The organism is Actinocorallia libanotica (assembly GCF_039525175.1).
Taxonomy (GTDB): Bacteria; Actinomycetota; Actinomycetes; order Streptosporangiales; family Streptosporangiaceae; genus Actinocorallia; species Actinocorallia libanotica.
The window spans coordinates 1-112,028 of sequence record NZ_BAAAHH010000024.1; the positions used below are offsets into that span (position 1 = coordinate 1).

Below are 112,028 nucleotides of genomic sequence, written 5' to 3' on the forward strand. Positions count from 1 at the left end.
CGCCGGCGCTCCGGGCGCCTCGGGCGCGGCGCCCGCGGGGGACCACGCGCCCGCCGGCTCCTCGGCCTGCGGCCACGGCGCCCGGTCGAACATGATCGTCTTCTCGGTGCTGCTCGTGGGCGCGGCGTACGCGCCGGCGAGCGCGGAGAGGGAGGTGTGGCAACGGGCGCAGTGCGATTGCCCCTCGGACGCCGGCGCGGCGCAGGACGGACACTGCATGGCACTTAACCCCTTCTCGCAAAGTTCTCCGGAGATTCTGCCTTGTCAGCGCGCTGAGTAGGGGCGCAAGGAAGATTCCTCGGTACAAGTGGCATTTGGTGTGCTTGTCTAGCTGGGCCGTCCCCGAATAATGCGGCGTTCGTCACATTGATACGTTTTGTAGGCGTGGCGCAGCGGAACGTAGTGCGGTGGCGGTTCGGTCGAGATCAACACCGTAATGACCGGGTCACCCATTAGAGTCGAGTCCAGTCAGGCTTTAGGGAAAGAGATTCCATGAGTGATCTTCCGCTGCGGTCGCAGCTGGCGGTCGCGCTGGGCCGCACGGCGTCCCGGATGTCGCGGCTGGCCGGACGCGGCGACGGGTCGGTGATCGGGGGGAAGATCGGGCTCAAGCTCGACCCCGAGCTGCTGACGAGGCTCTCCGCGGACCGCAAGCTGGTGCTGGTGAGCGCCACCAACGGCAAGACGACGACGACCCGGCTGATCGCCAGCGCGATGAGCGGGCTCGGCGAGGTCGCCACCAACGCCTTCGGCGCGAACATGCCCACCGGCCACGTCAGCGCGCTCGCCGCGGCGCCCGGCGCCCGCTACGGCGTGCTGGAGTGCGACGAGAAGTACGTGCCCCTGGTGCTGAGGGAGACCGGCGCCAACGTCGTCCTGCTGATGAACCTCAGCCGCGACCAGATGGACCGCGCGGGCGAGATCTGGCAGCTGGCGGGCAAGTGGCGCAAGGCGCTGGAGGGCGTGGACACCCACGTCGTGGCCAACTGCGACGACCCGCTGGTCACCTGGGGCGCCTCCACCGCCAAGCGGGTCACCTGGGTCGCCGTCGGCCAGCACTGGCGCGAGGACTCCTGGTGCTGCCCCGAGTGCGGCGGCCCGCTGGACCGCGAGGCCAGCCACTGGGCCTGCCGCCAGTGCCCCTTCGCCCGCCCCAAGCCCGACTGGATCCTGCACGGCGACCGGGTGACCGCCCCCGGCGGCCGCACCTACGACCTGGACCTGCAGCTGCCCGGCCGGGCCAACCGCTCCAACGGGGCGATGTCGCTGGCCGTGGTCTCCCTGTTCGGCATCGCGCCCGAGCAGGCGCTGCCGCTGCTGGGCCGGGTCGCCTCGGTGGCCGGCCGCTACACCACCGTCCAGCACGAGGGCCGCGACATCCGGCTGCTGCTGGCCAAGAACCCCGCGGGCTGGCTGGAGGCCTTCGACGTGCTGGAGCCCGCCCCGGGCCCGGTCGCACTGTCGATCAACGCCCAGGGCCCCGACGGGCGCGACACCTCCTGGCTGTGGGACGTGGACTACCGCGTGCTCAAGGGTCGCCCGGTCTGGGCCACCGGCGAGCGCAGGCTCGACCTCGCCGCGCGGCTGGAGGCGGCCGAGGTCGACTTCCGGGTGGTCGACGACATCGAGCAGGCGGTCATGGCGGTGCCGCCCGGCAAGCTGGACGTGATCGCCAACTACACCGCCTTCCAGACCATCCGAACGAGGTACGGCCGTGCCCTCTGACGCCATCAAGATCGTATGGGTCTACCCCGACCTGCTCAGCACCTACGGCGACCGCGGCAACTGCATCGTCCTGGAGCGCCGCGCCAAGCTCCGCGGCATCGCCACCCGCACGATCAACGTGCGCTCCGACGAGCCGGTGCCGGTCGACGGCGACATCTACCTGCTGGGCGGCGGTGAGGACCGCCCGCAGATCCTGGCGGCCCAGCGGCTGCACGGCGACGGCGGCCTGCACAAGGCGGTGGGGTACGGCGCCTCGGTGTTCGCCGTCTGCGCCGGCTACCAGCTGCTCGGCCACGAGTTCGGCGGCGAGGAGGGCCAGCCCGTCCAGGGCCTGGGCCTGCTCAACATCCGCAGCGGCCGCGGCGAGGTCCGCGCCGTGGGCGAGCTGGCCGGCGAGGTCGACCCCGCCCTGGGCGTCCCGATGATCACCGGGTTCGAGAACCACCAGGGCGTCACCTTCCTGGGCGAGGGCGTCAAGCCGCTGGCCAGGGTCGCGGTGGGCACCGGCAACGGCGACGGCTACGAGGGCGCCTACAGCGGCAAGGTCATGGGCACCTACATGCACGGCCCCGCCCTGGTCCGCAATCCCGCGCTCGCCGACCTGCTGCTCGGCTGGGCGGCCGGGCGGCAGCTGGAGCCGGTGGACGACACCTGGTCGGGCCGGCTCCGCGAGGAGCGCCTGCGGGCGGTCCTGCCGGGCTGAGGCGAACCCGCCCTCCGCCGGCGGGCGGAATGCGGAAGTGCGAGAGCCGCACGGAGGTCTCCGTGCGGCTCTCGCCGTTTCCGCGGTCCGTCGTTTCCCCAGGATTCGGAATGTTCTTCATCAAGCCGGGCAGATAAGAGAACCATCCGGCCGTTGATCCCATGAACGGTCCAGCACACGGGGGAGGACTGCACATGCCCGACAGGCACGAGCGCATTCCGGATCACGATCCGCAGATGGGCGACGACGAGCAGGAGTTCGAGGACGAACTGGTGCGCTCCTCCGAGGCGGACCCGCCCAGGGACATGGACTTCGACGTCGAGGACGAGGGGGAGATCGGCATCAGCCGCTGGGTGGAGCAGGAGACCCGCACCGGCGACCGGCCCCCGGAGGACCAGCCCGCCGAGCAGGCCGCGGTGCACGTGGAGCGCCGCGCCCCCCGGTCGGAGCCCGGGTAGGCCGGGCGGACCGGCCGGGCGGCGCTCCGCCGGGACCGTCAGTAGACGAGGGCCTGGGCGCCCTCGCGGGTGACCTCCTCGACGAAGGAGGGGGCGCCCGCGATGCGGATGCCCTCGATGAGGTCCGCCTCGGTGAGGCCGCGGCGTGCCGCGCACTGCGTGCAGAGGGTGACCCGGCCGCCGGACAGGACGACCTGGAGCAGGTCCGAGACCGGTGTCGCGTGGGGGAGGACGGGGAACTCCTCGGCCTTCCCCGGCACCGCGAACCAGGCGGACTCGCCGGTCAGCCACACCGAGACGGCGACCCCGGCCGCGGCCGCGGCCGCGGCGACGGTGAGCGCCTGATTGGTGCGCTCGGGGGCCTCCGCACCCGCTGTTACTTTGATCACCAAAGAACGTGTCATGGCGGCAGCCTACTTCCGGGGTTTTCGGTGTCTTCCCTTGCCCGTTCCATGGGGAAATTTCCTTGATCTCACCATGAATGATTTGCCGTATGCAGACGCAGAAGGCAGTCTGTGACTGGTCGCGTGATATAGGCGCGACGCAGTGAGAACACCACGACTCGGTGCTGTTAAGGAGCCTACCGATGACCGAGCAGAACGGTCCGCAGTGGCCGTCGCCCGAAGAGCCGGCGTCGGCAGAACAGCCCGCCGTCCCCGAGCAGGACGATCCGCCCATCCGCCCCGCGGGTGAGCGGACGGTGGTCTTCGGAGCGCCTCAGCTCCGCGCCCCCCGCCCCCCGGCGCAGCCGCCCGCCGAGCCCGCGCCGCCCGTGCCCCCCGCGCAGCCGCCGGAGCAGCCGGCCTGGCAGCCCCCGCAGGCGCCCCAGGGCCGGCAGCAGCCCCAGCAGCCCGCCTACCAGCCGCCCGCGGAGCAGCAGCCCTTCGCGCCCCCGGCCGGCTACCAGCAGCCCCCCGCCGAGCAGCCGGGTGCCTTCGCCCCGCCCGCTCCGCAGCCCGGAGCCTTCGCTCCCGTGCAGCCTGCCCAGCCCTCGGCGTTCCAGCCCCCGGCCGACCAGCCTCCGGCGTACCAGCCGCCCGCGGAGCCGTCGGCGTTCCAGCCTCCGGCCGACCAGCCTCCGGCGTACCAGCCGCCCGCCTTCCAGCCCCAGGCCGAGCAGCCCTCGCCCTTCCAGCCTCCCGCCGACCAGCCTCCGGCGTACCAGCCGCAGGCGGAGCAGCCTCCGGCGTACCACGCTCCGGAGCAGCCGTCGGCGTTCCAGCCTCCCGCGGAGCCGTCGGCGTTCCAGCCTCCGGCCGACCAGCCTCCGGTGTTCCAGCCGCAGGCGGAGCAGCCTCCGGCGTACCAGGCCCCGGAGCAGCCGTCGGCGTTCCAGCCTCCGGCCGACCAGCCGCCCGCGCCCTACCGCTCCGGTGACACCGGGGGGTTCGCTCCGCTCCGCTCCGAGGGCACCGGCGGGTTCGCGCCGGTCCAGGAGCCCGCGGCCTTCCCGCCGCCGCAGCAGCCGTTCCAGCCGCCCGCGCAGTCGGAGCAGCCCGTCGCGTCCCCGTACGAGACGGTGAAGGAGTCCGCGGGGAGCGAGGACCCGTGGGGGACGGCGCCCGTGCCCCGGCCCGAGCTCGGACGGCACCGCGCGCCCGAGTCCCAGCAGCGCCCCCCTCAGGTGGAGGAGGCGGCGCCGACGGTCTTCGTGCAGCAGCCTGTCCGCCCCGACATCCCGCTGGTGACCGGCAGGCCCGCCGAGCCCGAGGCGCCCGCGCAGAGCGCTCCGCCCGCGCAGGCGGGCGGCGAGACCCGGCTGGACTTCAGCGCCCGCGACTGGCAGCAGGCACCCCAGCAGCAGTCCCAGCCGCAGCAGCCCCGGCAGCAGGACGAGGACGCCACCCAGGCGTTCACCCCCGGCCAGTTCGGCCAGGACTCCTACGGCCAGGAGCGGTCCCCGTACGGCCAGGCCCAGGAGCAGCAGTACGGCCAGGAGCAGCAGCAGTACGGGCAGCCGCAGCAGTCCTACGGGCAGCCGCAGGAGCAGCAGTACGGCCAGCAGGCGCAGGAGCAGTACGGCCAGCAGGCCCCGTACGGCCAGCAGGGGCAGCAGCAGGCCTACGGCCAGCCCGACCAGTACGGCCAGCCGTCGCAGCAGCCCTACGGCCAGCAGCAGGCCTCTTACGGGCAGTCCCAGGAGCAGCAGTACGGCCAACAGGCCTACGGCCAGCCCCAGGAGCAGCAGTACGGCCAGGAGCAGCAGTACGGGCAGGACCAGCCCTACGGCCAGCAGCAGGCCTACGGCCAGCCCGACCAGTACGGCCAGCCGTCGCAGCAGCCGCAGCCGCTCGACGCGGCCGAGGAGGGCGGCTCCAACAAGGTGTGGATCTGGCTCGGCCTGGTCGCGCTGGTGGCGGTCATCGTGATAGTGGCGGCCTTCTTCATCTGAGCCGCCCGGCACCGGCCGACACGCCCGGCGCGGAGCCCGTCGCCGGCGAGAGCGCGGGGGACCCGTATGATCTCCATGACATACGGGTCCCTTCTCTTTTCCCGGACAGACGGGAACTTTCATCTCAAAGACCCGCGTTCTTCATTTCGTAGCGCCCCGCGTGTGAGCAGCGGGGGAGCCGTCCCGAAGCCGCCGGACCCGTGCCGCCAAGGTTGCGCGAGAGGCATGCCAACCGGTAATGCCTATTCGCTTTGACCTCGGGTGGGGCGTTGGGTACTCTCTTCCTTCGTGCCCGCGCTGCGTGGGCTCACATGCGTGCTCTCCTCAGGCGGCCCGGAGGCGGCCGGGGAGCGGCGTAGATCACTCCCCCGGCTCGGTGGGCTCCCGCTGTGGAGCCGGACGGGTCACGGACGGCGCGACACGCCCGACCACGGGGGTCGGTGAGGCAAGCAAACCTGCAGGTCAGAGACGTGCAAGCGTGGCTGATCAGGGTTATGCGCGGACGAAAAATTCCGGGTGTGACTCGCGCATACAAAACAGAGCGTGGACCGACCATGCTCACCCGGTCGCGGAGGCCGGGCCCGGTACGACGAAGGAAGACGGAGAAGCGGTGCCCACAATCCAGCAGTTGGTCCGTAAGGGCCGGCAGGACAAGGTGACCAAGAACAAGACACCCGCGCTGAAGGGGAGCCCCCAGCGCCGCGGAGTGTGCACGCGTGTTTACACGACGACGCCCAAGAAGCCGAACTCGGCTCTGCGCAAGGTCGCCCGTGTCCGCCTGACCAGTGGCATCGAGGTCACCGCCTACATTCCCGGTGTCGGACACAACCTGCAGGAGCACTCCATCGTGCTCGTGCGCGGCGGTCGTGTTAAGGACCTGCCGGGTGTTCGCTACAAGATCATCCGCGGTTCGCTGGACACCCAGGGCGTCCGCAACCGCAAGCAGGCGCGCAGCCGCTACGGCGCGAAGAAGGAGAAGAGCTAATGCCGCGTAAGGGCCCTGCGGGCAAGCGCGTACTGGTCGCTGACCCGGTGTACAACTCCCCGCTGGTCACCAGCCTGGTCAACAAGATCCTGCTGGACGGCAAGCGCTCCATCGCCGAGCGGATCGTCTACAACGCGCTCGAAGGCTGCCGCGAGAAGACCGGCAACGACCCGGTCGTCACGCTCAAGCGCGCTCTCGACAACGTCAAGCCGACCATCGAGGTCAAGTCCCGCCGTGTCGGTGGCGCCACCTACCAGGTCCCGGTCGAGGTCCGCCCGGCCCGCAGCACCACCCTGGCGCTGCGCTGGCTGGTCACCTACTCCCGCGCCCGCCGCGAGAAGACCATGACCGAGCGCCTGATGAACGAGCTGCTGGACGCCTCGAACGGCCTCGGCGCCTCGGTCAAGAAGCGCGAGGACACCCACAAGATGGCCGACTCCAACAAGGCCTTCGCCCACTACCGCTGGTAGCGGCGGCCGGCTGAATCCACGAGAGCAAGGACGCGAGCACCATGGCTGCTAAGACCGGTGTGGACCTCTCCAAGGTCCGCAACATCGGGATCATGGCCCACATCGATGCCGGCAAGACCACGACGACCGAGCGCATCCTGTACTACACGGGCATGAGCTACAAGATCGGCGAGGTCCACGACGGCGCTGCGACCACCGACTGGATGGAGCAGGAGCAGGAGCGCGGCATCACCATCACCTCCGCCGCGGTGACCTGCAAGTGGCCGGTCGAGGACGTCGAGCACACCATCAACATCATCGACACCCCGGGCCACGTCGACTTCACCGTCGAGGTGGAGCGCTCGCTGCGCGTCCTGGACGGCGCCGTGACCGTCTTCGACGGTGTGGCCGGTGTCGAGCCGCAGTCCGAGACCGTGTGGCGTCAGGCCGACCGCTACGGCGTTCCGCGCATCTGCTTCGTCAACAAGCTGGACCGCACCGGCGCCGACTTCCACCGCTGCGTGGACATGATCGTGAACCGCCTCAACGCGATTCCGCTGGTCATGCAGCTGCCGATCGGCGCCGAGGCGGACTTCCTGGGCGTCGTCGACCTGATCAAGATGAAGGCCCTGGTCTGGAACGCCGAGGCCAAGCTGGGCGAGATGTACAACGAGGTCGACATCCCCGCCGACATGGCGGACGAGGCCGAGGTCGCGCGCGCCCAGCTGATCGAGACGCTCTCGGAGAACGACGACGAGCTCATGGAGCTGTACCTGGAGGGCGAGGAGCCCTCCGCGGAGCAGCTCATGGCCGGTATCCGCCGGGCGACCCTGGCCGCCAAGCTGACCCCCGTGTTCTGCGGCACCGCCTTCAAGAACAAGGGTGTGCAGCCGCTGCTGGACTCCATCATCCGGTACCTGCCGTCGCCGCTGGACATCGAGGCGATCGAGGGCCACAAGATGGGTGACGAGGACACCGTCATCCCGCGCAAGCCGAGCGAGGACGAGCCCTTCTCCGGCCTGGCCTTCAAGATCATGTCCGACCCGCACCTGGGCAAGCTGACCTTCGTGCGCGTCTACTCCGGCGTGCTGGAGTCCGGCTCCTCGGTCCTGAACTCCGTTCGGGACAAGAAGGAGCGCATCGGCAAGATCTACCGCATGCACGCCAACAAGCGTGAGGAGATCGACCGCGTGGGCGCCGGCGACATCGTCGCCGTCATGGGTCTCAAGCAGACCACCACCGGCGAGACGCTCTGCGACGACAAGAACCCCGTGGTCCTGGAGTCGATGAGCTTCCCGAACCCGGTCATCGACGTGGCGATCGAGCCGAAGACCAAGGCCGACCAGCAGAAGCTGGGCACCGCGATCCAGCGGCTGGCCGAGGAGGACCCGTCCTTCCGCGTCCACACCGACGAGGAGACCGGCCAGACCGTCATCTCCGGCATGGGCGAGCTCCACCTGGAGATCCTCGTCGACCGGATGAAGCGCGAGTTCAAGGTCGACGCCAACATCGGCCGGCCCCAGGTCGCCTACCGCGAGACGATCACCAAGAAGGTCGAGAAGGTCGAGTACACCCACAAGAAGCAGACGGGTGGCTCGGGCCAGTTCGGTCGAGTGATCATCAACCTGGAGCCGATCGGCGGCGGCAGCGACGGCTACGAGTTCGAGAACAAGGTCACCGGTGGCCGCATCCCCCGGGAGTACATCCCGTCGGTGGACGCCGGCTGCCAGGAGGCCGCCGAGTTCGGCGTCCTCGCCGGCTACCCGATGGTGGGCGTGAAGGTGACCCTGCTCGACGGCGCCTACCACGACGTGGACTCTTCGGAGATGGCGTTCAAGGTCGCCGGTTCGATGGCGTTCAAGGAGGCCGCCCGCCGGGCGACCCCCGCGCTGCTCGAGCCGGTCATGTCGGTCGAGGTCACCACGCCCGAGGACAACATGGGCGACGTGATCGGCGACCTCAACAGCCGCCGCGGCCAGATCCAGGCGATGGACGAGTCGCACGGCGCCCGTATCGTCCGAGCGCTCGTACCGCTCTCGGAGATGTTCGGCTACGTGGGTGACCTGCGCAGCAAGACCCAGGGCCGGGCTGTTTTCAGCATGCAGTTCGACTCCTACGCCGAGGTTCCCTCGAACGTCGCGCAGGAGATCATCGCCAAGGCCAAGGGCGAATAACCCCAGGCCCGGGCACCACCAAGCCAGACAGACCTGCACCCCACGCCAGTGGGGGATGGACCAGTCAGAATCACTGAGGAGAACCTCGTGGCGAAGGCCAAGTTCGAGCGGACGAAGCCGCACGTAAACATCGGCACCATCGGTCACATCGACCACGGTAAGACCACCCTTACCGCGGCGATCACCAAGGTGCTGCACGACGCCTACCCGGACGTCAACCCGTTCACGCCGTTCGAGGACATCGACAAGGCTCCCGAGGAGCGCGAGCGCGGTATCACCATCTCGATCGCGCACGTCGAGTACCAGACCGAGTCCCGGCACTACGCGCACGTCGACTGCCCGGGTCACGCGGACTACGTCAAGAACATGATCACCGGTGCCGCCCAGATGGACGGCGCGATCCTGGTCGTGGCCGCCACCGACGGCCCGATGCCGCAGACCCGCGAGCACGTGCTGCTCGCCCGCCAGGTCGGCGTGCCCTACATCGTCGTCGCCCTGAACAAGTGCGACATGGTGGACGACGAGGAGATCCTGGAGCTCGTCGAGCTCGAGGTCCGCGAGCTGCTCAGCGACCAGGAGTTCCCCGGCGACGACCTGCCGGTCGTGCGGATCTCCGCCTACCAGGCGCTGCAGGGCGACGAGAAGTGGGTCGGCTCGATCCTCGAGCTCATGAAGGCCGTGGACGAGAACGTCCCGCAGCCCGAGCGTGACACCGACAAGCCGTTCCTGATGCCGATCGAGGACGTCTTCTCGATCACCGGTCGTGGCACCGTCGTCACCGGCCGCATCGAGCGCGGTGTCGTCAACGTCAACGAGGTCGTCGACATCATCGGCATCAAGGAGAAGAGCACCTCCACCACCGTCACCGGTGTGGAGATGTTCCGCAAGCTCCTCGACCAGGGCCAGGCGGGCGACAACGTCGGCCTCCTGCTGCGCGGCATCAAGCGCGAGGACGTCGAGCGCGGCCAGTGTGTCATCAAGCCGGGCACCAACACCCCGCACACCGAGTTCGAGGCCCAGGTCTACATCCTGGGCAAGGACGAGGGCGGCCGCCACACCCCGTTCTTCAACAACTACCGCCCGCAGTTCTACTTCCGCACCACGGACGTGACCGGTGTGGTGAACCTCCCCGAGGGCACCGAGATGGTCATGCCGGGCGACAACACCGAGATGCGCGTCGAGCTCATCCAGCCCATCGCCATGGAAGAGGGCCTGAAGTTCGCCATCCGTGAGGGTGGCCGGACGGTCGGCGCGGGTCGCGTCACCAAGATCCTCAAGTAGGCAGCACCACCTATGTGACCGCGGGGGAGTGCCCCGTTCCGGCGGAAGGTACCCCCGCGGTTGCATATGATTGAACCTTGCCCCTCGTCAGGGGCACGCGCGAGTGCGAGAGCACTCGCTTTGACACGTCAGCCCGCCTCTCGCGAGAGCGGGAGGTAATAAGCGGGGAGTCCACACTCCCCGCTTGAGCAGCAAAGGATACCGAGGGCACCATGGCGGGACAGAAGATCCGCATCCGGCTCAAGGCCTACGACCACGAGGTCATTGACAGCTCGGCGAAGAAGATCGTTGAGACGGTGACGCGGACGGGCGCCAAGGTCGCCGGCCCGGTACCGCTGCCGACCGAGAAGAACGTGTACTGCGTCATCCGCTCGCCGCACAAGTACAAGGACAGCCGCGAGCACTTCGAGATGCGCACGCACAAGCGGCTGATCGACATCATCGACCCCACCCCCAAGACGGTCGACTCGCTCATGCGGCTCGACCTCCCCGCGGGTGTGGACATCGAGATCAAGCTCTGAGGATCACAACACCATGAGCACCAACAGGAAGGGCGTCCTGGGCGAGAAGCTCGGGATGACCCAGGTCTACGACGATGAGGGCCGGATCGTTCCGGTGACCGTCGTCCTCGCCGGACCGAACGTCGTCACGCAGGTCCGCTCGACCGAGACCGACGGCTACAGCGCCGTGCAGCTCGGCTTCGGGCAGATCGACCCGCGTAAGGTCAACAAGCCGCTGGCAGGGCACTTCGAGAAGGCCGGCGTCACGCCGCGCCGCTACCTCGTCGAGCTGCGCACCGACGATGCCGCCGAGTACACCCTCGGCCAGGAGGTCCTCGCCTCGACCTTCGAGGCCGGGCAGAAGATCGACGTCACCGGCACCAGCAAGGGCAAGGGCTTCGCCGGCGTCATGAAGCGCCACGGCTTCGCCGGCCTGGGCGCCGGACACGGCGTCCAGCGCAAGCATCGTTCGCCGGGCTCCATCGGCGGCTGCGCGACTCCCGGTCGCGTCTTCAAGGGCCTGCGCATGGCCGGCCGCATGGGCTCCGCGCGCAAGACCATCCAGAACCTCACCGTGCACTCCGTGGACGCCGAGAAGAACCTCATCCTCATCAAGGGTGCGGTCCCCGGCCCCAACGGCGGCCTGGTGCTGGTCCGTAACGCTGTGAAGAAGATGGAGGCCCAGTCATGACGAAGGCCAACGTCGAACTGGCTCCCGAGATCTTCGAGGCCAAGGTCAACATCCCGCTGATCCACCAGGTCGTGGTGGCCCAGCTGGCGGCCGCCCGCCAGGGCACCCACAAGACCAAGACGCGCGGCGAGGTCCGCGGCGGCGGCAAGAAGCCCTACCGGCAGAAGGGCACCGGCCGTGCCCGCCAGGGCTCGACCCGCGCGCCGCAGTTCGCCGGCGGTGGCATCGTCCACGGCCCGCAGCCGCGCGACTACACCCAGAAGACGCCCAAGAAGATGAAGGCGGCCGCGCTGCGCGGCGCGCTCAGCGACCGCGCCCGCGTCGGCCAGGTCCACGTCGTCGGCGCCCTGGTCGAGGGGGAGACCCCCAAGACCCGCGCCGCGGTGAAGGCACTGCGCGAGGTCACCCAGGCCGTGCGCGTCCTGGTGGTCCTGGACCGCGAGGACGACCTCACCTGGAAGTCGCTGCGCAACGAGCCGAGCGTGCACGTCATCGTCGCCGACCAGCTGAACACCTACGACGTCATGGTCAATGACGACATCGTGTTCACCGAGAAGGGCTACGAGGAGTTCCTCGCACACGCCAAGGGGAGCGCGAAGTGAGCAAGATCTACGACCCTCGGGACATCCTTCTCGCGCCGGTCGTCTCGGAGAAGTCCTACGGGCTGCTGGACGAGGGCAAGTACACGTTCCTGGTCGACCCCGACGCCGACAAGGTCCAGATCCGCCAGGCGGTGGAGCAGATCTTCGGTGTGAAGGTCATCGGGGTGAACACCATCAACCGGCAGGGCAAGCGCAAGCGGACCCGCTACGGCTACGGCAAGCGCAAGGACACCAAGCGCGCGATCGTCAGCCTGGCGGAGGGCGAGCGGATCGACATTTTCGGCCCCCAGGCCTAAGGGCCGGGGTTCCGAACTGGATGGGATGAACGAAAAAGATGGGCATCCGTAAGTACAAGCCGACGACTCCGGGTCGTCGCGGCTCCAGCGTGGCCGACTTCGTCGAGATCACGCGTTCCGAGCCGGAGAAGTCGCTGCTGCGACCGCTCCCCAAGAAGGGCGGCCGTAACAACCACGGCCGCATCACCACCCGGCACCAGGGTGGCGGGCACAAGCGCGCCTACCGCGTGATCGACTTCCGTCGGCACGACAAGGACGGCATCCCGGCGAAGGTCGCTCACATCGAGTACGACCCCAACCGCACCGCCCGCATCGCGCTGCTGCACTACGCGGACGGCGAGAAGCGCTACATCCTCGCCCCGCAGGGCCTGCGTCAGGGTGACGCGGTGGAGAACGGCGCCGGCGCCGACATCAAGCCCGGCAACTGCCTCCCGCTGCGCAACATCCCGGCCGGTACGGTCGTGCACGCGATCGAGCTGCGTCCGGGCGGCGGCGCCAAGCTGGCCCGCTCCGCCGGCTCCGGCGCGCAGCTGCTGGCCAAGGAGGGCATGTACGCCACCCTGCGCATGCCGTCCGGCGAGATGCGCAAGGTCGACGTCCGTTGCCGCGCGACGGTGGGCGAGGTCGGCAACGCCGAGCAGTCCAACATCAACTGGGGCAAGGCCGGCCGTATGCGCTGGAAGGGCAAGCGCCCGACCGTGCGCGGTGTGGCCATGAACCCGATCGACCACCCGCACGGTGGTGGTGAGGGCAAGACCTCCGGTGGACGCCACCCGGTCAGCCCGTGGGGCCAGAAGGAAGGCCGGACCCGTAAGCCCGGCAAGCCCAGCGACAAGCTGATCGTCCGTCGTCGCAGCAACAAGAAGCGGTAGGAGTCGTCATGCCACGTAGCCTGAAGAAGGGCCCCTTCGTGGACGACCACCTGATGAAAAAGGTGGAAGCCCAGAACGAGAAGGGGACCCACAACGTCATCAAGACGTGGTCGCGGCGCTCCATGATCGTGCCGGAGATGATCGGTCACACGATCGCCGTGCACGACGGCCGCAAGCACGTCCCGGTGTTCGTCAGCGAGGCGATGGTCGGGCACAAGCTGGGCGAGTTCGCGCTCACCCGCACGTTCCGCAGCCACGTCAAGGAAGACCGCCGCAGCCGCCGAGGCTGAGCGCAGCAAACAGATGAGAGGAACAGTCATGGAAGCCAGGGCCCAGGCGCGGTTCGTCCGCGTCACGCCCAGGAAGGCCCGCCGTGTGGTGGACCTCATCCGTGGCCTGCCGGCCGCGGAGGCTCAGGCTGTGCTGCGCTTCGCCCCCCAGGCAGCCAGCGAGCCGGTCGGCAAGGTGCTCAACAGCGCCGTCGCCAACGCCACCCACAACTTCAACCTGGCGCAGGACACGCTCGTCGTGGCCCGCACCTGGGTTGACGAGGGCCCGACCCTCAAGCGGTTCCGTCCGCGTGCGCAGGGTCGCGCGTACCGCATCAACAAGCGCACCAGCCACATCACCGTGGTCCTCGAATCCGTCGAGGACGGGGCGCCGGTCAAGAAGACAAGGAGGGCCCGGTAGTGGGGCAGAAGATCAACCCGCACGGGTTCCGCCTGGGCATCACGACCGACTTCAAGAGCCGTTGGTACGCCGACAAGCTCTACAAGGACTACATCAAGGAAGACGTCGCGATCCGGCGCATGCTCACCAAGGGCATGGACCGGGCCGGCATCTCCAAGGTGGAGATCGAGCGCACCCGTGACCGCGTGCGCGTGGACATCCACACCGCCCGGCCGGGCATCGTCATCGGCCGCCGCGGCGCGGAGGCCGACCGCATCCGGGGAGACCTGGAGAAGCTGACGGGCAAGCAGGTCCAGCTGAACATCCTCGAGGTCAAGAACCCCGAGATGGACGCGCAGCTGGTCGCCCAGGGCGTGGCCGAGCAGCTGTCCAGCCGTGTCGCGTTCCGCCGCGCCATGCGCAAGGCGATCCAGTCCACGATGAAGTCCGGCGCCAAGGGCATCAAGGTCCAGTGCTCCGGTCGTCTGGGCGGCGCCGAGATGTCCCGCTCGGAGTTCTACCGTGAGGGCCAGGTTCCGCTGCACACCCTGCGTGCGGACATCGACTACGGCTTCTACGAGGCCCGGACCACCTTCGGCCGCATCGGCGTGAAGGTCTGGATCTACAAGGGCGACGCCGCGCCGACCCGCGCCGAGCGCGAGCAGCTGGCCGCCGCCCAGCGCGCCGGTGCCGGCGGTGGCGGCGACCGCGGCCGCGGTGAGCGCCGCGGCCGGGGCGACCGTCCCAACCGCGGCGGCGCCCGCCGCGGTGGCGGCGAGCGCGCCCCCCGTCAGCAGAACGCAGAGAACACCGCGCCGGCCGCCCCCGAGGCGACTCAGGCGCCTGAGGGGAGCTGAATTCCATGCTGATCCCTCGCAGGGTCAAGCACCGTAAGCAGCACCACCCGAAGCGCCGTGGAATGGCCAAGGGCGGTACGAAGGTGACCTTCGGCGAGTACGGCATCCAGGCTGTCGAGGGTCACTACGTGACCAACCGGCAGATCGAGTCCGCCCGTATCGCGATGACCCGTCACATCAAGCGTGGTGGCAAGGTCTGGATCAACATCTTCCCGGACCGGCCGCTGACCAAGAAGCCCGCCGAGACCCGCATGGGTTCCGGCAAGGGTTCGCCCGAGTGGTGGATCGCCAACGTCAAGCCCGGCCGGGTGATGTTCGAGCTGTCCTACCCGAACGAAGAGATCGCTCGTGAGGCGCTGACCCGCGCCATCCACAAGCTGCCCATGAAGTGCCGGATCGTGAAGAGGGAGGTGGGCGAGTAATGGCGAGCAACACCGTCGACGACCTGCGCACCCAGCCCGAGGACGAGCTGGTGACCAAGCTGAAGGAATTCAAGGAGGAGCTGTTCAACCTCCGGTTCCAGGCGGCTACCGGTCAGCTGGAGAACCACGGGCGGCTGCGGACGGTCAAGCGTGAGATCGCCCGCATCTACACCGTGATGCGGGAGCGCGAGCTCGGCATCGTCACCGTTGCCGAGGAGGCCGAGAAGTGAGCGAGAGCACCGAGAGCACCGAGGTGCGGGGCAACCGGAAGGTCCGTGAGGGCCTGGTCGTCAGCGACAAGATGGACAAGACCGTCGTCGTCGCCGTCGAGGACCGCGTCAAGCACCGGCTGTACGGCAAGATCATCCGCCGTACGACCAAGTACAAGGCTCACGACGAGGCCAACGCGTGCGGCGTCGGCGACCGGGTCCGCCTGATGGAGACCCGTCCGCTGTCGGCCACCAAGCGCTGGCGCGTCATCGAGGTCCTCGAGAAGGCCAAGTAAAACCGGCCACATGAAACTGGAGACCGCGGGGGGAGCTCTCTTCCCCCCGCACTCCCCCCCGGGCCTGGCGCCCGGGGGCTAATCCACCAGGCTCCACCGCTGGGTGGAGAACCGGTGAGAACCCACAGGAGTTAGAAGTGATCCAGCAGGAGTCGCGACTCAAGGTCGCCGACAACACCGGTGCGAAGGAGATCCTTTGCATCCGTGTTCTCGGTGGCTCTGGTCGGCGCTATGCGGGCATCGGCGACATCATCGTCGCCACGGTGAAGGACGCCCTTCCCGCGGCCGGTGTGAAGAAGGGCGACGTGGTCAAGGCCGTCGTCGTCCGCACGCGTAAGGAAGTCCGTCGTCCCGACGGCTCCTACATTCGTTTCGACGAGAACGCGGCCGTACTCATCAAGGACGGCGGGGACCCGCGCGGCACCCGCATCTTCGGCCCGGTCGGCCGCGAGCTGCGTGACAAGAAGTTCATGCGCATCGTCTCGCTCGCGCCGGAGGTGCTGTGATGAAGATCAGGAAGGGCGACGAGGTCGTCGTCATCGCCGGCAAGTCCAAGGGCGCGACCGGCAAGGTCATCGCCGTCGACCTCAAGCGCGAGCGCGTGACGGTCGAGGGCGCCAACCTCATCAAGAAGAACACCAAGGTGGACGCCCAGGGCAAGGGCGGCGGGATCGTCACCGTCGAGGCGCCGCTGCACGTGAGCAACGTCGCGCTGGTCGAGGACGGCAAGCCGGCTCGCGTGGGCTACCGCATCGACGAAGACGGCAAGAAGGTCCGGATCTCGCGTCGCACCGGCAAGGAGATCTGACATGACCGAGACTTCCGTCGAGATCCCGCAGCCGCGGCTCAAGCTGCGGTACCGCGAAGAGATCAAGCAGGCCATGCAGGAGCAGTTCGGTTACGCGAACGTCATGCAGATCCCCGGCCTGACCAAGATCGTGGTGAACATGGGTGTGGGCGAGGCCGCCCGCGACGCCAAGCTGATCGAAGGCGCCGTCAAGGACCTCACCGCCATCACCGGCCAGAAGCCGGCCGTGGCGCGGGCCAAGAAGTCCATCGCGCAGTTCAAGCTGCGCGAGGGCATGCCGATCGGCGCGCACGTCACGCTGCGCGGCGACCGCATGTGGGAGTTCCTGGACCGGCTGCTGTCCCTGGCGCTGCCCCGCATCCGCGACTTCCGCGGTCTGTCGCCCAAGCAGTTCGACGGCAACGGCAACTACACCTTCGGTCTGACCGAGCAGGTCATGTTCCACGAGGTGGACGTCGACAAGGTCGACCGCCAGCGCGGCATGGACATCACCATCGTGACGACCGCGACGAACGACGATGAGGGCCGGGCGCTGCTGAAGCTCCTCGGCTTCCCGTTCAAGGAGGCCTGAGAATGGCGAAGACCGCTCTGATCGCCAAGGCTGCTCGCAAGCCGAAGTTCAAGGTGCGCGGCTACACCCGCTGCTCCCGCTGCGGCCGCCCGCACTCCGTCTACCGCAAGTTCGGCCTGTGCCGTGTCTGCTTCCGGGAGATGGCGCACCGGGGCGAGCTGCCCGGCATCACCAAGTCGAGCTGGTAGCCAGAACGCGCTGATCACGCACGGCGACCGCCGATTCGGCGGTCGCGGTGCGGATCGCGTACCGTACGTACAACAAGACCGGGCGCCTGTTCCTGAGAGGGCGCCCATGACCACGCTGAAGGTCCGTAGGGTCCCGGTACCCGTGCAGGGTGCGCCGGGGCAGCTGGAAACCGCAGTGAGGAAGGGCCAGCAGGCCATGACGATGACCGACCCGATCGCAGACATGCTCACGCGTCTGCGTAACGCGAACTCGGCTTACCACGACACCGTGGGGATGCCGTACTCGAAGATCAAGGCGCACATCTCCGAGATCCTCCAGCAGGAGGGCTACATCTCGGGGTGGCACGTCGAGGATGCCGAAGTGGGCAAGAAGCTCGTGATCGACCTGAAGTTCGGGCCGACCCGCGAGCGCTCCATCGCGGGCATCAAGCGCGTTTCCAAGCCCGGTCTCCGGGTCTACGCGAAGAAGGACAACCTGCCGAAGGTCCTGGGCGGACTGGGCGTCGCGATCATCTCGACGTCCTCCGGTCTGATGACCGACAAGCAGGCCGGCAAGCGCGGCGTGGGCGGCGAAGTCCTCGCCTACGTCTGGTAACGGAAGGAGGAACAGACATGTCTCGCATTGGACGTCTGCCCATCTCCGTTCCCAGCGGAGTCGAGGTCAAGATCGATGGCCAGCAGGTCACGGTCAAGGGTTCGAAGGGCACGCTCGACCTCACGATCGCCGAGCCGATCAGGGCCGAGCTGGAGAACGGCGTGATCACGGTCACCCGTCCCAACGACATCAACACCGTCCGCGGTCTGCACGGCCTGACCCGGACGCTCATCTCCAACATGGTCGAGGGTGTCACCCAGGGCTATGTCAAGACCCTCGAGATCCAGGGCGTCGGCTACCGCGTCGTGGCCAAGGGCAAGGACCTGGAGTTCTCGCTGGGCTACAGCCACCCGATCCTGGTGAAGGCGCCCGACGGCATCACCTTCACGGTCGAGAAGCCGACCCTGTTCAAGGTCGAGGGCATCGACAAGCAGAAGGTCGGCGAGGTCGCGGCGAACATTCGCAAGCTGCGCAAGCCCGACCCGTACAAGGGCAAGGGTGTGCGCTACCAGGGCGAGCACATCCGCCGCAAGGTCGGAAAGGCTGGTAAGTAGTCATGGCTGGCACCAAGGGCCTGTTCCGGAAGGGAACGAGCAAGCGGGCCTCCTCCCGCAAGCGTCGTCACCTTCGGGTCCGCAAGAAGGTCGTCGGCACGGCTACGCGCCCGCGGCTCATCGTGACCCGTTCGACCAAGCACGTCTTCGTCCAGGTCGTGGACGACACGGTCGGCAAGACCGTCGCGTCCGCCTCGACCATGGAGGCCGCGCTGCGCGCCGCCGAGGGCGACAAGACCGCCAAGTCGCATGAGGTCGGCAAGCTCGTCGCCGAGCGCGCCAAGGCCGTGGGTGTCGAGGCGGTCGTCTTCGACCGCGCCGGCAACAAGTACCACGGCCGCGTCGCCGCCGTCGCGGACGGGGCACGCGAGGGGGGTCTCGCGCTGTGACCTCCACGATCACGTCTGAGAAGAGGAACCACTAATGGCAGCTGCTCCCAGTCGCGGAGGCGGCCAGGGCGGCGAGCGTCGTGACGGCCGTCGTGACGGACGCCGTGACGACCGCCGCGGTGGCGCCGACAAGGGCACGTCGTACATCGAGCGCGTCGTCGCGATCAACCGCGTCGCCAAGGTCGTGAAGGGTGGTCGTCGCTTCAGCTTCACCGCCCTCGTGATCGTCGGTGACGGCAACGGCACCGTCGGCGTCGGCTACGGCAAGGCGAAGGAAGTCCCGGCCGCGATCGCCAAGGGCGTCGAAGAGGCCAAGAAGAACTTCTTCAAGGTCCCCAGGATCCAGGGCACCATCCCCCACCGGGTCCAGGGCGAGGCCGCCGCGGGCGTCGTGCTGCTCAAGCCGGCGAGCCCCGGTACCGGTGTCATCGCCGGCGGTCCGGTGCGCGCCGTCCTGGAGGCCGCCGGCATCCAGGACGTCCTGTCCAAGTCGCTCGGCTCCTCGAACGCCATCAACATCGTCCACGCGACGGTGACGGCGCTCAAGCAGCTGAAGCGTCCGGAGGAGATCGCCGCCAAGCGCGGTCTGCCTCTGGAGGACGTCGCTCCCGCCGCCCTGCTGCGGGCCCGCGCCGCCGGCCTGGAGGCCGCGAAGGCCGAGGTGACGTCATGACCCAGCTCAAGATCACGCAGATCAAGTCTGTGATCAGCGAGAAGCAGAACCAGCGGGACTCGCTGCGGACCCTGGGCCTCAAGAAGATCGGCCAGAGCGTCGTTCGCGAGGACAAGCCCGAGGTCGTCGGCCTGATCCGCACCGTTGCCCACCTGGTGAAGGTGGAGGAGGTCCAGTCATGAGCGAGGCTCTGAAGGTCCACGACCTCAAGCCGGCTCCGGGCGCCAACAAGCGCAAGGTCCGCAAGGGCCGCGGCGAGGCGTCCAAGGGCAAGACCGCCGGTCGCGGTACGAAGGGCACCAAGGCCCGCAACACCGTGCCGGTCGGCTTCGAGGGCGGCCAGATGCCGCTGATCCGCCGGGTGCCGAAGCTCAAGGGCTTCAAGAACCCGAACCGGGTCGAGTTCCAGGTGGTCAACCTGGACAAGCTGGCCGAGCTCTACCCCTCCGGTGGCGAGGTCACCGCCGAGGACCTGGCGGCCAAGGGCGCGGTGCGCTCCGGCCGTCCGGTGAAGATCCTCGGCACCGGTGAGATCTCCGTGGCGGTCCAGGTGAAGGTCAACGCCTTCTCCGGATCGGCCCAGGAGAAGATCATCGCTGCCGGCGGGTCCGTCGAGCAGGTCTGATTCATGCGGAACCGGGGCCGGCCGTCCAACGTTGGAGGGTCGGCCCCGGCTTCGTCTGCTGTTAGCATTCGACGGGCTCTGACTGTGAGCCGCGTCATCCTAGGCTTGGGTTCCCATGCTGTCTGACCAGGTACACACGCGCAGGAGGAATGGTGCTCACCGCTGTCGCTAGGGCGTTCAAGGCGCCTGACCTGCGCAAGAAGATTCTCTTCACGCTTCTCATCATCCTCGTCTTCCGGATCGGGTCACTGCTCCCGACGCCCGGCGTCGACGTGGGTGCGGTCAAGGCGGCGCTCGACGCCGCCGAGAGCGGGGCGAACAAGAACCTCTACTCACTGATCAACCTGTTCAGCGGTGGTGCGCTGCTGCAGCTGTCGGTGTTCGCGCTGGGCATCATGCCCTACATCACCGCGAGCATCATCATCCAGCTGCTCACCGTGGTGATCCCGCGGCTGGAGGCCCTCAAGAAGGAGGGCCAGGCCGGCACCACGAAGATCACGCAGTACACCCGGTACCTGACGATCGGGCTGGCGATCCTGCAGTCGACCGGCATCGTGGCCATGGCCGCGACCGGCAACCTGTTCCAGGGCCAGGCCAGCGGTGACCTGCTCTACAACACCGACCTGTTCACCGTCATCTCGATGGTGATCGTGATGACCGCCGGCACCGCCGTCATCATGTGGCTGGGCGAGCTCATCACCGACCGGGGCATCGGCAACGGCATGTCGATCCTCATCTTCACGCAGGTCGTCGCCACCTTCCCGCAGCAGTTCGCGAACATCTTCCGCACCAAGGGCGGCTTCATCTTCACGATCGTGATCCTGGTGGGTCTGGCGATCGTCGCCGCGGTCGTGTTCGTCGAGCAGGCCCAGCGCCGCGTCCCCGTGCAGTACGCCAAGCGCATGGTCGGCCGCCGGATGTACGGCGGCACCTCGACCTACATCCCGCTGAAGGTCAACCAGGCGGGCATCATCCCTGTGATCTTCGCCTCTTCGCTGCTGTACCTGCCGCAGCTGGCGGGTCAGCTCTGGCCGGACAACGAGTTCCTCGCCAAGTACGTCCTCGCCTACATGGCCCAGGACAACCCGGTCAACATGGCCGTCACGTTCGCCCTGATCATCTTCTTCACGTACTTCTACGTGGCCATCACCTTCAACCCCACTGAAGTCGCCGACAACATGAAGAAGTACGGTGGTTTCATCCCGGGTATCCGTCCGGGGCGGCCCACGGCCGAGTACCTCGACTACGTGCTCAGCAGGATCACCGCTCCCGGCTCGCTCTACCTGGGTCTGGTCGCCCTCATCCCGATGGTGGCGTTCGCGCTCGTCGGCGCAGCGCAGGACTTCCCCTTCGGCGGCACCAGCATCCTGATCATCGTCGGCGTTGGGTTGGACACCGTGAAGCAGATCGAATCGCAGCTCCAGCAGCGTAGCTATGAAGGATTCCTCCGCTAGTGCGCATCGTGCTGGTGGGCCCCCCGGGAGCGGGCAAGGGAACTCAGGCCCAGTTCATCGCATCCCATCTGTCGATCCCGAAAATCTCGACAGGTGACATCTTCCGCGCCAACGTGAGCGGCGGAACCGAGCTCGGCGTCCTCGCCAAGCAGTACATGGACAAGGGCGACCTGGTACCGGACGAGGTCACGGTCGCCATGGTCCGGGACAGGATCGCGCAGCCGGACGCCGCCGGCGGCTTCCTGCTCGACGGCTTTCCGCGCAACGTCCCCCAGGCGGAGACGCTGCGCGACATCCTGGCCGAGAACGGCCAGGCCGTGGACAAGGTCCTCGAACTCGTCGTGGACGAGGACGAGGTCGTCCGCCGGCTGTCGGGCCGGCGCACCTGCGGCCAGTGCGGCCGGATCTGGCACGTCGACTTCGACGAGGGCCGCGACGACATCTGCGATGACTGCGGCGGCAAGCTCTTCCAGCGGGACGACGACAAGGAAGAGGTCGTCCGGCACCGGCTCGAGGTCTACAAGGAACAGACCGAGCCGCTCGTGGAGTTCTACGAGAAGGAGGGCGTACTCGCGGGGATCGAGGCCACCGGCACGGTGGACGAGGTCACCGCGCGCGCGCTCGCCGCGCTCCGTCCGGAGTAGGTAAGACAGCAGCAGGGGGGGACGGGTGTTCAGAAGGCGGATGCGCATCCAGGTGAAGACGCCCGAGCAGATCGAGCTCATGCGCGTCGCCGGCCGGCTGGTCGGCGAGACACTGGCGCTGGTGGCCGCGGCGGTCAAGCCGGGAGTCACCACCAAGGAGCTGGACCGGCTGGCCGAGGACAACATCCGCGGCGGCGGCGGCATCCCATCCTTCATCGGCGTACCCGGGCCGATCACCCCCTTCCCGGCGACGTTGTGCACCTCGGTCAACGAGGAGATCGTCCACTGCATCCCCAGCGACGAGCGGGTCCTCCAGGAGGGGGACATCGTCTCGATCGACTGCGGCGCGATCGTGGACGGCTGGCACGGCGACGCCGCCGTCACCGTCCCGGTGGGCGAGGTCGCCCCCGACGTGGCGGAGCTGCTGAAGGTGACCGAGGAGTCCCTGTGGCGAGGCCTGGCCGCCTGCAAGGCCGGAGGCAACCTCGGCGACATCGGGCACGCGGTCGCCTCTTACGTGCAGGCTCAGGGCCGCTACGGCATCGTCGAAGGCTACGGCGGGCACGGGATCGGCACCGAGATGCACATGGAGCCCTTCATCCCCAACGTGGGGCGCCGCGGCGGCGGCATGAAGCTGGGTCCCGGCATGGTGTTCGCGATCGAGCCGATGGTCAACCTCGGCGAAGCGGGCACCCACGAGCTCGAGGACGGCTGGACCGTCGTCACGGTCGACGGCAGGCCCTCGGCCCACTTCGAGCACACGGTGGCGATCACTCCGGAAGGCCCCCAGGTGCTGACCGCGCTTGAGGGATGGCGGGAGCGCATCGCACAATTGCTCTGACAGACGCTGATCTTAGGAGGGACCCGGATGCCGCAGAATCCGGAGATGCGGGCGTCCGACCGCGACCGCGAGCAGTGCGCGGAGGTCCTCCGGGAGAACTACGCGCAGGGCCGCCTCACCCAGGACGAGCTGAACGAGCGCCTGGACGCGGTGTACGAGACCCGCACGATGGGCGGTCTGCAGCAGCTCACCGCCGACCTCCCCGCGCAGGACCTCTACGACCTGCCGCTGGCGGCGGCCAAGGACTCCGTCCCGGCGGTGCGCACCCCCGCGGAGCTGCAGCGCGAGAGCGGCGGGCTGCGGGCGGGCTGGGCGGCCTGGGCCACGGCGAACCTCGTCGTCTTCACGATCTGGCTGGTCTCCAGCGTCTCCAGCGGTGAGTGGCTCAACCCCTGGTTCCTGTGGGTGGCCGGCCCCTGGGGCGCGGTGCTGCTGGCCCGCACCCTCTTCGGCAACCCCCGCTCGGGCGGGGACTGACCGTCCGGCGGCCCGGGCGTGCCCCGGGTTCAGGCGGTGGCGCGGATCGCGCGGGTGAGCGCGGCGACCAGGGCGCGCGGGTCGGGTGCCAGGTCCGGCACGACCTCGCGCAGGGCGAGCCAGCCGTTGACCGCCCGGATGGTGGGGCCCGCCTCGTCCAGGACGTGGTCCTCGATCCCGTACCAGGCGGCGACGTGGGACCAGCGCCACAACCGGTGGGTCTCGGGCTTGGGGAAGCCGCCGGGACCGCGCTGGCCGTTGCTCGCCAGGCGCACCGACTCCACGGTGCGGCCCACCCGCTCGGCTATCTCCCGCAGGGCCAGCAGAGGGTCGGCCTCCGCCCGCCGGATGACGATGCCGGGGACGGCGGCCTCCACCCGGGTGATCACCTCGACCACCGCGGCGGCCAGGGAGGGCCCGTCCCAGTGGCACCGGGCCTGGCCTGGGCCGGTCACCTCGGCGGCGGTCCGCACACAGGCGACGGTGACGTATCCTTGTGTGCGTTCGAACAATGGATCGAGCTCATGCTCGAACACTGGTCTGCTGAGGACCAGTTCGAAGTCATAAGCCGCCATGGTTGAAACGTACAGCGCCTGAGCGTGGTGTGAAAGCCGGTAAGGGCGGTGGCGGCGATGCGGTGCAGCTCGGCGTGCGGTTGATTTCGCAAACGCCGGGCGCGTCGCGTAGACTCATCATTCGGTCCAGTGTCGGATCATCATGCTCGCGTAAAGCGAGGCGAGGTGAACTCGTCCCGTTTTGCGGCGGCGGATCCCACGAACCCTCCTCCGGTCGAGTGCCGAGGTGGGCTGGACGTCCTGGGAGACTCCCTCGTTCCTGACGGCGCAGCCGTGCGGACAGGGGTGTTCCGGGGAGGCAGACGAAACCGATCAGCGAAGCGCGGAGGCCATGGCCAAGAAGGAAGGCGCCATCGAGATCGAGGGCGTTGTCATCGAGTCCCTCCCGAACGCGATGTTCAAGGTGGAGCTCGACAACGGGCACAAGGTCCTCGCGCACATCAGCGGCAAGATGCGGATGCACTACATCCGGATCCTGCCCGACGACCGGGTCGTGGTGGAGCTCTCTCCCTACGACCTGACCCGGGGTCGGATCGTCTACCGCTACAAGTAGACAGGTACACCGACTGGGGTTGCCTTTTCCGCTGTGGCAGGCGGGAATGACCCTGCTCATCAAGCTAGGAGACCCAGTGAAGGTCAAGCCGAGTGTCAAGAAGATCTGCTCCAAGTGCCGCGTCATCCGCCGGCACGGCCGCGTCATGGTGATCTGCCAGGACCCGCGCCACAAGCAGCGTCAGGGCTGAGACTCGTTCTCCCGCACCATCACAACTGACAACATGCCGCAGTTCGCCACGTCCGGGCCTTCCAGGCACGGATACGGGCGAGTGACCCCCGGTCGGAGGCCGGGGCCCGTCCTGGGCAGGGACGGGGCCGCGGCAGGTAGGACCTCCGCCGACTGAAAGGACACTGCCCGACATGGCACGTCTCCTTGGTGTCGACCTCCCGCGCGAGAAGCGCCTGGAGGTCGCGCTGACCTACATCTTCGGCATCGGCCGCACCCGTGCCCTGGAGACCCTCAAGGCGACCGGGGTCGACGGGAACATGCGGGTGCACCAGCTCACCGACGCCGAGCTGATCCCGCTGCGCGACTACATCGACGCCAACTTCAAGATCGAGGGCGACCTGCGCCGCGAGGTGCAGGCGGACATCCGCCGCAAGATCGAGATCGGGTGCTACCAGGGCATCCGGCACCGCAAGGGTCTTCCCGTGCACGGTCAGCGCACGCAGACCAACGCGCGTACCCGCAAGGGCAAGAAGAAGACCGTGGCCGGCAAGAAGAAGGCCGGCAAGAAGTAGACCGGCCGGGGCGCGAGCCCCGCCGCCACCGGTCCGATGACCTCTGGAGTGAAGAAGAGCAATGCCTCCTAAGAGCCGCCAGGGCGCGCCGAAGAAGCTGCGCCGCAAGGAAAAGAAGAACGTCGCTCACGGGCACGCCCACATCAAGAGCACGTTCAACAACACCATCGTGTCCATCACCGACCCGAACGGGAACGTGATCTCCTGGGCCTCCTCCGGCCACGTGGGTTTCAAGGGCTCCCGCAAGTCCACCCCGTACGCCGCCCAGCAGGCCGCCGAGAACGCCGCCCGTCGTGCCATGGAGCACGGGATGCGCAAGGTCGACGTCTTCGTCAAGGGCCCGGGCTCGGGCCGCGAGACCGCCATCCGCTCGCTGCAGGCGACCGGCCTCGAGGTGGGCTCGATCCAGGACGTCACGCCCGTTCCGCACAACGGCTGCCGCCCGCCCAAGAGGCGTCGGGTCTGAGGCCGAGGAGATAAAGACACATGGCTCGTTACACCGGTCCCGACTGCAAGCTCTGCCGTCGCGAGAAGACCAAGCTGTTCCTCAAGGGCAGCAAGTGCCTGGGCGCCAAGTGCCCGATCGAGAGTCGGCCCTACCCTCCGGGTGAGCACGGCCGCGGTCGCACCAAGGAGTCCGAGTACCAGCTCCAGCTGCGGGAGAAGCAGAAGACCCGCCGTATCTACGGCGTGCTCGAGAAGCAGTTCCGCAACTACTACGAAGAGGCCAACCGCAAGACCGGCAAGACGGGTGAGAACCTGCTCTCGCTGCTCGAGCGCCGCCTCGACAACGTCGTCTACCGGGCCGGCTTCGCCAAGTCCCGTGACGCCGCCCGTCAGGCGATCCGCCACAACCACATCCTGGTGAACGGCAAGCGGGTGAACATCCCGTCGTTCCTCGTGTCCGAGAAGGACATCATCGAGGTGCGCGGCAAGTCCACCGAGATGACCCCGTTCGTGGTGGCCCGCGCCGAGGCCGAGGCCCACCAGGTCCCGGCCTGGATCGAGGTCGTCGCCGACAAGATGCGCATCCTGGTCCACTCGCTGCCGGTCCGCCAGCAGATCGACACCCAGGTCCAGGAGCAGCTGATCGTCGAGCTCTACTCCAAGTAAGAGCTCCGCAGCCCCCGAAGAGGTCATCCGGCCTCTTCGGGGGTATGTCCGTTATGTCATGGCCGTCAAATAGCGGGCGGCCCCGACAGAAAGCGAGCATCACATGCTCATCGCCCAGCGTCCGTCGCTCACCGAAGAGCAGGTGGACGAGTACCGCAGCCGGTTCGTCATCGAGCCGCTGGAGCCGGGTTTCGGCTACACCATCGGTAACTCGCTCCGCCGCACGCTCCTGTCCTCCATCCCCGGCGCCGCGGTCACCAGCATCCGCGTCGAGGGCGTCCTGCACGAGTTCTCCACCGTGCCGGGCGTCAAGGAGGACCTGACCGACATCATCCTCAACCTCAAGCAGCTCGTCGTCTCCTCCGAGCACGACGAGCCGGTCGTCATGTACCTGCGCAAGCAGGGCCCGGGCGACGTCACCGCCGCGGACATCGCGCCGCCGGCCGGTGTCGAGGTGCACAACCCCGACCTGAAGATCGCCACGCTGAACAGCAAGGCGAAGCTGGAGATGGAGCTGACGGTCGAGCGCGGCCGCGGCTACGTCTCGGCGACCCAGAACAAGCAGCCGGGGCAGGAGATCGGCCGGATCCCGATCGACTCCATCTACTCCCCGGTGCTCAAGGTCACCTACAAGGTCGAGGCGACCCGTGTCGAGCAGCGCACCGACTTCGACCGTCTGATCCTGGACGTCGAGACCAAGCACTGCATGCTGCCGCGCGACGCGGTGGCGTCGGCCGGCAAGACCCTGGTCGAGCTGTTCGGCCTCGCCCGCGAGCTGAACGTCGAGGCCGAGGGCATCGACATGGGCCCGTCCCCGACGGACGCCGCGCTCGCGGCGGACCTGGCGCTGCCGATCGAGGAGCTCAACCTCACGGTCCGCTCCTACAACTGCCTCAAGCGCGAGGGCATCCACTCGGTGGGCGAGCTCGTCGCCCGCTCCGAGCAGGACCTGCTGGACATCCGCAACTTCGGTGCCAAGTCCATCGAAGAGGTCAAGCAGAAGCTGCACGACATGGGGCTGTCCCTCAAGGACTCCCCTCCCGGTTTCGACCCGACCGCCGCCGCCGACGCCTACGGCGACGACGGCGACGAGTCGTTCGCCGAGACCGAGCAGTACTGAGCTGTACCGTCCGGCGCCGTGGCCGCGGCGCCGGGCGTCGTCCATCAAGCTGACCCCAGTACCTGACACGGCTGGGGCAGGAAGGAAGAGCCATGCCCAAGCCCGCCAAGGGCGCCCGCCTCGGCGGCAGCCCGGCCCACGAGAAGCTGATCCTGGCCAACCTGGCCACCCAGCTCTTCGAGCACGGCCGCATCACCACCACCGAGGCCAAGGCCCGCCGGCTGCGCCCGGTGGCCGAGAAGCTGATCACCAAGGCCAAGAAGGGCGACATCGCCAACCGCCGCCTGGTGATCAAGACCATCCGGGACAAGGGTGTGGTGCACAAGCTGTTCGCCGAGATCGGCCCGCACTTCGCCGAGCGGCCGGGCGGCTACACCCGGATCACCAAGATCGGCCCCCGCAAGGGCGACAACGCGCCGATGGCCGTGATCGAGCTGGTGGCCGAGCAGGTCTCCGGCGTGACGGTCCGCAAGACCGCCGCCGCCGAGCCCGAGGCCGAGACGACGGTCGAGCAGACCGAGGCCGTCGCCGCCGAGGCCCCGCAGGCCGAGGAGGCCAAGGTCGAGGCCGCCGAGGCCGAGAAGTAAAGGCATCGCCTCGTTTCGGGCCCGTCGTCCTCTTCTCCGAGGGCGGCGGGTCCGTTCGTTCCCGGGACACCGTGTCCGGGGAACTTCGCACGTGGGGAGCGGGAAGCACACATGACGGCCTTGGTGAGGCTGCGGCTGGACATCAGCTATGACGGCGCGGACTTCGCGGGCTGGGCGCGCCAGCCCGCGCAGCGCACCGTCCAGGGGGTGGTCGAGGAGGCGCTCGCCCGCATCATGCGGCTGGACCCGCCGCCGGTCCTGACCGTCGCGGGGCGCACCGACGCCGGGGTGCACGCCACGGGCCAGGTCGCGCACGTGGTCGTGCCCGCGGCCGCCTACCAGCCGATCAGCAGGGCGATGCCGCGCAGGCTGGCCGCCGTGCTCCCGCCGGACGTGCGGGTGCGCGAGGTGGCCCTGGCGCCCGAGGGGTTCGACGCCCGCTTCTCGGCGCTGCGGCGGCGCTACGAGTACCGGGTCGGCGACGAGCCGACGGGTGTGGCGCCGCTGCGCCGCCGGGACACCGTCTGGCACCCGCGGCCCCTGGACGTCGACCGTATGAACGAGGCGGCACGGCTGCTGGTCGGCGAGCACGACTTCGCCGCGTACTGCCGCAAGCGCGAGGGCGCCACCACGATCCGCAGGCTGCTGCGCTACGGCTGGGAGCGCCGGGAGGAGCGCCTGGCGGTGGCGACGGTCGAGGCCGACGCGTTCTGCCACTCGATGGTCCGCGCCCTGGTCGGCGCGGTGCTGTCGGTCGGCGACGGGCGCCGCCCGGTGGAGTGGCCGCGCGAGGTGCTGCTGGCCGGGGTGCGCGACTCGGCGGTGAAGGTGGCGCCGGCCCACGGCCTGATCCTGGTGGAGGTCTCCTACCCGGAGGACCACCTGCTGGCCGACCGCGCCCTGGAGACCCGCCGGGTGCGGACGCTGCCCGCTCCGGTCGTCCCCTCGCCTACCGCTTCGTGAGCGGTTCGCCCGCGTAGGCCAGGAAGGAGCGGGCCGTCGCGGCGAGCTCCTCGGGCCGCTTGGCGGGCTTGGTGCCGTCGAGGTACTGCGCGTAGGCGTACAGCACGTAGCGGCCGTAGGTGTCGAGGGCGGCGTGGCCGCCGGGCCTGGTGACGGCCTTGGAGTTCTTGCCGGGCAGCGGCGTGAACCATTCGCCCCTGCGGGCGGGGGTCCCCGCCTTGCGGACGGCGAGGGCGACCTTCTTGGTGGGCATGGCCACGACGCCGACGGTGACGCCGATCTTCTTGTTGCCGGTGATGTAGGTGGAGCGCACCAGGCCCTGGCACTTCTGCTTCACCAGGAGCTTGGCCATGGCGCCGCCGGCCGCGTAGTCGCAGCGCAGGTTGAGGGACTTGCGGTCCTGGACGAAGTCGCGGCCGTCCAGGCGGAGGCGCTTCGAGGGGAAGACCTCGCCCATGGTCAGCGGCTTCGGGTCGGTCTTGGCGCTGTCCACGGCGGGGGGCCCGGGCTTGCCCGGGGTCTTCTCGGGCGGTGCCGGAGGGGACGTGGCGGCCTGCGGCGCGGCGGACGTCCGGGCGGTCATCGGGGTGCCGGCGGGCGCGGGGTCCTTCTCGGAGCCGGAGAGCAGCACGTAGGCGGCGCCCGCGACGGCCAGGGTGGGGACGAGCGCCAGCGCGACGTACAGGGCGGTGCGCTTCTTCTTCGGCTCTTCGGGCCGGGGGAGGGGCGCCAGGGCGAGAGAGGGCGACTCGGCGGCCGGGACGGGGGCGGGGGGCCTGGCGGCCATGTCCACGATGGTCTGGCCGGGCCCGGCGGAGGGGGAGGCCCAGGCGCCGGGGGAGTCCAGCAGCCGCTGCTCGGCCTGCTTCTTGCCGTCGGCGGCGCCCGCGGGCAGGTCGGTCACGGTCTGGAGGGCGGGCGCGGCGAAGACCGCGGCCCGCGGGTCCTCGGGGGAGAGGTCGCTGATGGTGGCCGTGGCCTCGGCCGCCCCGGGGGCGGGGCGCAGGCTCGGCGGAACCGCGCGGCGGGTGTCGACCGACGGCACGCCGGGGCCGGCGACCAGGACGCCCGGCGGCTCGGCCTCGCCGCCCGCCGGCGCGGCGGCGTCCCACCAGGGCGCGCTGGGCGGCCCCTGCACCGGAAGCCCGCCGGGCGCGGTGGCCGCGGGCCGGCCGGCACGGGGGCCGGGACGTGGCGGGGCCGGGGGGACCGGCGCGGTCTCGGTGGTCTCGGCTCCAGGCGGGCCGTCATCAGGACCGGACATGGTCGTACAGCGTAGTCAAACCGCTAGGTATGTGGAGCCTTCGCCAAATAATTCAGAGTCCCGGCTTGCCCGTCTCATCTCTGATGTGCAGGGCGGGGCCGAGATTGCTGCCGTTGACCGTGCTCTGCGCGAAGGTCTGCGCCGCCTTCTTGTGCTTGGCCGGGATGGCCTTGCCGTCCGGCAGCTGCACCCAGGTCATGATCAGGTAGTGGCCGCGGCTCCACGCCGCGCCCAGCGCGTCGCCCTGGCCGATCTTGCTGGTGACGCCCTTGCCCGGCACCGCGATCACGTAGGCGTCCTTGGCCGTCGCGGCCTTGGCGGCCTTGGTGGCGGCCGAGGCGCTGGCGAGGTTGGCCACGCCGACCGTCCCGATCATCTTGCCGCCCGCGGTGGCGAAGGTGGCGCGCAGGAACTGGGTGCACTTGCCCTTGGCCAGCGCCGCCTGCAGCGCCTTGCCGTGCACGCTGTCCTTGCAGACCGCCTTCTTGCGGACGGACATCACATAGGTGATGCCCTTCTCGGTGAACTTCTTCTTGCGGAAGACCTCGCCGAGGGACAGCGGCCTGGGGTCGGTCTTGCGGTTCTGCAGCAGGCCGCCCGAGGCCCCGGGCGGAGGGGTGCTCGGCTGCGCGGACGCGGTGGGACCGCCGTCCGTCCCGGCGCTGGGACCGGTGGACACCTGCGAGGAGGACTTGGCGGCGGTCTCCTTCTTGTCGTCGTCGCCGGGGAACAGCACGAAGACGGCGGCGCCCACCGCCGCCACGGCGACCAGGGCGCCGCCGATGATCAGGGGCTTGCGGCCGCCCTTGCCCCGGCCCTCGTCCCCGGCCGGGACGCCGTCGCCGTTCCACTGCTCGCCCGGACCGAAGCCGTCGTCGCCCTGGGGCTGCCACGGGACGGCGGGCTGCGGGCCGGTGTAGCCGCCGTGGGGCGGGTGGGCGGCCAGGCCGGCCGGGGGCATCGGCTGGGCGCCGCTGTGCCCGTCGCGGGGGTGCGGGTCGTAGGGCTGCTCGAACCCCTGGTCGTAGGGCTGCTCGTAGCCCTGCTGGTCCGGCCAGGCGGCGGGCTGGGGGGAGAGGGACTGGGCGCCGGTGAAGGGCTGTGACGCCAGCGCGCCCTCCGGCGCTTCAAAGGGGGAAGGCTCGAAGGCCGGCGGCTCATAGGGAGGGAAGGCCTGGGTTCCGCCGGGAGCCTCGTAGGGCTGCGCGGAAAGGGCTCCGGTGGGCGTCTCGAAGCCGCCGGACTGCGCGAAGTCCTGGGGCTCGTGCCCGTCGTAGGCGGGGGGCGCGTCGTAGGACTGCGGGTCGTAGGACGGCTGGGGGTCGTAGACGGGCAGCGCGTGGGTGCCGGTGGGGGGCTGCTCGTACGCCTGCGGCGCGGGGTCGTCCCAGGGGGTGGCCTGCGGGCCGCTCGGGCTCTCCGGCCAGCCGGCCTGCCCCGCCTCCGGCCAGCCGCCGGAGGAGTCGGTGAAGGTGGCGTTGGCGTCGGTGCCGGGCTTGCCGAAGTCGGTGCCGGGCTTGCTGAAGGAGGCGGGGGCCGAGAGGGGGTCGTCGCCCCAGGAGGGCTGTGATTCGGCCCACTCCGGTGCGGCCGGGGGCTGCGGCGGGGCGGCGGCGCTCTCCAGCCAGGAGGACGCCTGCTCCGGTGCGGGGGGCTGCTGCTCGGCGCCCCAGCCGGCGGAGGCGGGCTCTCCTCCGTGCCAGGAAGGGGTCTCATGGTCGTCGGACGGCTGCTGCGGTACCGGCGCGCTCAACGGGTGCCGTGACCAGGGGTCGGTCTCCGGCGGAGTGCTGTCCCATGGCGGCTGGTCGTTGTCACCCGGATAACCCATGTTGCGGAGCCTATCGGTCGTTTCGAGGTGCCCTTCGGCCCGAATTCGTCCCACCATGACACGGACAGGGGCTCCGTGCAGCTCATTCGGCCCAGCGGGGGAGAGTTCTCGGGCATACTGGAGGCATACTGTCAGAGGCAGGATCGGCACTCGTGACCGCCGTCCCGTTCACTCGAACGGTGCGCCGTCCGGGGACGCTGCTTTGCCCATGCTCCAGGGCTTGGGTATCCTGCCCCTTTGTATGTGTCGGGTTGCCAGTCAGGCATGCTCACCGGCACCCGGTCCGGATCTTTTCGAAGGGCCGATCCCAACAGTCGACAGAAACGAAGGCTTACGCCGTGCGCACGTACACCCCTAAGCCCGCTGACGTGCAGCGTCAGTGGCACGTCATCGACGCGACCGATGTCGTGCTGGGTCGCCTTGCCAGCCAGGTCGCGATCCTGCTTCGGGGCAAGCACAAGCCGATCTACGCACCGCACGTTGACACCGGTGACTACGTCATCATCATCAACGCCGACAAGGTCTCGCTCAGCGGCAAGAAGCTCGAGCAGAAGAAGGCCTACCGTCACTCGGGTTACCCGGGTGGTCTGCGCTCCACTCTCTACAAGGACCTGCTCGAGAAGCACCCCGAGCGGGCCGTGGAGAAGGCGATCAAGGGCATGCTGCCGAAGAACAAGCTCGGCCGCGCCATGTTCGGCAAGGTGAAGGTCTACGCGGGTGCCAGCCACCCGCACGCGGCCCAGCAGCCCGTGCCGTTCGAGATCACGCAGATCGCCCAGTAGTTCACGCTGATCGTCCAGTAGATCTGGCCTTTGTGCCGGCTCCACCGTCCGAAAAAGAGGCCGCTGGGGCGCCCTGGGAGCTCGAGTCAGGGTCCGCCGCCCCGGTTAGAAGACCACACGAGGAGAATTGTGGCTGAGTCCACCGAGACGTTCGAAGAGTTCGGCTCCTTCGAAGAAGCACCGTCCGAGTACACCACCGAGACCGTGGTGCTGGACGAGGAGAACGTCGAGCGCGTGCCCGCCGCCACGGGCCCCGCGTCGGCGACCGGTCGCCGCAAGGAGGCGATCGCCCGCGTGCGCATCGTCCCCGGTTCCGGCAACTGGACGATCAACGGCCGCACCCTGGAGGGCTACTTCCCCAACAAGGTGCACCAGCAGCTCATCAACGAGCCCTTCGTCACGCTCGGCCTCGAGGGCCAGTGGGACGTCATCGCCCGCATCAACGGCGGCGGTGTGACCGGTCAGGCCGGCGCCCTGCGCATGGGGATCTCCCGGGCGCTGCAGATCTCCGACCCGGACAACCGCCCCGCCCTGAAGAAGGCGGGCTTCCTCACCCGTGACCCGCGGGCCAAGGAACGCAAGAAGGCCGGTCTCAAGAAGGCCCGTAAGGCTCCGCAGTACAGCAAGCGTTGATTCGCGCGCTTGCTTGACCAGACGGCGGGCACCACTGGAGTGGTGTCCGCCGTTTTGGCATTCCCCCGACTATTGAAAGTGAACTGCTGTGGGTCGTTTGTTCGGAACTGACGGCGTGCGGGGCCTGGCGAACCGGGACCTCACCGCGCGCCTGGCGATGGAGTTGTCCATGGCCGCCGCCCGGGTGCTGGGCGACGCCGGGGCGTTCGAGGGGCACCGCCCGGTCGCGGTGGTCGGCAGGGATCCGCGGGCCTCGGGCGAGTTCCTGGAGGCGGCCGTCGTGGCGGGGCTGGCGAGCGCGGGCGTCGACGTGCGGCGCCTGGGCGTGCTGCCGACCCCGGCGGTGGCCTACCTGACCCGGGAGCTGGGCGCGGACCTGGGCGTGATGCTGTCGGCGTCGCACAATCCGGCGCCCGACAACGGCATCAAGTTCTTCGACCGCAGCGGCTACAAACTGCCCGACGAGCTCGAGGACCGGATAGAGGCGAAGCTCGGCGAGGAGTGGGACGCCCCCACCGGCGCGGGCGTGGGCCGGGTCGTGGAGGCGCACGGCGAGCTGGACCGCTACGCCGAGCACCTGCTGTCCACGCTGGAGGTCCCGCTGGCGGGGCTGCGCGTGGTGGTGGACTGCGCGCACGGGGCCGCGGCGGCGCTGGCGCCGGGGCTGCTGCGCCGGGCGGGCGCGGAGGTCTTCGAGATCGGCGCCGAGCCGGACGGGCTCAACATCAACGACGGGGTGGGCTCCACCCACCTGGGCACGCTGCGCGAGGCGGTGCTGCGGCACGGCGCCGACGCCGGCGTGGCCTTCGACGGCGACGCCGACCGGTGCCTGGCGGTGACGTCCGGCGGCGAGGTGGTGGACGGCGACCAGATCATGGCGATCCTGGCGCTGGAGCTGCACGACGCGGGACGGCTGCCTGCCGCGACGGTCGTGGCGACGGTCATGTCGAACCTCGGCTTCAAGCTGGCGCTGCAGGGCCACGGGCTGAAGATCCTGGAGACGGCGGTGGGGGACCGCTACGTCCTGGAGGCGATGCGCGAGGGCGGCTACGGCTTCGGCGGCGAGCAGTCCGGCCACGTGATCATGCTGGAGCACGGCACCACCGGCGACGGCCTGCTGACGGCCCTGCACCTGCTGGGCGCGGTGGCGCGGCGCGGGCGGCCGCTGGACGAGCTGGCCAAGTGCATGACGCGCCTGCCACAGGTGCTCATCAACGTGCGGGGCGTGGACAAGGCGCGGGCCCGCACGTCGCAGGAGCTGCTGTCGGCGATCGAGGCCGCGGAGCTGGAGCTGGGCGCCTCGGGCCGGGTGCTGATCCGCCCGTCGGGCACCGAGCCGATGGTCCGGGTGATGGTGGAGGCCGCGGCCGAGGAGCAGGCGCACGCCATCGCCGAGCGCCTGGCCGACGTCGTGCGCACGCACCTTTGACCTCTCCCCGTCCGGCCGGGCGGGGAAATCCGTTTCTCTTCGGCCCACGCTCTTCATTAAGCTGCTCGGTTCGCCCAACTTCCATCTTCTGGGGGCGACCCCCAGATCCCCGTGAAGGCGACAGCCGATCCGCGCTTCGCTGCGGTCTCGTCCGTCGCCGGAGGAGAGCCGACGCATGCCCGGAGAAGCCGACGTAGTCGATGCGCAGCAGGTGCTGGAGGCCGAGCGCGCCCATCTGAAGGGGGCGCGCGAGGCGCTGCGCCGGATGCGCGAGCACGCGGAGTCGCTGTCGGCGGACGCGGCGGGCGACTGGGTGTCCAAGCAGGTGCTGGAGTCGCTGCTGGACCAGCGGGTCCGCGCGCTCGCCGACCACCCGGACACGCCCCTGTTCTTCGGGCGGCTCGACCACCGCGCCGACGCGGACCCCGGTACGGGCGAGGACCTGCCGCAGGCCGTCCACGTCGGGCGGCGGCACGTGCACGACGAGGAGGGGCTGGCGCTCGTCCTGGACTGGCGGGCGCCGGTGGCGCGCGCCTTCTACCAGGCGGGTCCTCGGGAGCCGATGGGGGTGGCGCGGCGCAGGCGGTTCGGTTTCGACCGGGGCGAGCTGACCGGCTTCGAGGACGAGCCGCTGGACGGGCGGGAGCTGGGGCCCTCGCGGCTGCTGACCGAGGAGGTCGAGCGGCCGCGCACCGGCCCGATGCGCGACATCGTGGCGACGATCCAGCCGGAGCAGGACGTCATCGTGCGGGCGGCGCTGCCGGACACGGTGTGCGTCCAGGGCGCGCCGGGCACCGGGAAGACCGCGGTGGGGCTGCACCGCGCGGCCTACCTGCTGTTCACGCACCGGGAGCGGCTGGGCCGCTCCGGGGTGCTCATCGTGGGGCCGAACCGCGCGTTCCTGTCGTACATCGCCAGCGTCCTCCCGGCGCTGGGAGAGGTGCGGGTGGACCAGGCGACCGTCGACGACCTCCTGGGCGTCCCCACGGGGACGGAGCCGCTCTCCACGGCCGCGCTGAAGGGCGACGTGCGCCTGGCGGCGGTGCTGCGGAAGGCGTTGTGGATGCACCTGGACAAGCCGGAGACGGGGCTGCTGTTCGTGAAGGGCGGCTCGCGCTACCGCATCCCGGCCGACGAGATCCGGGAGCTGGTCTCCTCCCTGCGCGGGACGACGCGTTACGCGGCCGGACGCAACACCCTGGCGCAGCGGCTCGCGCACCGCGTCCTGGTGCAGATGGAGCAGCGTGGAGAGGCTCCGGACGACCGCGTCCACGACGCCGTCGCGCGTTCCAAGGCCGTCAAGGCGGTCGTCGACCAGGTGTGGCCGAAGGTGACGCCGCAGCAGGTCCTCCACAGGCTGCTCGGTGACGCGGAGTTCCTCGCGCGGGCGGCCAAGGGCCTGCTGGACGAGGAGGAGCAGGCGGCGCTGCTCTGGGCCAAGGCGCCGCGCTCGGTGCGTTCGGCCAGATGGACCTCGGCGGACCTCGCGCTGCTCGACGAGCTCGCCGACCTCATCGAGCGCACCGGCTCGCTGGGGCATCTGGTCGTGGACGAGGCGCAGGACCTGTCGCCGATGCAGCTGCGTGCGCTGGGGCGGCGCTGCGCCACCGGCTCGGCGACCGTCCTGGGGGACCTGGCGCAGGGCACGACGCCGTGGGCGGTGCGCTCGTGGCGGGATGTGCTGGTCCACCTCGGCAAGGAGGGCGAGGTCACCGAGTTGACCCTCGGCTTCCGGGTGCCCCGGGAGGTGCTGGAGTACGCGGCGCGGCTGCTGCCGTCCGTCGCGCCGGGCCTGGCCGCCCCCCAGTCGCTGCGTGCCGGTACGGGAGCGCTTTCGGTGCGCCGGGTGCGCGACGTGCACGACGCGGCCGTCACGGCGGTGCTGGAGGCGCAGGCGCGGGACGGGTCCATCGGTGTCGTCGTCGCGGACGGGCGCCTGGCGGACCTGGCGGCGGTGCTGGAGGGCAACGGGGTGGACCACGCCGTGCTCACGCCCGAGGGCGTCGAGGGCGAGCGCGTGCACCTCGTCCCGGCGAGCCTGGCCAAGGGCCTGGAGTACGACCACGTCGTGGTCGCCGAGCCCGCCGAGATCGTCGAGGCCGAGGAGCGCGGCCTGGCCCGCCTGTACGTGGTGCTCACCCGCGCGGTCACCTCGCTGACCGTCCTGCACCGCGCGCCCCTGCCCGGCGCCCTGGCCTGAGCCGCGCCCGCGGGCTCAGGCGTCGATCTCCAGCCTGCCGACCTTCAGGTGGGCGATCTCGACGGTGCCGGCCCGCAGGTGGGTGACGACCGCCCGCTTGACGGCCAGCCTGCCGATGGCCAGCGCGCCGATCGCCAGGGCGCCGACGGCGGCCGCGCCGAGGAGGGCGGTTCCGACCGCCAGCGAGCCGCGCGCGGCCGCGCCGATCGCCTGGGCCCCTATCGCGTCCGCCCCTTTCTCGTCCCGCGGCGTGTCCTTTTCACAGCACTGTGCGTTTTCCATGCCGACCATTCTCGCCCGGAAAATCCATGCGTAACGATTTGTGTCGCGGTTGTTCAGGAAGATGCGGAATCAGGCGACCATGTGGGCATGGACGTCGGCGTGAACGTGGCGGGTCCCTGCTCCCAGCGGGTGTTGACGCTCACCCGGTCGTGGCCGGGTGTCACGGTCCACCGGGCGGACTGCGGAACCGGGGCGGCCCTGGTGTTCTCCGGGTGCCAGGTGGCGCATCTGCACGAAGGCGACGAGGCCGAGCTGCTGCTCGGGGAGCGGAGCGCGGCCAGGCTGGGGCCGCTGCTCGCCGGGTCGGGCCGGGCCTGGGTCGACGGCGGAACGGTGCGGCTCCGGCTGGGCGGGGAGAGCGACGTGCGGACGCTGCTGTCGCTGCTGAGCCTCGCCATCAAGTCGTGCGCGGAAGGCGGCTGCCGCGGGAACGCTCCATGGTGCCGGATAGGGCGCGGCGCGGCGGTCCGCTGACCGTTCAGCAGGTCTTCAGGAAGTCCCCGAGAGCGGTGTGGTCGGCCCGCGTCGTCGGCAGGTCGTACTTCTTGGCGACCGTGACGAACAGGCCGGCGTAGGTGCAGAGGTAGTCGGCGGGCGGCTTCCACTCGGCGGGCCCCGAGTCGCCCTTCTGCTGGTTGGGCCGGCCCGAGACGGCCAGCAGGTTGAGAGGGTCGTTGGCGAACTCCGCGCGGCGGTCCGCGGGCCAGCCGTCCGCACCCATCCGCCAGGCCAGGGCCAGCGGGTAGACGTGGTCGATCTGCACCTGGGCGGGCTTGGAGCGGGTGAAGGAGACCTTCCCGTCGCTGTAGGGGTCGTCCTCCAGGACGCCGGTGAGCACGAGGCAGCCGTCGTCGGCGCGGGTCACCGAGGCGAGGTCGCGGGCGAGGATGTCGTTGCGGGTGTCGCAGCCGTTGCCGTCGACGTCCTTCCAGGGGGTGCCGAAGGCCCTGCGGTCGTAGTCGCCGCCGTCGCCCTCCTCGGCGATCGGCAGCGAGCCGAGGTCCTCCAGCGCGCCCTCGGACTCGGTGCCGGAGGTGCCGGGGGAGCGGGACGGGTCGGGGGAGTCGGAGCCGATCTCGACGCTGCAGCCGCCGAGCAGCAGGGCGGCGCAGGCCGCCAGGGCGAGGGGCCGGAACATCGCCGCTCCTCTGTGTTTCAGGGGGTATGTCGATATTGGGAGATTTAGATTATCGGTGGAAGGGCGTGCCGGAACACTTCCCGATCCGCCACCATGGCGGGATGATCCATCTGCGCTCGATCGTGCCGGACGGTCGGACCGAGGAGGTCCTGGCCGGCCTCACCGGCCATCCGGGCGTCACCAACGTCATCGTGCTGCCCGGGGCGGCCCGCGACCCCGCCGGGGACGTGGTGCTGTGCGACGTGGCGCGCGAGGCCGCGGACGGCGTCATCGAGGACCTCAAGCGGTTCGGCCTGGCCGCCCACGGCTCGATCACCATGGACCAGGTGGAGCTGACGATCTCCGAGGCCGCCGAGGAGGCCGAGCGGCGCGCGCCCGGCCACGGCGACGACGCGGTGATCTGGGACCACCTGCGCCGGGAGCTGCTGGAGAGCACCCGGCTGACCTGGACGTTCCTGGCCTTCCTCACCCTGGCCACCATGCTCGCCGGGATCGCCGCGCTGCTGGACTCCCCGATCCTCATCGTCGGCGCGATGGTGCTCGGACCGGAGTTCGGGCCGATCGCCACGATCTCCTACGGGCTGCTCTTCCGCCGCTGGCACGAGATCGGCAGGGCCGCGGGCACCCTGGTGGTCGGGTTCGCCCTCGCCGTCGCGGTGACGTTCGTCTGCACCTGGGCCGGCGAGCTGCTGGGCATCGTGGACGTCGCGCGGCTGCCCGAGGAGCGGCCGCTGACCGGCTTCGTCTACACGCCCGACCGCTGGTCGTTCATCGTGGCGGTGCTGGCGGGCGCCGCCGGGGTGCTGTCGCTGACCTCCGACAAGTCCTCCACCCTGGTGGGGGTCTTCATCTCGGTGACGACCGTCCCGGCCGCGGGCAACCTGGCGGTGGCGCTGGCGCTGGGGCACCTCTCGGAGGTCCGGGGCTCGATCCTGCAGCTGCTGATCAACGTCCTGGGCATGGTCGTCGCCGGGGTGGTGACCCTGCTCGTCCAGTGGTGCGGCACCCGGCTCATCCTGAAGAGGACGGCACCTGGTTCTCGCGGGGGATGACGGGGGGAGCGGGGGCTTCTAGCCTGTCGGGCATGCCGATCATCGCCACCCGGGACCTCACCATGAGGTTCCCCGGGGTGACCGCGCTTGACGCGTTGAGCTTCACCGTCGAAACCGGGGTCACCGGGCTCGTCGGCGCCAACGGCGCCGGCAAGTCCACCCTCATCAAGATCCTGCTCGGGCTGCTGCCCCCGACGTCGGGCGGCGCCCTGGTGCTCGGGCACGACATCGCCGTGGAAGGCCCCCGGATCCGGGGGTCGGTCGGGTTCATGCCCGAGTACGACTGCCTGCCCCCCGACGTGTCGGCGACCGAGTTCGTCGTCCACCTCGCGCGGGTGTCGGGCCTGCCCGCCACCGCCGCCCGCGAGCGCGCCGCCGACGTGCTGCGCCACGTCGGCCTGTACGAGGAGCGGTACCGCCCGATGGGCGGCTACTCCACCGGCATGCGGCAGAAGGTCAAGCTCGCCCAGGCGCTCGTCCACGACCCCCGGCTGGTCTTCCTCGACGAGCCCACCAACGGCCTGGACCCCCAGGGCCGCGACGAGATGCTCGCGCTCATCCGGCGGATCGGCACCGAGTTCGGGATCAGCGTGCTGGTCACCTCCCACCTGCTCGGCGAGCTGGAGCGGGTCTGCGACAACGTCGTGATCATCGACGGCGGGCGGCTGCTGAGCGCCCAGTCCCTCGCGGCCTACACCGAGGCCAGCGGACGGCTGCTGGTGGAGGTCGAGGACGGCCGGGAGGCGCTGGAGCGGCACCTGGCCGAGCGGGGCGCGACCGTCCGCCCGGACGGCCGCCACCTCGTCGTCGACCTCGCCGGCGAGGAGACCTACGACCTGATCCGCGACGGCGTCGCCGACCTCGGGCTCGCGCTCGTCCGCCTGGAGCAGGCACGCCACCACATCGAGGAGGTGTTCCGGTGAGCACCGCGATCCACGACATCGGCTACCGGCACTACGACGGGCCGCGCCTGGGCCGCTCCCACGTGGCGCGCTCCCTGTACCAGTACAACCTCCGCTCGCTCTTCGGCCTCGGCCGCGGCGCGCGGGCCAAGTTCATCCCGCTGGCGCTCGCGGCGTTCATGCTGCTGCCCGCGGCCGGGGACATCGCGGTCCTGTCGTTCGCCCGGCGGCCCGAGGTCCTCATCGACTACTCGATGTACGCGATCTACCTGCAGCCGATCATCGCGATCTTCCTGGCCACCCAGGCCCCCGTCATCGCCTCCCGCGACCTGCGGTTCCGCACGGTCCCGCTCTACTTCTCCCGGCCGGTCGAGACGACGGACTTCGTCCTGGCCAAGTTCGCGGCCTTCGTGACCGCCCTGCTGGCGCTCATGGCCGTCCCGGTGACGCTGCTGCACCTGGGCTTCCTGGCGATGCGCAAGGCGATGATCGAGGGCGGCGCCCCCGACGTGCCGTCGGTGGCCGGGCAGACCGGCGAGTACTTCGCCGCGCTCGCGGGCTGCCTGCTGTTCGCGCTGGTGCTCTCCTCGTTCGCGCTGCTCATCGCCGCGTACACGCCGCGGCGCGGGTTCGGCGTCGCGGCCGTCATGGCGGTCTACCTCATCTCCAACGTGGTGGTGCTGATCGTCCAGGGGGCGAGCATCTCCAGCGGGAACTACGAGATCGCGGGCTGGGCCGGGCTCTTCACCCCGTTCACCCTCGTCGACGGGGTGCAGGTGCGGCTGCTGGGCGCCGACCCGGGCGTCCGCGCCGAGAACGTGGCGCCCGCCGGGTCGGGGCCGGTGTTCCTGCTCGCCGCCCTGGCCGTGGTCGGCGTCTCGCTGCTCCTGCTCATGAACCGGTTCCGGAAGGCGGGTGCCTGATGAGCGCCATCCAGATCGAGGACGTCTCCCGCTGGTACGGCAACGTGGTCGCCGTCAACGGCGTCACCATGACGATCGGACCGGGCGTCACCGGGCTGCTCGGCCCCAACGGGGCGGGCAAGTCCACCCTGATCCACATGATGGGCGGCTTCCTGGAGCCGTCCTCGGGCGGGCTCTCCCTCGACGGGGAGCCGATCTGGCGCAACCCGTCGGTGTACCGGCACATCGGGCTGGTGCCCGAGCGGGAGAGCGGCTACGACTTCCTGACCGGCGAGCAGTTCATCGTCGCGATGGCCAAGCTGCACCGGCTGCCCGAGCCGGGGGCCGCGGCCCGCCGCGCGATCGGCCGCGTCGAGATGGACTACGCGGCCGACCGGCCGATCGGCACCTACTCCAAGGGCATGAAGCAGCGCATCAAGATGGCCTCCGCGCTGGTGCACGACCCGGCCGTCCTGCTGCTCGACGAGCCCTTCAACGGCATGGACCCGCGCCAGCGGCTCCAGCTCATGGACCTGATCCGCGAGATGGCGGCCGAGGGCCGCACGATCTTGTTCAGCTCGCACATCCTGGAGGAGGTCGAGCGGCTCGCCACCCACATCGAGGTGATCGTCGCCGGCCGGCACGCCGCCTCCGGCGACTTCCGGCAGATCCGGCGGCTGATGACCGACCGCCCGCACGTCTTCGTGCTCCGCTCCTCCGACGACCGGGCGCTCGCCGCCGCGATCATCGCCGACGGCTCGGCCCGCTCCGTCCGCCTGACCGACCGCGGCCTGGAGGTGGAGACCACCGACTTCGAGCGGTTCACCCGCCTGGTCCCCCAGGTGGCCAGAAAGGCGGAGATCCGCCTGCGAGAGGTCTCGCCGACCGACGAGTCCCTGGAAAGCGTCTTCAGCTACCTGGTGGGAAAGTGAACACGACGATCGCTCACATCACGTTCCGCGGCATGCTGGGGCGCAGGCGCGCGCTGCTCCTGTTCCTCCTGCCGGGGATCCTCCTCCTGCTGGCGGTGGCGCTGAAGGCCACCGGCAACGACACGCAGGACTCCGGGGCGGCGATCCTGTGGACGTTCGGCCTGGCGGTGCTGCTGCCGCTGCTGTCCCTCATCGCCGGGACGGGCGTCATCGGGCCCGAGATCGACGACGGCCAGATCATGTACGTCCTGACCAAGCCGATCTCCCGGTCCTCGGTGATCCTCACCAAGTACCTCTGCGCGGTCGCCCTGGTCGCCGTGTTCGCGGTGCTGCCGGTCTGGCTGGCCGGCGCGATCGTCCTGGGCCCGTCCTCGGACCTCCCGCTCTCCTTCGCGGTGGGCGCCTTCCTGGGCGGCCTCGCCTACTGCGCGGTCTTCACCGCCCTGGCCGTCGCCACCCGCCAGGCCGTCACCGTCGGCCTCATCTACGCCCTGGTCTGGGAGAGCCTGGTCGGCAACTTCGCCCCCGGCACCCAGACCCTCTCCATCCAGCAGTGGGCGCTGAGCATCGTCGACCGCCTCTCCTCCAGCAGCCTCATCAACGCCACGGTCGGCCTTCCCCTCTCCGTGGTCCTGCTGGTCCTGGTGACCGCCGCCGCCCTCGCCCTGGCCACCACCCGCCTGCGCACCCTCACCCTCACCTCGGCCGACTGACCCGGCCGGGGGAGGGCGGGGGCCCTCGCGGTCCGGCGGCGCGCCGTCAGATGCGGCGGAGGCGGATGCGCTGGATGGAGTGGTCGGGGGCCTTGTGCAGGACGAGGGTGGCACGGGCGCGGGTGGGGAGGATGTTCTCGTGGAGGTTGCGCTCGTTGACCTCGTGCCAGATGTGGCGGGCGAAGGCGATGGCCTCGTCGTCGGTCTGGGAGCGGGCCTGGGCGTGGAAGTAGGAGCGGGGGTCGGAGAACCGGGTCTGGCGCAGGGCCAGGAAGCGCTCCAGGTACCACTGGCGGATGTGCTCGACCTTGGCGTCGACGTAGATCGAGAAGTCGAAGTAGTCGGAGACCGACATGACGCCGGTGGGGGGCACCTGGAGGACGTTGATGCCCTCCAGGATGAGGATGTCGGGGGTGCGGACGGTCTGGTGCTCGCCCGGCAGGATGTCGTACTCCAGGTGGGAGTAGACGGGGATCGTCTGCTCCTTGGCGCCGGCCTTGATCCGGGAGATGAAGCGCAGCAGGGCCCGCCGGTCGTAGGACTCGGGGAAGCCCTTGCGGTTCATCAGGCCGCGGCGCTCCAGCTCGGCGTTGGGGTGGAGGAAGTTGTCGGTGGTGACCAGCTCCACCCGGGGGTGCTCGGGCCAGCGGGCCAGCAGGGCGCGCAGGAGGCGGGCGACCGTGGACTTGCCGACCGCGACGCTGCCCGCGACGCCGATGACGAACGGGGTGGGGCGCACCGACTCGTTCAGGAAGGTGCTGAGGGTGTCGCGCAGGCCGCTGTCGCCGGTGAAGAAGAGGTTCAGCAGCCGGGTCAGCGGGAGGTAGACGTCCTCCACCTCGTCGATGCTGAGCGGATCGCCCAGACCGCGGAGATCGTCGAGGTCGGCCTCGGTGAGGGTCAGCGGGGTGTTGGCCCTCAGCTGCCGCCATGAGTTCCGGGAGAACTCGACGTAGGGGCTGGGAGTGGGCTCCCAGGGCGTGGTCATGGAAAACGAGGGTATCCAGGCGGTCGGGTGTCGGTTTCGGCCACCCCTCCAGCGGATAGTCTGGCCGCCATGTGCGGAATCGTGGGTTACGTCGGCGGCAAGCAGGCCCAGCAGGTCGTGGTGGACGGGCTGGCCAGGCTGGAGTACCGCGGGTACGACTCGGCGGGGCTGGCGCTGGTGGTGGACGGCAAGCTCGCCACCGCCAAGAAGGCCGGCAAGCTGGTCAACCTGCGCAAGGCGCTGGAGGAGGAGCCTCCTCCGGCCTCCACCATCGGGCTGGGGCACACCCGGTGGGCCACCCACGGCGTCCCCAACGACCCCAACGCCCACCCGCACGTGGACTGCGGCGGCCGGGTCGCGGTGATCCACAACGGCATCATCGAGAACTTCGCCGCGCTCAAGGCCGACCTGCTGGAGGGCGGGCACGTCTTCGGCTCCGACACCGACACCGAGGTCGTCGCGCACCTGCTGGAGGACGAGGTCGGCGCCGGGCGCGACCTGCCCGAGGCGATGCGCCGGGTCTGCCGCCGCCTGGAGGGCGCCTACACCCTGGTGGCCGTCGACGCCCAGGACCCCGACGTCGTCGTCGGGGCCCGCCGCAACTCGCCGCTGGTCGTCGGCAGGGGCGACGGGGAGAACTTCCTGGCCTCGGACGTCGCGGCGTTCATCGAGCACACCCGCGACGCCATCGAGCTGGGCCAGGACCAGGTGGTGGAGCTGCGCCGCGACGGCGTCACCGTCACCGACTACGAGGGCCGTCCCGCCGAGGTGCACGAGTACCACGTCGACTGGGACGTCTCGGCCGCCGAGAAGGGCGGCTACGACTACTTCATGCTCAAGGAGATCGCCGAGCAGCCGCGGGCCGTGGCCGACACGCTGCTGGGCCGCATCGGCTCCGACGGGCGGCTGCACCTGGACGAGATGCGCATCACCGACCAGCAGCTCCGCGAGATCGACAAGATCATCATCATCGCCTGCGGCACGTCCTACCACGCGGGCCTGATCGCCAAGTACGCCATCGAGCACTGGGCCGGGCTGCCGTGCGAGGTGGAGGTGGCCAGCGAGTTCCGCTACCGCGACCCCATCCTCACCCGCTCCACCCTGGTGATCGCCATCTCCCAGTCAGGCGAGTCCATGGACACGCTGATGGCCGTCCGGCACGCCCGCGAGCAGAAGGCGCGCGTGCTGTGCATCTGCAACGTCAACGGCTCGACGATGCCGCGCGAGTGCGACGGCGTCCTGTACACGCACGCCGGCCCCGAGGTGGGCGTGGCGGCGACCAAGACGTTCCTCACCCAGCTGGTGGCCGTCTACCTGATCGCCCTCTACATCGCCCAGGTGCGCGGCACCAAGTGGGGCGACGAGGTCTTCGCCATGGTCCAGCTGCTGGCGACCATGCCGGAGAAGGTGGAGAAGGTCCTGGAGACCATGGAGCCGGTGCGCGAGCTGGCCCGCTCCCTGGCCGGCGAGCGCTCGGTGCTGTTCCTCGGCCGCCACGTGGGCTTCCCGGTGGCGCTGGAGGGCGCGCTGAAGCTCAAGGAGCTGGCCTACATGCACGCCGAGGGCTTCGCGGCCGGCGAGCTGAAGCACGGCCCGATCGCGCTGATCGAGGAGGGCCTGCCGGTCATCGTGGTGGTGCCGCCGCGCGCCCGCGAGGTGCTCCACGACAAGATCGTCTCCAACATCCAGGAGATCCGGGCGCGCGGGGCGCGGACCATCGTCATCGCCGAGGAGGGCGACGACACCGTGGTCCCCTACTCCGACACGCTGATCGAGGTGCCGGCCGTGCCGACGCTGCTGCAGCCGCTGGTGGCCACGGTGCCCCTCCAGGTCTTCTCCTGCGAGCTGGCCACCGCCAAGGGCCACGACGTGGACCAGCCGCGCAACCTGGCCAAGTCCGTCACGGTCGAATAAACCTCTCTGAACCACCTCCATTCCCTCGTCGTCTGATCTTGCGGGGCGGCTGGGCGTGGAGGTGGTTCGGTGGAAGACGAAGCAGGTGTGCACGCGCGCGGCGTGACGCGCGCGTTCGGGCCCGTGCAGGCGCTGCGCGGGCTCGATCTGACCGTTCCGTACGGTCAGGTGACGGCGCTGGTGGGCGCCAACGGGGCTGGTAAGACGACCCTCCTCCTGATCCTGGCGACGCTGCTGGCGCCCGACGCCGGGGAGATCCGGGTCGCCGGGCACGACCTGAGGACGCGCCCCGAGGCGGCCCGCACGGCGCTCGGATGGATGCCCGACACCTTCGGGGCGTACGACCAGCTGACCGTCGCCGAGTACCTGCAGTTCTTCGCGGACGCCTACGGGCTGACGCCTCCGGAGGGGGCCGCCCGGACAGCGGAGCTGCTGACCCGCGTCCACCTCCTGGAGATGGCGCGCCAGCCCGTCCACGTGCTCTCCCGAGGGCAGAAGCAGCGGCTGGGGCTGGCGCGGGCGCTGGTGCACCGGCCGAAGGTGCTGCTGCTGGACGAACCCGCCTCCGGCCTGGACCCGCGCTCCCGGGTGGAGCTGCGCGACCTGCTGCGCTCCCTGGCCGCCGAAGGCGTGGCGGTGCTGATCTCCAGCCACATCCTGAGCGAGCTGGAGGAGATCGCCGACCGGGTCGTCCTGGTGGAGCGGGGCGCCACGGCCGGCGAGCACGAGATCGCGACGCTCATGGCCGAGGCGCGGGGCCTGTGGCGGGTGCGCGCGCTGGAGGAGGAGCCCCTCGCCGAGGCCCTGGACGTCCGGCGGGTGCCCTACCGGCGCCAGGAGACGGGCGGCCTGGACATCGGCCCGCTCACCGAACGGGAGGCGGCCGTGCTCCTGGGCGAGCTGGTGGGGGCCGGAGCCCGGATCTTCTCCTACGCGCCGGTCGGCGGTGCGCTCGAATCGGTGTACCTGGCGATGACGGAGGACCGTACATGACGGCCCGGGGCATGCTTCTGGTGGCGCGTCTGGAGTTTCGCACCCGGCTCCGCGCCGGGCGCTGGAAGGTCCTCTTCGGCGTCTGGTTCGCCGTCCTGCTGGCGGTCAGCGTCCTCCTGCGCGAGAACGTGACCACCGATGATCCGGCCGAGGACGGCGTCGAGATGTTCGGGACGCTGCTGTTCTTCGTGCTGCTGCTGATGATGCTGATCAGCCCGGCGCTGACCGCCCAGACGATCAACGGGGACCGGGAGCGGGGGACGCTCGCCCCGCTCCAGACGACCCGGCTGACCCCGCTGGAGATCGTCTCGGGCAAGTTCCTCGCGGCCTGGGCCGTCGGGCTGGCGGTGCTGGGCCTGGCCCTGCCGTTCATCGCCTGGCCCGTCCTGGAGGGCGACGTGGACCCGTGGCGGGGCGTCGTCTGCCTCGTGGTGACGGCGCTGCTGATCGGGTCCGCCTGTGCCGTTTCCCTGGCGCTGTCGGCCCTGGTCGTGCGCAGCGTGACGTCGGCGCTGCTGTCGTACCTGACGGTCTTCGCGCTGATGTTCGGCACGATCCTCCTGTTCGTCCTGACGATGCCGTTCGTCACCTTCGACCGGACCCATGGGACCGGCCCGGACTCCTCCACCGAGGAGGTGGTGGACACCAGGTACACCTGGTGGCTCCTCGCGCCGAGCCCCTTCGTCGTCCTGGCGGACGCCGCGCCCGCGCTTCCCCGGAAGCTCGTCTGCCCGCTGGACGACCACAGGCCGGACGACTGCCACTACGAGGTCGACAACGATGCCGACGTACTCGGTTCGATCGGCCAGGAGGTCAGAGAGGCGCGGGTGGAGCCCCAGCGCTCCGACGAGCGCTACCTGCAGTACGAGCGGCGCAAGGACGCCGCGCCCGCCGTCTGGCCGTACGGGCTGGGCTTTCACCTCCTCCTGGCCGGCGGGTCGCTGGCGGTCGCCGCGCGGCGGCTGAGGGTTCCGGCGACCCGGCTGCCGCGAGGGGTCCGGGTGGCCTGACCCGCGTACGATCGGGAAGGTGATCGTGGGAGTGGGCATCGACGTGGTGGACGTGGCCCGGTTCAAGGCGTCGCTGGAGCGGACGCCGCGGCTGAAGGAGCGCCTGTTCACCGAGGAGGAGCGGAAGCTGCCGCCGCTGTCGCTGGCCGCGCGCTTCGCCGCCAAGGAGGCGCTGGCCAAGGCGCTGGGGGCGCCGCCCGGGATGCGCTGGACCGACGCGGAGGTCTGCAAGGAGCCTTCGGGGAAGCCCACGCTGCACGTCAGGGGCACGGTCGCCGACGTCGCGACGCTGCTGGGGGTCACCTCCTGGCATGTGTCGCTCAGCCATGACGGGGGTATCGCCACCGCCGTCGTCATCGCGGAGGCTCCATGAGACACGCGCATTCCGTCGCCGAGGTCCGTGCCGCCGAGGCCGAGCTGATGGCCCGGCTGCCGGAGGGCGCGCTGATGCAGCGGGCCGCGGCCGGGCTGGCGTCGGTCTGCGCCCGGCTGCTGGACGGGGTGTACGGCACCCGGGTGCTGCTGCTGGTCGGCGGAGGCGACAACGGCGGCGACGCCCTGTACGCCGGGGCCCTGCTGGCCCGTCGGGGCGCGCGGGTCACCGCCGCCCTGGCCTCGCCCCGCGCGCACGGGGGAGGGCTGGCCGCACTGCGCGAGGCGGGTGGCCGGGTGCTGCCTTCCGAGCGGCTGGCGGGGCTCCTGTCCGGCGGCGGCGTCCCCGAGGCGTTCGCCGGCACCGACCTGGTGATCGACGGCCTGACGGGCATCGGCGGGAAGGGCGCGCTGCGCGGCCTCTACGCCCCTCTCGTCCGCGCTCTGCCCCCGGACGCCGCGGTGGTGGCCTGCGACGTGCCCAGCGGGGTGGACGCCGACACCGGAGAGGTCGAGGGCGAGGCCGTCCGCGCGGACGTGACGGTCACCTTCGGCACGTTCAAGCCCGGCCTGCTCATCGATCCCGGGGCCGCGCACGCCGGTGTCGTCGAGCTCGTCGACATCGGCCTCGACCTGCCCGCCCCCGACGTCGTCGCCTCCGCCACGGCGGACGTGCGGCTGCCCCGCCCCGGGCCGGAGAGCGACAAGTACCGGCGGGGCGTCGTCGGCGTCCTGGCCGGGGGAGCCGACTACACCGGAGCCGCGGTGCTGGCGGTCGGCTCCGCCCTGCACGGCGGCGCGGGCATGGTGCGCTTCGCCTCGTCCGCGCCGGTCGTCGACCTGGTGCGGCAGCGCTGGCCCGAGGCCGTCACCACGATCCTGCCGCCCGACGGGGATCCCGACCTGGCGCGGGTCGGCCGGGTCCAGGCGTGGGCGGTCGGCCCCGGCCTGGGCACGGACGCCCGCCCCCCCCCCCCCCCCCCCCCCCCCCCCCCCCCCGCGCCCACGCCCCGTCGGACAAGCGGCTCGTCGCCTACGTGGTGCCCGCGCCCGGCGCGACGATCGACCCCGAGGAGCTGCGCGCGTTCGTGCAGGAGCACTTGCCCGCCGCCATGGTCCCCTCGGCGCTCATGGTGCTGGACGGGCTGCCGCTGACCCCCAACGGCAAGGTCGACACCAAGGCGCTGCCCAAGCCGGAGCTCGCCCCCCGGCGCACCCCCTACCGGGCGCCCGCCACCGGGCAGGAGCGGGAGCTCTGCCGGATCGTCGGGGAGCTGCTGGACGTCGCGGAGGTCGGCGTCGACGACGACTTCTTCGCGCTGGGCGGCAACTCGCTGCTGGCCATGCGGGTCGTCGCCAAGGCCCGCGCCGCCTTCGACGTGGAGCTGCCCGTCCGGGTGCTGTTCGAGGACCCGACCGTCGCGGGCCTGGCGACGCATCTGGCCGGGGCCGCCCCGGCGCGCCCGGCGCTCGTCCCGGCGGAGCGCCCGGCGCAGATCCCGCTGTCGTACGCCCAGCAGCGGCTGTGGTTCCTCAACCGCTTCGAGGGCCCCTCGGCCACCTACAACATGCCGCTGGCGCTGCGCCTGACCGGTCCGCTGGACCGCGCCGCCCTCCAGGACGCGCTCGCCGACGTGGTGGCCCGCCACGAGTCGCTGCGGACGATCTTCCCGGACTCCGGCGGCACCCCGCGCCAGCAGATCCTCGCCCCGGCCGCGGCCTGCCCGCGGGTCGAGGCCACCGACGTCACCGAGGCCGGGCTGCCCGCGGCGCTCGCCCGGATCGCGGGCTACCCCTTCGACATCGCGGTGGAGCCGCCGCTGCGCGCCCACCTGCTGCGGCTGGCCGACGACCTGCACATCGCGGTGCTGCTCATGCACCACGTGGCCACCGACGGCTGGTCGCTGGCGCCGCTGGCCCGGGACGTCATCACCGCCTACGCCTCCCGCGTCTCCGGCGCCGCCCCGCAGTGGGCGCCGCTGCCCGTCCAGTACGCCGACTACACGCTCTGGCAGCAGGAGCTGTTCGGCTCCGAGGACGACCCGTCCAGCCTGCTGGCCCAGCAGATCGCCTACTGGAAGGAGGAGCTCGCCGGGCTGCCCGAGGAACTGGAGCTGCCCGCCGACCGCCCCCGCCCGGACGAGGCGAGCTACCGGGGCGCGACCATCCGGTTCGAGCTGTCCGCCGACGTCCACCGCCGCGTCGGCGAGCTGGCCGCGCAGACCCAGAGCTCGCCGTTCATGGTCGCCCAGGCCGCCTACGCGGCGCTGCTGTCGCGGTTGGGCGGCGGCGAGGACATCCCGCTCGGCTCGTCGATCGCCGGACGCACCGACGAGGCGCTGGACGACCTGGTCGGCATGTTCGTGAACATGCTCGTCCTGCGCACGGACGTCTCCGGCGACCCCACCTTCCGGGAGCTCGTCGGCCGCGTCCGCCGGACGAACCTGGACGCCTACGCCCACCAGGACCTGCCGTTCGAGCGCCTGGTCGAGGTGCTCAACCCCGTCCGGCACATGGGCCGCCACCCGCTGTTCCAGCACGGCCTCACCTTCCAGAACAACCCCGAGGCGCGCCTGGAGCTCGCAGGGTTCACCGCCGAGCCGGAGCCGCTGCACGCCGCCGTCTCCAGGTTCGACACGCTGATCATGCTCACCGAGCGGTTCGGCGCGGACGGGGAGCCCGCCGGCCTGGCCGGCGAGCTGGAGTACGCGCTCGACCTGTACGACCCGCCGACCGCCCGCGAGCTCGTCGCCCGGTTCGAGCGGCTGTTCACCGCGCTGCTGGCCGACCCGGACGCGCCCGTGGGGACCGCGCCGCTGCTGACCGGCGCCGAGCGCGCCGTGATCCTGGACGAGTGGGCGGGCGGCACCGTCGCCCCCGTTCCCGCCGGGGAGCGGCGCACGATCCACGCGGTGTTCGAGGCCCAGGCCGCCCGGAACCCGCAGGCTCCTGCCGTTACGTACGAGAACACCACACTCACCTACGGGCAGCTGAACGCCCGCGCCAACCGCCTCGCCCGCAGGCTCGTCGAGCTGGGGGCTGGGCCGGAGCGGTTCGTGGCGCTGCGGCTGCCGCGCTCGGAGGAGCTGGTCGTCGCGGTCCTGGCCGTCCTCAAGACCGGCGCGGCGTACGTGCCGATCGACCCGGACTACCCCGAGGAGCGCATCGCCTACACGCTCCAGGACTCCGCCCCGGTCTTCACCGTGGACGCCGAGCTGCTCGGCTCGCTCGACCTGGGGAGCGGCCCCGCGGCGAACCTGGACGTGCCGATGTCGCCGGACAACCCGGCGTACGTCATCTACACGTCCGGCTCCACGGGCCGCCCCAAGGGCGTCGTGGTCCCGCACCACAACGCGATCCGGCTGATGACCTCCACCGAGCAGTGGTTCGGCTTCGGCCCGGACGACGTGTGGACGCTCTTCCACTCCTACGCGTTCGACTTCTCCGTCTGGGAGCTGTGGGGCCCGCTGCTGTACGGCGGCCGCCTCGTCGTCGTCCCGTTCGCGGTCAGCCGCTCGCCCGAGGAGTTCCTCGGCCTGCTGGCCCGCGAGCGCGTCACCGTCCTCAACCAGACACCGTCGGCGTTCTACCAGCTCATGGCCGCCGACGACGGCCGCGACCTGGCGCTGCGGTACGTGGTCTTCGGCGGCGAGGCGCTGGAGCTCCGGCGCCTGGCCGACTGGTACGCCCACGGCCGCGACACCGTCCTGGTGAACATGTACGGCATCACCGAGACGACCGTGCACGTCTCCTACATCGCGCTCGACGAGGTGTACTGCCAGAGCGCGTCCGGCTCGGTCATCGGCGCCGGCATCCCCGACCTGAAGGTGTACGTGCTGGACGGGCGGCTCCAGCCCGTCCCGCCCGGCGTCGTCGGCGAGCTGTACGTGGCGGGCGAGGGCCTGGCGCGCGGCTACCACGGGCGGCCCGACCTGACCGCCGACCGGTTCGTCGCCGACCCGTTCGGCGCACCCGGCTCGCGCATGTACCGCTCGGGCGACCTGGCCCGCTGGCAGCCGGACGGGAACCTGGAGTACCTGGGCCGCGCCGACGACCAGGTCAAGATCCGCGGCTTCCGCATCGAGCTCGGCGAGATCGAGGCGGTGCTGGTCAAGCACGCGCGGATCACCGACGTCGCCGTGGTCGTCCGCGAGGACCGGCCGGGGGACAGGCGCCTGGCCGCCTACGTGGTGACCGGGGACGGCGAGCCGGTCGAGGCGTCCGAGCTGCGCGCCTTGGCCCACCACGACCTGCCCGACCACATGGTCCCGGCCGCGTTCGTCACCCTCGACGCGCTGCCGCTCACCGGCAACGGCAAGCTCGACCGCCGCGCCCTGCCCGCCCCGGTCGTCCAGGTCGGCGAGGGCCGCGCCCCGGCGTCCGAGCGCGAGGAGGTCTTCGCCGACCTGTTCGCCGAGCTGCTCGGCCTGGCCGAGCGGCCCGGCACCGAGGACGGCTTCTTCGACCTGGGCGGCGACTCGATCATCGCGATCCAGCTGGTCTCCCGCGCCCGCCAGGCGGGCCTGGTCGTCACGCCGCGCGAGGTGTTCCAGCACCAGACCGTCGCGGCGCTGGCGGAGCTGGCCCGCGAGGCGGGCGAGGACGACGCCGTCGAGGCCGAGCCCGAGGGCGCCGGCGTCGGCCCGGTCCCCATCACCCCGATCATGGCGTGGCTGCGCGAGCGCGGCGGCGTCATGGACGGCTTCCACCAGTCGATGCTGCTGCGCGTCCCCGGCGATCTGGGCGTCGAGCACCTGACCGCCGCGCTGCAGGCGGTGCTCGACCACCACGACATGCTGCGGCTGCGCCTGGAGGACTGGCAGCCGGTCGTCCAGCCGGTCGGAGCGGTGCGCGCGGACGGCCTCGTCCGGCATGTGGAGGTCTCCGGAGACGACTTCCAGGCGGCCGTGGACGAGCAGGTGGCGCTGGCCGCCGCCGAGCTGGACCCGGCGGAAGGGGACATGGCCCGGCTCGTCTGGCTCGACGCGGGGCCGGGCGCGCAGGGCCGGCTGCTGGTCGTGCTGCACCACCTCGTCGTGGACGGCGTGTCCTGGCGCATCCTGCTCCCCGACCTCGTCGCCGCGTGGGGCGCGTCGGTCATGGGTCAGGCCCCGGCCCTGGAACCCGTGCCGACCTCGTTCCGCCGCTGGGCGCAGCGCCTCACCGCCGAGGCCGCCGACCCCGGGCGCGCCGAGGAGCTCGACACCTGGCTCGACCTCGTCGAGGGCACCAACCCCAAGCTCGGCTCCCGCGCGCTCGACCCGGCCGTGGACACCGCCGCGACCGTCCGCCACCTCGACCTCTCCCTGGAGGCAGGGACCACCGAGGCCGTGCTCACCGCCGTCCCCGCCGCCTTCCACGGGCGGGTCAACGACGTGCTGCTCACCGCCCTGGCACTGGCCGCCGCGCACTGGCGCAAGCAGCGCGGCGGACGCGGCACCGGGCTGCTGGTCGACCTCGAAGGCCACGGCCGCGAGGAGATCGTCCAGGGCGTCGACCTGTCCCGCACCGTCGGCTGGTTCACCACCATCCACCCGGTCCGCCTCGACCCGGGCCAGGCCGAGTGGACGGAGATCACCTCCGGCGGCGCCGCCGCGGGCCAGGCCATCAAGCGGGTCAAGGAGCAGCTGCGCCAGGTGCCCGACAACGGCATCGGGCACGGCCTGCTGCGCCACCTCAACGAGGAGGCGGCCGAGGAGCTGGCCGACCTGCCGCAGGCGCAGGTCGCGTTCAACTACCTGGGCCGCGTCGGCCAGGACGAGGGCGACTGGAGTCCCGCCCCCGAGCGGCTCCCCGCCGGGGAGGACCCGCGCCTTCCGGCCGCGCACGTCCTGGAGGTCAACGCCGTCACCCGCGACCGCCCCGGCGGTCCCGAGCTGACCGCCACCTGGTCGTGGCCCGCGGGCCTCCTCGCGGAGGAGGAGGTGCGCGCGCTCGGCGAGGCGTGGTTCGAGGCGCTGCGCGGCCTGGTCGCGCACGCCGCGGACGAGGGGGCGGGCGGCTTCACCAGCTCCGACCTGCTGGTCGAGCTGGACCAATCGGAGATCGACACACTGCAGGCAGCATGGAGGGCGAAGTGACGGCAGGTCGCGACCTGGAGGACATCCTTCCCCTTTCCCCGCTGCAGCAGGGGTTCTTCTTCCACGCCAAGTACGACGACCAGGACGTCTACACCGCGCAGCTGGTGCTGGACATGGAGGGGCCGCTGGACGTGGCGGCCCTGCGCGGCGCGGCCGAGACGCTGCTGCGCCGCCACGGCAACCTGCGCGCCGCCTTCACCGACCAGGACGTGAGCCGCCCCGTGCAGGTCGTGCCGCGCGTGGTGGACCTGCCGTGGTCGGAGGTGGAGGCCACCGAGGAGGAGGCGCGCGAGCTCATCCTGCGCGAGCGCGCGCACCGGTTCGACCTGATGGAGCCGCCGCTGCTGCGGTTCGTGCTGGTGAGGCTGGGCCCGGAGCGGCACAGGCTGGTCTTCACCAACCACCACATCCTGCTGGACGGCTGGTCCACGCCCGTCCTGGCGACGGAGCTGTTCGCCCTGTACCTGGCGGGCGGCACCGACACCGGCCTTCCCCGGCCGACGCCCTACAAGAACTACCTCAAGTGGCTGGCGGGCCAGGACCGCAAGGCCGCCGAAGCCGCCTGGCAGGAGGCCCTGGACGGCGTGGACGAGCCCACGTTCGTCGCCCCCCACGCCGCCGAGCTGCCGGCCGTCGTCCCGCACCGCGTCCTGACGGAACTGGACGAGAAGGCCAGCAGGAAGCTCACCCGCATCGCCCGCCGCACCGGCGTCACCGTCAACACTCTGCTGCAGGCCGCGTGGGGCGTGGTCGTCGGCTCCCTGACGGGCCGCGACGACGTGGTGTTCGGCGCCGCGGTCTCCGGCCGCCCCGCCGACCTGCCGGGCGTCGAGCAGATGATCGGCCTGTTCATCAACACCCTGCCGATCCGGGTGCGCCTGAACCCCGCCGACAGCCTCGCCGAGGTGCTCGAGCGCCTCCAGGAGGAGCAGACCGACCTGCTGGCCCACCACCACCTGGGCCTCACCGAGATCCAGCGCGCCACCGGCAACGGCGTGCTCTTCGACACCATGACGGTGCTGGAGAACTACCCGTTCGACCCCGCCACGATGGACGGCACCCTGGGCGGGCTGCGGCTGACCGGCTTCGACTCCTACGACGCCACGCACTTCCCGCTGTCGTTCGTGATCATCCCCGGCGACCGGTTGTCGCTGCGGCTGCACTACCGGCCCGACGTCTTCACCGAGGAGCAGGCGGAGGGGCTGCTGGGCCGCGTCCGCCGGTTCCTGGACGCCGTGCTGGAGGACGCCGACCAGCCCCTGTCCGCGCTGGACCTGCTGGCGGACGACGAGCGCGCCCGCCTGGACTCCTGGGCCGGGCCCGCCGGGGAGCCCTCCGCGCCCTCGGTCGTGGAGCTGCTGCAGGCGCGCGCCGCGCGGAACCCGGACGAGACCGCGCTGGTCGCCGCCGACGCGACGCTCACCTACGCCGAGCTGAACGCGCGCGCCAACCGCCTCGCCCACACGCTGACCGCGCGGGGGGTCGGCGCCGAGCAGCGCGTCGCGCTGCGCCTGCCGCGCGGCGCCGACCTGGTCGCGGCGATCTTCGGCGTGCTGAAGACCGGCGCCGCCTACGTGCCGGTCGACCCCGAGTACCCCGAGGACCGCATCGCCTACATGCTGTCCGACGCCGCGCCCGTCCTGGAGATCACCCCGGAGTGGCTGGCGGAGACCGACCTGGGCGCCGCCCCCGCCACCGACCCCGGCACGGCGATCCATCCCGACGGCGCCGCCTACGTCATCTACACCTCCGGTTCCACCGGACGCCCCAAGGGCGTCGTCGTGCCGCACCGCGGCCTGGTGAACTACCACGACGGCCACACCGCCGACTTCTGGGACCCGGTGGTGGCGAAGGCCGGACGTCGGGTGCGCTTCGCCCACACCGCGTCGTTCTCCTTCGACACCTCCTGGCACGGCCTCCTCGCGATGGTCCACGGCCAGCAGGTCCACATCGTCGACGACGTGACACGCCGCGACTCCGAGGCGTTCGTCCGCTACGTCGCCGACCACGGCATCGACCTGGTCAACACCACTCCGTCGCACTTCCAGGCCCTGCGCGACCTGGGCGTCATCGAGGCGGGCGTCTCCACGGTGCTGCTGGGCGGCGAGGCCGTCGGCGAGGCGCTGTGGGAGGAGCTGGCGGCGCTGCCCGGCCTGGAGGCCCGCAACTTCTACGGGCCGACCGAGGCGTCCATCGACTTCTTCAACGGCCCGCTCACCGCCGGAGCCCGGCCGAACCTCGGCACGGCGTTCCGCAACAGCCGCCCGTACGTGCTGGACGGCGCGCTGCGCCGCGTCCCGGCGGGCGTGCCCGGCGAGCTGTACGTCGCCGGCCCCGTCCTGGCCCGCGGCTACCTCGGCCGCCCCGACCTGACCGCCGACCGGTTCGTCGCCTGCCCGTTCGGGGAGCCCGGCGAGCGCATGTACCGCACCGGCGACCTGGTGCGGTGGCTGCCCGACGGCACCCTGGAGTACCTGGGCCGCGCCGACGACCAGGTCAAGATCCGCGGTTTCCGGGTGGAGCTCGGCGAGGTCGAGGCGGTGCTGGAGAGGCACCCGGCCGTCGTGCAGGCGGCCGTGGTGGCCCGCGAGGACCGGCCCGGCGACAGGCGGCTCGTCGGCTACGCCGTCGTCCGCGCCGAGGTCGCGCCGCAGGAGCTGCGCGCGTTCGTCGCCGCGGCCCTGCCGGACCACATGGTCCCGGCCGTCATGCTGCTGCCCGAGCTGCCGCTGACCCCCAACGGCAAGCTCGACCGCAGGGCGCTGCCCGCGCCCGAGCTCGGCCTGGGCGGCGGGCGCGGCCCGCGCACCCCGCAGGAGGAGATCCTCGCCGGCATCTTCGCCGAGATCCTCGGCGCCGGGAAGGTCGGCGCCGACGACTCCTTCTTCGACCTGGGCGGCGACTCCCTCACCGCGACCAGGCTGATCAGCAAGGTGCGCTCGGTGCTCGGCGTCGAGCTGCCGATCCGCGCGCTGTTCGAGTCGCCGACCGTCGCGGGCCTGGCCGCCCGGCTGGACGAGGCGCAGGGCTCGGCGCGCCCCGCGCTCACCCGCGCGCAGCGCCCCGCGAGCGTGCCGCTGTCCTACGCCCAGCAGCGGTTGTGGTTCCTCAACCGCTTCGAGGGCCCCTCGGCCACCTTCAACATGCCGGTGCCGCTGCGGCTGCGCGGCGAGCTGGACGCGGAGGCGATCCGCGCCGCGCTCGCCGACCTCGTCGCCCGGCACGAACCGCTGCGCACGGTCTTCCCCGACACCTCGGGCACCCCGCGCCAGCTCGTCCTGGACGCCGCCGTCGCGGTGCCGCGGCTGGAGGTCGTGGACACCACCGAGGCGGCGCTGCCCGCGGAACTGGCGGCGCTCGCCGGACGCGGCTTCGACCTGTCGGTCGAACCGCCCTTCCGGGTCGGGCTGCTCCGGCTCGCCGCGGACGACCACGTGCTGGTGCTGGTCCTGCACCACATCGCCGGCGACGGCTGGTCGATGGCGCCGCTCGCCCGCGACGTCGTCCTGGCCTACGACGCCCGCCGCAGGGGGGAGACGCCCGGCTGGAGCCCGCTGCCGGTCCAGTACGCCGACTACACGCTCTGGCAGCGCGAGCTGTTCGGCGCCGAGGACGACCCCGCGAGCCTGCTGTCCCGGCAGACCGACTTCTGGAAGCAGGCATTGGCGGGGCTGCCCGACCAGATCGAGCTGCCCGCCGACCGGCCGCGCCCGGCGCAGTCGTCCTTCCGCGGCGCGACCCTGTCCTTCGAGCTGGACGCCTCCCTGCACCAGGGGCTGGTCGAGCTGGCCCGCGAGAGCGGCGCGAGCCTGTTCATGGTCATGCAGGCCGCCTACGCGGCGCTGCTGACGCGGCTGGGCGGCGGCGAGGACGTCCCGATCGGCTCGCCGATCGCCGGACGCACCGACGAGGCTCTGGACGACCTGGTCGGCATGTTCGTGAACATGCTCGTCCTGCGCACCGACACCTCCGGCGACCCGTCCTTCCGCGAGCTCGTCGCCCGGGTGCGCGAGACCGACCTGGCCGCCTATGCCCACCAGGACCTGCCGTTCGAGCGGCTCGTCGAGGTGCTCAACCCCGCCCGGCACATGGGGCGGCACCCGCTGTTCCAGGTGGCGCTGTCCTTCCAGAACAACCCCGAGGCCAGGGCCGAGCTCGACGGGCTCACCGTCGAGGCGCTCGACCTCGACGGCGGTGTCGCCAAGTACGACCTGTCGCTGTACCTGGAGGAGCGGCACGCCGCCGACGGCTCCCCGGCGGGCATCGCAGCGGGCCTGGAGTACGCGCTCGACCTGTTCGACCCGGCGACCGCCGCCGAGCTGGCCGGACGGCTGCGGCGGCTGCTGGCCGCCGTCGTCGCCGACCCGGACGCGCCCATCGGCGCCGCCGACCTCCTCGACCCCGAGGAGCGCCGCACGATCCTGACCGACTGGGCGGTCGGCGGAACCGCGCCCGACGCGCCCCGCACCACCATCCACGCCGCGGTCGAGGCCCAGGCCGCGCGGACGCCCGACGCGGTCGCCGTCACCTGTCCCGGAACCGGGGGCGGCTCCCTGACCTACTGGGAGCTGAACGAGCGCGCCAACCGGCTGGCCCGGCACCTCATCGCGGCCGGAGCGGGACCCGAGGAGTTCGTGGCGCTGGCCCTGCCGCGCTCCCTCGACCTCGTCGTCGGCGTCCTGGCCGTCCTCAAGACCGGCGCCGCCTACGTCCCGGTCGACCCGGACTACCCGGCCGACCGCATCGCCTACATGCTGGAGGACTCCCGGCCCGTCCTCACCGTCGACGCCGCGCTGCTGGCCTCGGCGGACCTGGCCGCTTACGACCCGGCGAACCCGGACGTGCCGATGTCGCCGGACAACCCGGCGTACGTCATCTACACGTCCGGCTCCACGGGCCGCCCCAAGGGCGTGCTGGTCCCGCACCAGAACGTCATCCGGCTCATGGCCTCCACCGAGCAGTGGTTCGGCTTCGGCTCCGACGACGTGTGGACGCTCTTCCACTCCTACGCGTTCGACTTCTCCGTCTGGGAGCTGTGGGGCCCGCTGATGAACGGCGGCCGCCTCGTCGTCGTGCCGTACGCGGTGTCCCGCACCCCGGAGGACTTCCTCGCGCTGCTGGCGGCCGAGAAGGTCACCGTCCTCAACCAGACGCCGTCGGCGTTCTACCAGCTCATGGCCGCCGACGCCGCGAACCCCGGCGCCGACCTGGCGCTGCGGTACGTGGTCTTCGGCGGCGAGGCGCTGGAGCTCGGCAGGCTGGAGGACTGGTACTCCCGGCACGCCGACGACGCGCCCGTGCTCGTCAACATGTACGGCATCACCGAGACGACCGTGCACGTCTCCTACATCGCGCTCGACGCGGCGCACTGCCAGGAGGCGCCCGGTTCGATCATCGGCGTCGGCATCCCCGACCTGCGGATCCACGTGCTGGACGACCGGCTCCAGCCCGTCCCGGCCGGAACCGTCGGCGAGCTGTACGTCGCGGGCGCGGGCCTGGCGCGCGGCTACCTGAACCGGCCCGACCTGTCGGCCGCCCGGTTCGTCGCCGACCCGTTCGGGGAGCCCGGCTCCCGCATGTACCGCACCGGCGACCTCGGCCGCTGGCGGCGCGGAGGCGGCCTGGAGTACCTGGGCCGCGCCGACGACCAGGTCCAGCTGCGCGGCTTCCGCATCGAGCTCGGCGAGATCGAGGCGGCGCTCGTGCGCCATCCGGCCGTGACGGACGCGGCGGTGATCGTCCGCGAGGACCGTCCGGGCGACAAGCGGCTCGTCGCCTATGCCGTGGGGGATCCTGTCGACTCCGCGGAGCTGCGCCGGTTCGTCAACCAGGATCTGCCCGACTACATGGTCCCGGCCGCGGTCGTCGCCATGGACGCGCTGCCGCTGACCGCCAACGGCAAGCTCGACCGCAGGGCGCTGCCCGCGCCGGACTTCTCCGCCAACGTGACCGGCCGCACGCCGCGCACGCCGGAGGAGGAGACGCTCGCCGCGCTGTTCGCCGAGGTCCTCGGCCTGGAGCGGGTCGGCATCGACGACGGCTTCTTCGACCTGGGCGGCGACTCGATCATCGCGATCCAGCTGGTGTCGCGGGCCCGCCAGTCGGGCCTGGTCGTCACCCCGCGCGAGGTGTTCCAGCACCAGACCGTCGCGGACCTGGCGGCGGTCGCCCGCCCGGCGGGCGAGGACGCCCTGGAGGCCGAGCCCGAGGGCGCGGGGATCGGGCACGTCCCGGCCACCCCGATCATGCGCTGGTTCGAGGAACTGGAGGGCCCGACCTCCGCCTACAGCCAGCGGATGCTGCTGCGCGTCCCGCCGCGCCTGGACGCAGCCGCGCTCACCGCCGCCTACCAGGCGGTGCTCGACCACCACGACATGCTCCGGCTGAAGGCGGACGGCGGCGGCTACGAGGTACGGGAGAAGGGCTCCCGCACGGCGGTCGTCGACGTCGTGGACATCGCCGGGCTGTCCGGCGCGGCACTGGCCGACGCCCTGGCCCGGACCGGAGCCGAGGCCCGCGCCGCCCTCGACCCCGCCGCGGGGGAGATGACGCGGCTGCACTGGCTGGACGCCGGCGACGAGCCGGGCCTGCTGCTGCTCACCGCCCACCACCTGGTCGTGGACGGCGTGTCCTGGCGGATCCTGCTGCCGGACCTGGTGACCGCGCTCGGCGGCGCGGCACTCCAGCCGGTCAACACCTCCTTCCGCCGCTGGGCGCAGCGCCTGACGGCCGAGGCGTCCGAGCCCGCCCGGGCGGCCGAGCTGGAGTTCTGGTCGGAGGTCACCGCCACCCCCGATCCGGTGCTGGGCTCCCGCCCGCTCGACCCGGCCCGCGACACCTTCGCCACCGCCGGAGACCTGACCGTGACGCTCGGCGCGGACGTCACCGAGCCGCTGCTGTCCAGTGTCCCGGCCGCCTTCCACGGCAGGGTCAACGACGTGCTGCTGACCGGCCTGGCGCTCGCGATCGCCGAATGGCGGGCGCGGCGCGGCAGGGCGGACGGCTCCGCGGTCCTGGTGGACCTGGAGGGCCACGGCCGCGAGGAGATCGTCCCCGGCGTCGACCTGTCCCGCACCTCCGGCTGGTTCACCGTCATCCACCCCGTCCGGCTGGACCCCGGACAGCTGGCCTGGGACGAGGTCGGCACGGGCGGGCCCGCCGTCGGCACCGCGCTCAAGCTCGTCAAGGAGCAGCTGCGCGAGGCGCCCGACAACGGCATCGGCTACGGCCTGCTGCGGTACGTCAACACCGAGACCGCCGCCGCGCTGGCGGACGCGAAGGCGCCCCAGCTGGCGTTCAACTACCTCGGCCGGGTGGCGTACGAGCAGGACGGCGAGTGGTCGCCCGCCCCGGCGGAGCTGAGCGAGGCGCTCGGCGGCGGCCACGACCCCGGCCTCGCCCTCCCGCACGCGCTCGAGGTCAACTGCCACACCGACGACACCCCGTCCGGGCCGCGCCTGAACGCCACCTGGACGTGGGCGGGCGGCCTGCTGACCGAGGCCGAGGTGCGCGAGCTGGCCGGCCTGTGGTTCACCGCGCTGACCGGCCTCGTCCGGCACGCCGCGCAGGACGGCGCGGGCGGCTTCACCCCCTCCGACATCGACCTGGTGTCGGTCAGCCAGGACGAGCTCGACGAGTTCGCGTCGGAACTGGAGGACTGGGACCTGTGAGCGGCAACCTCGAGGACGTCCTGCCGCTGTCGCCGCTGCAGCAGGGGCTGTACTTCCACGCCCTGTTCGACGCGGACGCCGACGTCTACTCCGCGCAGGCCGTGCTGCGCCTGGACGGGCCGCTGGACGCCCCGGCGCTGAAGGCCGCCGCCGAGGCGCTCGTCGCCCGCCACGCCAACCTGCGGGCGGCGTTCCGCCAGCGCAAGCAGGGCGACCCGGTGCAGCTCGTCGCCAAGACCGTCAAGGTGCCGTTCGAGGAGGTCGAGGCGCCCGTCGGCGAGGTCGAGAAGATCGCCGCGCGGGAGCGGGCGCACCGCTGGGACCTGGGCCGCCCGCCGCTGCTGCGGTTCACGCTGGTGCGCTCGGCGCCCGACGTCCACCACCTGGTGTTCACCAACCACCACATCCTGCTGGACGGCTGGTCCACCCCCATCCTGCAGACCGAGCTGTTCGCCCTCTACCTCACCAAGGGCGACGCCTCGGTCCTGCCGCGCGTCACCCCGTACAAGAACTACCTGGCCTGGGTCGCGCGCCAGGACCGCGCCGCCGCCGAGGCCGCCTGGCGGCGCGCGCTGGAAGGGGTGGAGGAGCCCACCCTGATCCGCCCGCAGCCCCCGGTGGGGGCCGCGGACCCCGAGAAGCTCACCCTGGTCCTGGACGAGGGGCTCACCACCGCGCTGACCGCCCGCGCCCGCGCCGAGGGCGTCACCCTCAACACGGTGCTCCAGCTCGCCTGGGGCCTGGTGCTGGGCGCCGAGACCGGCCGCACCGACGTGGTGTTCGGCGGCGTCGTCTCCGGGCGGCCGCCGGAGCTGGCCGGGGTCGAGCAGATGGTCGGACTGTTCATCAACACCCTGCCGGTCCGCGTCCGCGTCGCGCCCGGCGACACCCTCGCCGCGGCGCTGCGCCGGGTGCAGGGCGAGCAGGCCGACCTCCTGGCCCACCACCACCTGGGGCTCACCGAGATCCAGGGTCTCACCCGGCTGGGCGCGCTGTTCGACACCGTCACGGTGCTGGAGAACTACCCCTTCGACCCCGACGCCGAGGCCACCGACCTGAACGGGGTGCGGGTCAGCGGGGCGGGCATGCACGACGCCACTCACTACCCGATCGCGCTCGCCGCGGTGCCGGGCCGGGAGCTGTCGGTGCGGCTGGACTACCGGCCCGACCTGTTCACCCTGGAGGAGGCCGAGCGGGTCGCCGGACGGCTGCGCGCCGCGCTGACGGCGATCGCGGAGCGGCCCGACCTGCCGGTGGCGCGGCTCGACCTGCTCACCGTCGACGAGCGGGAGCAGGCGCTCGCGCTGCGCGCCGCGGGCGACGGGCGCGCGGCCGCGACCGTCACCGCCCGGTTCGCCGAGCTCGCCGCCGCGCGGCCGGACGCCGTCGCGATCCGCCACGGCGGCGCGTCGATCACCTACGCGGAGCTGGACGAGCGGTCCGGACGGCTCGCCGGGCGCCTGGCGGCCCTGGGCGTCGGGGCCGAGACGCCGGTCGCGATGCTGCTGGAGCGCGGACCGCAGGTCCTGGTCGCCACCCTGGCCGTGCTCAAGGCCGGCGGCTACTACGTGCCGATCCACCACAGCTACCCCGACGAGCGCCGGGCGTGGGCGCTGCGCGAGTCTGGCGCGCCCGTGCTGCTGCTCGACGAGGCCTTCGCTGACCCCGGCTTCGCGCACGACGCCCGCACCGTCCGGGTCGACCTTCCGGTGGACGGCGCGGTCGCCCCGCCCGTCCCGGTCGCGCCCGGCGCCCTGGCCTACGCCATCTTCACCTCCGGCTCGACCGGCCTGCCCAAGAGCGTCGGCGTCGCCCACCGCGAGGTCGTCGACTTCGCCACCGACACCGAGGTGCGGACCGGCGGCGAGCGGGTGCTGGTGTTCTCCGCGCACGCCTTCGACGCCTCCACCTACGAGATGTGGACGCCGCTGCTGAACGGCGGCACCGCCGTCATCGCCCCGCCCGGCGACCTGGACACCGACGGGTTCGCCCGGCTGGCCGGGGAGGAGCGCCTCACCGCCGCGTTCGTCACCACGAGCCTGTTCAACCTCATGGCGGCCGAGCGGCCGGACGCCTTCGCCGGGTTCGCCCGCCTGCACACCGGCGGCGAGGCGGGCAGCGCCCGCGCCATGCGCGCCGTCCTGGACGCCTGCCCCGGCCTCGAACTCTGCAACGCCTACGGGCCGACCGAGACGACGACCTACGCCGCCCTGCAGCCGATGCGCCACGTCCTGGCCGGGCTCGGCGCGCCGCCGCTGGGCGGGCCGCTGGACGACACCCGCCTGTACGTGCTGGACGAGGCGCTGCGCCCGGTGCCCGACGGCACGCCCGGCGAGCTGTACGTCGCGGGCGCGGGCCTGGCCCGCGGCTACCTGAACCGGCCGGGCCTGACCGCCGAGCGGTTCGTGGCCTGCCCGTTCGGCGAGCCGGGCGAGCGCATGTACCGCACCGGCGACCTGGTGCGCCGCCGGGGCGGCCTGCTGGAGTACCTGGACCGGGCCGACCAGCAGGTGAAGGTCCGCGGCTTCCGGATCGAGCTGGGCGAGATCGAGGCGGCCCTGGGCGCGCACCCCTACGTCGCGCAGGCGGCGGTGCTGGCCCGCCGCGACCGGCCGGGCGAGAAGCGGCTGGTGGCCTACGCGGTGCCGCACGAGGGCTGCACGCTGGAACCGGAGGACCTGCGCCGCTTCCTCGGCGAGAGCCTGCCCTCCTACATGGTCCCGGCGGCCGCCGTGGTGCTGGAGTCCTTCCCCCTCAACGGCAGCGGCAAGCTCGACCGCGCCGCGCTGCCCGCCCCCGACCTGGTGATCAGCGGGCGCCCGCCGCGCACCCCCGAGGAGGAGGTCCTGTGCGGCGTCTTCGCCGAGGTGCTGGGCCTGCCGCGGGTCTTCGCGGACGTGAGCTTCTTCGACCTCGGCGGCGACAGCATCGCCGCGCTGCGCCTGGCCGCGCGCGCCCGGCAGGAGGGGATCGAGCTCACCCCCCGCATGGTCTTCACCCGGCAGACCGTCGAAGGGCTGCTGTCGGGGGAGGACGAGCCCGCGCTCGGCATGGACGTGCTGCTGCCGATCCGGACGAAGGGCGAGGGCGCGCCGCTGTTCTGCGTGCACCCGGCGTCGGGCCTGTCCTGGCCGTACTTCGCGCTGCTGCCGCACCTGCCGGGCCGGCCGCTCTACGGGCTGCAGTCGCGGGCGCTGTCCGAGGCCGGGTACCGGGCGGAGTCGATCCGGGCGATGGCCGAGGACTACGTCGCCGAGCTGCGCCGGGTGCGGCCGGCCGGGCCCTACCACCTGCTGGGCTGGTCGCTCGGCGGGCTGGTCGCCTTCGAGGCCGCCCGCGTCCTGGACGAGCTGGGGGAGGAGGTGGGCCTGCTGTGCCTGCTCGACTCCTTCCACTCCCAGGACCTCGCCGCCGACGAGCGCGAGGTCGTCCCCGAGCTGCTCCAGTCGATCGGCATCGACGAGAGCATCGCGGGCGACCCGCAGAATCCGGACGTTCCGGCGATCATGGCCGAGCTCAGGGCGCGCGGCGACGCCTTCGCGACCCTGGAGGAGGAGCAGCTGCTCTCGGTCTACGGCAGCTACGAGAACGGGCTGCGGATCGTGGACGGCTACGTTCCCAGCGGCCCGGCCCCGGTGGACCTGGTGTTCTTCCGGGCGACGCGGGGGCTGCGGGACGACTCGCCGGACCCCTCCGTCTGGGACCCCTACGTGCGCGGCGTCGAGCGGCACGACCTGGACGTCGAACACCACTTCCTGATGGAGCCCGCGGCGGTCGAGCGGATCGCCCGGGTCATCGCGGAACGTTTGGCAGACTGAACCACCCATTCATCCCGGTATGGAAGGAACCCCCTGATGGCAACCAACCCCTTCGAGAACGACGAAGCCACCTATGTCGTGCTGATCAACGACGAGGGCCAGTACTCGCTGTGGCCGACGTTCGCCGAGGTGCCCGCGGGCTGGACCGTCGCCAAGACCACCGACACCCGCCAGGCCTGCCTGGAGTACATCAACGAGCACTGGACGGACATGCGGCCCAAGAGCCTCGTCGAGGCCATGGGCTCCTGACCTTGGCGCCCCCGGAGACCGCCCTTCCCGTCACCGAGTGGACCATGGAGATGCGCGACCCCGGCGCGCTCCGGCCCGCCCCCCTGCCCGCCGGCGAGCTCGCCTTCAGCCTCGCCGGGGTGCCCTCCGCGGACTTCAACCGCGCCATGTACGCGGCCGTCGGCGCCCGGGTCTGCTGGACCGACCGGTTCTCCTGGTCGTACGAGGACTGGGCCAAGTGGGTGGACCGGCCCGAGCTGGGCACCTGGATCGCGCTGGCCGAGGGCACGGTCGCCGGCTACTTCGAGCTGGAGGCCCAGCCCGGCGGCGACACCGAGATCCACCTCGTCGGGCTGGTGCCGGCGTTCGTCGGCCGCGGCTTCGGGGGCTACCTGGTGGAGCAGTGCGTGCGCCGCGCCTGGCAGCGCGGCAGGCTGTGGGGCAGGGGGCTGGGGCCGACCGAACGCGTCTGGCTGCGCACCAGTACGCTCGATCACCCCAACGCGAAGGCCAACTACCTGCGGCGCGGGTTCGCCGTCGCGGCCGAGGAGAGCGGGACCAAGCACGTCCCCGACCCCCGGCTGGCGCCCTGGCCGCTGCCCGGCGACCCCCGCGACCCCCGGCTGGAGCCGGTGGAGGGGCCCGCCGGGGAACCGGTCGCCGCACAGACCTAGAGAGGAACGAGGAACACCGTGAGCTGGCTCCGCTGCCCCGACCCGCGGCCCTGGGCGACCACCCGCCTGGTCTGCTTCCCGCACGCGGGCGGCTCGGCCGTCGCCTACCGGACGTGGGGCAAGGCCGCGAGCCCGGCGCTGGAGGTGCACGCCGTCCAGTACCCCGGCCGCGCCGACCGGATCCGCGAGCCGATGATGAGCGACGCGCGGCAGGCGGCGCGGCTGATCGCCGCCGCGCTCGCCCCGCTCACCGACCGGCCGCTCGCCCTCTTCGGCCACAGCATGGGCACGATCCTCGCCTACGAGACCGCGCTGGCGCTGCAGGCCCGCGGCGTGCCGCCGGCGCACCTGTTCCTGTCCGGCGCGCCCGCCGTCCACCTGCGCGACGAGAGCGGCAACCCGGCCGACAAGGACGACGACGCGCTCGTCGCCCACCTGGTGGAGCTGGGCGGCACCGACGGCGCGGCGCTGTCGGACCCCGAGCTGCGCGCCCTCGTCCTGCCGTACGTGCGGGCCGACTACCGCCTCATCCAGAAGTACGCGCACCGGCCGGGTCCGCGGCTGACCTGCCCCGTCACCGGGCTGGCCGGGGACGCCGACCCGCACGGCACCGTCGAGAAGGTGGCGCGCTGGGGCGAGCTCACCGACGGCGCGTTCGAGCTGAAGGCCTTCCCCGGCGACCACTTCTACCTCAACGACCGCCAGGAGGAGCTGCTGGCGGAGATCCACGGCGCCCTGGGCATCCCCGCGGCCTGATCCGGCAAGGGCCCGTGATTGGGCCCTCTCAGGCCGCGGTTCCCGGCGTACCTTCCGGTCATGGGAGTCGAGATCAGGGTGGAGGGGCTGAAGAAGTCCTTCGGGCGCCAGATCATCTGGGAGGACGTGACGTTCACGATCCCGGCGGGGCAGATCTCTGCGCTGCTCGGGCCGTCGGGAACGGGCAAGTCCGTCTTCCTCAAGAACCTCATCGGGCTGCTGCGGCCCGACCGGGGCCATGTGTGGGTGGACGGCGTGGACGTCCCCGAACTGCACGAACGCCGCCTCCACGACCTGCGGCGGAGGTTCGGCGTGCTGTTCCAGGACGGCGCGCTGTTCGGTTCGATGAGCGTGTACGACAACGTGGCCTTCCCGCTGCGCGAGCACACCAAGCTCAAGGAGCACCGCGTCCGCGAGATCACCATGTCCAAGATGGAGCTGGTGGGGCTGCTCGGCGCGGAGAACAAGCTGCCCGGCGAGATCTCCGGCGGCATGCGCAAACGCGCGGGGCTGGCCCGCGCGCTGGTGCTCGACCCGGAGATCCTCCTGGTCGACGAGCCGGACTCCGGGCTGGACCCGGTGCGCACCTCCTACCTCAACCAGCTCTTCGCCGACATCAACGCCGAGACCGGCGCGACGATCCTCATCGTCACCCACGACATCGGCACCGCCCGGGTGCTGCCCGACAACCTCGGGCTGCTGTTCCGGCGCGGGCTGGTGGCGTTCGGGCCGCGGGAGATGATGCTCACCAGCCGGGACCCGGCGGTCACCCAGTTCTTCAACGCCCGCCGGGAGGGCCCGATCGGCATGGCCGAGGAGAAGGACGCCGCCGCGCTCGGCCTGGAGGACGCCGGCTGGCACGCGACCGCCAAACCCGCGCCGATCCCGCCGCAGATCATGCCCAGCAGCGGCCGGCCGCGGCCGTTCCAGCAGCGTCCCGGCCGGTGGCTGCAGGCGCACGGGCTGCAGGCGCCGCCCGGGTCCTTCATCGACGACGAGGGCAGGGACTGGCTGGTGGACTGGGACCGGCTCACCCGCCGCTGAGCGTGAGATACCCATCATTCGGATAGATCCGGTAGGTGCGTTGATCACTCCCACATGGGGCATGGCGGGTAGCGTACGGTTGGCTCCATGAGCGAACCCTCCACCGACCCCCTGGAGAGCGGCGACCCCGAGCGGCTGGGCGGCTACCGGCTCCTCGGGCGGCTGGGCCGGGGCGGTATGGGCATCGTCTACCTCGGCGAGGCACCCGGCGGCGGCCGGGTGGCGGTCAAGGTGATCAGCCCGGACCTCGCCGACGACACCCGCTTCCGCGAGCGGTTCCGGCGGGAGGTCGACGCCGCCCGCCGGGTGCAGCGCTTCTGCACCGCCGCGGTGCTCGACGCCGAGCTGGAGAACCCCCCGCTGTACGTCGTCACCCAGTACGTGCAGGGCCCCACCCTGGAGCAGGCGGTCCGCGACGGCGGCCCGCTGCGCGACGCCGACCTGGAGGGCCTGGCCGTCGGCATGGCGACCGCGCTGTCGGCCATCCACGCCGCCGGCCTGGTGCACCGCGACCTCAAGCCGTCCAACGTGCTGCTGTCGCCGCTCGGCCCCCGCGTCATCGACTTCGGCATCGCCCGCACCGTGGACGGCGAGGGCCAGATCACCCGGACCGGCGCGATGATCGGCACCCCGGCGTTCCTCGCCCCCGAACTGCTGCGCCAGGAGCCGCTCACCCCGGCCGTCGACGTGTTCTCCTGGGGCTGCGTGGTGGCCTTCGCCGCCAACGGCCGCTCCCCCTTCGAGGCGCACACCCTCCCGGAGGTCATCTACCGGATCAGCCACGGCGATCCCGTCCTGGACGGCCTGGAGGGCCGCCTGCGCACCATCGTCGAGCAGTCCCTCAACAAGAACCCCCAGCTGCGCCCCACCGTCCCGCAGCTGCTGGCCTACCTCATGGGCCAGCCCGCCGTCGCGCCCGAGCAGGCCGTCCAGCGGGTCGAGACCGTCTGGCGGCAGCACGCCCCCGCCGCCTCCTCCCAGCCCGCCGCGCACCCTTCGCAGTCGGAGCCGACCGTGCAGCCGCAACCGCTGCAGCAGCCCGCCCCGTCGCAGCACGGCCAGAACCAGGCGCCCCCGCCGCAGCAGACCCCGCTGCCCTGGATGCAGCCGCAGCCCGCCCAGCCCTTCCAGCAGCCCCCGCCTCCGCACCACGGGGCACCGCAGCACGCGCCCCCGCAACCCCAGGTGCCGCCGCAGGCCCCCTGGAACAGCGCCCCCCATTCCTGGCAGTCACCGCCGATCGCTCCCGGCGGCGCGACCCGGCCGGGAAACGGCGGCAAGGCGGTCCTGTACGGCGTGTTCGTCGCCCTGGGCATGGTGGGCGCCCTGCTCATCGCCCTCCTGGTGATTCCCGGCAGCCCCCTGTACGTCCTGGGCGGCGAGGAGGACCCCGAGGACCCGCCGAAGGTGCTCCCGCCCGCCGCGCTGCACACCATCATCGGCCCCGACGACTTCAGCGACCGCGCCTCGGGCTTCCCCACCGACCTCGCCGCCGCCACCTACGACAACGGCAGATGGCGCCAGCAGACCCCCGACACCTCCACCGCGTACTGGGTCTGGCGCAACACCCTCAACGACCCCGGCCAGGACCTCCTCCTGTCCGCCAAGATGCAGATCACCGAGGGCAACCAGGCCGCCAGCGCCGGCTTCCTGTGCTTCGGCGACAACGCCGAGGGTGACAAGAACAGCAACTACGAGCTGATGGTCGACCGCCAGGGCCACGCCCGCCTGGGCAAGACCACCACCGGCACCCGCGCCTTCCTCGCCCGGGGCACCGTCCCGCCCCTGAACTCCGGCGAACACCGCATCCAGGCCGTGTGCTCCGTAGAGGACTCCGGCACCCGCCTGGCCCTGTGGGTCGACGGCGAGCTCGCCTTCGACCACACCGACGCCACCACCCCCTACACCGGCGGCCGCGTGGGCTTCGTCGTCCAGCGCGACAGCGGCTCCTGGCCCGCCACCGTCGCCTACTTCGACGACTACCACCTCACGACCTTCACCCCCACCGCCCCCACCCAGGCCCCCGTCAACTGACCCCGCCGCTCACTCCAGGGGGAGGAGGCCGCGCTGGAAGGCGGTGGCGACGGCCGCGGCGCGGTCGTTGACGCCGAGCTTGGCGTAGAGGTGCAGGATGTGGGTCTTCACGGTCGCCTCGCTGATGAACAGGCGGGCGGCGGTTTCGCGGTTGTTGTTGCCCTGGGAGATGAGGTGGAGGATCTCCAGTTCGCGGGCGCTCAAGGGCGTGTCGGGGGTGCGGACGCGGCCGAGGAGCCGGGTGGCGACGGAGGGGGAGAGGGCGGTCTCGCCGCGGGCGGCGGTGGTGATGGCGCGGACGAGTTCGTCGCGCTGGGCGTCTTTGAGGAGGTAGCCGGTGGCTCCGGCCTCGATGGCGGGCAGGACGTCGCGGTCGGTGTCGTAGGTGGTGAGGACCAGGACGCGGGACGGGACGCCGAGGCGGGTGAGCTCCTTGATGGCCGCGACGCCGTTCATGACGGGCATGCGCAGGTCCATGAGGATCACGTCGGGCTGAAGGGCGCGGGCGAGCTCCACGGCGCGGGCGCCGTTCTCGGCCTCGGCGAGGACCTCGAAGGCCGGGTCGTCGGCGAACATGCCGCGGAGGCCGTCGCGGAAGATGGGGTGGTCGTCGGCGATCAGCAGCCGGATGGGGGCGTCAGGCACTGGGGGGTTCCTCGGAGCGGGCGGGGACGGCGGGGACGGCGGGGACGATGGCGGAGACCGCGGTGCCGGACCCGGGCTCGGACTCGAGCTCGAACGTGCCGGCGAGGCGGGCCACCCGGCTGCGCATCGACGTCAGGCCGAAGCCGCCGCCGTCGGGGGAGCGCGCCGGGTCGAAGCCCGCGCCGTCGTCGCGCACGTCCAGGCTCACCACGTCGTCGATGTAGGACAAGGTGAGGCCGACGCGGGACGCTTCGGCGTGCTTGGCGATGTTGGCGAGGGCCTCCTGGGCGATGCGCAGGAGGGTCGCCTCGATCTCCGGGTGCAGGGGGCGCTCCGGGCCCGTCGCGGTGAACTCGGCGCGTACGGAGTTGCGCTCCGACCAGCCGGCGGCGAGTCCGGCGAGCGCGTCGGGCAGCGAGGCGGACTCGAGCTCGCCGGGGCCGACGGCGTGGACGGACCTGCGGGCCTCGGCGAGGCTCTCGCGGGCCAGCCGGGTCGCGGTGTCGAGGTGCCGCCGCCGGACCGCCGGGTCCGCCTCGGCGCGGGCGGCCGCCTGGAGCTGGGTGATGATGCCGGTCAGGCCCTGGGCGAGGGTGTCGTGGATCTCCGCGGCCATGCGCTGGCGCTCGTCGAGCACGCCCGCCTCCCGGGCCTGGACGAGGAGCTGGGCCTGCAGCCCGGCGTTCTCCCGCATCGCCTCCTCCAGCCGCGCGACCATCCGCTTGCGTTCGGCGCTGCGTTCGGCGGTGACGTCCCCGGAGAAGCTGAACAGGCTGACGACGGCCACGATCGCGGCGGTGAAGAACAGGTGGGTGAGGATCGCGGACGGGGTGGGTTCGGGGAGTCCGCCGGTGTAGGCGGTGATGCTGATCGCCGCCGTCGCGGTGATCCCGGCGTACCGCCACTTCCCGTTCAGCGTCTGCCAGGAGGAGAGGTAGCCGGCGAAGGCGAAGAAGCCCGCGAACCAGATGGAGCGGGTGCAGAGCGCGGCAATCATGATCACCAGTCCGGTGACGTGGACCGCCGCGCTGCGGGGGGCGGTCACCGCGGTCCAGGCCGCGGCGAGCGCGGTGAGGCCGGCGGTGCCGAGGTGGTACGCCCACGGCCGCTCGTCGGTGAGCAGGGCGAGCACCAGGGAGATCACCAGCAGGAGGAACGGGACGGCGGCCATGAGGCGCGCCAGGAGGTGCTCCCACCGGTCCAGGCGCGCGCCCGTCGCCGTCATCGTCCTACTCCCAACGGAAGAGCTTGGCCGCGGCGAGGCTGACGACCACCGCGTAGGCCGCCATGACGGCCAGGAGGAGGGGCGCCGGAGACGCTCCCGCCCAGACGTCCTGCAGGGCCTGCCGGAAAGCCCCCAGCGGGGTGTACTTCCCGATCTCGGCCACGATATCGGGCATCTGCCCCACGGGCTGGATGAGACCGGCGAGAAAGGCCATCGGGAAGTACAGCAGCACGCCGATCCCGTTGGCCGCGCGCCCGTTCGGCGCCAGGGCCGCGATGAGCAGGCCGACGGAGAACATCGCGGCCGTGCCCAGGAGGAAGGCCGCCGCGAACGCCGGCACCCCGGTCGGCAGGTGCGCGTCCAGGACGGTGCCCGCGACGGCGAGCAGCAGGCCGGAGGCCGCCAGCGCGAGGACGAGCTGCAGGATGAGCTGCACGGCCAGCAGGCTCCCCGGCCGCACCGGGGTGAGGGAGAGCCGCCGCAGGATGCCGCGCTCCCGGTAGGCGGCCAGCGTGGTGGGCAGGAGGTACAGGCCCACCAGCCCCACCGCGATCGCCAGCGTCATGGGCAGGAGCAGCGTGTCGCCCGGCTCGATCGAACCGCCGAAGACGATCAGGATGAAGAGCGGGATGAGGAAGGTGAACATCGAGCCGGGCTCGCGTAGGAGCAGCTTGAACTCGATGGTGGTGAGCTTGGCGAGTGCGGTCACGGGGGTGTCCTCAGAGTTGGAGGGAACGGCCGGTCAGGGCGACGAACGCGTCGTCGAGCGTGCGCTTGTCGATGCGCAGGTCGGCGACGGGGACGAGCTCGCGGGCCAGGGCCGAGGTGACGGCGGTGGCGAAGTCGCCCCGCCCGGTGACGGTCACCCGCCTGCCGTCGCGGACGACGCCCGAAACTCCGGGCACGCCGCCGAGCAGGGAGGCGGGGTCGCGGGTGTCGCCGTCCATCAGCGTGAACCGCATCTGGTGCTCGGCGTCGACCCCGTCGATCAGCCCGGCGGGGGTGTCGAGCGCGACGACGCCGCCCCGGTCGAGCACGGCCACGCGGTCGCACAGCTCCTCCACCTCGTCCATGAAGTGGCTGACGAGGACCACGGTGACGCCGGACGCCCGCACCCGCTTGACCAGTTCCCAGGTGGCGCGGCGTGCCTGCGGGTCGAGCCCGGTGGTGAGCTCGTCGAGGAACGCCACCTCCGGGTCGCCCACCAGCGCCAGGGCGATGAACAGCCGCTGCTTCTGGCCGCCTGAGAGCTTGCCGAAACGGGCGTTGCGCAGGTCCGCCAGGCCCCACTCGTCCAGCAGCCCCCGCCAGTCCTTCGGCGCGGCGTAGAAGGAGGCGTACAGGTCGAGCGCCTCCCAGACCTTGATGTTCTCCGGAAGCTGCGTGTGCTGGAGCTGCACCCCGATGCGCTCGTGCAGCACGCGCCCGTCTTTGGCGGGGTCGAGGCCGAGCACCCGGATCGAGCCCCCGTCGGGCCTGCGCAGCCCCTCCATGCACTCGACCGTGGTGGTCTTCCCGGCCCCGTTGGGGCCGAGGACGCCGAAGATCTCGCCCTCCTCGACGGTGAACGAGACGCCGTCCAGGACCGTCCGGTCCCCGTATCGCTTGCTGAGGTCCGCGACCTCGATGACTGCCATGCCTCAATCATGTTTTTCCGGCAGGCTCCGGACATCGACCCGCCGGTCATGATCAGAGGTGGAATCGACTGACCCGTGCATCAGCCGATCGGTGGATGGCGCCCGGACGGAACGCGGGGGTCAGGCGTCGGCGGCGCAGCGGAAGCCGGTGTTGCCGGTGCTGGACTCGGGGGTGTTGGCGGTGCGGGCGGCGACGCGGTAGCGGTTGCAGTAGGAGTCGTCGCAGAGGTAGGAGCCGCCGCGCATGGAGCGGCGGTCGCGGGCGTCGTCGAACCAGTCGGCGCACCACTCCCAGACGTTGCCGACGGTGTTGTAGAGGCCGTAGGCGTTGGGGCGGTAGGAGTCGGCGGGGACGGGGCCGGGGTCGCCGGTGTGGTGGTCGGGGAAGACGCCCTGGCCCTGCCAGATGTTGCAGCGCTGCTGGCCGCGCGGGAAGAGCTCGTCGCCCCAGGGGTAGACGGCCTGGTCGAGGCCGCCTCGGGCGGCGAACTCCCATTCGGTCTCGGTGGGCAGGCGCTTGCCGGCCCAGGAGGCGTAGGCCTCGGCGTCGCGCCAGGAGACGTGGACGACGGGGTGCTTCTGGCGGCGCTGGACGTCGGAGCCGGGGCCCTCGGGAGCGCGCCAGTAGGCGCCTTCGATCGCGCGCCACCAGGGGGTGCCGTCGGGGGCGGGGGTGCTGTCGGCGATCTCCGGGGGCAGCCGCAGGTGGAAGACGTAGGACCAGCCGAAGCGCTCGGCCTCGGTGACGTAGCCCGTCTCCTTGGCGAAGCGGGCGAACTGGGCGTTGGTCACGGTGGTGGGGTCGATCCGGAAGGGCGCCACCTCCACCTCGCGGACGGGGCCCTCGCCGTCCAGCGGGTTGGCGTGCTCGTCCTCGTTGCCCATGCGGAAGACGCCGCCCTCCAGGCGGATCATGCCCTTCAACGGCCGGTCGTTCCGCGCCGGGGGAGGCGCGCCCAACGTGACGGGCCGGGGCGCGGAAGCCGGACGGGAGGCGGCGCAGCAGGGGGGAACGGAGGACTCGGAGGCCATGATCTCAGGCTATCCCCCGTCCGGAGATGCCCGTCCGGGGCTAACTTTTGCCGGGTGGACTTCCTCTTGCCCGCCCTGCCGGCGGTGCTCCTGGTGGCGGGAGCGGTGCTCCTGCTGGTGCGGCTGCGGCGGCGCGACCTCGGCGGCCCGGCCGAGCGCGCCGCGTTCGAGACCCTGCACAAGGCGTCCCTGGCCGCGCCCGCCCTGAGAGGCGGGCTGACCCGCCAGGGCGCGGAGAAGGCCGGGCGGCACCTGCGCGAGCTGCTGGGCGCGGACGGGCTGGCGATCACCGACCTGGACGAGGTGCTCACCGGACCGGCGGCGGCGCTGGACCTCGCCGCCGAGTCCCTGGCCTCGGGCCGCTCGCGGGTGGTGGAGCTCCCGGACGGCCGCGCCGCGGTGGTGGTGCCGCTGACCACCGAGGGCGGGGTGGTGGGATCGCTGGTCGCCTACGGGGAGCAGGCCTCGGCCGGGCTGGTGCGCGCGACCGAGGAGGTGGCCCGCTGGATCGGCACCCAGCTGGAGCTGGCCGAGCTCGACCGCTCCCGCACGCTGCTGGCCGAGGCGGAGGTGCGGGCGCTGCGGGCGCAGATCTCGCCGCACTTCGTCTACAACGCGCTCACCACGATCGCCTCGTTCGTCCGGACGGACCCGGAGCGGGCGCGGGAGCTGCTGCTGGAGTTCGCCGACTTCACCCGCTACTCCTTCCGGCGGCACGGCGACTTCACGACCCTGGCCGAGGAGCTGCACAACATCGACCGCTTCCTCCTGCTGGCGCGCGCCCGCTTCGGCGAGGACAGGCTGCGGGTGACGCTGCGGATCGCGCCGGAGGTGCTGCCGGTGGCCGTCCCGTTCCTGTGCCTGCAGCCGCTGGTGGAGAACGCCGTCCGGCACGGCCTGGAGGGGCGGCCGGGCCCGGGGCGGATCATCCTGCTGGCCGAGGACGCCGGGTCGGAGTGCCGGATCAGCGTCGAGGACGACGGCGTCGGCATGGATCCGGAGGAGATGCGCCGGGTCCTGGCGGGGGAGCGGTCGGGCGAGGTGGGGATCGGCCTGGCCAACGTGGACTCCCGGCTGCGCCAGGTCTACGGGGACGACTACGGGCTGGTGGTGGAGACCGCGGTCGGCGCGGGGACGCGGATCGGGCTCCGGGTGCCGAAATATCATCCGGGGGTTTCGGCCGGTTGACAACACTTGTGAGGGTCATCACGCTTTGGGGATGCGCGTGCTGGCAGTCGACGACGAGGCCCCCGCCCTGGACGACCTGGTGTACCTGCTGCGCTCCGATCCCCGGATCAGCGAGGTCAGCGGCGTCCGCGACGGCGCGGCGGCCCTGCGCGCCCTGGACCGCGCCCTGGCCGCCGACCGCCCGTTCGCCGCGGTCTTCCTCGACGTGCGCATGCCCGGCCTCGACGGCATCGTGCTCGGCCGGCTCCTCGCCCAGTTCGCCGCCCCGCCCCGCCTGGTCTACGTGACCGCGCACGAGGAGCACGCCGTCCACGCCTTCGAGGTCCAGGCCGCCGACTACCTCCTCAAGCCGGTGCGCCCCGAACGCCTCGCCGAGACCGTCCGGCGCATCACCGACGACACCGCCCCGCCGCCCGACCCCGAGCCGCTGGCCGTCGAGCTGTCCGGCGTCACCCGCTTCGTCCAGCCGGGCGAGGTCCACTACATCGAGGCCCAGGGCGACTACGCCCGCCTGCACACCGCCTCCGGCGCCCACCTGGTGCGCATCCCCCTGGCCGCCCTGGAGGACCGCTGGCGCCAGGCGGGCCTGGTGCGCATCCACCGCAGCCACCTCGTCGCCGTCCGGCACATCACCGAGCTGCGCCTCGACAGCGGCCGCTGCACCGTCGTCGTCGCCGGGGCGGAGCTGCCCGTCAGCCGCCGCCACACCCGCGAGCTGCGCGACCTCCTCCTCCGGCGGGACCGCCCATGACCCTCCCGGCCGTCCGGCGCGCGGAGCCGGATACGGCGTGTCCCGGGGCGGAGCCCTGCATGCTGGGCGAGTGGACGCGGTGAGCGGGCGGCGGGTGCGGGTGACCAGTCCCCGGACGGGGGCGGAGCGGCGCAGACCCAGCCCGGGGACGCGGGAGATCGACGAGCAGACCCGGCTGGGGGAGGTGTACATGAGCGCGCTGGTGCGCTCGCAGCTGCGGCTGTCCCTGTTCGTGTGCACGCTCCTCGCCCTGCTCGTCGGCGGGCTGCCGCTGCTGTTGCTGCTGGTCCCGCCGCTGCGCGAGGCGCGGCTGCTGGGCCTCCCGGTGCCGTGGCTGCTGCTGGCCGTGGCGGTCTACCCGGTGTTCGCCGGGCTCGGCTGGTGGTACGTGCGCCAGGCCGAGCACAACGAGAAGGACTTCGAGGAACTGGTGGAGCGCCGGTGAACCTGGCGGCCGTGGCGCTGGTCGCGGTGGCGACGCTGCTCGCCGGGTCCTACGGGCTGCGCCTGTCGCGGACGACGTCGGACTTCTACGTGGCGTCCCGGACGGTCTCGCCGCTGGCCAACGCCTCGGCGATCGGCGGCGAGTACCTGTCGGCCGCCTCGTTCCTGGGCGTCGCCGGGCTGGTGCTGGCGGGCGGGGCCGACCTGCTGTGGCTGCCGGTCGGCTGGACCGGCGGCTACCTGGTGCTGCTCGTCCTGGTCTCGGCGCCGCTGCGCAGATCCGGCGCCTACACGCTGCCGGACTTCGCCGAGGCGCGCCTGGAGTCGATGGCCGTGCGGCGGACGGCGAGCCTGCTGGTGGTGCTCATCGGCTGGCTCTACCTGCTGCCGCAGCTCCAGACGGCCGGACGCGTCGTGGCCGGGATGACCGGCGCGCCGGCCTGGGCGGGCGGCCCGCTGGTGGCCGCGGTCGTCATCATCGGGGTGCTCGGCGGCGGGATGCGCAGCATCACCCTCGTCCAGGCGTTCCAGTACTGGCTGAAGCTGACCGCGCTGGCCGTCCCGCTGGTGTTCCTGCTGGCGGCCTGGCGGCGCGACGGCGCCCCCGGCATCGCCGACGAGGCGTGGCTGCTGCCGGTGACCGGCGACCAGCAGCTGTACTCGACGTACTCGCTGATCCTCGCCACGTTCCTGGGCACCATGGGGCTGCCGCACGTCCTGGTGCGGTTCTACACCAACCCCGACGGGCGCGCCGCCCGGCGCACCACGGCCGTCGTGCTCGTGCTGCTCGGGGTGTTCTACCTGCTCCCGGCCGTCTACGGGGCGCTCGGCAAGCTGTACGCCGCCGACCTCGCCGACACCGACGGGGTGGTGCTGGAGCTGCCGCGGCGGCTGCTCGGCGGCGCCCTCGGCGAGGCGCTGACGGCGCTGCTGACGGCCGGGGCCTTCGCGGCGTTCCTGTCGACCTCCTCGGGCCTGACGGTGTCGGTCGCCGGGGTGATCGGCCAGGACCTGCTGCGCGGCGGGGTGCGCTCGTTTCGCGCGGCGACCGTCCCGGCCCTGGGCGTGCCGCTGGCGCTGGCGTTGGCGCTGCCGTCGTCGCTGCCGGTGGCGACCATGGTCGGGATGGCCTTCGCGCTGTCGGCGTCGACCTTCTGCCCGCTGCTGGTGCTGGGCATCTGGTGGCGGGGGCTGACCGCGGCCGGGGCGCTGGCGGGCCTGCTCACCGGCGGCGGGCTGACCGGCGCGGCGGTGGTCTGGACGGTCGCCGCCGGGCCGGGGGAGGGCTGGGCGGCGGCGCTGCTGGCCCAGCCGGGCGCCTGGACGGTGCCGCTGACCTTCCTGGTGATGGTCGGCGTCTCCCGGCGCACCGCCCGCCCCGCGGGGGTGGCGCGCACGATGGTGCGGCTGCACACGCCCGAGGGGCTGCGGCTGGACCGGGGCGACTGGCGGCCGCGGCGGGTCTGAGGGGCCGTCGCAAGGCCACCGGGAGGCCGTCGAGAGGTCGCGCTGCCGCTCAACGCGTTGAATCGACCGTTCGTCGCATGTCGCCGGGGATGAACGCAACTCGGCCGCACCTCGACGATACATGTCTCCTCTGGGCGTGGTCGGGGCTTTACGTTGTGGGCGCACGCCATCCGTCGTGACCCCCGTCACCGTAAGGAGGCCTTGGTGAGTAGCGCTCCCGAGGAGATCACCGTCTATGAGGAGGTCAGGGCGCGGCCTGAGTTCGCCGAACTGCGGCGCCGGTTCCGCTCCTTCGTCTTCCCCGTCACCGTCGCCTTTCTCGTCTGGTACCTGCTGTACGTCGTGCTCTCGGGGTGGGCGCGCGGTTTCATGGGGCAGCAGGTGCTCGGCTCGATCAACGTCGCGCTGGTCTTCGGGCTGCTGCAGTTCGTCTCGACGTTCGCGATCGCCTACTGGTACTCCCGCTACGCCGGGTCGAGGCTCGACCCGCTCGCCGAGAACCTGCGAGAGGAGGCGGACCGGTGAGCCACGAGGCACTCGCGATCACGCTGTTCCTGGTCTTCGTCGGCCTGACCCTGGTCCTGACGGTCCGCGCCTCCCGGCAGACCAAGGACGCCACCGACTTCTACGCCGGCGGGCGCTCCTTCTCCGCCGCCCAGAACGGCCTGGCGATCGGCGGCGACTACATGTCCGCGGCCTCGTTCCTGGGCATCGCCGGGATCATCGCGCTCAGCGGCTACGACGGCTTCCTGTACTCGATCGGCTTCCTGGTGGCCTGGCTGGTGGCGCTGCTGCTGGTCGCCGAGCTGATGCGCAACTCCGGCAAGTTCACCATGGCCGACGTGCTGGCCTTCCGGATGAGCCCGCGGCCGGTGCGCACCGCCGCGGGCGTGTCCACCATCATCGTGTCGGTCTTCTACCTGCTGGCCCAGATGGTCGGCGCGGGCGCGCTGGTGGCGCTGCTGTTCGGGCTGACCGGTGAGGCGGCCAAGGCGCTGACCATCGTCGGCGTCGGCATCCTCATGATCGTCTACGTGGTCGTGGGCGGCATGAAGGGCACCACCTGGGTGCAGATCGTCAAGGCCGTCCTGCTCATGGGCGGCGCGACCCTGATCACCCTGCTGGTGCTCGGCAAGTACGGCTTCAACCTCTCCAGCCTGCTGAGCGAGGCGGCCTCCCAGAGCGGCAAGGGCGACGCCTTCCTGGAGCCCGGCCTGAAGTACGGCACCGAGGCCCAGGGCCTGGCCGGCAAGCTCGACCTCATCAGCCTCGGCCTGGCGCTGGTGCTGGGCACCGCGGGCCTGCCGCACATCCTCATCCGCTTCTACACGGTGCCGACGGCCCGGGACGCCCGCAAGTCGGTGCTGTGGGGCATCGGGATCATCGGGGTGTTCTACCTGCTCACCCTGGTGCTGGGCTTCGGCGCCGCCGCGCTGGTCGGCTCCAAGGAGATCGCCGCGTCCAACGCGGCGGGCAACACCGCGGCGCCCCTGCTGGCCGAGAAGATCGGCGACATCGTCTTCGGCGGCGTCGGCGGCACGATCCTGCTGGCGTTCATCGCCGCGGTCGCCTTCGCCACGATCCTCGCGGTCGTCGCGGGCCTGACCCTGGCGTCCTCCTCCTCGGTCGCGCACGACCTGTACGCCCACGTCATCCGCAAGGGCAAGGCGACGGAGAAGGAGGAGGTGCGCGTCGCGAAGATCTCCGCGTTCGTCATCGGCGCGATCTCGATCGTCCTCGGCATCTTCGCGCAGAAGCTCAACGTCGCCTTCCTCGTCGCGCTGGCCTTCGCCGTCGCGGCCTCCGGCAACCTCCCGGCGATCCTCTACAGCCTCTTCTGGAAGAGGTTCAACACCGCGGGCGCCGTCTCGGCGATCTACGGCGGCCTCGGCTCGGCGGTCCTGCTGGTGATCTTCTCCCCGGTGGTCTCCGGCAAGGTGGGCCCCGACGGCAAGAGCACGGCGCTCTTCCCCGACGGCGTGGACTTCCACTGGTTCCCCCTGGAGAACCCCGGCCTCGTGTCGATCCCCCTCGGCTTCCTCTTCGGCTACCTCGGCACGATCCTCAGCAAGGAGTACCGCGCCGACAAGTACACCGAGATGGAGGTCCGCTCCCTGACGGGCATCGGCGCCGAGAAGGCGTCCCCCCACTAGACCGCCGTCATCCGCTGACCCCTCCGGCCTCCGCCGGGGAATCGGGGGAAGCGCGGTCCCGGCCTCTTTCACTCGCGCCCTGGCCGGGACCGCGCTCTCCGCCTGTAAGGGATCAGTTCCCGCCGGCCCGCTCCAGGTAGTCGCGGATCAGCTTCTCGGCCGCCGTCCGCGCCCGCTCCGCGTCGGGCGCCCCGTTGAGGAAGACCGTGACCCGCAGGTCCTTCACCCGCGCCGACAGCGTCGTCGCCGTCTCCCCGGGCTGCCCGGAGGGCCCGCCGGGCCCCTCGACGGACAGGAGGTAGGCCTCCTCGCCGAGCCCGGGATAGGCGGTGCTGCGCCCCTCGTGCAGGCCGCGGATGCCCTCCTGGGCCAGCTCGACGGCGCTCCGCCCCTCGGCGGCCCGGTAGCGCTGCGCGGTGAGGTCGACCGACCCGCCCGTGGACTCCGACAGGTACTGGCACCGCGTGATCGCCCCGTCGTCGGAGTCGGTGCCCCGCGACACCTCGCCCAGCAGGGACTTCGCGGTCTGCTCGGTCAGCACGTCGCACGCGCGCGCCGAGGGGTCCTTCCCGCCCCCGTCGTCGCGCAGGAGAAAGAAAGCAGCGGCGACGACGAGGACGGCGGCCAGTCCCGCCGCCGCGAAGATCAGCACTCTTCTACTCATCCCGGCATTCAAGTCGGTTTTCCCTTTTACGGCGAACTCCAAGTTCTCCCCCCACCGGTCGGCCGGGGATCCTCCGATCAATGAGGAAGGGAATCGTCCTCATCGCCTGACAGGGTCGACGACGTGAACGAGCCTTCTGGAGCGCCCTCGTGCAGACCCTGACCCGCCGCGCCCTCAACCGCGCCACCCTCGACCGGCAGCTGCTCCTGCGCCGCGCCGGCCTCACCCCGCTGCGGGCCGTCGAGCACCTCGTGGGCCTGCAGGCGCAGACCCCCCACACCTGGTACGTGGGATTGTGGTCCCGGCTCTCCGGGTTCCGGCCCGAGGACGTCTCGGCGCTGCTCACCGAGCGGAAGGCGGTGCGGATCGCCCTCATGCGCTCGACGGTCCACCTGGTCGGCGCGGCCGACGCGGCCGCGCTGCGCCCGCTCGTGCAGCCGGTGCTGGACCGCGACCTGTTCGCCAACCACACGCACGGCCGGGCGATGCGCGGGCTGGACACCGGGGAGGTGGCGGCCGAGGGCCGGAGGCTGCTCGACGAGCGGCCCCTGACCCCGGCCGAGCTCGGCGGCCTGCTCGCCGAGCGGTGGCCCGACCGCGCCCCGGCGAGCCTCGCCTACGCGGTGCGCAACCTGCTGCCGGTCGTGCAGACCCCGCCGCGCGGCGTGTGGGGCGCCCGCGGCCGGACCGCCCACGCCCCGCTCGCCTCCTGGACCGGCGCGCCGCCGCACGCCGATCTGACGCTCGACGGCATGGTCCTGCGCTACCTCGCCGCGTTCGGACCCGCGACCGTCCGCGACGTGCAGCGCTGGTGCGGCCTCACCCGGCTGGCGGAGGTCCTCGACCGGCTCCGCCCCCGCCTGGCGGTGTTCCGCGACGAGAACGGCGCGGAGCTGTTCGACCTCCCCGACGCGCCGCGCCCCGACCCGGAGACCCCCGCCCCCGCCCGCTACCTGTACGACTTCGACAACCTGCTGCTGTCCCACCACGATCGCTCCCGCGTGGTCACCGACGGCCTCCGGCAGCAGAACCTCCCCCCGCACGGCCCGGTCCCCCGCCTGGTACTCCTCGACGGCTTCACCGCCGCGACCTGGACCTTCGCCGAGACCCGGGGGGTCGCAGTCCTGACCGTGCGCCCCTTCGCCCCGCTCCCGCCGGCCGACCGCGCCGCCCTGGCCGCCGAGGGCGCGGCCCTCCTGGCCTTCCTCGCCCCCGAGGGCTCCCACGAGATCCGCTTCACCGACCCCGGCTCATAGGCCGAGCGGCACCGGCCCGGCCGGAATCCCGCCGGTGATCAGCGCCGCCAGCGGGGTGGCGAGGTCGCGGGGGGCGAACAGGTCGGGCCCCCGGTAGGCGGCGATCTCCGCCAGCGGCCACCAGCGGAAGCCGCCGATGCCCTCGGCGGCGAGCTGCTCGGCGGAGAACACCCCGCGGGGCTGGAACGAGCCGGTGCGGACGAGGAAGTAGTCGTTGAGGGCACCGTCGTACCCGGTCGTGAGCCAGGGCGCGATGACCCGCTGGTGCCAGACGTGCGGCGGGTCCGCGTCAAGGACCAGCCCGATCTCCTCCCGCAGCTCCCGGCGGAGCGCGGCGAGCGGTGTCTCCCCGGCCTCCACGCCCCCGCCGGGCGTCGCCCACACGTCCTTGCCGTCAGGTTCGGTGACCATGAAGCGGCACAGCAGAACACGGTCGTGCTCGTCGAGGACGACCGCACGAACGGTATGGCGCAGCTTCAACCTTTCACCCCTTCGAGCAGAAAGGGACGGTGAACCCCTGGGTGTTCATAGTTCGGACACTACGCCTTTGATCAGGAAACGTGGGCTTTCTGGCGAAAGTGCGAGTTCTTCCAGTCGCTGTGCCATGGCGTGGGGGTGGGGCGGGAGGGCGGAGGGGCGGTCGTCCGGAGGGGTTTTGCCGGGCGGTAACGGAGGGCGGAGTGAAAGGACGTCTGTGCGTAACGTCGGGATCAGCGGTTGTGCACCTTCCGCGGTTACTCTCGGTCCATGGGGGAGGCGCGGATCGTGGATCTTCCCGGGGGAGAAGGGGCCGTGCACGCGGGGCGCTGGGAGCCGTCGCTGCGGGAGCGGCCCTTCCTCAGGGAACTGGAACTGGTGGGGGCGACCGATGCGGCGCTCCGCGAGGCGGGCGGCATGTCCGGGCTCGTGGAGTTCGGGGCGCGGGGGGAGTTCACCGACGAAGGGGCGCGGGCGCTGCGCGGGCTGACGGCGCTGACCGGGCTCGCGCTGGAGTCCCCGTGGCTGGAAGGCAGGTTCGCGTTGCCCGACGCGAAGCTGCGGGAGGTCTCGCTGGCCGGTGAGCGGCTGGGGGACGGGGCGTTCCGGATGCTGGCGCTGCATCCGGAGACCACCTCGGTCCGCTTGTCGGCGGGGGGCGCGGTCGGCACCGGGCTGTGGTGGCTGCCATCGGGGCTGCGCACGCTCTACCTGCGGTTGCCGCGGCTGGTGCCCGAACACCTCGAAGCCCTCGCCCAGCTGCCTTACTTGAACGCGCTGACGTTCGCGGGCGTCGCGCCGACGCCCCGGCTCGTCTCCCAGCTGGTCCGGTACGGCGGCCGGCTCACCCGGGTGGGTTTCCTCGGTGCCGCGCAGCCGCCCTCGGAGGTTCTCAGGCCGCTGATCGAGACCGGCGTCAAGGTCAACGCCGCAGCTCCCGAGCACGGTCACCCCGGTGACATTACTGTGTAAAGGCGGTGGCCTTCGACGGTCGGTACGAAGGTCCTTTTCCTCGGCTGATGTCCGAAGTGTGTGGGTAATGCGGTGAAGGGGAAAAGGATGCCCGCGCGTAACGCTGGAGGCGGGCTCCGCGCGTCCCCGCTGGATACGCTGGATCCCATGGGGGAGACGTGGAGCGTTGATCTCCCGGGGGACGTGGAACTCGCCTACGCGGGGCGCTGGGCGCCGTCCCTGCGAGGTCAGCCCTTCTTCAAGGAACTGGATCTCACCGAGGTGACCGACGAGATCCTGCGCGAGGTGGGCGCGATGCCCTGGCTCGCGGTGCTCAAGTGCCACGGCGAGTTCACCGACACGGGCGTGGAGGCGCTGCGCGACCTGGCCGACCTGATCGACCTCGCCCTGGAGTCCCCCCGCCTCCACGGCGAGTTCGCCCTCCCCGAGGCGGACCTGCGGGTCGTCTCGCTGGCCGGGGAGCGGCTGAACGACAAGTCGTTCCGGACGCTGGGCCTGCACCCCGAGCTCAAGGTCGTCCGCCTGACCGCGGGCGAGGCCGTCGGCACCGGGCTGGGCTGGCTGCCGCCCGGCCTGCGCATGCTCTACCTGCGGCTGCCCCGCCTGGCCCCGGAGACCCTGGACGCCCTGTCCCGCCTGCCCTACCTCAGCACCCTGACGTTCGCCGGCACCGTCCCCACCCTCCGGCTCGCCTCCTGCCTGGTCCGCTACGCCGGCCAGCTCACCCGCGTGGAGTTCCTGGGCGTCGAGCCGCCCGCCCCCGAGATCCTGCGCACCCTCGCCGGGGCGGGCATCCGCGTCAACGTCCAGACCCCCGACTGATCTCCCGGCCGCGGCCCGGCCTCCCGAAGGCATGCGGCGCCCGGCCGCCCAGGTGAGGGCGGGGTTTCGGCGCTCAGGTGAGGGCGGGCTCCTGGCCGACGCAGTCGAAGGGCGGGTAGGCCTCGCTGTTGCGGTCGGCGGCGTCGATGTAGGCGGTGAGGGCCGCGCGGGAGCGGGCGAGCCGGTCCATCTGGTCGTCCAGCCGCCGCAGCCGCGAGCGCATCGCGGTCAGCAGCTCGGGGCACCCGGCCAGCTCGGGCGCCTCCCCGACCGCGCAGGGCAGCAGGTAGGCGATGTCCTCGGAGGACAGGCCCGCGCCGAGCAGATGCCTGATCTGCTTGACCCGCAGCACGGCGCCCTCGTCGTACTCGCGGTAGCCGTTCGCGCGGCGTTCGGCCTCCAGCAGCCCCTGGGCCTCGTAGTAACGCAGCTGATGGGCGTTGACGCCCGTCCGCCGGCTCAGCTCCCCGATCCGCATCGCACCCTCACTTGACCTTCATACCGGTATCAACGTTGACGATGCTGCCATGAACGACAGAACCGCTGCACCCGTGACGATCATCGGACTCGGACTGATGGGGAGCGCGCTGGCCGCCGCGTTCCTGAAGGCCGGGCACCCCACGACCGTGTGGAACCGCACAACCGCCAAGGCCGACCGGCTGGTGGCCGAGGGCGCCGAGCAGGCGCCGACGATCGGCGCCGCGCTCAAGGCGAGCCCCCTGACGATCGTCTGCCTCACCGACTACCAGGCCGTGCGCGAACTCCTGGGCGAACACGAGGCCGACCTGGACGGCACCACGCTGATCAACCTGACCTCGGGCGACTCGGCCCAGGCCAGGGAGACCGCCCGCTGGGCCGAACGGAACGGCGCCCGCTACCTGGACGGCGCCATCATGGCCGTCCCGTCGGCGATCGGCACCGCCGAGGCGGTGATCCTGCACAGCGGCCCCGGGCCGGAGTTCGCAGCGCACGAGCCGACGCTCGCCGCCCTCGGCACCGTCACCCACCTGGGCGCCGACCCCGGCCTGGCCTCCCTGTACGACGTGGCGGGTCTGGCCATGATGTGGAGCGTCCTGAACGCCTGGCTCCAGGGCACCGCCCTGCTCGGGACCGCCGGCGTCGACGCCGCGTCGTACGCCCCTTTCGCCCGGCAGATCGCCACCGTCGTGGCCGGATGGCTCCCCGGCTACGCCGAGCAGGTCGACGCCGGTTCCTACCCCGCCGAGGTCTCGGCCCTGGAGACCGACGCCCGCGCGATGGCCCACCTGATCGAGGAGAGCGAGGCCGCCGGCGTCAACGCCGACCTCCCGAAGCTCCTCAAGGCGATGGCCGACCGCTCCATCGCCGCCGGCCACGGCGCCGAGCAGTACCCCGTCCTGATCGAGGAGTTCGCCAAGCCCACCCCCTGACCACCCCTGACCACCCCGGCCCCGGCACCGGCATCGGGGCCGGGGCCGGTGCCGGAGAACCCGCAGGTCTCACCGTCCGTCCGGGAAGGCGGACGGCGAGACCGGTCCGGGCCGGTGGCGCCGCGTTCGGGCGGTGCCGCGCCGGGTCCGGGGGCGGCGGGGTCAGGTCAGGCCGGTGACGGCGAGGGTCTGGGTGGCGATCTCGCGTTCCTCGTCGGTGGGGATGACGAGGACGGTGACGGGGGAGTCGGGGGTGGAGATGACGCGGGCCTCGTGGGAGGGGGCGGTGTTGGCGGACGGGTCGGGGCGGATGCCGAGGGGTTCCAGGCCGGAGAGGGCCATGGCGCGGGTGCGGGGGTCGTTCTCGCCGACGCCGGCGGTGAAGACGAGGGCGTCGAGGCGGCCCAGGACGGCGTGGTAGGCGCCGATGTACTTGCGGATGCGGCGGGTGTAGACCTGCATGGCCAGGGCGGCGGCGGTGTCTCCGGCGTCGACCAGGGGCCAGATCTCGCGGAGGTCGTTGTGCCCGGCCAGGGCGCGCAGGCCGCTCTCGTGGTTGAGGGCGTGGTCGATGTCGGCGACGGACAGGCCGCGGGTGCGGGAGAGGAAGGCCGCCAGGGCCGGGTCCACGTCGCCGGAGCGGGTGCCCATGACCAGGCCCTCCAGGGGAGTGAGGCCCATGGAGGTGTCGACGCAGCGCCCGCCCTCGACGGCGCTGGCGCTGGCGCCGTTGCCCAGGTGCAGGACGATGGTGTTGAGCTCGGTGTAGGGGCGGCCGAGGAACTGCGCGGCGCGGCGGGAGACGTAGGCGTGCGAGGTGCCGTGGAAGCCGTAGCGCCGCACCCCGCCCTCGGTCCACTCACGGGGGATGGCGTAGGTGTAGGCCTCGGGCGGCATCGTCTGGTGGAAGGCGGTGTCGAAGACCGCCACGTGCGGCACGTCGGGGAAGGCCGCGCGGGCGGCGCGGATGCCGATGAGGTTCACCGGGTTGTGCAGCGGCGCCATCGGGGACAGCTCCTCGATGGTGCGCTCCACCGCGTCGTCGATGACCACGGGCTCGGCGTAGGCGTCGCCGCCGTGCACCACCCGGTGCCCGACGGCCACCACCTGGCGCAGCTCGGGCCCGGCCGCCTCGAGCTCGTCGATGACCTGCCGCATGCCCGCGCCGTGGTCGGTGACCCGCTCGACGATGCCGCCCGCCGCGGCGTCCCCCGAGCCGGCCTCGACCAGCCGGTACTTGATGGAGGACGACCCGCAGTTGAGGACCAGGACGTAGCGCATCACACCCCCTGGGCCTGGATCGCGGTGATGGCGACGGTGTTGACGATGTCCTGCACTGTGGCGCCGCGCGACAGGTCGTTGACCGGCTTGCGCAGGCCCTGCAGCACGGGGCCGACGGCGACGGCGCCCGCGCTGCGCTGCACCGCCTTGTAGAGGTTGTTGCCGGTGTCGAGGTTGGGCACGACGAACACGGTGGCGCGGCCCGCGACGGCGCTGCCGGGCATCTTGGCCCGCGCGACGGTCTCGTCGGCCGCGGCGTCGTACTGGATGGGGCCCTCGACGAGCAGGTCGGGCCGCAGCTCGCGGACGACGCCGGTGGCACGGCGCACCTTGTCCACCTCGGCGCCGCTGCCGGACGTGCCGGTGGAGTAGGAGAGCATCGCCACCCGCGGCTCGACGCCGAACACCGCGGCGGTCGTGGCCGACTGGACGGCGATGTCGGCGAGCTGCTCGGCCGTCGGGTCGGGGTTGATCGCGCAGTCCCCGTAGACCAGGACGCGGTCCTCCAGGCACATGAAGAACACGCTGGAGACCAGCCGCGCGTCCGGCGCGGTGCGGATGATCTCGAAGGCGGGCCGGATGGTGTGCGCGGTGGTGTGCGCCGCGCCGGAGACCATGCCGTCGGCCAGGCCCAGCTGCACCATGAGCGTGCCGAAGTACGACACGTCGGTGACGGTGTCGCGGGCCAGCTCCAGCGAGACGCCGCGGTGCGACCGGACGCGCGCGTACTCGGCGGCGAACCTCTCGCGCAGCTCCCGGTCGTAGGGGCTGATGATCCGCGCCGCGTCGAGGTCGAGGCCGAGCTGGGCGGCCCGCGCGCGGATCTCGTCCTGCTCGCCGAGCAGGACGAGGTCGGCCACGCCGCGCCGCAGCAGGGTGTCCGAGGCGCGCAGGATGCGTTCGTCGCCGCCCTCGGGCAGGACGATGGTGCGCCGGTCGCCGCGCGCCCGCTCCAGCAGGTCGTACTCGAACATCAGCGGGGTCACGGCGGGGGAGCGGGTGACGTGCAGCCGCTCCAGCAGCCGCTCGCCGTCGACGTGCTCGGCGAACAGCCGCAGCGCCAGGTCGATCTTGCCGGCGCCGGCGGTGCCGAGCCTGCCCTCGGCGCGGCCCAGCCGGGTGGCGCACTCGAAGGTGTCCAGGTCGGTGGCGATCACCGGCAGTTTGGGCGCCATGCCGTCGACCAGCCGCAGCACCGGTTCGGGCAGGTCGAGCCCGCCGGTCATGACGATTCCCGACAGCGCGGGGAACGTGGCGGCCGAGTGCGCCGCCAGCAGGCCCGGCAGCAGCGCCGCCGCCCGGTCGGAGGGGATGATGACCGTCTGGCCCTCGGTGAGCCGCTCCAGGATGTGGGGCAGGGACATGGCGCCGACGGCCAGCCCCGACACCTCGCGGCCGAGCTGCTCGGGGTCGCCGCGGAAGAGGCTTCCGGCGCAGGCGGCCATGAGGTCGCCGACGGTCGGGGCGGACAGCCGCGGCTCCTCGGGGACGACGAACGTGGGCTCGACGCCCACCGCCTCGCGCACCTCCGCCAGGTGCGCGGGGTCGACCCGGCTGACCACGACGCCCAGCAGCGCGGCGTGCTCGGCGGCGAGCTCCTTGGCGGCCAGGGCGACGCCGGCGGCGACCTCGTCGGGCCGCAGGCCGAGCCCGGTGGCCAGCAGCAGCACCGGCGCGCCCAGGTGCGAGGCGAGCACCGCGTTGAACTCGAACTCCGTGGGCGCGCCCACGTCGGTGAAGTCGGTGCCGACGACGATGACCACGTCGCAGGAGGCGGCCAGCGCGCGGTAGCCGGCGACGATGTCGGCGGTCGCCCGCGTCGGGTCGCGGTGCACCTCCTCGTAGGTGACGCCGGTGGCGCCGCGCGCGTTGAACCGGCTGACGACGGTCTCGATGATGGAGTCGACGCGCCCGGACTCCACGACCGGCCGGTACACGCCGAGCCTGCGGACCTTCCCGGAGAGCAGTTCGGCCAGCCCGAGGGTGACGGACGCCTTGCGGGTGGCGGCCCCGGTGGCGGCGAGGTAGACGGCGCGGGTCATGGATCTCCTGTCCGGAGGGGTCATCGGAACCGATCGTAGTTCCGTCTGCCCTACCCGCCGGAACGAGGTGGGGAAAACCCCGGGTGTCCCGGATCACCGTCTCAGGCGGATCCCACCAGCCAGGCGGGGTCGGCGCCCAGCCAGGTCCCCGGCAGGACGTGCAGCCTCCAGCGCCGCCCGTCGTACAGGCCCCACCGCCCCGCCCCGGCCGCGCACAGCCGTCCGGTGGCGGAGACGGCCAGCGCGTTGACGCTCAAGGGGGCGGTGTGGCGGGCCCAGCGGCGTCCGGTCCACTCCAGGAGGGTGCGGCCCGCCGCGGCCCAGGGGCGGCCGTGCCGGAGCGCGAGCGCGGTGACGGGTCCGGTCTTCGTCCGGTGCTCCTTCCAGGTCCTGCCGTCGAAGGAGAGCAGCAGGCCTTCGCGGTCGCGCTCCCCGCCCGCCCAGAGGCGCGAGCCGTGCGAGGCGACGGCCAGCAGCCGCACGGGCCGCCCGGGGACCGCGACGGGGGCCCAGCCGGTGAGCCCGCGGTGCAGGACGGCGGTGCCGGGGAAGCCGTGCCCCACGGCCCAGTCGCCGTGCACGCCGGTCAGCACGTAGGGGAACCCGGTGCCGGGGGCCTTCTCCTCGGTCCATCCGGTGTCGTCCCGGCACAGCAGCAGCGGCGTCTCGGCTCCGGCGAGCCGGTCGAACGCCCCGCCGACGGCGACGCGCCCCGCCACGCCGGTGAGCATCGCGCCGCTCAGGGCGGGGTCGAGGGCGGGCAGGGTCTCCTTCTCCCAGAGTGTCCCGTTCCAAGAGAGGATGAGCGGCCCCGTGCCGGTGGCTCCCACCGCATACGGATCGCATACCGCCTGAAGAAGGAAGCCGCCTCCCGGATCGGGCAGCGGGGTGCGCTGAAAGTCTCCGGCGTCGCGGCGGGCCGCCAAGCCTCTGACGGCCCTGGCCTCCGCCGCGCGGACCGGTCCCCCGACGCTCATGCCGCGAAACTATAGGAAGACGAAAGGGTCATGTCCCCTCACAGCCGTGAAACGATGACCTTTTTGGGTTTCTACCCCGGTCATCGACTTAACACTCCGAGATGCATCTTTTCGGTCTGGGCGCGCCGGGCGATCCGCCGCTCCCTGGCCGGGCCCGCCAGCAGGTGCCCCAGCGCCGCCAGCGCGCCGACCGCCCCGCACAATACCCAGTGCAGGTCGCCGAGCCGCTCCAGGGACACTCCGCCCAGGGCGGGAGCCGCGAAAGAGGCGGCGGGGAAGACGAGGTAGAACACGCCCTGGTAGCGCCCGCGCAGCCGCTGGGGCGCGAGTTCGGCGATGACCTCGGCGTTGGGCGGCGCGGCGAGCATCGACCCGGCCGTCCAGACCAGCGCGGCCGCCAGGTGCAGGGGCACCTCGTCGGCGAGGGCCACCAGCGCGAACCCGCCGCCCACCAGCAGGTTGGCCAGCGCCAGCACCCGCGCCTTGGGCCGCCCTCCGATGAGGCGGGGCACGAGCAGCTGCCCGGCCACGATCAGCGCCCCCGCGCACGCCGTCACCAGCCCGTAGGCCGCCGGTCCCAGGCCGTCGGCGCTCATCGCCAGCGGGAGGATCGTGGAGCTCTGCGTGCTCATGTACGCCAGGAGCAGCGTCAGCCCGACGAAGACCAGATAGGTCCGGTCGGCGAAGACGGCGCCCAGTCCGGGGCCGCGTCGGGAGGGGCCCTCGGGCGCGGGCGGCGCGGGCGGCAGCGTCTCGCGGACCTTCACCGCCAGGAGGAGGAAGGTGGCGAAGGTGGCGGCGGCCTCGACCACGAAGAGGAGGGTGAAGCTCATCTCCGCCAGCAGCCCGGCCAGCAGCCCCGCCGCGGCCACACCCAGGTTGTGCGCCCAGAACTGGAGGTTGAACGCGCGCTGCCGGTCCGCGGGCGGCACGACGTCCGTGATCGCGGCGACCAGGGGCGGTCCCGCCATGCTCTGGAAGGCGCCGAGCAGGAACGTCACCGCGGCGATCACCGGCAGCCGGGTGGCGAAGGCGAGGGCGAGCATGAGCCCGGCCGCCGCCAGGTGGCAGGCCAGGAGGGTGCGGCGCCGACCCCACCGGTCGGCGAGCACCCCGCCCGCCAGCACCCCGACGGCCCCGCCCGCGCCGCTCAGCCCGACGACCAGACCTGCCGTGGCGGCGTCCACGCCCCGGCGCTGCACGAGGTAGAGCGAAAGGAAGAGCACCCCGAAACCGCCGACGCGGTTGATCAGCATGCCCAGCCAGAGGTACCAGTACGCGGCCGGCAGCCCGCCCGTCCCCGATCGCCGCTCGGCTCGCACCGCACCCCGCTATCTGTAAAGAAACCTTCTAGATAGTAGGGGGAGCGCCGCCGCGGCGGGAAGGGCGGGGCTCAGAGCGCGAACGAGGCCCAGACCGCCTTGCCGCCGGTGGACAGCGGCGCCCAGCTCCAGGCCTCGGAGACCGCCGCGACCACCTGCAGGCCCCGCCCGCTCTCGGCGAACTCGTCCGGCTCGCCGAGTACCGGGGGCTCCCCGCCGGGGTCGGTGACGATCACCAGGATGCGGCGCTCCTGGCGCATGAGGATGAGCTGGATCGGGGCGCGGGCGGCGCGGTGGCGGCCGGGCAGGCCGTAGCGCAGGGCGTTGGTGACCAGCTCGGAGATCACCACCCCGGCCTCGCACAGGAGGTGCTCCAGCTCCCACTCGGCCAGGGTCTTCCGGGCGAAGTCCCGGGCGATCCTGGGCGAGTCCAGGTTGCTGTTCAACGGGTGCCGGGCGAGCCGGCTGGTGCCGGAGACCGGCGGGGTAGGCCAGTTGCTCGCATGCAGGGTCGGCAGCATCTCCGGCCATCTGCCCTCTTCGGTGCAGAAGAGCCGGCGGCTGTGGATCATGCGAGGAGCCCGCTTAACGGTCATGAAATGTCCTGACGCGGTCCGGTGATGCGCTGGGTGGGTGTCCGCTATCTTTCCCTTCCGAGCCGTGCAGGTGCAAGGGCTTCTGCACGTGCATCGGTCCTTGCAGCGGAAAAAATCATGCTTGGAACGGAGCAATCCATGGGGGATCACGCACAGGGAGCGTTCGCGCACGCAGCAGAACCGCTCTGGTTCAAGAGCAGGCACAGCAACCCCAGCGGTAACTGCGTCGAGCTCAGGGCGCTGCCGAACGGGGAGATCGCCATGCGCAACTCCCGGCACCCCGACGGTCCGGTGCTCATCTACACGCGCGCGGAGATCGAGGCCTTCCTCGGCGGCGCCAAGGACGGTGAGTTCGATCACCTCGTCGCCTGAGCGATCGCTCAATCGGCGGTCCGGGGTGCCCGTCCGGGGGGTTGACGGGGTGGTTGACCCCTCGTCACCTGGGATTACGGGGGACGGGTCGGCTGGAGCGCATGGTCAAGAGGGGCACCGCATGGGATACTGATCCGCCCGTTATAGGAAGTCTCACCGGGCCGCGCCGGGAAGGCCGGCCCTCCAGGGAGCCACGATGGCCCGAGCGGCAGAAGCGACCCTGCTGGACATCTCCGCCGCGGTCGGCGGCGGCCCCACCGTGCTGCGCATCCTGCTGGGTGCGCAGCTGCGGCGGCTGAGGGAGGCCCAGGGCATCACCCGGGAGCAGGCGGGGTATGCGATCCGCGCCTCGGACTCCAAGATCAGCCGGTTGGAGCTCGGCCGCGTCTCCTTCCGCGAGCGCGATGTGGCCGACCTGCTCGCCCTCTACGGCGTCCACGACCCCGCCGAGCGGGAGAAGGCGCTCGCGCTGGCCCGCCGGGCCAGCGCGAACGGGTGGTGGCACGACTACAACGACCTGCTGCCCCGCTGGTTCGAGAACTACATCGGCCTGGAGGAGGCGGCCAGCCGCATCCGCGCCTACGAGGTGCAGTTCGTCCCCGGCCTGCTGCAGAGCGAGGCCTACGCCAGGGCGGTCACGCTGCTGGGCCACGGCGGCGCGGCGGCCGAGGACGTGGAGCGCCGCGTCGAGATGCGCATGAAGCGCCAGGAGCTTCTGCACTCCGACCACGCGCCCCACCTGTGGGCCGTGGTCGACGAGGCGGTCGTACGGCGCCCCCTGGGCGGCCGCGAGGTGATGCGCGGGCAGCTGCGGCGCCTCATCGAGCTGTGCGAGCTGCCCAACGTCACCGTCCAGGTCGTGCCGTTCGCGCGGGGCGGCCACGCGGCGGCCGGCGGCCCCTTCAGCATCCTGCGCTTCGCCGAGCCCGACCTGCCGGACATCGTCTACCTGGAGCAGCTCACCAGCGCCCTGTACCTCGACAAGCGCGAGGACATCGAACGCTACCTCACGGTCATGGAGCAGCTCTGCGTGGAGGCCGAGCCGGTCGCCGCCACCCCGGACCTCCTCAAGCGCATCCACGACGCGATGTGAAGCGCACCCCCGCCGACGCGTCCGGTCTCCAGGTCTCACCTGCGGGCCGGGCGTTTTTGTTTTCCCCGGCACCGGGGTCCGCGCTTCCTTTGTCGAGCAGAGTCAATTTGCCCGCCAGAGGCCTGCTTTGTGACTCATCTGACAAGGACAATACGTATTACGTGTTTCGGAACCCCGGTGCGAGCGGGGCTCCGGCACCCCGCGTGACCTGGACCACCCCTATCTCGGATCCCCTGTTAAAGGCATGTGAACTCCGGGTGCCGTTCTCGTTCTGGTTTGACAACCAAAGATCCACTCGTCTTCGATGGGCTTTTCACATGAAGTGTCGTTAAAGCGTGGAGGGGGCGATCGGTGGGGGAGCCGACGCATTCCGCGGGGCAAGTGCTGGGCCACCGCCACCCGGACGTCGTCGCCGCCGTCCGCGCCCGGCTCGCCCTCGTGCCCACCGCCACCCGCGCCCTGGCCAACCCGGCGGCCGCCGTGGTGCTGGTCCCGGGCCGCTCGGTGCCCAAGACGACCAGCGGCAAGATCCAGCGGCTGCCCACCCGGGAGCGGCCGCTGTCCGGAGAGCTGGAGATCATCGCACGGCGGGGGGAGACGGCATGACGGCGGTCGCCGGAATCGGCGCGGCACAACCGCTCGCACGGGAGGCGCCGGAGGCGACGATCGGCGGCGAGCACGCCGAACCGGTGCCCGAGGCGCTCTCGGCGCTGCCGCGCAAGCGCGCGCTGTTCGCGGTCGACAGCTACTTCCGCGACGGCTGGGACGACCTGCTCGCGGTCGTGCCCGACCCGTGGCCGCTGCTGGACCGGCACGCCACGCTGCTGCTCAAACCCGACGCGGTGGCCGGACGGCGGCTGGAGGCGGCCCTGGAGTGGCTGCTGGAGCAGGACGCGGTGATCGTCGCGGCCGAGATCGTCGCCCTCGACCGGCACAGCGCCCGCGCGATGTGGTGGTACCAGTGGAACGTCGCCACCAAGGAGCGGCGGGACCTGGTCGACGCGCTGGTCCGCGCGGGCGGCAGCCTGCTGCTGGTGGCGCGGCTGCCCGAGGCGCCGATCCCGGCGACCCTGCGGCTGAGCGGCCTCAAGGGTCCGGCCGACCCGGCCCGCCGCGAGCCGTGGCAGCTGCGGCACCGCCTGGACGACGACGACCTCCTGGTCGACTTCGTGCACACCGCCGACGAGCCCGCCGACCTGGTCCGCGAGTTCGGCGTCCTGCTGGACGGCCGCGACCGGCGCCGCGTCTACGCCGACCTGGCCGCGGGCGCCGACCGGGAGGACAAGGCGCGCGAGCTGATCGCCGAGCTGTACCGCAGGAGCCCCGGGCACGACCTTTCCTACGACCGCGCCCTCGAGCGCGGCGCGCGCGGCGAGCCGGCCGAGCCCTGGGACTCGGTGGTGCTCGGCGCGACCGTCGTGAACCCGTCGGTGCCCGGCAGGACCGCGCTGCTCACCGGCGTCACCACCGCCCAGTGGGAGCACGCCGCCGTCCGCGAGCCGCGCCCGCTGTGCCGCGAACGCGCCCTTCCCGGCCCCCTGGTGCACAAGGAGGGCCTGGGAGAGGTCTTCCTCACCGACCACCTGGCCGACGGCTCCGGAGGCGTCGTGCTGGCCGGGGAGCTCCCCGCCGCCCACCGCTTCTACAACGACCTGCCCTCGGCCGGGATCGACCTCCTGTCCGTCCTGGAGATGTGCCGCCAGGGCTGCTACGTCCTCGCCCACGGCCACCACGGCGTACCGCAGAACGTCCGCTTCGGGCTGCGGGAGCTGAGCGGGCGGCTCACCGCCGACCCCGACGCCGTCCGCGACCGGCGGGTGCGGGTCGAGGTGGACGTCGCCCGCCGCTTCTCCTCCGGGCTGGCCCTGGACTACCGGGTCGCGGCCTTCGACGGGACGGAGCTGGCGACCGCCCGCTCCTCCTTCTCCTGGTGGGGCGAGGCGGAGTGGCGCGAGCTGCGCGCCGCGGGACGCGCCCGGCACGGGCTCGGCGCGCGGATCGGCGCCCCCGACCGGACCGGCCTGTTCCCCGCGGCCCGGAACGTCGGGCGCACCCACGACGGCAACGTCGTGCTGGCCGACCTGGTGCGGCGGCACGGCGAGACCACCGCGCGGGTCGCGGTGGACCCGGCGAACCCGGCGATGTTCGAGCACCCCCAGGACCGCGTCCCGGGCATGGTGCTGCTGGAGGCGGCCCGCCAGGCCGCGCTGTGGACGATGTCCCGCCACTTCGGCGTGCCCGCGGGGCGGCTGGCCGTGCGGAGGTTCGACGCCCGCTTCGCGGCGGCGGCGGAGTTGGACGCCCGACTCGCCTGTATCGCGACGGTCTCGGCTGATCGCGGCGGAAAGGGCGCGGTGATCGTGAGGTTCGTCCAGGATGGGGTGGAACCGGCGGAGGTGATGGTGGAGGTGGTACGGGCATGAGCGCGCTCGGCGGCAAGGGAGAGAACCTGCGGCGGCTGACCGAGGCGGGCCTTCGGGTCCCCGTCTGGTCCGCGGTCGGCGTGGACGTGCTGCGCGGTTTCCGGGAACGCTCGGGCCTGGACCAGGAGCTGGCGGGCCTGCTGGCCGGGCTCGACCCCGACAGCGCCTGGGAGGTCTCGGCCCGCATCACCAAGGCCTTCTCGGTGACCCCGCTGGACGGACCCGCCCTGAAGGCGATCTGGCGCGCCTACGACGCCGTCGGGCAGGGCGCCGTCGCGGTGCGCTCCTCCGGCGCCGACGAGGACCTGCCGAACTTCTCCTTCGCCGGGCAGTACTCCTCCTTCCTGGGGGCGAGCGGGTTCGACGAGGTGGCCGAGCGGGTCCGGGACTGCTGGGCGTCGGCGTACTCGGCGCGGTCGCTGGTCTACCGCTGGCTGCACGACCTGCCCACCGACCGGATCGACCTGGCGGTCGTGCTCCAGGAGCTGGTGCCCGCCGAGGTCAGCGGGGTGATGTTCACCGCCGACCCGGTCTCCGGCGACCGCTCCAAGGCGCTCATCAGCTGCGTCTACGGCCTGGGCGAGACGCTGGTGACGGGCCAGGTCGACGCCGACACCCTCACCCTGGACCGGCCGAGCCGGGTCGTCGGCGACGCCGTCATCGGGGAGAAGGCCGAGCGGCTCGACGCCGGGTCCGGCGGCACGGGGCTCAGCCCGGTCTCGCCGTTCGCCCGCGAGCGGTTCGCGCTGTCCAACGACCAGGTCGGCGAGCTCGGCGACCTGGCCGACCGTGTCGAGGAGCTGTTCGGCGCCCCGCAGGACGTGGAATGGGCGCTGAGCGACGGCGTCTTCCACGTGCTGCAGAGCCGCCCGATCACCACCCTGCGCGAGGCCGAGGGGGAGGTGCGGGTGTGGGACAACTCCACCGTCATCGAGTCGTTCGGCGAGGTCACCGCCCCCCTGACGTTCAGCTTCGCGCGCCACGCCTACAGCCGCGTCTACCGCGACTACGTGCGGCTGCTCGGGGTGCCGCGCCGGGACCTGGCGAAGCTGGACGGGATGTTCGGCGAGATGCTGGGCTATTTCGACGGCCGCGTCTACTACAACGTCCTCAACTGGTACAAGATCATCAGGCTGCTGCCCGGATACGCCCTCAACCGGCGCGTCCTCGCCGCGGCGATGGGCGTCCGGGAGACCTCCGAGGAGCTCGCCGAGGCCCAGCACCCGATCGACCCGCCGCTGCGCGAGCGCCTGGTGCGGCTGCGCGTCGCCCTGCGGTTCCTGCGCATGTTCTTCACCGTCCGCCGGTCGGTCGCCTCCTTCATCGACCACTTCCACGAGGTGTACGAGGAGTTCGACGCCGTCGACTACGAGGCGCTGCCCGGCCACGAGGTGAACCGGGCGCTGCACCGGCTGGAGGAGCGCCTCCTGTCGCGGTGGGGCGGCACCGCCGTGCTCGACAACGTGATCATGCTCTCGTACGGCGTGCTCTACGGACTGAACGCCCGCTGGCTGCCCGACGCCCCCGAATGGCTGACGCGGGAGGCGGTGAAGGTCGGCGACGACGTCGAGTCCACCGCCCCCGCGCGGCGGCTCGGCGAGCTGGCCGGGCTGCTGTCCGAGCGCCCCGAGCTGGCCGAGGAGGTGCGCGAGCGCCACGCGGGCGAGCTGTGGGAGTGGCTGCGCGAGGCCGAGGGCGAGGACGCCGCGTGGCTGCGCGCCGAGCTCGGCGGCTTCCTCGCCGCGTTCGGCTACCGCAGCGCCAACGAGCTCAAACTGGAGGAGCCGGACCTGCACGACGACCCGTCGCTGCTGATGTCCATGCTCAAGGACGCGCTGCTGCTGGCCGGAGCCGCCCCCGTCGTTCGGGTCGAGCACGACGTCGATGCCTACCTGCGGGAGCACCTGAGCGCTCCCAAGCGGTTCGTCTACGACCTGGTGCGCGGCAAGGTGCGCGAGGCGCTGCGCGAACGCGGGCGCGTCCGCTTCGCCCGCACCCGCGCGTTCGGCATGGCCCGCCGCATGTTCAAGGCCATGGGCAGGGACCTGGCGGCGGTCGGCGCGCTGGGCGACCGCCGCGACGTCTTCCTGCTCAAGCTGGAGGAGATCCGCGCCGCCTACGCCGGCACCATGAACCACCGCGAGCTGCGCCCGCTGGCCGAGCTGCGCAAGACCCAGCGGGCCAAGCAGCGGCTCCTGCCCGCGCCGCCGCCGAGGTTCCTCACCCGCGGCAGCGTCTACTGGGGTGTGCAGACTCCCGACCCGGCGCCCGCCGGGGAGGGGGAGGCCACCGGGGTGCTGCAGGGCACCCCGTGCAGCCCCGGCGTCGTCACCGCGAAGGCGCGGGTCGTCGACGGCCCCCGCGACGTCGGGGGCGGCGTGCTGGTCGCCTACCGCACCGACCCGGGCTGGGTGGGCGCGCTGTCCTCGGCCGCCGCGCTGCTCGTCGAGCGCGGCAGCCCGCTCGCCCACGTCGCGATCGTCGCGCGGGAGCTGGGGGTGCCGACGGTCGTGCAGATCCCCGGGCTGACCGGACGGGTGGAGGACGGGATGACCCTCACCGTCGACGGGGGCACCGGAGTGGTCAAGATCGAGAAGGAGCGCGCTTGAGCGGCGGGGAAGAACGCCGGAGGCGGGTCGGCGGCCGCCTCCGGGCCATCACGGAGCGGGCGGAGCGCGAGGAGATCGCCGCGACCGTCGCCCACCTGGCCGAGCCCCGCTCCCGCCGAGCCCTCCCGGAGGTCCACCTCCGCTGAGCGCGGCGCGCCCCGGCCGGTCCCGTCAGCCCGCCTCGGGGGAGAGCGACCCGGAGGACGCACGTCCCGCCCACTCGGCGATGCGCAGGCTCAGCGCCTCGGTGGTGGCGACCTCGGCGTGGCCCATCTCGGGCTCCATCCACAGCTCCTTGGGCCGGGTGGCCCGCTCGTAGAGCAGCTCCCCGTGGTCGGGAGGGAAGAACGCGTCGCGCCCGCCGTGGACGATCAGCACCGGGCAGGCGATGTCCCCGACCACCTCAAAGGGCGCGGCGGGCACCGGATCCCAGCCCGCGGGGGAGATGCGGGTGCGCTTGGCCAGCCGCGCGGCGGCGCGGCCCAGCCTGCGCTCGATGGCCCAGTGCACCCTGCGCATGGGCACGGTGTCCCGGTAGTACCAGCGGGCGGGCGAGCTGACCGAGACCACCGCGTCGACGCCGCCGATCAGCGCGGCGTGCCGCAGCGCGATCGAGGCGCCCATGGAGAACCCGACGGTGACCACCCGGGCGTGGTGCCCGCGGGCGTGGCGGACGGCGGCCTCGAGGTCGTGGATCTCCCGGTCGCCGACGGTCGAGAGCCCGCCCGAGCGCCCGTGCCCCCGGTAGTCGAGCGTGCAGACCGCGGCGGAGCGGCCCAGCACCGCCGTGATCGCCCGCAGCCCGGGCAGCTCCTGGTGGCAGGTGAAGCCGTGCCCGACCACCAGGCACAGCTCCGCGTCGGCGGGCGAGGCCGCCGCGTGGTACCGGGCGGCGACGCGCACGCCGTCGGATGTGGTGAGGGTGAGGGGAGTGACGGCCACGCTTCCATTATCGGTGCTGTTCAAGGCGGGTATAAACTCGGACTTCTGACCGCATGGCGGCTGTCCCGACCAGGGACGGTATCTACCCCGGTCCGACGCTGAAGCTCATGGCGGACCGGGGAAGCCGGGTTCCGTCACGCACTCGACGACGGAGAACCCGGATCTTGAAGTCCTACCTCGCGCTGCTGGGCACCCCCGGAGCCTGGCGCTTCCTGCTGCCCGCCCTGTGCGCGCGCCTGCCCTTCGCGATGCTGCAGCTGGGCATCATGCTGCTCGTGGAGTGGGCCACCGGCTCCTACGGCTGGGCCGGCGCCGCCTCGGCCGCCTCGGCCGTCGCCCAGGCCCTCGTCGGGCCGTGGACCGGGCGGCTGGCCGACCGGCACGGCCAGGCCCGGGTGCTGGTGCCCCAGGTGCTGGCGCACGCCGTCCTGCTGGCGGCGCTGCTGGCGCTGGCCCAGCGGCGGGCCGAGCCGCTGCTGCTGGTGGCCGTGGGCTGCCTGGCGGGCGCGACGGTGCCCCAGGTCGGCTCGATGGTGCGGGCCCGCTGGGCGCACCTCCTGCCGTCGGAGCGGGTGGGCACGGCCTTCGCGCTGGAGTCGGTCACCGACGAGCTGACCTTCACCCTGGCCCCCGTCGTGCTGCTGGCGGTCGCCACCGCCCACAGCCCCGTGTGGGCCCTGGGCCTGGCGCTCGTCCTGGTGCTGGCGGGCACCCTGCTGTTCGCCGGGGTGCGGCACGGCGCCCCCTCGCCCGACCCGGCGGCCGCCGGGGCCGCCGGAGCGGTGCTGGGCAGGCGGGGCGTGCCGGTGCTGGCCGTCGCCTTCCTGGGCGTCGGCTCGGTCTTCGGCAGCCTCCAGGTGGGCCTCACCGCGCTGACCTCCGAGCTGGGCAGCCCCGGCTCGGCCGGGACCATCTACGGCACGTTCTCCGCGGGCAGCCTGGTCGGCGGGCTCGTCTACGGGGGCCTCAAGGCCGGGACCCGGCTGCCGTCCCGGCTCACCCTGCTGCTGTGCCTGCTGGCCGCCGCCCTCGCCGGGCCCGCCCTGGTGCAGTCGCTGGGCCTGATGTACGGGGCGGCGGCGCTGACCGGGCTGGTCATCGCGCCCTGCATCATCACCGGGTACACCCTGCTGGACGCGCTGGTGCCGGCCGAGGTGAAGACTGAGGCCTACGCCTGGCTGAACGGTTCGGTGGCGCTGGGCATCGCGCTGGGCGCCGCGGTCTCGGGCCAGCTCGTCGACCGGCTGGGCGCGGCGCCGGCCTTCCTCGTCGCGCCCGCCGTCGTCGCCCTGGCGGCGCTGCTGACCGGACTGCGCGGCGCGAGCCTGCGCCCGGCCGCGGCGCGCGCGCCGGAGTCGGCGACCATGGTCTAGACCACTGAGGGAAGTTCTCGGTGAACAGACGGTGATGCCCTGCTCGGAAGGTGCCCATACCGGCGGGTAACTACCTAGGGTGGGACCTGTGAGTCGTCGAGCGAAGATCGTCAGCACCATCGGACCGGCGTGTTCCGGCCGCGAGCAGATCAAGGCACTCGTGGAGGCCGGGATCGACGTGGCCCGCCTGAACATGAGCCACGGGTCGCACGAGCAGCACGCGCAGGTGTACGGGTACCTGCGCGAGGCGGCGGAGGCCACCGGCCGCGCCATCGGCGTGCTCGCCGACCTCCAGGGCCCCAAGATCCGGCTGGGCCGCTTCCCCGACGGCCCGGTGCGGCTCAACGTGGGCGACGAGTTCACCATCACCGTCGAGGACGTCCCCGGCAGCCGCAAGGAGGTCTCCACGACCTACAAGGGCCTGCCCGGCGACGTCGCCCCCGGCGACACCGTGCTCGTCGACGACGGGAAGGTCTCCCTGGAGGTCGTCTCGGTCGAGGGGCCCCGGGTGCTCACCCGCGTGGTCGTCGGCGGCATGGTCTCCGACAACAAGGGCCTGAACCTGCCCGGTGTCGCCGTCAGCGTGCCCGCCCTGACCGCCAAGGACGAGGCGGACCTGCGCTGGGCGCTGCGCATCGGCGTGGACATGGTCGCGCTGTCGTTCGTCCGCGACGCCGCCGACGCCCAGGAGTGCTACGCCATCATGGCCGAGGAGGGCGTGCGCGTCCCCCTGATCGCCAAGATCGAGAAGCCGCAGGCGGTGCGGGCGCTGCCCGAGATCGTCGACGCATTCGACAGCGTCATGGTCGCCCGCGGCGACCTGGGCGTGGAGCTGCCGCTGGAGCAGGTGCCGATCGTGCAGAAGCGCGCCATCGAGCTGTGCCGCGAGAAGGCGCACCCGGTGATCGTGGCCACCCAGATGCTGGAGTCGATGATCAGCGCGGCCCGGCCGACCCGGGCCGAGGCCAGCGACGTGGCCAACGCGATCTTCGACGGCGCGGACGCGGTGATGCTCTCCGGCGAGACCGCCGTCGGCCAGTACCCGATCGAGGCGGTCCAGACGATGTCGCGGATCGCCGCGGCCGCCGAAGAGGCGACCCTGGAGGCCGACCCCACGCTCGAGCGGGTGCCCGAGACGGTCGGCGGCGCCATCGCCCGCGCCGCCGCCGAGGTCGGCGCGATCATCGGCGCCAAGGCGCTGGTGGCCTTCACCATGTCGGGGGAGACCGCCCGCCGGCTGGCCCGCTACCGCAGCCCCATCCCGCTGCTGGCCTTCACCGAGGTCGAGCGCACCCGCGCCCAGCTCTCCCTGACCTGGGGCGTGGAGTCCTTCCTGGTCCCGCACGTCGACCACACCGACGAGATGGTCGCCCAGGTCGAGCAGTCCCTGCTGGAGCTCGGCCGCTTCCGCAAGGGCGACCTCATCGTGATCGTGGCGGGCATGCCGCCGGGCACGGTCGGCTCCACCAACTCCCTGCGCGTGCACCGGCTGGGCGACACGATCACCCCCTGAGGGGCGGAGACGACGAGAGCCGCGCACCCGCGGGGGTGGGCGGCTCTTCGCTGTGCTCGCGGTGCCCCAAGTGGGATTCGAACCCACACTGTGCGGTGTTTGAGACCGCCCTCTCTGCCGGTTGGAGTATTGGGGCTTCACGGCGGATATCCGGTGGCCGCCGCGGGCAGGCACCAGAGTACCGGTTCCTTGTAGTCTCATGTGCGTGAGTGAGAGCGCCAAGCGAGTTGTCATCGCGGAAGACGAGGCTTTGATCCGACTCGATCTCAAGGAGATGCTGGAGGAGGACGGCTATCTCGTCGTCGGCGAGGCCGGGGACGGGGAGAGCGCCGTCAAGCTCGTCACCGAGCTGCGCCCCGACCTGGTCATCCTGGATGTGAAGATGCCGATCCTGGACGGCATCTCGGCGGCCGAGCGCATCGCCGGGGAGCGCATCGCCCCGGTGATCATGCTCACCGCCTTCTCCCAGCGGGAGCTGGTGGAGCGGGCCCGCGCCGCGGGCGCCATGTCCTACCTGGTCAAGCCCTTCACCAAGGCCGACCTGGTGCCGGCCATCGAGATGGCCGTCTCGCGCTACGACGAGATCCGCCAGCTGGAGTCGGAGGTCACCTCGCTGAAGGACCGGCTGGAGACCCGCAAGGTGGTGGACCGGGCCAAGGGCCACCTGCAGACGCAGCACGGCTGGAGCGAGCCGGAGGCGTTCCGCTGGATCCAGAAGACGTCGATGGACCGCCGTTTGACGATGCGGAAGGTGGCCGAAGCGGTTCTGGAAACCACCGCATCGGAGGCCGAAGTGGACAATAGCCCTGAATAGCCTGCACGATTTCCTGCGTTAAATGCTGATTTCAGAGGTTTTTCTTTGATTGCGGCAAGGTCACGAGTGTGCATCACGATGTCGGGAGAACCCCTCTGGCCTGGTGCTCCTGGGTGACCGTTGAGTACGTTTCGGCCAATCGTTCCCATGTGACCGACGGCTCTGGAGGCCGCGGTCCGAGAAGGAGACCCGGCATGAAACGTGTACCCCCCACGATGCGCCTCCTCGCGCTGCTCGGCGCCGCCAGCCTCGCGCTGACCGCCTGCGGCGGCGACGGCGGTGAGGCGGGCGGTGAGATCAAGCTCGCCTTCATCGGCGCGCAGACCGGCCCGAACGCTCAGCTGGGAATCAACATCTCCAACGGCGTCGAGCTCGCCATCGAGCAGTACAACGCGACCAACCCCGACAAGAAGGTCGTCCTCACCAAGTACGACACCAAGGGCGAGCCGAGCGTCGCGCCCGGCCAGGCCGACAAGCTGATCGAGGACGAGCCGGTGGCCATCATCGGCCCGGCGTTCTCCGGCGAGTCCAAGGCCGTCGCGCCGAAGTTCGAGGAAGCCCAGATCCCGAACATCTCGCCCTCGGCCACCAGCACCGCCCTGGCCGCCAACGGGTGGAAGTACTGGCACCGCATCATCACCAACGACGACTCCCAGGGCGCCGAGGACGCCAAGGCGATCGTCAGCCAGCTCAAGGCCAAGAAGATCTTCCTCGTCGACGACAACGAGGAGTACTCGATCGGCCTGGCCGGCAAGTTCCTCGAGGCGCTCAAGGCCGAGGGCATCACGCCGGGCAGTGACAAGATCAACCCGGACGACACCGACTACTCCTCGACGATCAACAAGATCAAGGCGGCCGACCCCGAGGTCGTCTTCTTCGCCGGCTACTACGCCGCGGGCGGCAAGCTGCTCAAGCAGATGCGCGACGGCGGCGTCGACGCCCTCTTCTTCTCCGACGACGGCGCCCTGGACCAGGGTCTGATCGACACCGCCGGCGCCAAGCAGGCCGAGGGCTCGATCATCTCCTGCGCCTGCCAGTCGGTGAACCCGACCGCGGACAACCCCAAGGTCCAGGAGTTCATCGACGCCTACAAGAAGAAGTTCAACGTCGACCAGGGCACCTACTCCGCCGAGGGCTACGACGCCACCAACGTCTTCCTCGACGCCATCAAGGCCGGCAACGACACCACCGAGAAGATCAACGAGTACCTGAAGACGGTGGACGTCCAGGGCGTCTCCAAGCCGATCAAGTTCGAGGCGAACGGCGAGATCGCCGACAAGTCGATCTTCTACTTCCAGGTCAAGGACGGCAAGCTCGAGTTCCTTGGCGACGCCACCAAGATCCCGACGTCCTGAGTCTGCGACTCTTCGGTCGGTGCGAGCGGGGGGCGGGAACCGTCGTTCCCGCCCCCCGCTCCCGTATATGAGGACGTTGGATGTTCCACGATTTCACCGCCCAGTTCTGGGCCAACACGATCGACGGGGTGACCGTCGGATCGATCTACGCACTGGTGGCGCTCGGTTACACGATGGTCTACGGCGTGCTGCGGCTGATCAACTTCGCGCACTCCGAGATCTTCATGATCGGCACGTTCGGGTCGCTCGCGGTGATCCAGTTCGTCGGGTTCACCGGCCCCTACGGGGGCTTCGCCCTGGTCGGAGTGCTCCTGCTCTGCCTGGCGGGGGCCATGGCGGCCTCCGGCGGGGCGGCGGTCGTCCTCGAACGCGTCGCCTACCGGCCCCTGCGCAAGAAGGGCGCCTCCCGGCTCGCGGCGCTGATCTCCGCCATCGGCGCCTCGCTGTTCCTGCAGGAGCTCTTCGCCACCGTCATCATCCCCAAGTTCTTCGCGCCGGGGCGCGGCCGCGACATGGTCGGCTTCACCCCGCCCGGTGAGGAGCAGGTGCGGATCATGGACAAGGAGGTGCTGTTCAGCATCGGCTCCGGCGACGTGCGCAACGACAAGCTGCTGATCGTCGTCGCCGCCCTGCTGATGATGGTCGTCCTCCAGATGTTCGTCACCCGCTCCAAGCTCGGCCGGGGCATCCGGGCCACGGCCCAGGACCCCGAGACCGCGGTGCTGCTCGGCGTGAACATCGACCGCATCGTCATGACCACGTTCCTGATCGGCGGGGTGATGGCCGGGGCGGCCGGCTTCTTCTTCCTGATTTTCTACGAGGTGACGAACTACTTCATCGGCTTCATCCTGGGGATCAAGGCGTTCACCGCCGCGGTCCTCGGCGGCATCGGAAACATCAAGGGGGCCCTGTTGGGCGGGTTCACCCTCGGCCTCGTGGAGAACTACGGGGCGAGCATCTTCGGCTCCCAGTGGAAGGACGTCATCGCCTTCACCATCCTGGTGGTGATCCTGATGTTCCGTCCGAGCGGCATCCTGGGCGAGTCGCTGCAGAGGGCGCGGGCATGAGCGCCAAGGCGAGGCTGGGCGGGCTGCGCGACGCGGCCGCGGTACCCGGCGAGAAGCTGCGGGACTGGTGGGACACCGCGCCGAAGGGCGCGCGCTGGGCCGTCTACGGGCTGCTGTTCGTGGGCGCGCTGCTGCTGCCCTGGAGCGGGCTCGCGCCGATCATGTCCCCCGACGCCAAGTGGTCGTCGATCCTCTTCTACCCGATCGGCATCTACGTCCTGCTGGCGATCGGCCTGAACATCGTCGTGGGCTACGCGGGACTGCTGGACCTGGGGTACGTGGCGTTCTGGGCGGTCGGCGCCTACAGCATGGCCGTGCTCGGCGCCTACTACCACTGGTCCTTCTGGGAGATCCTGCCGATCGGGATCGCGATGGCCGCGATCTCCGGCGTCATCCTGGGCGCGCCGACACTGCGGTTGCGCGGCGACTACCTGGCGATCGTGACGCTGGGCTTCGGCGAGATCATCCGCAAGTTCGCCGAGAACAGCGACTACCTGCGCGAGAACCGGGGCATCGACAACGTGCCGCGCCCCCCGGACATGTCCGAGGCCGAGATCGGCGGCGTGCAGATCCTGGAGTACGGCGTCCGCGACGCGCGGCCGTACTACTACCTGCTCGTCGTGCTGATCGCGGTCGTCATCATCATGGTCAAGCGGCTGGAGAACAGCCGGGTCGGCCGCTCCTGGGCGGCGATCCGCGAGGACGAGGACGCGGCCGAGCTGATGGGCGTGCCCACGTTCAAGTTCAAGCTGCTGGCCTTCGGGCTCGGCGCCGCGGTCGGCGGCGCGGCGGGTGTGCTGTGGGCGTCCAAGACGACCTTCGTCGCCCCCGACTCCTTCCCCTTCATCCTGTCGGCGACGATCCTGGCCGCGGTGGTGCTCGGCGGCTCGGGGAACCTGGTCGGCGTGATCGTCGGCGCCTTCCTCGTCGCCTGGCTGCCCGAGCGGTTCCGCGGTGCCGAGGAGTACCGGGAGCTGATCTTCGGCGCGGCGATCGTGCTGATGATGATCTGGCGTCCGGAGGGCCTCATCCCGTCGCGCAGACGCAAGGCGGAACTGAAGGACGGCGGCGGTGGCAGCGGCCATCTGGGCGCCGAGGTCGCGGAGGTGAGCAAGTGACGGCGACCGGACCCCTGCTCCGGCTCGACGACCTGGTGATGCAGTTCGGCGGCGTGAAGGCGCTGAACAAGGTGGACCTGGAGATCGGCCAGGGCGAGATCTTCGCGCTGATCGGCCCGAACGGGGCGGGCAAGACCACGGTCTTCAACGTCATCACCGGCGTCTACGCGCCGACCTCGGGCTCCGTCGTCTTCGACGGCAGGCCGATCCAGGGCAGCAAGCGCTACAAGGTCACCCAGGGCGGCATCGCACGGACGTTCCAGAACATCCGGCTGTTCCACAACATGTCGGCTGAGGAGAACGTCATGGTGGGGGCGGACGCCCACCACCGGTCGGGCCTGGTGAACGTCACGTTCGGCCTTCCCCGGTACCGCAAGGAGGAGCGCGACGCCAAGAAGCTCTCCGCGGAGTTGCTGGACTTCTGCGGCATCCCCGGACAGGCGAAGGCGACCGCGAAGAACCTCTCCTACGGCGACCAGCGCCGGCTGGAGATCGCCCGTGCCCTGGCGACCGACCCGAAGCTGCTGCTGCTGGACGAGCCGGCCGCGGGGATGAACCCGGCGGAGAAGCAGGAGCTGCAGGAGCTCATCCGGCGGATCCGCGACGCGGGCCGCACCGTGCTCCTGATCGAACACGACATGGGACTGGTCATGGGGATCAGCGACCGCGTCGCGGTGCTGGACTTCGGCGAGAAGATCGCCGAGGGCCTGCCGCGCGAGGTCCAGCAGAACCCGCGGGTGGTCGAGGCTTACCTGGGAGCGCCCGATGCTTCTTGAACTGCGGGACGTGAGCGTCCACTACGGCAAGATCCGGGCGCTGCACGGCATCTCGATCGAGGTGAACGAGGGCGAGATCGTGACGCTGATCGGCGCCAACGGCGCCGGGAAGAGCACGACCCTCAAGACCATCTCGGGCCTTCGTCCGCTGTCGAGCGGCTCGGTCTGGTTCGAGGGCGCCGACATCAGCACGATGGCGGGCCACAAGCGAGTGGTCGCTGGGATCAGCCAATCGCCCGAAGGCCGCGGCATCTTCCCCGGCATGTCGGTGCACGAGAACCTGCTGATGGGCGCCTACGCCCGCAAGGACGACTTCAGCGCCGAACTGGAGGAGGCGTACGAGCTCTTCCCCCGGCTGAAGGAGCGCCAGCACCAGGCGGCGGGCACCATGTCCGGGGGTGAGCAGCAGATGGTGGCGATCGGCCGGGCGCTGATGGCCAAGCCGAAGGTGCTGCTGCTGGACGAGCCGTCGATGGGGCTGGCGCCCAAGCTGGTGCAGCAGATCTTCTCGATCATCGAGGAGATCAACCGGCGGGGCACCACGGTGCTGCTGGTGGAGCAGAACGCCCAGCAGGCGCTGAAGCTCGCGCACCGGGCCTATGTGCTGGAGACCGGCGAGGTGGTGAAGTCCGCCCCGGCCGCCGAGCTGCTGGACGATCCCCAGGTGCGGGCCGCCTACCTGGGCGGGGATCTGGGCGTGGCGGGCGGGGCGTCCGCGCCTCCGGTGCCGCTGGAGAAGGGGACAGCCGTGGACGGGGAGGAAACGCAGCCGTAACACCTGCGGTTTCGACCGTTCCAAAATGCACATATATCGTGTTCGAGGTTTGGATCTGAGGAGATCCGACAAATGTGGAGGAACATCGTGATTTCCGCTGATGCCCGGCGGCGTGGCCTGGCCGTGGGCGCCGCGCTGGTGATCGGCGCGCTCGGTCTCACCGCCTGCGGCGAGAAGACCGAGGACAGTGCCGAGAGCCCCGCGAAGACCGCCCCGACGGTCTCCGCCGACTCCGCTCTGGCCGCCCAGGTGCCCGAGGACATCAAGGCCGACGGCGTCATCAAGATCGGCGTCGACTCCAGCTACGCCCCCAACGAGTACCTCGATGCCGACGGCAAGACCGTCGTCGGCTGGGACGTGGAGCTGTTCGACGCCGTCGCCGCCAAGCTCGGCCTGAAGACCGAGTGGGTGACCAGCAACTTCGACGACATCGTCCCCGGCGTCACCACCTCCGGCAAGTACGAGACCGGTGTCTCCTCCTTCACCATCAACCCCGAGCGCCTCAAGCAGGCGACGATGGTGAGCTACTTCAACGCCGGCACCCAGTGGTTCGCCAAGGAGGGCGCCACGATCGACCCGGACGACGCCTGCGGCAAGAAGATCGCCGTCCAGAAGGCGACCGTCCAGGTCCCCGACATCGAGAAGCGCTCCAAGGACTGCACCGACGCCGGCAAGCCCGCGATCCAGATCAGCCAGTACCAGGGCCAGGACCAGGCCACCTCCGCGGTGGTCTCCGGCAAGGAGGACGCCAGCCTCGCCGACTCGCCGATCGCCGCCTACGCGGTGAAGAAGGCGCCCGGCCTGGCGCTCCTCGGCGACATCTACGACGCCGCCCCCTACGGCTACGTGGTGAAGAAGGACTCGCCGCTGGGCCAGGTGTACGCCGACGCCCTCAAGGCGGTCATCGCCGACGGGACCTACACGCAGATCCTGGAGAAGTGGGGCGTGCAGGCCGGCGGGATCACCGACCCGACCGTCGACCCGGCCTCCTGATGACCTCGCAGCAAGAACCCGCGGAACGGGTGCGGCCTGAGACCATCAAGGCCGTGCCCGTTCGGCACCCCGGCCGCTGGATCACCGCGGCGGTCCTGCTGGTGCTGGCCGCCCAGTTCGTGCACATGCTCGTCACGAACCCGGCCTTCCAGTGGTCCTACATCGTGGACAACGCCTTCCGGCCCCCGGTCATCGAAGGCGTGCGCACCTCGCTGATCCTCATGGTCCTGGCCATGGTCATCGGCGTCGTGCTGGGCATCGGCCTGGCCGTCATGCGATTGTCGGACAACCCGATCCTGCGCGGCGTGGCCTGGCTCTACATCTGGGTGTTCCGGGCGCTGCCCCGGCTGGTCCTGGCCATCCTGTTCGGCAACATGGGCGTCCTGTACGCGGAGTTCTCCGTCGGGCTGCCCTTCACCGAGCAGTTCGCCGACCTCCTGGGCGTCGACATCAACGGCACCCTGTTCTCGGTGGACGCCAACACGCTGCTCAGCGGCTTCATGGCGGGCCTGCTGGCGCTGGCGCTGTCCGAGGCCGCCTACATGGCCGAGATCGTCCGGGCGGGCCTGATGTCGGTCGACCCCGGCCAGACCGAGGCCGCCGCCGCGCTGGGCATGTCGAAGTTCCAGATCACCCGGCGGATCGTGCTGCCGCAGGCGATGCGGGTCATCCTGCCGCCCACCGGCAGCGAGACGATCGTGATGCTCAAGGACACCTCCCTGGTGGCCTACGTGCCGGTCACCAACGAGCTGTTCTTCCAGCTCCAGGCGATCGGCAACCGGGAGTTCCAGACGTTCCCCATGCTCGTCGCCGCCTGCCTGTGGTACCTGGCGCTCACCAGCGTGCTGCTGGTCGGGCAGTACTTCCTGGAGAAGCGCTTCTCCCGCGGCGCCGGAGAGCAGGGCGGGGCGAACAAGGCGAGGACGCGGCTGCGGATCATGAAGGGCGCCCAGTGATGACCGACCTCACGAAGAACGCCGAGCCCGAGGCGCCCGTCGAGTTCATGGTCAGGGCCGAGAACGTCCACAAGAGCTTCGGCAGGACCGAGGTCCTCAAGGGCATCGACCTCCAGGTGCGGCCGGGCGAGGTGATGTGCGTCGTCGGGCCGTCCGGCTCGGGCAAGTCCACCTTCCTGCGCTGCGTCAACCACCTGGAGAAGATCAACGGCGGCCGGCTGTGGGTCAACGGCAGGCTCATGGGCTACCGGGAGAAGAACGGCAGGCTGTACGAGCTGCGCGACCGCGAGGTCGCCGAGCAGCGCCGGGACATCGGCATGGTGTTCCAGCGGTTCAACCTCTTCCCGCACATGACCGCGCTGGAGAACGTCATGGAGGCGCCCCTGCGGGTCAAGAAGCGGCCCAAGGCCGAGGTCCGCGCCCGCGCCGAGGAGCTCCTGGAGCGGGTCGGCCTGGCCGACCGCAAGGGCAACTACCCCTCGCAGCTCTCCGGCGGCCAGCAGCAGCGGGTGGCGATCGCCCGCGCCCTGGCCATGGACCCGGCCCTGATGCTCTTCGACGAGCCGACCTCGGCTCTCGACCCGGAGCTCGTCGGCGAGGTCCTGTCCGTCATGCAGCAGCTCGCCGCCGACGGCATGACCATGATGGTCGTCACCCACGAGATGGGCTTCGCCCGCGAGGTCGGCGACTCCCTGGTCTTCATGGACGATGGCGTCATCGTCGAGCAGGGCGACCCCCGCGACGTCCTGGCCAACCCGAGCCACCCCCGCACCCGGGAGTTCTTCTCCAAGGTC

113 protein-coding genes and 1 tRNA gene (1 of these 114 running past the window's edge) are annotated in these 112,028 nt (G+C 71.6%); 91 read left to right on the forward strand and 23 right to left on the reverse strand.

Annotated elements, in window-relative coordinates:
- On the reverse strand, window positions 1-219 hold a 219-nt coding region (locus ABD140_RS25460; RefSeq protein ID WP_344243502.1), incomplete at its 3' end, for a hypothetical protein.
- A gap of 273 nt (window positions 220-492) precedes the next feature.
- On the opposite strand from ABD140_RS25460, the gene ABD140_RS25465 reads away from it, so the two are divergent.
- The 3 genes from ABD140_RS25465 (at window position 493) to ABD140_RS25475 (ending at window position 2,886) form a co-directional block, all read left to right on the forward strand.
- Complete coding sequence (locus ABD140_RS25465) at window positions 493-1,725, forward strand: Mur ligase family protein (protein ID WP_344243503.1); 1,233 nt, start codon at window positions 493-495, stop codon at window positions 1,723-1,725.
- Entirely contained in the window at window positions 1,715-2,428 is a 714-nt protein-coding gene (locus tag ABD140_RS25470; RefSeq protein ID WP_344243504.1) for a type 1 glutamine amidotransferase, read from the forward strand. The genes ABD140_RS25465 and ABD140_RS25470 overlap by 11 nt, the downstream gene beginning before the upstream one ends.
- Window positions 2,429-2,622: 194 nt before the next feature.
- On the forward strand, window positions 2,623-2,886 hold the full coding sequence (locus ABD140_RS25475) for a hypothetical protein (protein ID WP_344243506.1): 264 nt from the start codon (window positions 2,623-2,625) through the stop codon (window positions 2,884-2,886).
- A 38-nt stretch (window positions 2,887-2,924) separates the two neighbouring features.
- On the opposite strand, the gene ABD140_RS25480 is transcribed toward ABD140_RS25475, so the two are convergent.
- Window positions 2,925-3,290 (reverse strand): DsrE family protein, encoded by a 366-nt coding sequence (locus ABD140_RS25480; protein WP_344243507.1) that lies wholly within the window; start codon window positions 3,288-3,290, stop codon window positions 2,925-2,927.
- Window positions 3,291-3,472: 182 nt separating this feature from the next.
- Here ABD140_RS25480 and ABD140_RS25485 point away from each other — a divergent pair, with 182 nt between their 5' ends.
- From ABD140_RS25485 to ABD140_RS25630, 30 genes are all read left to right on the forward strand, one after another.
- Entirely contained in the window at window positions 3,473-5,278 is a 1,806-nt protein-coding gene (locus ABD140_RS25485; protein ID WP_344243508.1) for a hypothetical protein, read from the forward strand.
- 610 nt (window positions 5,279-5,888) lie between these two features.
- Complete coding sequence (gene rpsL / locus ABD140_RS25490) at window positions 5,889-6,263, forward strand: 30S ribosomal protein S12 (protein ID WP_019632621.1); 375 nt, start codon at window positions 5,889-5,891, stop codon at window positions 6,261-6,263.
- A complete protein-coding gene (gene rpsG, locus ABD140_RS25495) occupies window positions 6,263-6,733 on the forward strand; it encodes a 30S ribosomal protein S7 (RefSeq protein WP_106402387.1) in 471 nt (156 codons plus the stop codon). Before rpsL ends, rpsG begins: the two co-directional genes overlap by 1 nt.
- A 41-nt stretch (window positions 6,734-6,774) precedes the next feature.
- Complete coding sequence (gene fusA / locus ABD140_RS25500) at window positions 6,775-8,886, forward strand: elongation factor G (protein WP_344243509.1); 2,112 nt, start codon at window positions 6,775-6,777, stop codon at window positions 8,884-8,886.
- A gap of 87 nt (window positions 8,887-8,973) precedes the next feature.
- Window positions 8,974-10,167, forward strand: coding sequence for an elongation factor Tu (gene tuf, locus ABD140_RS25505; RefSeq protein WP_344243510.1), 1,194 nt, complete (start codon window positions 8,974-8,976; stop codon window positions 10,165-10,167).
- A 212-nt stretch (window positions 10,168-10,379) separates the two neighbouring features.
- On the forward strand, window positions 10,380-10,688 hold the full coding sequence (rpsJ, locus tag ABD140_RS25510; protein WP_012854632.1) for a 30S ribosomal protein S10: 309 nt from the start codon (window positions 10,380-10,382) through the stop codon (window positions 10,686-10,688).
- Window positions 10,689-10,701: 13 nt separating this feature from the next.
- Window positions 10,702-11,358: a 50S ribosomal protein L3 gene (rplC, locus tag ABD140_RS25515; protein WP_344243511.1), complete on the forward strand. Its 657-nt coding sequence runs from the start codon at window positions 10,702-10,704 to the stop codon at window positions 11,356-11,358.
- Window positions 11,355-11,960: a 50S ribosomal protein L4 gene (rplD, locus tag ABD140_RS25520; protein ID WP_344243512.1), complete on the forward strand. Its 606-nt coding sequence runs from the start codon at window positions 11,355-11,357 to the stop codon at window positions 11,958-11,960. The genes rplC and rplD overlap by 4 nt, the downstream gene beginning before the upstream one ends.
- Window positions 11,957-12,256 (forward strand): 50S ribosomal protein L23, encoded by a 300-nt coding sequence (gene rplW / locus ABD140_RS25525; protein ID WP_344243513.1) that lies wholly within the window; start codon window positions 11,957-11,959, stop codon window positions 12,254-12,256. The genes rplD and rplW overlap by 4 nt, the downstream gene beginning before the upstream one ends.
- 38 nt (window positions 12,257-12,294) lie before the next feature.
- The gene (rplB, locus tag ABD140_RS25530) at window positions 12,295-13,128 is read left to right on the forward strand and encodes a 50S ribosomal protein L2 (protein ID WP_123669985.1); all 834 of its coding nucleotides are present in this window, start codon (window positions 12,295-12,297) and stop codon (window positions 13,126-13,128) included.
- A gap of 8 nt (window positions 13,129-13,136) precedes the next feature.
- On the forward strand, window positions 13,137-13,418 hold the full coding sequence (gene rpsS, locus ABD140_RS25535; protein ID WP_344243514.1) for a 30S ribosomal protein S19: 282 nt from the start codon (window positions 13,137-13,139) through the stop codon (window positions 13,416-13,418).
- A gap of 28 nt (window positions 13,419-13,446) precedes the next feature.
- On the forward strand, window positions 13,447-13,818 hold the full coding sequence (gene rplV / locus ABD140_RS25540; protein WP_344243515.1) for a 50S ribosomal protein L22: 372 nt from the start codon (window positions 13,447-13,449) through the stop codon (window positions 13,816-13,818).
- Window positions 13,818-14,654 carry a 30S ribosomal protein S3 gene (rpsC, locus tag ABD140_RS25545; protein ID WP_344243516.1) on the forward strand — a complete coding sequence of 279 codons (837 nt, stop codon included), beginning with the start codon at window positions 13,818-13,820 and terminating at the stop codon, window positions 14,652-14,654. Before rplV ends, rpsC begins: the two co-directional genes overlap by 1 nt.
- 5 nt (window positions 14,655-14,659) lie before the next feature.
- Window positions 14,660-15,076, forward strand: a complete 417-nt coding sequence (gene rplP / locus ABD140_RS25550) for a 50S ribosomal protein L16 (RefSeq protein ID WP_106402397.1) — start codon at window positions 14,660-14,662, stop codon at window positions 15,074-15,076.
- Window positions 15,076-15,306 carry a 50S ribosomal protein L29 gene (gene rpmC / locus ABD140_RS25555; RefSeq protein WP_344243517.1) on the forward strand — a complete coding sequence of 77 codons (231 nt, stop codon included), beginning with the start codon at window positions 15,076-15,078 and terminating at the stop codon, window positions 15,304-15,306. The genes rplP and rpmC overlap by 1 nt, the downstream gene beginning before the upstream one ends.
- Window positions 15,303-15,581 (forward strand): 30S ribosomal protein S17, encoded by a 279-nt coding sequence (gene rpsQ / locus ABD140_RS25560; protein WP_344243518.1) that lies wholly within the window; start codon window positions 15,303-15,305, stop codon window positions 15,579-15,581. Before rpmC ends, rpsQ begins: the two co-directional genes overlap by 4 nt.
- A 137-nt stretch (window positions 15,582-15,718) precedes the next feature.
- Window positions 15,719-16,087, forward strand: a complete 369-nt coding sequence (rplN, locus tag ABD140_RS25565) for a 50S ribosomal protein L14 (RefSeq protein ID WP_106402400.1) — start codon at window positions 15,719-15,721, stop codon at window positions 16,085-16,087.
- The gene (gene rplX / locus ABD140_RS25570) at window positions 16,087-16,389 is read left to right on the forward strand and encodes a 50S ribosomal protein L24 (RefSeq protein WP_344243519.1); all 303 of its coding nucleotides are present in this window, start codon (window positions 16,087-16,089) and stop codon (window positions 16,387-16,389) included. Before rplN ends, rplX begins: the two co-directional genes overlap by 1 nt.
- 1 nt (window position 16,390) lies before the next feature.
- Window positions 16,391-16,960, forward strand: a complete 570-nt coding sequence (gene rplE / locus ABD140_RS25575) for a 50S ribosomal protein L5 (RefSeq protein WP_344243520.1) — start codon at window positions 16,391-16,393, stop codon at window positions 16,958-16,960.
- Between the two features lie 2 nt (window positions 16,961-16,962).
- The gene (locus ABD140_RS25580) at window positions 16,963-17,148 is read left to right on the forward strand and encodes a type Z 30S ribosomal protein S14 (RefSeq protein WP_106402403.1); all 186 of its coding nucleotides are present in this window, start codon (window positions 16,963-16,965) and stop codon (window positions 17,146-17,148) included.
- A gap of 196 nt (window positions 17,149-17,344) precedes the next feature.
- Complete coding sequence (gene rpsH / locus ABD140_RS25585) at window positions 17,345-17,743, forward strand: 30S ribosomal protein S8 (protein WP_106402404.1); 399 nt, start codon at window positions 17,345-17,347, stop codon at window positions 17,741-17,743.
- A 17-nt stretch (window positions 17,744-17,760) separates the two neighbouring features.
- Window positions 17,761-18,297, forward strand: coding sequence for a 50S ribosomal protein L6 (gene rplF, locus ABD140_RS25590; RefSeq protein WP_344243521.1), 537 nt, complete (start codon window positions 17,761-17,763; stop codon window positions 18,295-18,297).
- A gap of 2 nt (window positions 18,298-18,299) precedes the next feature.
- Window positions 18,300-18,686 (forward strand): 50S ribosomal protein L18, encoded by a 387-nt coding sequence (rplR, locus tag ABD140_RS25595; RefSeq protein ID WP_106402406.1) that lies wholly within the window; start codon window positions 18,300-18,302, stop codon window positions 18,684-18,686.
- 34 nt (window positions 18,687-18,720) lie between these two features.
- Window positions 18,721-19,359, forward strand: coding sequence for a 30S ribosomal protein S5 (gene rpsE / locus ABD140_RS25600; protein ID WP_344243522.1), 639 nt, complete (start codon window positions 18,721-18,723; stop codon window positions 19,357-19,359).
- The gene (gene rpmD / locus ABD140_RS25605; protein WP_106402408.1) at window positions 19,356-19,541 is read left to right on the forward strand and encodes a 50S ribosomal protein L30; all 186 of its coding nucleotides are present in this window, start codon (window positions 19,356-19,358) and stop codon (window positions 19,539-19,541) included. The genes rpsE and rpmD overlap by 4 nt, the downstream gene beginning before the upstream one ends.
- Window positions 19,538-19,984, forward strand: a complete 447-nt coding sequence (rplO, locus tag ABD140_RS25610) for a 50S ribosomal protein L15 (RefSeq protein ID WP_344243523.1) — start codon at window positions 19,538-19,540, stop codon at window positions 19,982-19,984. Before rpmD ends, rplO begins: the two co-directional genes overlap by 4 nt.
- A gap of 152 nt (window positions 19,985-20,136) precedes the next feature.
- On the forward strand, window positions 20,137-21,438 hold the full coding sequence (secY, locus tag ABD140_RS25615; RefSeq protein WP_344243632.1) for a preprotein translocase subunit SecY: 1,302 nt from the start codon (window positions 20,137-20,139) through the stop codon (window positions 21,436-21,438).
- Window positions 21,438-22,082: an adenylate kinase gene (locus ABD140_RS25620; RefSeq protein ID WP_344243524.1), complete on the forward strand. Its 645-nt coding sequence runs from the start codon at window positions 21,438-21,440 to the stop codon at window positions 22,080-22,082. The genes secY and ABD140_RS25620 overlap by 1 nt, the downstream gene beginning before the upstream one ends.
- 40 nt (window positions 22,083-22,122) lie before the next feature.
- Window positions 22,123-22,923 (forward strand): type I methionyl aminopeptidase, encoded by an 801-nt coding sequence (gene map / locus ABD140_RS25625; protein ID WP_344243526.1) that lies wholly within the window; start codon window positions 22,123-22,125, stop codon window positions 22,921-22,923.
- A gap of 27 nt (window positions 22,924-22,950) precedes the next feature.
- The gene (locus tag ABD140_RS25630; protein WP_344243527.1) at window positions 22,951-23,400 is read left to right on the forward strand and encodes a DUF1707 SHOCT-like domain-containing protein; all 450 of its coding nucleotides are present in this window, start codon (window positions 22,951-22,953) and stop codon (window positions 23,398-23,400) included.
- 29 nt (window positions 23,401-23,429) lie between these two features.
- On the opposite strand, the gene ABD140_RS25635 is transcribed toward ABD140_RS25630, so the two are convergent.
- Window positions 23,430-23,975 (reverse strand): hypothetical protein, encoded by a 546-nt coding sequence (locus tag ABD140_RS25635; protein ID WP_344243528.1) that lies wholly within the window; start codon window positions 23,973-23,975, stop codon window positions 23,430-23,432.
- A gap of 331 nt (window positions 23,976-24,306) precedes the next feature.
- Here ABD140_RS25635 and infA point away from each other — a divergent pair, with 331 nt between their 5' ends.
- The 8 genes from infA (at window position 24,307) to truA (ending at window position 29,054) form a co-directional block, all read left to right on the forward strand.
- Window positions 24,307-24,528 carry a translation initiation factor IF-1 gene (gene infA, locus ABD140_RS25640; RefSeq protein WP_106402414.1) on the forward strand — a complete coding sequence of 74 codons (222 nt, stop codon included), beginning with the start codon at window positions 24,307-24,309 and terminating at the stop codon, window positions 24,526-24,528.
- A gap of 76 nt (window positions 24,529-24,604) precedes the next feature.
- Complete coding sequence (rpmJ, locus tag ABD140_RS25645; protein ID WP_106402415.1) at window positions 24,605-24,718, forward strand: 50S ribosomal protein L36; 114 nt, start codon at window positions 24,605-24,607, stop codon at window positions 24,716-24,718.
- Between the two features lie 172 nt (window positions 24,719-24,890).
- Window positions 24,891-25,271: a 30S ribosomal protein S13 gene (gene rpsM / locus ABD140_RS25650; protein ID WP_344243529.1), complete on the forward strand. Its 381-nt coding sequence runs from the start codon at window positions 24,891-24,893 to the stop codon at window positions 25,269-25,271.
- 61 nt (window positions 25,272-25,332) lie between these two features.
- Complete coding sequence (rpsK, locus tag ABD140_RS25655) at window positions 25,333-25,737, forward strand: 30S ribosomal protein S11 (protein WP_106402417.1); 405 nt, start codon at window positions 25,333-25,335, stop codon at window positions 25,735-25,737.
- 20 nt (window positions 25,738-25,757) lie between these two features.
- Entirely contained in the window at window positions 25,758-26,384 is a 627-nt protein-coding gene (gene rpsD, locus ABD140_RS25660; RefSeq protein ID WP_344243530.1) for a 30S ribosomal protein S4, read from the forward strand.
- Between the two features lie 103 nt (window positions 26,385-26,487).
- Window positions 26,488-27,504: a DNA-directed RNA polymerase subunit alpha gene (locus ABD140_RS25665; RefSeq protein WP_344243531.1), complete on the forward strand. Its 1,017-nt coding sequence runs from the start codon at window positions 26,488-26,490 to the stop codon at window positions 27,502-27,504.
- A 92-nt stretch (window positions 27,505-27,596) separates the two neighbouring features.
- On the forward strand, window positions 27,597-28,091 hold the full coding sequence (gene rplQ / locus ABD140_RS25670) for a 50S ribosomal protein L17 (protein ID WP_344243532.1): 495 nt from the start codon (window positions 27,597-27,599) through the stop codon (window positions 28,089-28,091).
- A gap of 111 nt (window positions 28,092-28,202) precedes the next feature.
- Window positions 28,203-29,054, forward strand: coding sequence for a tRNA pseudouridine(38-40) synthase TruA (truA, locus tag ABD140_RS25675; protein ID WP_344243533.1), 852 nt, complete (start codon window positions 28,203-28,205; stop codon window positions 29,052-29,054).
- On the opposite strand, the gene ABD140_RS25680 is transcribed toward truA, so the two are convergent.
- Both ABD140_RS25680 and ABD140_RS25685 read right to left on the reverse strand, forming a co-directional pair.
- On the reverse strand, window positions 29,041-30,318 hold the full coding sequence (locus tag ABD140_RS25680; protein WP_344243534.1) for a hypothetical protein: 1,278 nt from the start codon (window positions 30,316-30,318) through the stop codon (window positions 29,041-29,043). The two genes, truA and ABD140_RS25680, sit on opposite strands and share 14 nt — an antisense overlap.
- A gap of 52 nt (window positions 30,319-30,370) precedes the next feature.
- Complete coding sequence (locus ABD140_RS25685; protein ID WP_344243535.1) at window positions 30,371-32,149, reverse strand: hypothetical protein; 1,779 nt, start codon at window positions 32,147-32,149, stop codon at window positions 30,371-30,373.
- A 338-nt stretch (window positions 32,150-32,487) separates the two neighbouring features.
- Here ABD140_RS25685 and rplM point away from each other — a divergent pair, with 338 nt between their 5' ends.
- The 4 genes from rplM to ABD140_RS25705 all read left to right on the forward strand — a co-directional run bounded on the left by rplM (window position 32,488) and on the right by ABD140_RS25705 (window position 37,193).
- A complete protein-coding gene (gene rplM / locus ABD140_RS25690; RefSeq protein WP_344243536.1) occupies window positions 32,488-32,931 on the forward strand; it encodes a 50S ribosomal protein L13 in 444 nt (147 codons plus the stop codon).
- A gap of 129 nt (window positions 32,932-33,060) precedes the next feature.
- A complete protein-coding gene (gene rpsI, locus ABD140_RS25695) occupies window positions 33,061-33,564 on the forward strand; it encodes a 30S ribosomal protein S9 (protein WP_344243537.1) in 504 nt (167 codons plus the stop codon).
- Between the two features lie 88 nt (window positions 33,565-33,652).
- A complete protein-coding gene (gene glmM, locus ABD140_RS25700; RefSeq protein WP_344243538.1) occupies window positions 33,653-34,993 on the forward strand; it encodes a phosphoglucosamine mutase in 1,341 nt (446 codons plus the stop codon).
- 175 nt (window positions 34,994-35,168) lie between these two features.
- On the forward strand, window positions 35,169-37,193 hold the full coding sequence (locus ABD140_RS25705) for a HelD family protein (RefSeq protein ID WP_344243539.1): 2,025 nt from the start codon (window positions 35,169-35,171) through the stop codon (window positions 37,191-37,193).
- A gap of 15 nt (window positions 37,194-37,208) precedes the next feature.
- On the opposite strand, the gene ABD140_RS25710 is transcribed toward ABD140_RS25705, so the two are convergent.
- A complete protein-coding gene (locus ABD140_RS25710; protein ID WP_344243540.1) occupies window positions 37,209-37,475 on the reverse strand; it encodes a hypothetical protein in 267 nt (88 codons plus the stop codon).
- Between the two features lie 87 nt (window positions 37,476-37,562).
- Between ABD140_RS25710 and ABD140_RS25715 the strand changes: the two genes are divergently transcribed.
- Entirely contained in the window at window positions 37,563-37,949 is a 387-nt protein-coding gene (locus ABD140_RS25715) for a luciferase domain-containing protein (protein ID WP_344243541.1), read from the forward strand.
- A gap of 4 nt (window positions 37,950-37,953) precedes the next feature.
- Here the strand turns inward: ABD140_RS25715 and ABD140_RS25720 are convergent, their stop codons facing one another.
- Complete coding sequence (locus ABD140_RS25720) at window positions 37,954-38,613, reverse strand: HNH endonuclease family protein (RefSeq protein ID WP_344243543.1); 660 nt, start codon at window positions 38,611-38,613, stop codon at window positions 37,954-37,956.
- A gap of 101 nt (window positions 38,614-38,714) precedes the next feature.
- On the opposite strand from ABD140_RS25720, the gene ABD140_RS25725 reads away from it, so the two are divergent.
- The 5 genes from ABD140_RS25725 to ABD140_RS25745 are packed head-to-tail and all read left to right on the forward strand — an operon-like array spanning window position 38,715 to window position 43,114.
- Complete coding sequence (locus ABD140_RS25725) at window positions 38,715-39,665, forward strand: DUF389 domain-containing protein (protein ID WP_344243544.1); 951 nt, start codon at window positions 38,715-38,717, stop codon at window positions 39,663-39,665.
- Window positions 39,666-39,697: 32 nt separating this feature from the next.
- Window positions 39,698-40,588: an ABC transporter ATP-binding protein gene (locus ABD140_RS25730; protein ID WP_344243545.1), complete on the forward strand. Its 891-nt coding sequence runs from the start codon at window positions 39,698-39,700 to the stop codon at window positions 40,586-40,588.
- Entirely contained in the window at window positions 40,585-41,490 is a 906-nt protein-coding gene (locus ABD140_RS25735; protein WP_344243546.1) for an ABC transporter permease, read from the forward strand. Before ABD140_RS25730 ends, ABD140_RS25735 begins: the two co-directional genes overlap by 4 nt.
- Window positions 41,490-42,401, forward strand: coding sequence for an ABC transporter ATP-binding protein (locus tag ABD140_RS25740; RefSeq protein WP_344243547.1), 912 nt, complete (start codon window positions 41,490-41,492; stop codon window positions 42,399-42,401). The genes ABD140_RS25735 and ABD140_RS25740 overlap by 1 nt, the downstream gene beginning before the upstream one ends.
- Window positions 42,398-43,114 carry an ABC transporter permease gene (locus ABD140_RS25745; protein WP_344243548.1) on the forward strand — a complete coding sequence of 239 codons (717 nt, stop codon included), beginning with the start codon at window positions 42,398-42,400 and terminating at the stop codon, window positions 43,112-43,114. The genes ABD140_RS25740 and ABD140_RS25745 overlap by 4 nt, the downstream gene beginning before the upstream one ends.
- A gap of 46 nt (window positions 43,115-43,160) precedes the next feature.
- Here the strand turns inward: ABD140_RS25745 and coaA are convergent, their stop codons facing one another.
- Complete coding sequence (gene coaA, locus ABD140_RS25750) at window positions 43,161-44,102, reverse strand: type I pantothenate kinase (protein ID WP_344243549.1); 942 nt, start codon at window positions 44,100-44,102, stop codon at window positions 43,161-43,163.
- A gap of 69 nt (window positions 44,103-44,171) precedes the next feature.
- Here coaA and glmS point away from each other — a divergent pair, with 69 nt between their 5' ends.
- From glmS to ABD140_RS25815, 13 genes are all read left to right on the forward strand, one after another.
- Window positions 44,172-46,016, forward strand: coding sequence for a glutamine--fructose-6-phosphate transaminase (isomerizing) (glmS, locus tag ABD140_RS25755; RefSeq protein WP_344243550.1), 1,845 nt, complete (start codon window positions 44,172-44,174; stop codon window positions 46,014-46,016).
- Window positions 46,017-46,085: 69 nt separating this feature from the next.
- Window positions 46,086-47,009, forward strand: coding sequence for an ABC transporter ATP-binding protein (locus ABD140_RS25760; RefSeq protein WP_344243551.1), 924 nt, complete (start codon window positions 46,086-46,088; stop codon window positions 47,007-47,009).
- Window positions 47,006-48,019, forward strand: a complete 1,014-nt coding sequence (locus tag ABD140_RS25765) for an ABC transporter permease (RefSeq protein WP_344243552.1) — start codon at window positions 47,006-47,008, stop codon at window positions 48,017-48,019. The genes ABD140_RS25760 and ABD140_RS25765 overlap by 4 nt, the downstream gene beginning before the upstream one ends.
- A 19-nt stretch (window positions 48,020-48,038) precedes the next feature.
- Window positions 48,039-48,392, forward strand: coding sequence for a holo-ACP synthase (locus ABD140_RS25770; protein ID WP_344243553.1), 354 nt, complete (start codon window positions 48,039-48,041; stop codon window positions 48,390-48,392).
- On the forward strand, window positions 48,389-49,546 hold the full coding sequence (locus ABD140_RS25775; RefSeq protein WP_344243554.1) for an NAD(P)H-hydrate epimerase: 1,158 nt from the start codon (window positions 48,389-48,391) through the stop codon (window positions 49,544-49,546). Before ABD140_RS25770 ends, ABD140_RS25775 begins: the two co-directional genes overlap by 4 nt.
- Window positions 49,429-54,471, forward strand: coding sequence for an amino acid adenylation domain-containing protein (locus tag ABD140_RS25780; RefSeq protein ID WP_344243555.1), 5,043 nt, complete (start codon window positions 49,429-49,431; stop codon window positions 54,469-54,471). Before ABD140_RS25775 ends, ABD140_RS25780 begins: the two co-directional genes overlap by 118 nt.
- Window positions 54,468-62,141, forward strand: coding sequence for an amino acid adenylation domain-containing protein (locus ABD140_RS25785; RefSeq protein ID WP_344243556.1), 7,674 nt, complete (start codon window positions 54,468-54,470; stop codon window positions 62,139-62,141). The genes ABD140_RS25780 and ABD140_RS25785 overlap by 4 nt, the downstream gene beginning before the upstream one ends.
- Window positions 62,138-65,959, forward strand: a complete 3,822-nt coding sequence (locus ABD140_RS25790) for an amino acid adenylation domain-containing protein (protein WP_344243557.1) — start codon at window positions 62,138-62,140, stop codon at window positions 65,957-65,959. Before ABD140_RS25785 ends, ABD140_RS25790 begins: the two co-directional genes overlap by 4 nt.
- A 36-nt stretch (window positions 65,960-65,995) precedes the next feature.
- Window positions 65,996-66,208, forward strand: a complete 213-nt coding sequence (locus ABD140_RS25795; RefSeq protein ID WP_344243558.1) for an MbtH family protein — start codon at window positions 65,996-65,998, stop codon at window positions 66,206-66,208.
- Window positions 66,209-66,210: 2 nt separating this feature from the next.
- Window positions 66,211-66,861 carry a GNAT family N-acetyltransferase gene (locus ABD140_RS25800; protein ID WP_344243559.1) on the forward strand — a complete coding sequence of 217 codons (651 nt, stop codon included), beginning with the start codon at window positions 66,211-66,213 and terminating at the stop codon, window positions 66,859-66,861.
- A gap of 18 nt (window positions 66,862-66,879) precedes the next feature.
- The gene (locus ABD140_RS25805) at window positions 66,880-67,617 is read left to right on the forward strand and encodes a thioesterase II family protein (protein ID WP_344243560.1); all 738 of its coding nucleotides are present in this window, start codon (window positions 66,880-66,882) and stop codon (window positions 67,615-67,617) included.
- Between the two features lie 60 nt (window positions 67,618-67,677).
- Window positions 67,678-68,661 (forward strand): ABC transporter ATP-binding protein, encoded by a 984-nt coding sequence (locus tag ABD140_RS25810; protein WP_344243561.1) that lies wholly within the window; start codon window positions 67,678-67,680, stop codon window positions 68,659-68,661.
- A gap of 87 nt (window positions 68,662-68,748) precedes the next feature.
- A complete protein-coding gene (locus ABD140_RS25815; RefSeq protein ID WP_344243562.1) occupies window positions 68,749-70,695 on the forward strand; it encodes a protein kinase domain-containing protein in 1,947 nt (648 codons plus the stop codon).
- 9 nt (window positions 70,696-70,704) lie between these two features.
- Here the strand turns inward: ABD140_RS25815 and ABD140_RS25820 are convergent, their stop codons facing one another.
- The 5 genes from ABD140_RS25820 to ABD140_RS25840 form a co-directional block, all read right to left on the reverse strand.
- The gene (locus ABD140_RS25820) at window positions 70,705-71,340 is read right to left on the reverse strand and encodes a response regulator (protein ID WP_344243563.1); all 636 of its coding nucleotides are present in this window, start codon (window positions 71,338-71,340) and stop codon (window positions 70,705-70,707) included.
- Window positions 71,333-72,565, reverse strand: coding sequence for a sensor histidine kinase (locus ABD140_RS25825; RefSeq protein WP_344243564.1), 1,233 nt, complete (start codon window positions 72,563-72,565; stop codon window positions 71,333-71,335). Before ABD140_RS25825 ends, ABD140_RS25820 begins: the two co-directional genes overlap by 8 nt.
- A 4-nt stretch (window positions 72,566-72,569) precedes the next feature.
- Complete coding sequence (locus tag ABD140_RS25830; protein ID WP_344243566.1) at window positions 72,570-73,274, reverse strand: ABC transporter permease; 705 nt, start codon at window positions 73,272-73,274, stop codon at window positions 72,570-72,572.
- 10 nt (window positions 73,275-73,284) lie between these two features.
- On the reverse strand, window positions 73,285-74,202 hold the full coding sequence (locus ABD140_RS25835) for an ABC transporter ATP-binding protein (protein WP_344243567.1): 918 nt from the start codon (window positions 74,200-74,202) through the stop codon (window positions 73,285-73,287).
- A 120-nt stretch (window positions 74,203-74,322) separates the two neighbouring features.
- Window positions 74,323-75,234, reverse strand: a complete 912-nt coding sequence (locus ABD140_RS25840; RefSeq protein ID WP_344243568.1) for a formylglycine-generating enzyme family protein — start codon at window positions 75,232-75,234, stop codon at window positions 74,323-74,325.
- 54 nt (window positions 75,235-75,288) lie between these two features.
- Here ABD140_RS25840 and ABD140_RS25845 point away from each other — a divergent pair, with 54 nt between their 5' ends.
- The 6 genes from ABD140_RS25845 to ABD140_RS25870 all read left to right on the forward strand — a co-directional run bounded on the left by ABD140_RS25845 (window position 75,289) and on the right by ABD140_RS25870 (window position 81,237).
- Window positions 75,289-76,422 (forward strand): sensor histidine kinase, encoded by a 1,134-nt coding sequence (locus ABD140_RS25845; protein ID WP_344243569.1) that lies wholly within the window; start codon window positions 75,289-75,291, stop codon window positions 76,420-76,422.
- A gap of 31 nt (window positions 76,423-76,453) precedes the next feature.
- Window positions 76,454-77,173, forward strand: coding sequence for a LytR/AlgR family response regulator transcription factor (locus tag ABD140_RS25850; RefSeq protein ID WP_344243570.1), 720 nt, complete (start codon window positions 76,454-76,456; stop codon window positions 77,171-77,173).
- Between the two features lie 70 nt (window positions 77,174-77,243).
- A complete protein-coding gene (locus ABD140_RS25855) occupies window positions 77,244-77,618 on the forward strand; it encodes a hypothetical protein (RefSeq protein ID WP_344243571.1) in 375 nt (124 codons plus the stop codon).
- The gene (locus tag ABD140_RS25860; RefSeq protein ID WP_344243572.1) at window positions 77,615-79,084 is read left to right on the forward strand and encodes a sodium/solute symporter; all 1,470 of its coding nucleotides are present in this window, start codon (window positions 77,615-77,617) and stop codon (window positions 79,082-79,084) included. The genes ABD140_RS25855 and ABD140_RS25860 overlap by 4 nt, the downstream gene beginning before the upstream one ends.
- A gap of 204 nt (window positions 79,085-79,288) precedes the next feature.
- Window positions 79,289-79,609 (forward strand): DUF485 domain-containing protein, encoded by a 321-nt coding sequence (locus ABD140_RS25865; protein ID WP_344243573.1) that lies wholly within the window; start codon window positions 79,289-79,291, stop codon window positions 79,607-79,609.
- Window positions 79,606-81,237, forward strand: coding sequence for a solute symporter family protein (locus tag ABD140_RS25870; RefSeq protein ID WP_344243574.1), 1,632 nt, complete (start codon window positions 79,606-79,608; stop codon window positions 81,235-81,237). The genes ABD140_RS25865 and ABD140_RS25870 overlap by 4 nt, the downstream gene beginning before the upstream one ends.
- 112 nt (window positions 81,238-81,349) lie before the next feature.
- Here ABD140_RS25870 and ABD140_RS25875 read toward each other — a convergent pair whose 3' ends face one another.
- On the reverse strand, window positions 81,350-81,901 hold the full coding sequence (locus tag ABD140_RS25875; RefSeq protein WP_344243575.1) for a hypothetical protein: 552 nt from the start codon (window positions 81,899-81,901) through the stop codon (window positions 81,350-81,352).
- Between the two features lie 149 nt (window positions 81,902-82,050).
- On the opposite strand from ABD140_RS25875, the gene ABD140_RS25880 reads away from it, so the two are divergent.
- Window positions 82,051-83,157, forward strand: coding sequence for a winged helix DNA-binding domain-containing protein (locus tag ABD140_RS25880; protein WP_344243576.1), 1,107 nt, complete (start codon window positions 82,051-82,053; stop codon window positions 83,155-83,157).
- On the opposite strand, the gene ABD140_RS25885 is transcribed toward ABD140_RS25880, so the two are convergent.
- Entirely contained in the window at window positions 83,152-83,637 is a 486-nt protein-coding gene (locus ABD140_RS25885; RefSeq protein WP_344243577.1) for an NUDIX hydrolase, read from the reverse strand. The two genes, ABD140_RS25880 and ABD140_RS25885, sit on opposite strands and share 6 nt — an antisense overlap.
- 267 nt (window positions 83,638-83,904) lie before the next feature.
- Between ABD140_RS25885 and ABD140_RS25890 the strand changes: the two genes are divergently transcribed.
- Window positions 83,905-84,606 (forward strand): hypothetical protein, encoded by a 702-nt coding sequence (locus tag ABD140_RS25890; RefSeq protein ID WP_344243578.1) that lies wholly within the window; start codon window positions 83,905-83,907, stop codon window positions 84,604-84,606.
- A gap of 147 nt (window positions 84,607-84,753) precedes the next feature.
- A complete protein-coding gene (locus ABD140_RS25895) occupies window positions 84,754-85,428 on the forward strand; it encodes a hypothetical protein (protein WP_344243579.1) in 675 nt (224 codons plus the stop codon).
- A gap of 73 nt (window positions 85,429-85,501) precedes the next feature.
- Here the strand turns inward: ABD140_RS25895 and ABD140_RS25900 are convergent, their stop codons facing one another.
- The gene (locus tag ABD140_RS25900) at window positions 85,502-85,906 is read right to left on the reverse strand and encodes a MerR family transcriptional regulator (protein ID WP_344243580.1); all 405 of its coding nucleotides are present in this window, start codon (window positions 85,904-85,906) and stop codon (window positions 85,502-85,504) included.
- Window positions 85,907-85,955: 49 nt separating this feature from the next.
- Here ABD140_RS25900 and ABD140_RS25905 point away from each other — a divergent pair, with 49 nt between their 5' ends.
- Entirely contained in the window at window positions 85,956-86,837 is an 882-nt protein-coding gene (locus tag ABD140_RS25905; RefSeq protein ID WP_344243581.1) for an NAD(P)-dependent oxidoreductase, read from the forward strand.
- A gap of 162 nt (window positions 86,838-86,999) precedes the next feature.
- Here ABD140_RS25905 and ABD140_RS25910 read toward each other — a convergent pair whose 3' ends face one another.
- The 5 genes from ABD140_RS25910 to ABD140_RS25930 all read right to left on the reverse strand — a co-directional run bounded on the left by ABD140_RS25910 (window position 87,000) and on the right by ABD140_RS25930 (window position 93,055).
- Window positions 87,000-88,118, reverse strand: coding sequence for an acetate/propionate family kinase (locus ABD140_RS25910; RefSeq protein WP_344243582.1), 1,119 nt, complete (start codon window positions 88,116-88,118; stop codon window positions 87,000-87,002).
- The gene (gene pta, locus ABD140_RS25915; protein WP_344243583.1) at window positions 88,118-90,160 is read right to left on the reverse strand and encodes a phosphate acetyltransferase; all 2,043 of its coding nucleotides are present in this window, start codon (window positions 90,158-90,160) and stop codon (window positions 88,118-88,120) included. The genes ABD140_RS25910 and pta overlap by 1 nt, the downstream gene beginning before the upstream one ends.
- Window positions 90,161-90,261: 101 nt before the next feature.
- The gene (locus tag ABD140_RS25920) at window positions 90,262-91,137 is read right to left on the reverse strand and encodes a hypothetical protein (protein WP_344243584.1); all 876 of its coding nucleotides are present in this window, start codon (window positions 91,135-91,137) and stop codon (window positions 90,262-90,264) included.
- 80 nt (window positions 91,138-91,217) lie between these two features.
- A complete protein-coding gene (locus tag ABD140_RS25925) occupies window positions 91,218-92,459 on the reverse strand; it encodes an MFS transporter (protein WP_344243585.1) in 1,242 nt (413 codons plus the stop codon).
- Window positions 92,460-92,530: 71 nt separating this feature from the next.
- The gene (locus ABD140_RS25930; protein ID WP_344243586.1) at window positions 92,531-93,055 is read right to left on the reverse strand and encodes an ATP-binding protein; all 525 of its coding nucleotides are present in this window, start codon (window positions 93,053-93,055) and stop codon (window positions 92,531-92,533) included.
- 138 nt (window positions 93,056-93,193) lie between these two features.
- On the opposite strand from ABD140_RS25930, the gene ABD140_RS25935 reads away from it, so the two are divergent.
- The 6 genes from ABD140_RS25935 (at window position 93,194) to ABD140_RS25960 (ending at window position 99,698) form a co-directional block, all read left to right on the forward strand.
- Window positions 93,194-93,427: a DUF397 domain-containing protein gene (locus ABD140_RS25935; RefSeq protein ID WP_344243587.1), complete on the forward strand. Its 234-nt coding sequence runs from the start codon at window positions 93,194-93,196 to the stop codon at window positions 93,425-93,427.
- Between the two features lie 196 nt (window positions 93,428-93,623).
- Window positions 93,624-94,520: a helix-turn-helix domain-containing protein gene (locus ABD140_RS25940; RefSeq protein WP_344243588.1), complete on the forward strand. Its 897-nt coding sequence runs from the start codon at window positions 93,624-93,626 to the stop codon at window positions 94,518-94,520.
- 351 nt (window positions 94,521-94,871) lie between these two features.
- Window positions 94,872-95,126, forward strand: a complete 255-nt coding sequence (locus ABD140_RS25945) for a hypothetical protein (RefSeq protein WP_344243589.1) — start codon at window positions 94,872-94,874, stop codon at window positions 95,124-95,126.
- A complete protein-coding gene (locus ABD140_RS25950; RefSeq protein ID WP_344243590.1) occupies window positions 95,123-96,943 on the forward strand; it encodes an AfsA-related hotdog domain-containing protein in 1,821 nt (606 codons plus the stop codon). Before ABD140_RS25945 ends, ABD140_RS25950 begins: the two co-directional genes overlap by 4 nt.
- Window positions 96,940-99,552: a phosphoenolpyruvate synthase gene (locus ABD140_RS25955; protein WP_344243591.1), complete on the forward strand. Its 2,613-nt coding sequence runs from the start codon at window positions 96,940-96,942 to the stop codon at window positions 99,550-99,552. The genes ABD140_RS25950 and ABD140_RS25955 overlap by 4 nt, the downstream gene beginning before the upstream one ends.
- Window positions 99,549-99,698 carry a hypothetical protein gene (locus tag ABD140_RS25960; RefSeq protein ID WP_344243592.1) on the forward strand — a complete coding sequence of 50 codons (150 nt, stop codon included), beginning with the start codon at window positions 99,549-99,551 and terminating at the stop codon, window positions 99,696-99,698. Before ABD140_RS25955 ends, ABD140_RS25960 begins: the two co-directional genes overlap by 4 nt.
- Window positions 99,699-99,723: 25 nt before the next feature.
- Here the strand turns inward: ABD140_RS25960 and ABD140_RS25965 are convergent, their stop codons facing one another.
- A complete protein-coding gene (locus ABD140_RS25965) occupies window positions 99,724-100,494 on the reverse strand; it encodes an alpha/beta hydrolase (protein WP_344243593.1) in 771 nt (256 codons plus the stop codon).
- A 164-nt stretch (window positions 100,495-100,658) separates the two neighbouring features.
- Here ABD140_RS25965 and ABD140_RS25970 point away from each other — a divergent pair, with 164 nt between their 5' ends.
- Window positions 100,659-101,867 carry an MFS transporter gene (locus tag ABD140_RS25970; protein WP_344243594.1) on the forward strand — a complete coding sequence of 403 codons (1,209 nt, stop codon included), beginning with the start codon at window positions 100,659-100,661 and terminating at the stop codon, window positions 101,865-101,867.
- An 88-nt stretch (window positions 101,868-101,955) separates the two neighbouring features.
- The gene (gene pyk / locus ABD140_RS25975; protein ID WP_344243595.1) at window positions 101,956-103,380 is read left to right on the forward strand and encodes a pyruvate kinase; all 1,425 of its coding nucleotides are present in this window, start codon (window positions 101,956-101,958) and stop codon (window positions 103,378-103,380) included.
- Between the two features lie 62 nt (window positions 103,381-103,442).
- Here the strand turns inward: pyk and ABD140_RS25980 are convergent.
- Window positions 103,443-103,516 (reverse strand) — tRNA-Leu (locus ABD140_RS25980).
- Window positions 103,517-103,579: 63 nt separating this feature from the next.
- On the opposite strand from ABD140_RS25980, the gene ABD140_RS25985 reads away from it, so the two are divergent.
- The 9 genes from ABD140_RS25985 to ABD140_RS26025 form a co-directional block, all read left to right on the forward strand.
- Window positions 103,580-104,194: an ANTAR domain-containing response regulator gene (locus ABD140_RS25985; RefSeq protein WP_344243596.1), complete on the forward strand. Its 615-nt coding sequence runs from the start codon at window positions 103,580-103,582 to the stop codon at window positions 104,192-104,194.
- A gap of 194 nt (window positions 104,195-104,388) precedes the next feature.
- Window positions 104,389-105,549, forward strand: a complete 1,161-nt coding sequence (locus ABD140_RS25990) for a branched-chain amino acid ABC transporter substrate-binding protein (RefSeq protein WP_344243597.1) — start codon at window positions 104,389-104,391, stop codon at window positions 105,547-105,549.
- Between the two features lie 80 nt (window positions 105,550-105,629).
- A complete protein-coding gene (locus tag ABD140_RS25995; protein ID WP_344243598.1) occupies window positions 105,630-106,616 on the forward strand; it encodes a branched-chain amino acid ABC transporter permease in 987 nt (328 codons plus the stop codon).
- Window positions 106,613-107,734 carry an ABC transporter permease subunit gene (locus tag ABD140_RS26000; protein ID WP_344243599.1) on the forward strand — a complete coding sequence of 374 codons (1,122 nt, stop codon included), beginning with the start codon at window positions 106,613-106,615 and terminating at the stop codon, window positions 107,732-107,734. The genes ABD140_RS25995 and ABD140_RS26000 overlap by 4 nt, the downstream gene beginning before the upstream one ends.
- On the forward strand, window positions 107,731-108,510 hold the full coding sequence (locus ABD140_RS26005) for an ABC transporter ATP-binding protein (protein WP_425544149.1): 780 nt from the start codon (window positions 107,731-107,733) through the stop codon (window positions 108,508-108,510). Before ABD140_RS26000 ends, ABD140_RS26005 begins: the two co-directional genes overlap by 4 nt.
- Entirely contained in the window at window positions 108,500-109,285 is a 786-nt protein-coding gene (locus tag ABD140_RS26010) for an ABC transporter ATP-binding protein (RefSeq protein ID WP_344243600.1), read from the forward strand. Before ABD140_RS26005 ends, ABD140_RS26010 begins: the two co-directional genes overlap by 11 nt.
- Window positions 109,286-109,372: 87 nt before the next feature.
- A complete protein-coding gene (locus ABD140_RS26015; protein WP_344243601.1) occupies window positions 109,373-110,278 on the forward strand; it encodes an ABC transporter substrate-binding protein in 906 nt (301 codons plus the stop codon).
- Window positions 110,278-111,234 (forward strand): amino acid ABC transporter permease, encoded by a 957-nt coding sequence (locus tag ABD140_RS26020; protein ID WP_344243602.1) that lies wholly within the window; start codon window positions 110,278-110,280, stop codon window positions 111,232-111,234. The genes ABD140_RS26015 and ABD140_RS26020 overlap by 1 nt, the downstream gene beginning before the upstream one ends.
- A protein-coding gene (locus tag ABD140_RS26025; protein ID WP_344243603.1) for an amino acid ABC transporter ATP-binding protein crosses the window boundary here: on the forward strand, window positions 111,234-112,028 show its 5' portion. Its footprint extends 6 nt past the window's final position; only the first 795 of its 801 coding nucleotides appear in the window; the start codon lies at window positions 111,234-111,236; its stop codon lies off the right edge, out of view. Before ABD140_RS26020 ends, ABD140_RS26025 begins: the two co-directional genes overlap by 1 nt.

Excerpts from the sequence above, each read along its gene's own strand:
- ABD140_RS25710 (WP_344243540.1), bottom strand. The coding sequence starts at position 37,475 with ATGGAAAACGCACAGTGCTGTGAAAAGGACACGCCGCGGGACGAGAAA.
- rpsD (WP_344243530.1), top strand. The coding sequence starts at position 25,758 with ATGGCTCGTTACACCGGTCCCGACTGCAAGCTCTGCCGTCGCGAGAAG.
- ABD140_RS25920 (WP_344243584.1), bottom strand. The coding sequence starts at position 91,137 with ATGAGCGTCGGGGGACCGGTCCGCGCGGCGGAGGCCAGGGCCGTCAGA.
- ABD140_RS25775 (WP_344243554.1), top strand. The coding sequence starts at position 48,389 with ATGAGACACGCGCATTCCGTCGCCGAGGTCCGTGCCGCCGAGGCCGAG.
- ABD140_RS25480 (WP_344243507.1), bottom strand. The coding sequence starts at position 3,290 with ATGACACGTTCTTTGGTGATCAAAGTAACAGCGGGTGCGGAGGCCCCC.
- rplF (WP_344243521.1), top strand. The coding sequence starts at position 17,761 with ATGTCTCGCATTGGACGTCTGCCCATCTCCGTTCCCAGCGGAGTCGAG.
- ABD140_RS26010 (WP_344243600.1), top strand. The coding sequence starts at position 108,500 with ATGCTTCTTGAACTGCGGGACGTGAGCGTCCACTACGGCAAGATCCGG.
- ABD140_RS26020 (WP_344243602.1), top strand. The coding sequence starts at position 110,278 with ATGACCTCGCAGCAAGAACCCGCGGAACGGGTGCGGCCTGAGACCATC.
- ABD140_RS25895 (WP_344243579.1), top strand. The coding sequence starts at position 84,754 with ATGGGGGAGACGTGGAGCGTTGATCTCCCGGGGGACGTGGAACTCGCC.
- coaA (WP_344243549.1), bottom strand. The coding sequence starts at position 44,102 with ATGACCACGCCCTGGGAGCCCACTCCCAGCCCCTACGTCGAGTTCTCC.
- ABD140_RS25635 (WP_344243528.1), bottom strand. The coding sequence starts at position 23,975 with ATGGCGGCTTATGACTTCGAACTGGTCCTCAGCAGACCAGTGTTCGAG.
- ABD140_RS25475 (WP_344243506.1), top strand. The coding sequence starts at position 2,623 with ATGCCCGACAGGCACGAGCGCATTCCGGATCACGATCCGCAGATGGGC.
- ABD140_RS25680 (WP_344243534.1), bottom strand. The coding sequence starts at position 30,318 with ATGTCCGGTCCTGATGACGGCCCGCCTGGAGCCGAGACCACCGAGACC.
- ABD140_RS25720 (WP_344243543.1), bottom strand. The coding sequence starts at position 38,613 with ATGTTCCGGCCCCTCGCCCTGGCGGCCTGCGCCGCCCTGCTGCTCGGC.
- rplE (WP_344243520.1), top strand. The coding sequence starts at position 16,391 with ATGACCGAGACTTCCGTCGAGATCCCGCAGCCGCGGCTCAAGCTGCGG.
- ABD140_RS25685 (WP_344243535.1), bottom strand. The coding sequence starts at position 32,149 with ATGGGTTATCCGGGTGACAACGACCAGCCGCCATGGGACAGCACTCCG.
- ABD140_RS25765 (WP_344243552.1), top strand. The coding sequence starts at position 47,006 with ATGACGGCCCGGGGCATGCTTCTGGTGGCGCGTCTGGAGTTTCGCACC.
- ABD140_RS25950 (WP_344243590.1), top strand. The coding sequence starts at position 95,123 with ATGACGGCGGTCGCCGGAATCGGCGCGGCACAACCGCTCGCACGGGAG.
- ABD140_RS25795 (WP_344243558.1), top strand. The coding sequence starts at position 65,996 with ATGGCAACCAACCCCTTCGAGAACGACGAAGCCACCTATGTCGTGCTG.
- ABD140_RS25665 (WP_344243531.1), top strand. The coding sequence starts at position 26,488 with ATGCTCATCGCCCAGCGTCCGTCGCTCACCGAAGAGCAGGTGGACGAG.
- ABD140_RS25705 (WP_344243539.1), top strand. The coding sequence starts at position 35,169 with ATGCCCGGAGAAGCCGACGTAGTCGATGCGCAGCAGGTGCTGGAGGCC.
- rplB (WP_123669985.1), top strand. The coding sequence starts at position 12,295 with ATGGGCATCCGTAAGTACAAGCCGACGACTCCGGGTCGTCGCGGCTCC.
- rplP (WP_106402397.1), top strand. The coding sequence starts at position 14,660 with ATGCTGATCCCTCGCAGGGTCAAGCACCGTAAGCAGCACCACCCGAAG.
- rpsG (WP_106402387.1), top strand. The coding sequence starts at position 6,263 with ATGCCGCGTAAGGGCCCTGCGGGCAAGCGCGTACTGGTCGCTGACCCG.
- ABD140_RS26000 (WP_344243599.1), top strand. The coding sequence starts at position 106,613 with ATGAGCGCCAAGGCGAGGCTGGGCGGGCTGCGCGACGCGGCCGCGGTA.
- rpsM (WP_344243529.1), top strand. The coding sequence starts at position 24,891 with ATGGCACGTCTCCTTGGTGTCGACCTCCCGCGCGAGAAGCGCCTGGAG.
- rpsE (WP_344243522.1), top strand. The coding sequence starts at position 18,721 with ATGGCAGCTGCTCCCAGTCGCGGAGGCGGCCAGGGCGGCGAGCGTCGT.
- ABD140_RS25890 (WP_344243578.1), top strand. The coding sequence starts at position 83,905 with ATGGGGGAGGCGCGGATCGTGGATCTTCCCGGGGGAGAAGGGGCCGTG.
- rplO (WP_344243523.1), top strand. The coding sequence starts at position 19,538 with ATGAGCGAGGCTCTGAAGGTCCACGACCTCAAGCCGGCTCCGGGCGCC.
- ABD140_RS25935 (WP_344243587.1), top strand. The coding sequence starts at position 93,194 with ATGGGGGATCACGCACAGGGAGCGTTCGCGCACGCAGCAGAACCGCTC.
- ABD140_RS25955 (WP_344243591.1), top strand. The coding sequence starts at position 96,940 with ATGAGCGCGCTCGGCGGCAAGGGAGAGAACCTGCGGCGGCTGACCGAG.
- rplX (WP_344243519.1), top strand. The coding sequence starts at position 16,087 with ATGAAGATCAGGAAGGGCGACGAGGTCGTCGTCATCGCCGGCAAGTCC.
- ABD140_RS25840 (WP_344243568.1), bottom strand. The coding sequence starts at position 75,234 with ATGGCCTCCGAGTCCTCCGTTCCCCCCTGCTGCGCCGCCTCCCGTCCG.
- ABD140_RS25835 (WP_344243567.1), bottom strand. The coding sequence starts at position 74,202 with ATGGCAGTCATCGAGGTCGCGGACCTCAGCAAGCGATACGGGGACCGG.
- ABD140_RS25875 (WP_344243575.1), bottom strand. The coding sequence starts at position 81,901 with ATGAGTAGAAGAGTGCTGATCTTCGCGGCGGCGGGACTGGCCGCCGTC.
- ABD140_RS25930 (WP_344243586.1), bottom strand. The coding sequence starts at position 93,055 with ATGACCGTTAAGCGGGCTCCTCGCATGATCCACAGCCGCCGGCTCTTC.
- ABD140_RS25825 (WP_344243564.1), bottom strand. The coding sequence starts at position 72,565 with ATGACGGCGACGGGCGCGCGCCTGGACCGGTGGGAGCACCTCCTGGCG.
- fusA (WP_344243509.1), top strand. The coding sequence starts at position 6,775 with ATGGCTGCTAAGACCGGTGTGGACCTCTCCAAGGTCCGCAACATCGGG.
- ABD140_RS25995 (WP_344243598.1), top strand. The coding sequence starts at position 105,630 with ATGTTCCACGATTTCACCGCCCAGTTCTGGGCCAACACGATCGACGGG.
- ABD140_RS25940 (WP_344243588.1), top strand. The coding sequence starts at position 93,624 with ATGGCCCGAGCGGCAGAAGCGACCCTGCTGGACATCTCCGCCGCGGTC.
- rplV (WP_344243515.1), top strand. The coding sequence starts at position 13,447 with ATGGAAGCCAGGGCCCAGGCGCGGTTCGTCCGCGTCACGCCCAGGAAG.
- rpsK (WP_106402417.1), top strand. The coding sequence starts at position 25,333 with ATGCCTCCTAAGAGCCGCCAGGGCGCGCCGAAGAAGCTGCGCCGCAAG.
- infA (WP_106402414.1), top strand. The coding sequence starts at position 24,307 with ATGGCCAAGAAGGAAGGCGCCATCGAGATCGAGGGCGTTGTCATCGAG.
- rpmC (WP_344243517.1), top strand. The coding sequence starts at position 15,076 with ATGGCGAGCAACACCGTCGACGACCTGCGCACCCAGCCCGAGGACGAG.
- rplC (WP_344243511.1), top strand. The coding sequence starts at position 10,702 with ATGAGCACCAACAGGAAGGGCGTCCTGGGCGAGAAGCTCGGGATGACC.
- ABD140_RS25740 (WP_344243547.1), top strand. The coding sequence starts at position 41,490 with ATGAGCGCCATCCAGATCGAGGACGTCTCCCGCTGGTACGGCAACGTG.
- ABD140_RS25910 (WP_344243582.1), bottom strand. The coding sequence starts at position 88,118 with ATGCGCTACGTCCTGGTCCTCAACTGCGGGTCGTCCTCCATCAAGTAC.
- ABD140_RS25900 (WP_344243580.1), bottom strand. The coding sequence starts at position 85,906 with ATGCGGATCGGGGAGCTGAGCCGGCGGACGGGCGTCAACGCCCATCAG.
- truA (WP_344243533.1), top strand. The coding sequence starts at position 28,203 with ATGACGGCCTTGGTGAGGCTGCGGCTGGACATCAGCTATGACGGCGCG.
- ABD140_RS25815 (WP_344243562.1), top strand. The coding sequence starts at position 68,749 with ATGAGCGAACCCTCCACCGACCCCCTGGAGAGCGGCGACCCCGAGCGG.
- rpsJ (WP_012854632.1), top strand. The coding sequence starts at position 10,380 with ATGGCGGGACAGAAGATCCGCATCCGGCTCAAGGCCTACGACCACGAG.
- ABD140_RS25630 (WP_344243527.1), top strand. The coding sequence starts at position 22,951 with ATGCCGCAGAATCCGGAGATGCGGGCGTCCGACCGCGACCGCGAGCAG.
- pta (WP_344243583.1), bottom strand. The coding sequence starts at position 90,160 with ATGACCCGCGCCGTCTACCTCGCCGCCACCGGGGCCGCCACCCGCAAG.
- ABD140_RS25850 (WP_344243570.1), top strand. The coding sequence starts at position 76,454 with ATGCGCGTGCTGGCAGTCGACGACGAGGCCCCCGCCCTGGACGACCTG.
- rplD (WP_344243512.1), top strand. The coding sequence starts at position 11,355 with ATGACGAAGGCCAACGTCGAACTGGCTCCCGAGATCTTCGAGGCCAAG.
- ABD140_RS25905 (WP_344243581.1), top strand. The coding sequence starts at position 85,956 with ATGAACGACAGAACCGCTGCACCCGTGACGATCATCGGACTCGGACTG.
- ABD140_RS25580 (WP_106402403.1), top strand. The coding sequence starts at position 16,963 with ATGGCGAAGACCGCTCTGATCGCCAAGGCTGCTCGCAAGCCGAAGTTC.
- ABD140_RS25715 (WP_344243541.1), top strand. The coding sequence starts at position 37,563 with ATGGACGTCGGCGTGAACGTGGCGGGTCCCTGCTCCCAGCGGGTGTTG.
- map (WP_344243526.1), top strand. The coding sequence starts at position 22,123 with ATGCGCATCCAGGTGAAGACGCCCGAGCAGATCGAGCTCATGCGCGTC.
- rpsH (WP_106402404.1), top strand. The coding sequence starts at position 17,345 with ATGACGATGACCGACCCGATCGCAGACATGCTCACGCGTCTGCGTAAC.
- ABD140_RS25985 (WP_344243596.1), top strand. The coding sequence starts at position 103,580 with ATGTGCGTGAGTGAGAGCGCCAAGCGAGTTGTCATCGCGGAAGACGAG.
- rplQ (WP_344243532.1), top strand. The coding sequence starts at position 27,597 with ATGCCCAAGCCCGCCAAGGGCGCCCGCCTCGGCGGCAGCCCGGCCCAC.
- glmS (WP_344243550.1), top strand. The coding sequence starts at position 44,172 with ATGTGCGGAATCGTGGGTTACGTCGGCGGCAAGCAGGCCCAGCAGGTC.
- rpmD (WP_106402408.1), top strand. The coding sequence starts at position 19,356 with ATGACCCAGCTCAAGATCACGCAGATCAAGTCTGTGATCAGCGAGAAG.
- ABD140_RS25485 (WP_344243508.1), top strand. The coding sequence starts at position 3,473 with ATGACCGAGCAGAACGGTCCGCAGTGGCCGTCGCCCGAAGAGCCGGCG.
- ABD140_RS25730 (WP_344243545.1), top strand. The coding sequence starts at position 39,698 with ATGCCGATCATCGCCACCCGGGACCTCACCATGAGGTTCCCCGGGGTG.
- rpsS (WP_344243514.1), top strand. The coding sequence starts at position 13,137 with ATGCCACGTAGCCTGAAGAAGGGCCCCTTCGTGGACGACCACCTGATG.
- ABD140_RS25990 (WP_344243597.1), top strand. The coding sequence starts at position 104,389 with ATGAAACGTGTACCCCCCACGATGCGCCTCCTCGCGCTGCTCGGCGCC.
- rplR (WP_106402406.1), top strand. The coding sequence starts at position 18,300 with ATGGCTGGCACCAAGGGCCTGTTCCGGAAGGGAACGAGCAAGCGGGCC.
- ABD140_RS25810 (WP_344243561.1), top strand. The coding sequence starts at position 67,678 with ATGGGAGTCGAGATCAGGGTGGAGGGGCTGAAGAAGTCCTTCGGGCGC.
- ABD140_RS25725 (WP_344243544.1), top strand. The coding sequence starts at position 38,715 with ATGATCCATCTGCGCTCGATCGTGCCGGACGGTCGGACCGAGGAGGTC.
- ABD140_RS25465 (WP_344243503.1), top strand. The coding sequence starts at position 493 with ATGAGTGATCTTCCGCTGCGGTCGCAGCTGGCGGTCGCGCTGGGCCGC.